This is a genomic window from Staphylococcus sp. FSL K6-0223 (genome assembly GCF_038008285.1).
The window spans coordinates 1,038,086-1,153,428 of the sequence record NZ_JBBOYX010000002.1 but is presented as its reverse complement, the minus strand read 5'-3'; the positions used below and the strand labels follow the sequence as shown (position 1 = coordinate 1,153,428).

The 115,343-nt window shown below is 32.3% G+C and carries 119 protein-coding genes and 3 pseudogenes (2 of these 122 running past the window's edge); 86 read left to right on the top strand and 36 right to left on the bottom strand.

Annotated elements, in window-relative coordinates; genetic code table 11:
• Positions 1-374, bottom strand: the 5' portion of a protein-coding gene (gene bshB2, locus MHI13_RS16525; protein ID WP_002433272.1) for a bacillithiol biosynthesis deacetylase BshB2. The gene continues 292 nt to the left of window position 1, outside the view; the window shows 374 of its 666 coding nt (coding positions 1-374); it begins with the start codon at positions 372-374; its stop codon lies off the left edge, out of view.
• A gap of 15 nt (positions 375-389) precedes the next feature.
• A complete protein-coding gene (locus MHI13_RS16520; protein ID WP_023350761.1) occupies positions 390-752 on the bottom strand; it encodes a YojF family protein in 363 nt (120 codons plus the stop codon).
• Between the two features lie 548 nt (positions 753-1,300).
• Here MHI13_RS16520 and nagB point away from each other — a divergent pair.
• The 9 genes and pseudogenes from nagB to MHI13_RS16475 all read left to right on the top strand — a co-directional run bounded on the left by nagB (position 1,301) and on the right by MHI13_RS16475 (position 8,906).
• Positions 1,301-2,041 (top strand): glucosamine-6-phosphate deaminase, encoded by a 741-nt coding sequence (gene nagB, locus MHI13_RS16515; RefSeq protein WP_002433147.1) that lies wholly within the window; start codon positions 1,301-1,303, stop codon positions 2,039-2,041.
• A gap of 99 nt (positions 2,042-2,140) precedes the next feature.
• A complete protein-coding gene (hxlA, locus tag MHI13_RS16510) occupies positions 2,141-2,773 on the top strand; it encodes a 3-hexulose-6-phosphate synthase (RefSeq protein WP_002433102.1) in 633 nt (210 codons plus the stop codon).
• A 1-nt stretch (position 2,774) separates the two neighbouring features.
• The gene (gene hxlB, locus MHI13_RS16505; protein WP_064210397.1) at positions 2,775-3,323 is read left to right on the top strand and encodes a 6-phospho-3-hexuloisomerase; all 549 of its coding nucleotides are present in this window, start codon (positions 2,775-2,777) and stop codon (positions 3,321-3,323) included.
• 120 nt (positions 3,324-3,443) lie between these two features.
• Positions 3,444-4,091, top strand: a pseudogene (locus tag MHI13_RS16500) (HAD family hydrolase).
• A 112-nt stretch (positions 4,092-4,203) separates the two neighbouring features.
• The gene (locus tag MHI13_RS16495; protein ID WP_064210398.1) at positions 4,204-5,559 is read left to right on the top strand and encodes an AMP-binding protein; all 1,356 of its coding nucleotides are present in this window, start codon (positions 4,204-4,206) and stop codon (positions 5,557-5,559) included.
• Between the two features lie 2 nt (positions 5,560-5,561).
• The gene (locus MHI13_RS16490) at positions 5,562-6,701 is read left to right on the top strand and encodes a thiolase family protein (RefSeq protein ID WP_002433385.1); all 1,140 of its coding nucleotides are present in this window, start codon (positions 5,562-5,564) and stop codon (positions 6,699-6,701) included.
• On the top strand, positions 6,676-7,041 hold the full coding sequence (locus MHI13_RS16485) for a hypothetical protein (RefSeq protein ID WP_002433510.1): 366 nt from the start codon (positions 6,676-6,678) through the stop codon (positions 7,039-7,041). Before MHI13_RS16490 ends, MHI13_RS16485 begins: the two co-directional genes overlap by 26 nt.
• 1 nt (position 7,042) lies before the next feature.
• Positions 7,043-7,303, top strand: coding sequence for a hypothetical protein (locus MHI13_RS16480; RefSeq protein WP_002432996.1), 261 nt, complete (start codon positions 7,043-7,045; stop codon positions 7,301-7,303).
• Between the two features lie 190 nt (positions 7,304-7,493).
• The gene (locus MHI13_RS16475) at positions 7,494-8,906 is read left to right on the top strand and encodes an MFS transporter (RefSeq protein ID WP_002433423.1); all 1,413 of its coding nucleotides are present in this window, start codon (positions 7,494-7,496) and stop codon (positions 8,904-8,906) included.
• A gap of 378 nt (positions 8,907-9,284) precedes the next feature.
• On the opposite strand, the gene vraX is transcribed toward MHI13_RS16475, so the two are convergent.
• The 4 genes from vraX to MHI13_RS16455 all read right to left on the bottom strand — a co-directional run bounded on the left by vraX (position 9,285) and on the right by MHI13_RS16455 (position 13,137).
• Positions 9,285-9,455 carry a C1q-binding complement inhibitor VraX gene (vraX, locus tag MHI13_RS16470; RefSeq protein ID WP_016898722.1) on the bottom strand — a complete coding sequence of 57 codons (171 nt, stop codon included), beginning with the start codon at positions 9,453-9,455 and terminating at the stop codon, positions 9,285-9,287.
• Positions 9,456-9,692: 237 nt separating this feature from the next.
• Positions 9,693-10,844, bottom strand: a complete 1,152-nt coding sequence (locus tag MHI13_RS16465; protein ID WP_002433126.1) for an FAD-dependent oxidoreductase — start codon at positions 10,842-10,844, stop codon at positions 9,693-9,695.
• 371 nt (positions 10,845-11,215) lie between these two features.
• Positions 11,216-12,046 (bottom strand): bifunctional hydroxymethylpyrimidine kinase/phosphomethylpyrimidine kinase, encoded by an 831-nt coding sequence (gene thiD / locus MHI13_RS16460; RefSeq protein ID WP_002433211.1) that lies wholly within the window; start codon positions 12,044-12,046, stop codon positions 11,216-11,218.
• 107 nt (positions 12,047-12,153) lie between these two features.
• Entirely contained in the window at positions 12,154-13,137 is a 984-nt protein-coding gene (locus tag MHI13_RS16455) for a choloylglycine hydrolase family protein (RefSeq protein WP_002433371.1), read from the bottom strand.
• Positions 13,138-13,305: 168 nt separating this feature from the next.
• On the opposite strand from MHI13_RS16455, the gene MHI13_RS16450 reads away from it, so the two are divergent.
• From MHI13_RS16450 to MHI13_RS16435, 4 genes are all read left to right on the top strand, one after another.
• On the top strand, positions 13,306-13,956 hold the full coding sequence (locus tag MHI13_RS16450) for a uracil-DNA glycosylase (RefSeq protein ID WP_002433321.1): 651 nt from the start codon (positions 13,306-13,308) through the stop codon (positions 13,954-13,956).
• A gap of 11 nt (positions 13,957-13,967) precedes the next feature.
• Positions 13,968-14,330 carry a DUF5327 family protein gene (locus MHI13_RS16445; RefSeq protein ID WP_002433511.1) on the top strand — a complete coding sequence of 121 codons (363 nt, stop codon included), beginning with the start codon at positions 13,968-13,970 and terminating at the stop codon, positions 14,328-14,330.
• Positions 14,331-14,354: 24 nt separating this feature from the next.
• Positions 14,355-14,723 carry a DUF423 domain-containing protein gene (locus MHI13_RS16440; protein WP_162488584.1) on the top strand — a complete coding sequence of 123 codons (369 nt, stop codon included), beginning with the start codon at positions 14,355-14,357 and terminating at the stop codon, positions 14,721-14,723.
• 113 nt (positions 14,724-14,836) lie between these two features.
• Entirely contained in the window at positions 14,837-16,303 is a 1,467-nt protein-coding gene (locus MHI13_RS16435) for an APC family permease (RefSeq protein ID WP_064210399.1), read from the top strand.
• 108 nt (positions 16,304-16,411) lie between these two features.
• Here the strand turns inward: MHI13_RS16435 and MHI13_RS16430 are convergent, their stop codons facing one another.
• From MHI13_RS16430 to hemQ, 3 genes are all read right to left on the bottom strand, one after another.
• On the bottom strand, positions 16,412-16,864 hold the full coding sequence (locus tag MHI13_RS16430) for a threonine/serine exporter family protein (protein WP_002433140.1): 453 nt from the start codon (positions 16,862-16,864) through the stop codon (positions 16,412-16,414).
• A 14-nt stretch (positions 16,865-16,878) separates the two neighbouring features.
• Positions 16,879-17,643 (bottom strand): threonine/serine exporter family protein, encoded by a 765-nt coding sequence (locus tag MHI13_RS16425; RefSeq protein WP_002432978.1) that lies wholly within the window; start codon positions 17,641-17,643, stop codon positions 16,879-16,881.
• A gap of 430 nt (positions 17,644-18,073) precedes the next feature.
• A complete protein-coding gene (gene hemQ, locus MHI13_RS16420) occupies positions 18,074-18,823 on the bottom strand; it encodes a hydrogen peroxide-dependent heme synthase (RefSeq protein ID WP_002433460.1) in 750 nt (249 codons plus the stop codon).
• A gap of 172 nt (positions 18,824-18,995) precedes the next feature.
• On the opposite strand from hemQ, the gene pta reads away from it, so the two are divergent.
• From pta to MHI13_RS16390, 6 genes are all read left to right on the top strand, one after another.
• Entirely contained in the window at positions 18,996-19,985 is a 990-nt protein-coding gene (gene pta / locus MHI13_RS16415; RefSeq protein ID WP_002433310.1) for a phosphate acetyltransferase, read from the top strand.
• Entirely contained in the window at positions 19,985-20,824 is an 840-nt protein-coding gene (locus tag MHI13_RS16410; RefSeq protein WP_002469905.1) for a lipoate--protein ligase family protein, read from the top strand. Before pta ends, MHI13_RS16410 begins: the two co-directional genes overlap by 1 nt.
• Positions 20,825-21,345: 521 nt before the next feature.
• The gene (mvk, locus tag MHI13_RS16405) at positions 21,346-22,266 is read left to right on the top strand and encodes a mevalonate kinase (protein ID WP_002433365.1); all 921 of its coding nucleotides are present in this window, start codon (positions 21,346-21,348) and stop codon (positions 22,264-22,266) included.
• 4 nt (positions 22,267-22,270) lie between these two features.
• The gene (gene mvaD, locus MHI13_RS16400; protein ID WP_002433277.1) at positions 22,271-23,254 is read left to right on the top strand and encodes a diphosphomevalonate decarboxylase; all 984 of its coding nucleotides are present in this window, start codon (positions 22,271-22,273) and stop codon (positions 23,252-23,254) included.
• Between the two features lie 12 nt (positions 23,255-23,266).
• Positions 23,267-24,343, top strand: a complete 1,077-nt coding sequence (locus MHI13_RS16395; protein ID WP_002433171.1) for a phosphomevalonate kinase — start codon at positions 23,267-23,269, stop codon at positions 24,341-24,343.
• Between the two features lie 156 nt (positions 24,344-24,499).
• Complete coding sequence (locus tag MHI13_RS16390) at positions 24,500-24,841, top strand: DUF1450 domain-containing protein (RefSeq protein ID WP_002433135.1); 342 nt, start codon at positions 24,500-24,502, stop codon at positions 24,839-24,841.
• Between the two features lie 378 nt (positions 24,842-25,219).
• Here MHI13_RS16390 and merA read toward each other — a convergent pair.
• Positions 25,220-26,553: pseudogene (merA, locus tag MHI13_RS16385) on the bottom strand (hypothiocyanous acid reductase MerA).
• Positions 26,550-26,981 carry a redox-sensitive transcriptional regulator HypR gene (gene hypR, locus MHI13_RS16380; protein WP_002433086.1) on the bottom strand — a complete coding sequence of 144 codons (432 nt, stop codon included), beginning with the start codon at positions 26,979-26,981 and terminating at the stop codon, positions 26,550-26,552. Before hypR ends, merA begins: the two are co-directional and overlap by 4 nt.
• A gap of 188 nt (positions 26,982-27,169) precedes the next feature.
• On the opposite strand from hypR, the gene MHI13_RS16375 reads away from it, so the two are divergent.
• From MHI13_RS16375 to MHI13_RS16355, 5 genes are all read left to right on the top strand, one after another.
• A complete protein-coding gene (locus MHI13_RS16375; RefSeq protein WP_002433209.1) occupies positions 27,170-28,108 on the top strand; it encodes an aldo/keto reductase in 939 nt (312 codons plus the stop codon).
• Between the two features lie 164 nt (positions 28,109-28,272).
• The gene (locus MHI13_RS16370) at positions 28,273-28,812 is read left to right on the top strand and encodes a flavodoxin family protein (protein ID WP_064210400.1); all 540 of its coding nucleotides are present in this window, start codon (positions 28,273-28,275) and stop codon (positions 28,810-28,812) included.
• A 249-nt stretch (positions 28,813-29,061) separates the two neighbouring features.
• Positions 29,062-29,538: a GNAT family N-acetyltransferase gene (locus tag MHI13_RS16365; RefSeq protein ID WP_002433199.1), complete on the top strand. Its 477-nt coding sequence runs from the start codon at positions 29,062-29,064 to the stop codon at positions 29,536-29,538.
• Positions 29,539-29,655: 117 nt separating this feature from the next.
• The gene (locus MHI13_RS16360) at positions 29,656-30,954 is read left to right on the top strand and encodes an HD domain-containing protein (RefSeq protein ID WP_002433455.1); all 1,299 of its coding nucleotides are present in this window, start codon (positions 29,656-29,658) and stop codon (positions 30,952-30,954) included.
• An 83-nt stretch (positions 30,955-31,037) separates the two neighbouring features.
• Positions 31,038-31,544 (top strand): YwhD family protein, encoded by a 507-nt coding sequence (locus MHI13_RS16355; protein ID WP_340761564.1) that lies wholly within the window; start codon positions 31,038-31,040, stop codon positions 31,542-31,544.
• Between the two features lie 97 nt (positions 31,545-31,641).
• Here MHI13_RS16355 and MHI13_RS16350 read toward each other — a convergent pair whose 3' ends face one another.
• The 5 genes and pseudogenes from MHI13_RS16350 to larA form a co-directional block, all read right to left on the bottom strand.
• Positions 31,642-32,040 (bottom strand): nuclear transport factor 2 family protein, encoded by a 399-nt coding sequence (locus MHI13_RS16350; RefSeq protein WP_002433151.1) that lies wholly within the window; start codon positions 32,038-32,040, stop codon positions 31,642-31,644.
• Between the two features lie 23 nt (positions 32,041-32,063).
• Complete coding sequence (gene larC, locus MHI13_RS16345; RefSeq protein ID WP_002433393.1) at positions 32,064-33,251, bottom strand: nickel pincer cofactor biosynthesis protein LarC; 1,188 nt, start codon at positions 33,249-33,251, stop codon at positions 32,064-32,066.
• A gap of 14 nt (positions 33,252-33,265) precedes the next feature.
• Positions 33,266-34,024, bottom strand: a complete 759-nt coding sequence (larB, locus tag MHI13_RS16340) for a nickel pincer cofactor biosynthesis protein LarB (protein WP_002433089.1) — start codon at positions 34,022-34,024, stop codon at positions 33,266-33,268.
• 12 nt (positions 34,025-34,036) lie between these two features.
• Positions 34,037-34,864: an ATP-dependent sacrificial sulfur transferase LarE gene (larE, locus tag MHI13_RS16335; RefSeq protein ID WP_002433322.1), complete on the bottom strand. Its 828-nt coding sequence runs from the start codon at positions 34,862-34,864 to the stop codon at positions 34,037-34,039.
• An 18-nt stretch (positions 34,865-34,882) separates the two neighbouring features.
• Positions 34,883-36,151 (bottom strand): annotated as a pseudogene (gene larA / locus MHI13_RS16330) (nickel-dependent lactate racemase).
• A 217-nt stretch (positions 36,152-36,368) separates the two neighbouring features.
• On the opposite strand from larA, the gene MHI13_RS16325 reads away from it, so the two are divergent.
• From MHI13_RS16325 to MHI13_RS16265, 13 genes are all read left to right on the top strand, one after another.
• Positions 36,369-36,890 (top strand): VOC family protein, encoded by a 522-nt coding sequence (locus tag MHI13_RS16325; protein WP_002433212.1) that lies wholly within the window; start codon positions 36,369-36,371, stop codon positions 36,888-36,890.
• A gap of 397 nt (positions 36,891-37,287) precedes the next feature.
• Entirely contained in the window at positions 37,288-37,704 is a 417-nt protein-coding gene (locus MHI13_RS16320; RefSeq protein WP_002433342.1) for a DUF1934 domain-containing protein, read from the top strand.
• A complete protein-coding gene (gene argS, locus MHI13_RS16315; protein WP_002433338.1) occupies positions 37,701-39,362 on the top strand; it encodes an arginine--tRNA ligase in 1,662 nt (553 codons plus the stop codon). The genes MHI13_RS16320 and argS overlap by 4 nt, the downstream gene beginning before the upstream one ends.
• 92 nt (positions 39,363-39,454) lie before the next feature.
• Complete coding sequence (locus tag MHI13_RS16310) at positions 39,455-40,090, top strand: endonuclease III domain-containing protein (RefSeq protein ID WP_002433162.1); 636 nt, start codon at positions 39,455-39,457, stop codon at positions 40,088-40,090.
• A 54-nt stretch (positions 40,091-40,144) separates the two neighbouring features.
• Positions 40,145-40,900: a MerR family transcriptional regulator gene (locus MHI13_RS16305; RefSeq protein WP_002432977.1), complete on the top strand. Its 756-nt coding sequence runs from the start codon at positions 40,145-40,147 to the stop codon at positions 40,898-40,900.
• A gap of 196 nt (positions 40,901-41,096) precedes the next feature.
• The gene (locus MHI13_RS16300) at positions 41,097-41,597 is read left to right on the top strand and encodes a DUF805 domain-containing protein (protein WP_064210403.1); all 501 of its coding nucleotides are present in this window, start codon (positions 41,097-41,099) and stop codon (positions 41,595-41,597) included.
• Positions 41,598-41,785: 188 nt separating this feature from the next.
• A complete protein-coding gene (locus MHI13_RS16295) occupies positions 41,786-42,682 on the top strand; it encodes an ABC transporter substrate-binding protein (protein ID WP_002433296.1) in 897 nt (298 codons plus the stop codon).
• Between the two features lie 92 nt (positions 42,683-42,774).
• Positions 42,775-43,725: a FecCD family ABC transporter permease gene (locus tag MHI13_RS16290; protein ID WP_064210404.1), complete on the top strand. Its 951-nt coding sequence runs from the start codon at positions 42,775-42,777 to the stop codon at positions 43,723-43,725.
• A gap of 53 nt (positions 43,726-43,778) precedes the next feature.
• The gene (locus tag MHI13_RS16285) at positions 43,779-44,507 is read left to right on the top strand and encodes an HAD family hydrolase (protein WP_064210405.1); all 729 of its coding nucleotides are present in this window, start codon (positions 43,779-43,781) and stop codon (positions 44,505-44,507) included.
• A complete protein-coding gene (locus MHI13_RS16280; protein ID WP_002433355.1) occupies positions 44,485-45,291 on the top strand; it encodes an alpha/beta fold hydrolase in 807 nt (268 codons plus the stop codon). The genes MHI13_RS16285 and MHI13_RS16280 overlap by 23 nt, the downstream gene beginning before the upstream one ends.
• A 204-nt stretch (positions 45,292-45,495) precedes the next feature.
• On the top strand, positions 45,496-46,005 hold the full coding sequence (locus tag MHI13_RS16275) for an SA0570 family protein (RefSeq protein WP_064210406.1): 510 nt from the start codon (positions 45,496-45,498) through the stop codon (positions 46,003-46,005).
• A 285-nt stretch (positions 46,006-46,290) separates the two neighbouring features.
• Positions 46,291-47,007: a hypothetical protein gene (locus MHI13_RS16270; RefSeq protein ID WP_002433107.1), complete on the top strand. Its 717-nt coding sequence runs from the start codon at positions 46,291-46,293 to the stop codon at positions 47,005-47,007.
• A gap of 250 nt (positions 47,008-47,257) precedes the next feature.
• Complete coding sequence (locus tag MHI13_RS16265) at positions 47,258-48,052, top strand: alpha/beta fold hydrolase (RefSeq protein ID WP_002452550.1); 795 nt, start codon at positions 47,258-47,260, stop codon at positions 48,050-48,052.
• A 208-nt stretch (positions 48,053-48,260) separates the two neighbouring features.
• Here MHI13_RS16265 and sarA read toward each other — a convergent pair whose 3' ends face one another.
• From sarA to sroA, 5 genes are all read right to left on the bottom strand, one after another.
• Positions 48,261-48,635, bottom strand: coding sequence for a global transcriptional regulator SarA (gene sarA, locus MHI13_RS16260; protein ID WP_002433479.1), 375 nt, complete (start codon positions 48,633-48,635; stop codon positions 48,261-48,263).
• A 401-nt stretch (positions 48,636-49,036) separates the two neighbouring features.
• Positions 49,037-49,993 carry a hypothetical protein gene (locus tag MHI13_RS16255; protein ID WP_064210407.1) on the bottom strand — a complete coding sequence of 319 codons (957 nt, stop codon included), beginning with the start codon at positions 49,991-49,993 and terminating at the stop codon, positions 49,037-49,039.
• Positions 49,994-50,225: 232 nt separating this feature from the next.
• Complete coding sequence (locus MHI13_RS16250) at positions 50,226-51,155, bottom strand: DMT family transporter (protein WP_064210408.1); 930 nt, start codon at positions 51,153-51,155, stop codon at positions 50,226-50,228.
• A gap of 220 nt (positions 51,156-51,375) precedes the next feature.
• A complete protein-coding gene (locus MHI13_RS16245; protein ID WP_002433204.1) occupies positions 51,376-51,600 on the bottom strand; it encodes a DUF2922 domain-containing protein in 225 nt (74 codons plus the stop codon).
• A 14-nt stretch (positions 51,601-51,614) separates the two neighbouring features.
• Entirely contained in the window at positions 51,615-51,821 is a 207-nt protein-coding gene (gene sroA / locus MHI13_RS16240) for a sigS mRNA-stabilizing protein SroA (protein WP_002433430.1), read from the bottom strand.
• Between the two features lie 138 nt (positions 51,822-51,959).
• On the opposite strand from sroA, the gene MHI13_RS16235 reads away from it, so the two are divergent.
• The 9 genes from MHI13_RS16235 to MHI13_RS16195 all read left to right on the top strand — a co-directional run bounded on the left by MHI13_RS16235 (position 51,960) and on the right by MHI13_RS16195 (position 60,942).
• Positions 51,960-52,517 carry a tyrosine-type recombinase/integrase gene (locus MHI13_RS16235; RefSeq protein ID WP_047797071.1) on the top strand — a complete coding sequence of 186 codons (558 nt, stop codon included), beginning with the start codon at positions 51,960-51,962 and terminating at the stop codon, positions 52,515-52,517.
• Between the two features lie 26 nt (positions 52,518-52,543).
• Positions 52,544-54,946, top strand: a complete 2,403-nt coding sequence (gene mnhA2, locus MHI13_RS16230) for a Na+/H+ antiporter Mnh2 subunit A (protein ID WP_064210409.1) — start codon at positions 52,544-52,546, stop codon at positions 54,944-54,946.
• Positions 54,933-55,358: a Na+/H+ antiporter Mnh2 subunit B gene (mnhB2, locus tag MHI13_RS16225; RefSeq protein WP_002433258.1), complete on the top strand. Its 426-nt coding sequence runs from the start codon at positions 54,933-54,935 to the stop codon at positions 55,356-55,358. The genes mnhA2 and mnhB2 overlap by 14 nt, the downstream gene beginning before the upstream one ends.
• Positions 55,355-55,699 carry a Na+/H+ antiporter Mnh2 subunit C gene (gene mnhC2 / locus MHI13_RS16220; protein WP_002452627.1) on the top strand — a complete coding sequence of 115 codons (345 nt, stop codon included), beginning with the start codon at positions 55,355-55,357 and terminating at the stop codon, positions 55,697-55,699. The genes mnhB2 and mnhC2 overlap by 4 nt, the downstream gene beginning before the upstream one ends.
• Positions 55,689-57,188: a Na+/H+ antiporter Mnh2 subunit D gene (gene mnhD2, locus MHI13_RS16215; protein WP_103157104.1), complete on the top strand. Its 1,500-nt coding sequence runs from the start codon at positions 55,689-55,691 to the stop codon at positions 57,186-57,188. Before mnhC2 ends, mnhD2 begins: the two co-directional genes overlap by 11 nt.
• Positions 57,189-57,671 carry a Na+/H+ antiporter Mnh2 subunit E gene (mnhE2, locus tag MHI13_RS16210; RefSeq protein WP_016898376.1) on the top strand — a complete coding sequence of 161 codons (483 nt, stop codon included), beginning with the start codon at positions 57,189-57,191 and terminating at the stop codon, positions 57,669-57,671. It begins immediately after the preceding gene.
• Positions 57,668-57,970, top strand: coding sequence for a Na+/H+ antiporter Mnh2 subunit F (gene mnhF2, locus MHI13_RS16205; RefSeq protein WP_002433104.1), 303 nt, complete (start codon positions 57,668-57,670; stop codon positions 57,968-57,970). Before mnhE2 ends, mnhF2 begins: the two co-directional genes overlap by 4 nt.
• On the top strand, positions 57,945-58,415 hold the full coding sequence (mnhG2, locus tag MHI13_RS16200) for a Na+/H+ antiporter Mnh2 subunit G (RefSeq protein ID WP_064210410.1): 471 nt from the start codon (positions 57,945-57,947) through the stop codon (positions 58,413-58,415). Before mnhF2 ends, mnhG2 begins: the two co-directional genes overlap by 26 nt.
• Before the next feature lie 487 nt (positions 58,416-58,902).
• Positions 58,903-60,942 carry a cation:proton antiporter gene (locus tag MHI13_RS16195; RefSeq protein WP_002452630.1) on the top strand — a complete coding sequence of 680 codons (2,040 nt, stop codon included), beginning with the start codon at positions 58,903-58,905 and terminating at the stop codon, positions 60,940-60,942.
• Positions 60,943-61,543: 601 nt separating this feature from the next.
• Here the strand turns inward: MHI13_RS16195 and mntC are convergent.
• Genes mntC through MHI13_RS16180 form a run of 3 tightly spaced genes read right to left on the bottom strand, consistent with a single transcriptional unit; the run spans position 61,544 to position 64,059 of the window.
• Positions 61,544-62,473 (bottom strand): manganese ABC transporter substrate-binding lipoprotein MntC, encoded by a 930-nt coding sequence (mntC, locus tag MHI13_RS16190; protein ID WP_002433468.1) that lies wholly within the window; start codon positions 62,471-62,473, stop codon positions 61,544-61,546.
• The gene (locus tag MHI13_RS16185) at positions 62,470-63,306 is read right to left on the bottom strand and encodes a metal ABC transporter permease (protein ID WP_002433425.1); all 837 of its coding nucleotides are present in this window, start codon (positions 63,304-63,306) and stop codon (positions 62,470-62,472) included. Before MHI13_RS16185 ends, mntC begins: the two co-directional genes overlap by 4 nt.
• Positions 63,307-64,059, bottom strand: coding sequence for a metal ABC transporter ATP-binding protein (locus MHI13_RS16180; protein WP_030059002.1), 753 nt, complete (start codon positions 64,057-64,059; stop codon positions 63,307-63,309). It lies immediately after the preceding gene.
• Positions 64,060-64,180: 121 nt separating this feature from the next.
• Between MHI13_RS16180 and MHI13_RS16175 the strand changes: the two genes are divergently transcribed.
• Complete coding sequence (locus MHI13_RS16175) at positions 64,181-64,828, top strand: metal-dependent transcriptional regulator (RefSeq protein WP_064210411.1); 648 nt, start codon at positions 64,181-64,183, stop codon at positions 64,826-64,828.
• 52 nt (positions 64,829-64,880) lie between these two features.
• On the opposite strand, the gene MHI13_RS16170 is transcribed toward MHI13_RS16175, so the two are convergent.
• Positions 64,881-65,627 carry a M50 family metallopeptidase gene (locus tag MHI13_RS16170; protein WP_064210412.1) on the bottom strand — a complete coding sequence of 249 codons (747 nt, stop codon included), beginning with the start codon at positions 65,625-65,627 and terminating at the stop codon, positions 64,881-64,883.
• 228 nt (positions 65,628-65,855) lie between these two features.
• Between MHI13_RS16170 and tarA the strand changes: the two genes are divergently transcribed.
• The gene (gene tarA, locus MHI13_RS16165) at positions 65,856-66,617 is read left to right on the top strand and encodes an N-acetylglucosaminyldiphosphoundecaprenol N-acetyl-beta-D-mannosaminyltransferase TarA (protein ID WP_064210413.1); all 762 of its coding nucleotides are present in this window, start codon (positions 65,856-65,858) and stop codon (positions 66,615-66,617) included.
• Positions 66,618-67,061: 444 nt separating this feature from the next.
• Here tarA and MHI13_RS16160 read toward each other — a convergent pair whose 3' ends face one another.
• The 3 genes from MHI13_RS16160 to tagH all read right to left on the bottom strand — a co-directional run bounded on the left by MHI13_RS16160 (position 67,062) and on the right by tagH (position 69,663).
• Complete coding sequence (locus MHI13_RS16160) at positions 67,062-68,087, bottom strand: NAD-dependent formate dehydrogenase (protein ID WP_064210414.1); 1,026 nt, start codon at positions 68,085-68,087, stop codon at positions 67,062-67,064.
• A gap of 217 nt (positions 68,088-68,304) precedes the next feature.
• Positions 68,305-68,664, bottom strand: a complete 360-nt coding sequence (locus MHI13_RS16155) for a DUF2294 domain-containing protein (protein WP_030059007.1) — start codon at positions 68,662-68,664, stop codon at positions 68,305-68,307.
• A gap of 204 nt (positions 68,665-68,868) precedes the next feature.
• The gene (gene tagH / locus MHI13_RS16150; RefSeq protein WP_002433506.1) at positions 68,869-69,663 is read right to left on the bottom strand and encodes a teichoic acids export ABC transporter ATP-binding subunit TagH; all 795 of its coding nucleotides are present in this window, start codon (positions 69,661-69,663) and stop codon (positions 68,869-68,871) included.
• Positions 69,664-69,987: 324 nt separating this feature from the next.
• Between tagH and tagG the strand changes: the two genes are divergently transcribed.
• The 16 genes from tagG to MHI13_RS16070 all read left to right on the top strand — a co-directional run bounded on the left by tagG (position 69,988) and on the right by MHI13_RS16070 (position 87,332).
• Positions 69,988-70,800 (top strand): teichoic acids export ABC transporter permease subunit TagG, encoded by an 813-nt coding sequence (gene tagG, locus MHI13_RS16145; RefSeq protein ID WP_340761534.1) that lies wholly within the window; start codon positions 69,988-69,990, stop codon positions 70,798-70,800.
• 170 nt (positions 70,801-70,970) lie between these two features.
• A complete protein-coding gene (gene tarB / locus MHI13_RS16140) occupies positions 70,971-72,065 on the top strand; it encodes a teichoic acid glycerol-phosphate primase TarB (protein WP_058121970.1) in 1,095 nt (364 codons plus the stop codon).
• Positions 72,062-73,129: a glycosyltransferase family 2 protein gene (locus MHI13_RS16135; protein WP_064210415.1), complete on the top strand. Its 1,068-nt coding sequence runs from the start codon at positions 72,062-72,064 to the stop codon at positions 73,127-73,129. Before tarB ends, MHI13_RS16135 begins: the two co-directional genes overlap by 4 nt.
• A gap of 133 nt (positions 73,130-73,262) precedes the next feature.
• Entirely contained in the window at positions 73,263-73,661 is a 399-nt protein-coding gene (gene tagD / locus MHI13_RS16130; RefSeq protein WP_037548261.1) for a glycerol-3-phosphate cytidylyltransferase, read from the top strand.
• A gap of 355 nt (positions 73,662-74,016) precedes the next feature.
• Positions 74,017-75,744 (top strand): ABC transporter ATP-binding protein, encoded by a 1,728-nt coding sequence (locus MHI13_RS16125; protein WP_002469828.1) that lies wholly within the window; start codon positions 74,017-74,019, stop codon positions 75,742-75,744.
• A 299-nt stretch (positions 75,745-76,043) separates the two neighbouring features.
• The gene (locus tag MHI13_RS16120; protein ID WP_002433332.1) at positions 76,044-77,273 is read left to right on the top strand and encodes a NupC/NupG family nucleoside CNT transporter; all 1,230 of its coding nucleotides are present in this window, start codon (positions 76,044-76,046) and stop codon (positions 77,271-77,273) included.
• A gap of 874 nt (positions 77,274-78,147) precedes the next feature.
• Positions 78,148-78,981, top strand: coding sequence for a YitT family protein (locus MHI13_RS16115; protein ID WP_002433225.1), 834 nt, complete (start codon positions 78,148-78,150; stop codon positions 78,979-78,981).
• Positions 78,982-79,229: 248 nt separating this feature from the next.
• Entirely contained in the window at positions 79,230-80,027 is a 798-nt protein-coding gene (locus MHI13_RS16110; RefSeq protein ID WP_002433244.1) for an ABC transporter ATP-binding protein, read from the top strand.
• A 27-nt stretch (positions 80,028-80,054) separates the two neighbouring features.
• The gene (locus MHI13_RS16105; RefSeq protein WP_037548271.1) at positions 80,055-81,059 is read left to right on the top strand and encodes a FecCD family ABC transporter permease; all 1,005 of its coding nucleotides are present in this window, start codon (positions 80,055-80,057) and stop codon (positions 81,057-81,059) included.
• On the top strand, positions 81,056-82,072 hold the full coding sequence (locus MHI13_RS16100; protein WP_064210417.1) for a FecCD family ABC transporter permease: 1,017 nt from the start codon (positions 81,056-81,058) through the stop codon (positions 82,070-82,072). Before MHI13_RS16105 ends, MHI13_RS16100 begins: the two co-directional genes overlap by 4 nt.
• 262 nt (positions 82,073-82,334) lie before the next feature.
• Positions 82,335-83,303 carry a dihydroxyacetone kinase subunit DhaK gene (dhaK, locus tag MHI13_RS16095; protein WP_064210418.1) on the top strand — a complete coding sequence of 323 codons (969 nt, stop codon included), beginning with the start codon at positions 82,335-82,337 and terminating at the stop codon, positions 83,301-83,303.
• A gap of 41 nt (positions 83,304-83,344) precedes the next feature.
• Positions 83,345-83,920, top strand: coding sequence for a dihydroxyacetone kinase subunit DhaL (gene dhaL, locus MHI13_RS16090; protein WP_064210419.1), 576 nt, complete (start codon positions 83,345-83,347; stop codon positions 83,918-83,920).
• 2 nt (positions 83,921-83,922) lie between these two features.
• A complete protein-coding gene (gene dhaM, locus MHI13_RS16085) occupies positions 83,923-84,300 on the top strand; it encodes a dihydroxyacetone kinase phosphoryl donor subunit DhaM (RefSeq protein WP_064210420.1) in 378 nt (125 codons plus the stop codon).
• A 63-nt stretch (positions 84,301-84,363) separates the two neighbouring features.
• On the top strand, positions 84,364-84,864 hold the full coding sequence (locus MHI13_RS16080; RefSeq protein WP_340761526.1) for a hypothetical protein: 501 nt from the start codon (positions 84,364-84,366) through the stop codon (positions 84,862-84,864).
• A 174-nt stretch (positions 84,865-85,038) separates the two neighbouring features.
• Entirely contained in the window at positions 85,039-86,106 is a 1,068-nt protein-coding gene (locus MHI13_RS16075; RefSeq protein ID WP_064210421.1) for a YkvI family membrane protein, read from the top strand.
• 176 nt (positions 86,107-86,282) lie between these two features.
• On the top strand, positions 86,283-87,332 hold the full coding sequence (locus MHI13_RS16070) for an alpha/beta hydrolase (protein ID WP_064210422.1): 1,050 nt from the start codon (positions 86,283-86,285) through the stop codon (positions 87,330-87,332).
• Positions 87,333-87,544: 212 nt separating this feature from the next.
• Here MHI13_RS16070 and MHI13_RS16065 read toward each other — a convergent pair whose 3' ends face one another.
• The gene (locus tag MHI13_RS16065; protein ID WP_002433205.1) at positions 87,545-88,051 is read right to left on the bottom strand and encodes a GNAT family N-acetyltransferase; all 507 of its coding nucleotides are present in this window, start codon (positions 88,049-88,051) and stop codon (positions 87,545-87,547) included.
• 120 nt (positions 88,052-88,171) lie between these two features.
• Here MHI13_RS16065 and graX point away from each other — a divergent pair, with 120 nt between their 5' ends.
• From graX to MHI13_RS16030, 7 genes are all read left to right on the top strand, one after another.
• Entirely contained in the window at positions 88,172-89,095 is a 924-nt protein-coding gene (gene graX / locus MHI13_RS16060; protein ID WP_064210423.1) for an auxiliary protein GraX/ApsX, read from the top strand.
• A gap of 16 nt (positions 89,096-89,111) precedes the next feature.
• Positions 89,112-89,786 (top strand): response regulator transcription factor GraR/ApsR, encoded by a 675-nt coding sequence (gene graR / locus MHI13_RS16055; protein ID WP_002433229.1) that lies wholly within the window; start codon positions 89,112-89,114, stop codon positions 89,784-89,786.
• On the top strand, positions 89,779-90,819 hold the full coding sequence (gene graS, locus MHI13_RS16050) for a histidine kinase GraS/ApsS (RefSeq protein WP_064210424.1): 1,041 nt from the start codon (positions 89,779-89,781) through the stop codon (positions 90,817-90,819). Before graR ends, graS begins: the two co-directional genes overlap by 8 nt.
• A gap of 144 nt (positions 90,820-90,963) precedes the next feature.
• Positions 90,964-91,725 carry an ABC transporter ATP-binding protein VraF gene (gene vraF / locus MHI13_RS16045; protein WP_002433512.1) on the top strand — a complete coding sequence of 254 codons (762 nt, stop codon included), beginning with the start codon at positions 90,964-90,966 and terminating at the stop codon, positions 91,723-91,725.
• Positions 91,715-93,604, top strand: a complete 1,890-nt coding sequence (locus MHI13_RS16040) for an ABC transporter permease (RefSeq protein WP_064210425.1) — start codon at positions 91,715-91,717, stop codon at positions 93,602-93,604. The genes vraF and MHI13_RS16040 overlap by 11 nt, the downstream gene beginning before the upstream one ends.
• Before the next feature lie 601 nt (positions 93,605-94,205).
• Positions 94,206-94,823, top strand: a complete 618-nt coding sequence (locus MHI13_RS16035; protein ID WP_002433514.1) for a DUF47 domain-containing protein — start codon at positions 94,206-94,208, stop codon at positions 94,821-94,823.
• Between the two features lie 14 nt (positions 94,824-94,837).
• Entirely contained in the window at positions 94,838-95,848 is a 1,011-nt protein-coding gene (locus MHI13_RS16030; protein ID WP_002433186.1) for an inorganic phosphate transporter, read from the top strand.
• A gap of 278 nt (positions 95,849-96,126) precedes the next feature.
• Here MHI13_RS16030 and MHI13_RS16025 read toward each other — a convergent pair whose 3' ends face one another.
• Complete coding sequence (locus MHI13_RS16025) at positions 96,127-96,936, bottom strand: LysM peptidoglycan-binding domain-containing protein (protein WP_002433301.1); 810 nt, start codon at positions 96,934-96,936, stop codon at positions 96,127-96,129.
• 430 nt (positions 96,937-97,366) lie between these two features.
• On the opposite strand from MHI13_RS16025, the gene MHI13_RS16020 reads away from it, so the two are divergent.
• From MHI13_RS16020 to MHI13_RS15980, 9 genes are all read left to right on the top strand, one after another.
• Positions 97,367-98,026: a Bax inhibitor-1/YccA family protein gene (locus tag MHI13_RS16020; protein ID WP_002433380.1), complete on the top strand. Its 660-nt coding sequence runs from the start codon at positions 97,367-97,369 to the stop codon at positions 98,024-98,026.
• A 282-nt stretch (positions 98,027-98,308) separates the two neighbouring features.
• Complete coding sequence (locus tag MHI13_RS16015; RefSeq protein ID WP_064210426.1) at positions 98,309-100,474, top strand: helix-turn-helix transcriptional regulator; 2,166 nt, start codon at positions 98,309-98,311, stop codon at positions 100,472-100,474.
• A 125-nt stretch (positions 100,475-100,599) separates the two neighbouring features.
• Positions 100,600-100,959: a transcriptional regulator, SarA/Rot family gene (locus MHI13_RS16010; protein ID WP_002433103.1), complete on the top strand. Its 360-nt coding sequence runs from the start codon at positions 100,600-100,602 to the stop codon at positions 100,957-100,959.
• A gap of 303 nt (positions 100,960-101,262) precedes the next feature.
• Positions 101,263-101,979, top strand: coding sequence for a YebC/PmpR family DNA-binding transcriptional regulator (locus MHI13_RS16005; RefSeq protein WP_002433248.1), 717 nt, complete (start codon positions 101,263-101,265; stop codon positions 101,977-101,979).
• Positions 101,979-102,446, top strand: a complete 468-nt coding sequence (locus tag MHI13_RS16000) for a cupin domain-containing protein (RefSeq protein WP_002433293.1) — start codon at positions 101,979-101,981, stop codon at positions 102,444-102,446. Before MHI13_RS16005 ends, MHI13_RS16000 begins: the two co-directional genes overlap by 1 nt.
• A 414-nt stretch (positions 102,447-102,860) precedes the next feature.
• Positions 102,861-103,466: a DUF402 domain-containing protein gene (locus tag MHI13_RS15995; protein ID WP_002433428.1), complete on the top strand. Its 606-nt coding sequence runs from the start codon at positions 102,861-102,863 to the stop codon at positions 103,464-103,466.
• Positions 103,467-103,559: 93 nt separating this feature from the next.
• A complete protein-coding gene (locus tag MHI13_RS15990) occupies positions 103,560-104,414 on the top strand; it encodes a LysR family transcriptional regulator (protein WP_002433389.1) in 855 nt (284 codons plus the stop codon).
• Positions 104,415-104,535: 121 nt separating this feature from the next.
• Complete coding sequence (locus MHI13_RS15985; RefSeq protein WP_193750982.1) at positions 104,536-105,693, top strand: MFS transporter; 1,158 nt, start codon at positions 104,536-104,538, stop codon at positions 105,691-105,693.
• Positions 105,694-105,699: 6 nt separating this feature from the next.
• The gene (locus tag MHI13_RS15980; protein ID WP_023350701.1) at positions 105,700-106,188 is read left to right on the top strand and encodes a DUF456 domain-containing protein; all 489 of its coding nucleotides are present in this window, start codon (positions 105,700-105,702) and stop codon (positions 106,186-106,188) included.
• A gap of 69 nt (positions 106,189-106,257) precedes the next feature.
• Here MHI13_RS15980 and MHI13_RS15975 read toward each other — a convergent pair whose 3' ends face one another.
• The gene (locus MHI13_RS15975; protein WP_023350700.1) at positions 106,258-106,947 is read right to left on the bottom strand and encodes a DUF1129 family protein; all 690 of its coding nucleotides are present in this window, start codon (positions 106,945-106,947) and stop codon (positions 106,258-106,260) included.
• A 143-nt stretch (positions 106,948-107,090) separates the two neighbouring features.
• On the opposite strand from MHI13_RS15975, the gene MHI13_RS15970 reads away from it, so the two are divergent.
• The 4 genes from MHI13_RS15970 to MHI13_RS15955 all read left to right on the top strand — a co-directional run bounded on the left by MHI13_RS15970 (position 107,091) and on the right by MHI13_RS15955 (position 109,161).
• Complete coding sequence (locus tag MHI13_RS15970) at positions 107,091-107,546, top strand: GNAT family N-acetyltransferase (RefSeq protein WP_064210428.1); 456 nt, start codon at positions 107,091-107,093, stop codon at positions 107,544-107,546.
• Positions 107,547-107,603: 57 nt separating this feature from the next.
• Positions 107,604-108,041 (top strand): SA0632 family lipoprotein, encoded by a 438-nt coding sequence (locus tag MHI13_RS15965; protein ID WP_002433328.1) that lies wholly within the window; start codon positions 107,604-107,606, stop codon positions 108,039-108,041.
• 141 nt (positions 108,042-108,182) lie between these two features.
• Positions 108,183-108,479, top strand: a complete 297-nt coding sequence (locus MHI13_RS15960) for a hypothetical protein (RefSeq protein WP_002433439.1) — start codon at positions 108,183-108,185, stop codon at positions 108,477-108,479.
• A 121-nt stretch (positions 108,480-108,600) separates the two neighbouring features.
• Positions 108,601-109,161, top strand: coding sequence for a GNAT family N-acetyltransferase (locus tag MHI13_RS15955; RefSeq protein WP_002432980.1), 561 nt, complete (start codon positions 108,601-108,603; stop codon positions 109,159-109,161).
• Here the strand turns inward: MHI13_RS15955 and MHI13_RS15950 are convergent.
• From MHI13_RS15950 to MHI13_RS15930, 5 genes are all read right to left on the bottom strand, one after another.
• Positions 109,118-109,438, bottom strand: a complete 321-nt coding sequence (locus MHI13_RS15950) for a hypothetical protein (protein ID WP_153019921.1) — start codon at positions 109,436-109,438, stop codon at positions 109,118-109,120. The genes MHI13_RS15955 and MHI13_RS15950 overlap by 44 nt on opposite strands.
• Positions 109,439-109,503: 65 nt before the next feature.
• A complete protein-coding gene (locus MHI13_RS15945; protein WP_030059132.1) occupies positions 109,504-110,070 on the bottom strand; it encodes an LOG family protein in 567 nt (188 codons plus the stop codon).
• A gap of 13 nt (positions 110,071-110,083) precedes the next feature.
• Positions 110,084-110,530 (bottom strand): YaiI/YqxD family protein, encoded by a 447-nt coding sequence (locus MHI13_RS15940; protein WP_064210429.1) that lies wholly within the window; start codon positions 110,528-110,530, stop codon positions 110,084-110,086.
• A gap of 6 nt (positions 110,531-110,536) precedes the next feature.
• Entirely contained in the window at positions 110,537-111,223 is a 687-nt protein-coding gene (locus MHI13_RS15935) for a hypothetical protein (RefSeq protein WP_002469839.1), read from the bottom strand.
• Positions 111,224-111,562: 339 nt separating this feature from the next.
• Positions 111,563-112,435 (bottom strand): undecaprenyl-diphosphate phosphatase, encoded by an 873-nt coding sequence (locus MHI13_RS15930; RefSeq protein ID WP_002433118.1) that lies wholly within the window; start codon positions 112,433-112,435, stop codon positions 111,563-111,565.
• 225 nt (positions 112,436-112,660) lie between these two features.
• Here MHI13_RS15930 and MHI13_RS15925 point away from each other — a divergent pair, with 225 nt between their 5' ends.
• Together MHI13_RS15925 and cydC are read left to right on the top strand one after the other, a co-directional pair.
• Positions 112,661-114,289, top strand: coding sequence for an ABC transporter ATP-binding protein/permease (locus tag MHI13_RS15925; RefSeq protein WP_064210430.1), 1,629 nt, complete (start codon positions 112,661-112,663; stop codon positions 114,287-114,289).
• Between the two features lie 2 nt (positions 114,290-114,291).
• Positions 114,292-115,343, top strand: the 5' portion of a protein-coding gene (gene cydC, locus MHI13_RS15920; RefSeq protein ID WP_064210431.1) for a thiol reductant ABC exporter subunit CydC. The gene runs 640 nt beyond the window's last position; only the first 1,052 of its 1,692 coding nucleotides appear in the window; it begins with the start codon at positions 114,292-114,294; the stop codon falls past the right edge of the window.

Here is a 115,343-nt window from a genome sequence, read left to right as displayed (position 1 = left end):
GGATGCACGGCGAATTTAGGATAAAATGAAATAATTAACGACGGGTTAGTTTCATCAATGAGATTTTTTACCATATCGTCCATTTGATCATGTGGTTCAAACTCAACCGTTTTATCTCGTAACCCCATCTTTCTTAGGTCTGTAATTCCAATTGCTCGGCAAGCATCTTCAAGTTCTCGTTCTCGAATATTAGGTAAAGATTCCCTTGTCGCAAAAGGAGGGTTACCCAAGTTACGTCCCATTTGTCCTAGTGTTAAGCATGCGTACGTGACTGGCACGCCTGCGTCAATATAACTTGCAATGGTTCCAGCAGATGAGAAGGTTTCATCATCAGGATGTGGAAAGATTACAAGTACGTGTCTTTCATCAGTCATGATTCATAACCTCCTCTATATTGTGAATGGCTTATCGCTAATTTCTATTGTGGCTGCCAATTGTCCTTCATAATTAAATCCGGCGATGAGGAATTCATTGTCGTGATTAACTTCATAGTGCGTTAATCCTTGTACATAAACCCAACCACCTTCGCGTAATTTTAATCCGACACGATATGGATCTTTTTCGCCACCTTTAAGTTGTGCGTGTTCATACGTGACTTGTATATTTCTTAAAAAGGTACCTGCGTTAAAAACGCGTTCGTCGAAATGGTTAGCGTATGCGCCATTTGTAGTTTCGACATGTAAGTACACGGGTTTATTTGCATAAGAAGTAAGTAAGTTAAGTACTTCTTGTTCATTAATCGGTTCCAACACGTTCACTCCCTTATATTTTGCAGTGTGTTGATTGTAAACTGTCGAAATTTTAAACATTAGTTAAAGACTTTATCATATTACATCAATAGTAATAGAGAGTTTATAACTCGATGAGTTGCGACGCCCTTATGCGTAGCCGAGTTGTGTGAGTCTTCACAGATTTTGTAGTTATTAAAATTAGAGATGTTTATTTTAGTGTTAAGTACTTCACTAAAAAGATTCCAAAGTCGCGATTTTTTACGCTTTATTATTAGTGACTACTTATATTATCTCTTTAATATTTTACAACGTGTACTAATGTGTTTATAAAAAATCAGTAAATGTGTTTATCTATATATTTTACTAGAAAGCGATGTATATTTGTACACGAATGCTTGAAATAATTAGGAAAATTTTTTAGTTATAGATAAAAAGATAGATAATGAAGTTTGTTAAATTTCTTTAAATTAAGAATTAAATTTTGTTAAATATGTATTTGAAGGGTATATTATATAAGTGGAGTTGGAAAGGTGTAAGTATATAGATTTAAAAATCGAGGTGTTTAAAAATTGAAAATCATCAACTTAGGTTCTAAGAAACTTGCGTCATTTTATGTTGCATGTGAATTATATAAAGAAATGAGTTGCCAACCTACAAGTAAATTAGGTTTAGCTACTGGTGGCACAATGACTGAGGTATACAAATATTTAGTAGAGTTATTAGAAAAGAATCAATTAGATGTTTCTCATGTTGAAACATTTAATTTAGATGAATATGTTGGATTAAAAGCTGAACACCCTCAAAGTTATCATTATTATATGAATGAGGTATTATTTGATCAATATCCGAACTTCAATAAAGAAAATATTCATATACCGAATGGTTACAGCTCTCAATTAGAGGATGAGGCTGAACGTTATAACCAATTGCTTAATGATAGAGGTCCTGTTGATATACAAATATTAGGTATAGGTGAAAATGGTCATATTGGATTTAATGAACCTGGTACTGATTTACATAGTGAAACGCACATTGTTGATTTGACAGAGAGTACGATACGTGCAAACAGTCGTTATTTTGAAAGTGAATCAGATGTTCCACAACAAGCTGTTTCAATGGGATTAGCAAGTATTTTAAAGGCTAAACGTATTATTTTGCTTGCATTTGGAGAAAAGAAAAAAGAAGCGATTCATCAATTGATGAATAACCAGGTTACTAAAGACATCCCTTCTACAATTTTACATGCCCATCCAAATGTGGAAGTGTATGTTGATGATGAGGCTGCACCTCCTCATATTGATAAAGTCTAATTGTGGTGATAGCATTTTCAGCTCAGTTTAAAAAATGAAATGCCGGGTAAACACCTTTATATAATAGAAATTGACTGTCATATGAAAGGATGTATTTCATTGGAACTACAATTAGCAATTGATTTATTAAATAAAGAAGAAGCAGCAAAATTAGCGAAAAAAGTTGAAGAATATGTAGATATTGTTGAAATTGGTACGCCGATTGTTATTAACGAAGGTTTACCATCAGTACAACATTTAAATGAGAATATTAGTAATGCGAAAGTATTAGCAGATTTAAAAATCATGGATGCAGCAGATTATGAAGTAAGCCAAGCTGTTAAATTTGGTGCTGATGTTGTAACTATTTTAGGTGTAGCAGAAGACGCATCAATTAAAGCTGCTGTTGAAGAAGCACATAAACATGGTAAAGAATTATTAGTAGATATGATTGCGGTACAAGATCTTGAAACACGCGCAAAAGAATTAGACGAAATGGGCGCTGATTATATCGCTGTACACACTGGTTATGATTTACAAGCTGAAGGTCAATCACCACTAGATAGTTTACGTACAGTGAAGTCAGTAATTAAAAATTCTAAAGTCGCTGTAGCTGGCGGTATTAAACCAGATACAATTAAAGATATTGTGGCTGAAGAACCTGATTTAGTTATCGTAGGTGGAGGAATCGCAAACGCTGACGATCCTGTTGTAGCTGCAAAACAATGTCGCGATGCGATTGAAGGTAGATAGGATGACAGAATTTAATAACTATCGTCTTATACTTGATGAATTAGATCATACGTTGTCGCATGTTGATGAAACGTCGTATGAAAGATTTGCTAATGACGTTGTTGGTGCGGATAGAATATTTGTAGCTGGTAAAGGGCGTTCTGGATTTGTTGCAAATAGTTTTGCAATGCGTTTAAACCAATTAGGTGAACACGCTTATGTTGTAGGAGAGTCCACGACTCCATCAATAAAAGAGCACGACCTTTTCATTATTATTTCTGGGTCAGGTTCAACAGAACACTTAAGATTGTTAGCTGAAAAAGCGCAAAAGATTGGCGCTAAAGTTGTACTTATTACAACGCAAACAGATTCGCCAATCGGAGAGCTTGCTGAAACTATTATAGAATTACCAGCTGGCACTAAACACGATATTGAAGGTTCTAAGCAACCACTAGGAAGCTTGTTTGAACAAGCGTCACTAGTTTTCCTCGACAGTGTTGTATTGCCTTTAATGGAAGCATTTCATATCAATGAAGAAACAATGCAACAAAATCATGCTAATTTAGAATAGTAAGAAATACTACCAGAGATTCCATGAAGTCCATGAAATCTCTGGTTTTTTAATATATCGCAGTTTTAACCAAAAAAGTGTATATTTATAATGTAATTACTATCTAAGAGGTGTAACATCATGAATTTTGACAACTATATTTTTGATTTTGGTGGTACTTTAGCAGACACAACATCATGTCACGTTTATGCAACTGAGCAGGCTTTTAAGGAATTAAATTTAAAGAATCCTGGTAAAGAAGAAATTTTAAGTGCACAAAGCCAACCGTTAGAGGAAGGTTTGAGAAGTTTAACTACTATCGGTATAGATGAGGAAAAAGTTGAATTATTCATTAGGGCTTATCATAAATATTATAGGTAATATGAAATACATAATATAAAAGAGTTTGCGGGAATAAGTGAAATGCTCCAATTACTACATAATAAAAAGAAAAATATCTTTGTAATATCAAGTAATGAAACAGCTGTAGTAACAAGACAATTAGATTATTTAGGGCTTAATCGATTTATAAAAGATGCACTAGGTTTACATATTAAGGAGTTGCGAAAGCCTCATTATAAAATCTTACAATCCATCATACAGAATAATCATTTAAATCAAGGACGTACAGTCTATATCGGAGATACAACGCATGATGTTAAAAGTGCGAGTTTATCAGATATTAGATCCTGTGTAGTGACTTGGGGCGCGCAATCTGCACATGATTTACTTCAAGAAAATCCGTATTATGTCGTGAATGAACCAGAGGAAATTTTTACTATAATATAAATTAATAACGTCTTACTTCCATATCATTGGTAGTAGGGCGTTAATTTTAGCATGAGGAATTTTAAGATTAATGTTAACATATTTATAAATATAGTTTACATATGGTGATGGCATGTTAGAGGTAATTAAAAATATTTATGATTTTGGTGAGCATCAACCTAAGCGATTGGCTTTGGTATTTGATCATCAACGAATAACTTACGATGAATTGATTCATGAGATAGATACAGCAAGTTCTCAATATTCTATGATTAACGAGGGAGAAAAAGTTGGTTTATTAAGTAATCATCCGATAAAAAATCTGATTCATTATTTCGCTATTCATAGAGTTGGAGGTATTCCGTGCTTTTTTAGTAGTAAATGGAATAAAGTTACAATAAACCAGCTGATTGAAAAATATAAAATTCAATGGTTAAAGAGTGACCAGCACTTAATTAAAACAGGGTATAATAGGATTTCTCATTCTATTAATGGTACATTACTGCATATTGGATTTACTTCGGGAACAACTGGCTTGCCCAAGGCTTATTATAGAAATGAACATTCATGGTTAATTTCTTATAAAGAGAATGAGAAATTAATAAAGCATGATTTAAAAGTGATTGTTGCTCCTGGCCCTTTATCACACTCACTCTCCTTATACGCATGTATATATGCTTTGTTTACAGGACGCACATTTGTAGGTCAAAAAGAATTTAATGCAGAAGTACTCGTGAAGACTATACAGTCTATACATCAGCCTGCTTCATTGTTTGTAGTACCCACGATGCTTTATCAGTTCATTTTAAAAGGTTTACATACTGCGGAAATTAAAAGTATTTTCAGCAGTGGAGCAAAGCTTTCAAAAGAACAATTTAGGGCTATCGCTCAACTTTATCCAGATACGAATTTAATAGAATTTTTTGGCACCTCTGAGGCAAGTTTTATTAGCTATAATTTCAATCAAACAGCACCAAGACAATCAGTAGGCAAATTGTTTCCAAACGTGGAAGCCAAACTATTTGAGAAAGATTCAAAACATATTGGACTACTAAAAGTTCGAAGTGAAATGACTTTTAGTGGATATGTTGGTGAAGAACAAATTTCAAATGAGTGGATTGAGACAGGAGATTATGCACTAATTAGAAATAGAAATTTATATCTAGTAGGAAGGAAAAGTGACCGTCTAATTATAGGTGGCGTTAACGTATATCCTAGTGAGATAGAACAGCGCGTGATGAATATTGAAGGTGTCAGTGAAGCAATAGTAATAGGTGAGCCACATCATAAGTTTGGAGAAATAGCAGTTCTTTTGTATACAGGAATAAAAGAATTAAAATATTCAGAAGTAAAAACGTGTTTAAAGAATCATCTATCAAGATATGAGGTTCCGTCTAAAATTAGGAAAATTGACGGTATGCATTACACTGAATCTGGAAAAATTGCTAGAGGAAAAATGAAAACTAAATATTTGAATGGAGAGATTTAAATATGAAGCAACCAGTCATTGTAGCAGCTAAACGTATTGCATTTGGCAAGTACGGTGGATATTTAAAGCATTTGGAACCAGAACAACTACTAAAACCTTTATTCAATTACTTTCAAGCAGAATATCCTGGAGCGATGGAATACTTGGAAGACGTTATTATCGGCAACACAGTTGGCAATGGTGGTAACATAGCAAGGAAATCTTTGCTAGAAGCGGGCCTTAAAAACTCCGTTCCAGGTGTTACTATTGATCGACAGTGTGGCTCAGGGCTAGAAACTATTATACAAGCTTGTAGAATGATACAAAGCGGCGCTGGAAATGTATACCTTGCAGGTGGTGTTGAGAGTATAAGTAGAGCACCTTGGAAATTAAAACGACCTCAATCAGTGTATGAAACAGAATTCCCTCAATTCTTCGAAAGAGCACCATTTGCTCCAGAAGGTCAAGATCCTTCAATGATAGAAGCTGCTGAAAATGTGGCGCGTAAATACGGTATTTCGCGAGTAATGCAAGATAAGTTCGCTTATAGAAGCCATCAATTGACTCAAGGTAACTATGATAATGGGAATATTTCCCGAGAAATATTGCCTATTAAAGTTAAAGGGGTATCGTTTGATAGAGATGAAAGTGTTAAGTCTCGTTTAACTACTGAGAAATTAAGTAGATTTAAACCATTATTGAATCAAGGTTCAATTACAGTTGGTAACAGTTGTATGAAAAATGATGGTGCCGTATTAATCCTTGTAATGGAAGAGAAACTCGCTATAAATTTAGGTTTTGCTAAAGGATTAAAATTTATTGAAAGTTGTACAGTTGGGGTTGATCCTAATTATTTAGGTATAGGTCCTGTGCCAGCTGTTAGAAAGCTGTTGAAAAGAGCTAAAGTTAAAATAGAAGATATTGATACTATAGAATTAAATGAAGCATTTAGTTCACAGGTTTTAGCTTGTCAGAAGGAACTTAGTATTTCTGATGATAAGCTAAATCGATGGGGTGGCGCAATCGCTTCTGGTCACCCATATGGAGCAAGTGGCGCAGCTCTAGTTACACGATTATTTCATATGAATGTGCAAAATAAATCCATTGCAACAATGGGAATCGGTGGAGGACTCGGTAATGCAGTATTATTTGAGAGATGGTGAAGAACATCAAAGAGTCATTTTTAAAGAAAAAGAAGTGCGTAAGTATTGCTATTTATTAAATAAAGATTTCAATTATCAAGTCCCTACTTTAATGTGTGCAAAGCTTTGGTCGGAATTTAAAAGTTATAAAAAATTTGTAAAGAAACCTTTAATTTTAAAGGAGACATATGTTAAAGAATTTAATAAATTAGTAACGGATGAAGTATATGACGCGACTTTAAGCAAAATTTCAGTTAAAAATATAAAAGATTTTATCAAGCACACCTATAGTTTGAAAATAAATAAAAATAACCATAAATGTATATATATAGAACAAGTTTTTATCGAGGTAAAGCGTTAAAATGAAGATTTCAATCGAGATTATTAAAGAATACTTAGTATTAGTGAATGATATGAATCCAATACACAATGACATCGTTCCAGGTCAATTAGTATGTGAAATCGCCTTCGAAGAACTCAATATACAATGGGAGAATTATAAAATAAAATACCTTAAACCTATTGATATACATGACGATATACGATTTTTTGTTGAAGACGAAACAATTATAAAAGTTTCGGATGATTTATACGGGGTAAAACTAATGGTATTAAAAAATTAGATGAAAAATTATTTTTTAGTTTTTTTATTTTCGTTGCCAATAATTAATGGAAGCAATTTCAAATGTTAAATTTAAATATCTGTAAAATGAATAAACTTAAAAAATTGAAAATTATGTAAACTGAATTAATTTGACATTAAAGTTTAACTACGTATAATTATGTAACATATCACAAGGGAGTGTTATTGTAATGAAGTTCAACAAAAATCATATTAACGTGGTAGACGGTCAAGAAGCGAAAAAAACCGTTGTAGCTACCGGTATTGGTAACGCCATGGAATGGTTTGACTTTGGGGTTTATGCTTATACAACTGCATACATAGGAGCGAATTTCTTCTCTCCAGTACATAATCCTCAAATCCAACAAATTTTTACATTTGCAGCATTAGCAATCGCGTTCTTATTAAGACCTATTGGTGGTATCGTGTTTGGTATCATCGGTGACAAATATGGACGTAAAGTTGTATTAACTACAACAATTATTTTAATGGCTTTATCTACACTTACTATTGGGTTACTACCCAATTACAATACAATAGGAATATGGGCGCCAATACTTTTATTACTTGCTAGGGTGCTACAAGGCTTTTCTACAGGTGGGGAATACGCAGGTGCAATGACATACGTTGCTGAATCATCACCGGATAAACGTCGTAATAGTTTAGGTAGTGGCCTTGAAATTGGTACACTTTCAGGTTATATTGCGGCTTCAATTATGATTGCATTATTAAGTTTCTTCTTAACTCATGATCAGATGCAAGCATGGGGTTGGAGAATTCCATTTATTCTAGGTTTATTCCTTGGATTATTTGGTCTTTATTTACGTCGTAGACTTGAAGAGTCTCCTGTTTATGAAAATGATGTAGCTTCCACTCCTCAAAGAGATAACATAGGGTTCTTCACTATTATTCGATATTATTATAAAGATATTCTCGTTTGCTTCGTAGCGGTAGTATTCTTTAATGTAACGAACTATTCTGTAACAGCTTATCTACCAACGTATCTTGGTCAAATTGTTAAACTGGATGCTACGACTACAAGTGTACTTATTACATGTGTAATGGCAGTTATGATTCCATTAGCACTAATGTTTGGTAAAATGGCCGATAAAATTGGTGAGAAAAAGGTATTCTTGATTGGTACAGGAGGACTTACTTTATTAAGTATTGTCGCATACAGTTTACTAAGTACTAAATCATTACCATTAATAATTATCGGTGTCTTCATATTAGGATTCTTCCTTTCAACATATGAAGCAACAATGCCAGGATCTTTACCAACAATGTTCTATACACATATCAGATATCGTACATTATCAGTAACATTTAACGTATCTGTTTCTTTATTTGGTGGTACTACGCCTTTAATTGCATCATGGTTAGTAGAATCAACTGGAAATGCTTTAGCTCCAGCATATTATTTAACTGCAATTAGTTTAATTGGATTCTTAGTTATTACTTTATTTCATGCAAGTACAGCAGGTAAGTCACTTAAAGGTTCTTATCCAAATGTTGATAATGAAGAAGATAGAAAATACTATGAAGAAAACCCTAAAAAAGCTTTATGGTGGGTTAAAGAGAGAAAAGAAAAAGAAAACTTTTAAATATAAAACTTAGAATATAACTTTCATTAAAGTAATAGCAGTAAAATGATCTCAATTAGAAATCATTTTACTGCTATTTTTTTATTCTCTAGACGTTCTTTTAATTAGAAAAAATAAACGCTAATGTTAGCAACGCTCAAAGGTTCTCTCCGAGCTACAAAAGGGGACAATTTTGGCTAACATTAGCGTTTTATACATTTTAAGGTGAGTATTTTTAGGGATGATTGAATGGCTTTTAAAGTTTATAGTTTAGGGGACAGAAAACTTTAAAAAACACATTATGTTAGGGAATAATTAGAACATAAATTCTAATTCTCAAATTCTCAATTGGATTTTGTGCAATGTCTTGTTTGGATGTGAAAATAACATCGACACGGTTTAGTAACTCATTTTCATTGTGTCTACGTCATTTTCTAGTAGAGAGAGCAATTTATAGATTTCGAATTCACTGAAAGTTTCATCACATTTTACTGTAATAGTCTTGAAAGTTTTAGTTATGATTTCGTAAATAGGTACTCCGTTCTCTATATTTTGCCTGTAGATAATCATGTTGTTCGATTCCTCCTTTGTCTCTCTACACTCTATATAGTAAATGAGTTTCTTTAAAAATACATGGGGCTATGGTATCAACTTTGAATACTACGAACATCGGAGAGATATCTCAGACTTTATGCCTAGAAATTTAGAGAAGTATTTGAAACCTCATTCAACAAAATATTTTAATTTCAATGATGATCTAAAAAACTGGCTTACACTTAAAGTAAGCCAGTTTCATTTACATATTTATTAAATATTACCTTTAAAGAGTTCAACTAGACGATGTGGACTGTCCTCACCTAGACATATATCCAATAATTCATGGGATTCTCTAGCTTCTTCTTCGCTTCTAGGGAACATGGTTTCTTCATAATCTTTAATAACGCTATTTAAATCTCCATTCATTTTTGCAATGCTTTCTGCTAATTCCGCGGCATCTAACATAGCTAAGTTTGCGCCTTCACCTGAAGGAGCCATTAAATGAGCCGCATCTCCGATTAAAGTAACGCCTTGTCGTCTTTGCCAACGATGTTCATCAGGCAATGCATTAATTTTTCTTGGAGTAATTGAGGATTCAGCTTCCGTAATCAATGCAGTAATTTCATTAGGCCAACCTTTAAATTCATTAGCTATGGTTTGTGTCGCTTCCTTTTTATTTGAGAAATCAATGTTGTCAATCCACTCTGAAGAGCATTGCATCTGTACATAAGTATGAATAATACCCCCATATTCACGATGTGCTACGATACCTTTTCCTGGAGATAATGCAAACATTTGGCCTTGTCCTACAACTTTTGCAGTTTCAGGATATTGGTTATCAACGTCATGAAGGTATGTTTCTATAAATGTGTAACCAGTATAATGAGGTGTAATATCAGTTAAAACTTTACGTACTTTAGACCATGCGCCGTCTGCACCTACTAATTTGCTAGTAGTTAAAGATGTATCATCTCTAAAGAACACTTGGTATTGTCCTTTTTCCAATTCTTCTACACGATCCACTTTTTTATTCCACCCTATTGTTTCGTTAGGTAATGAATCAATTAAAATTTGTCTTAAATCTCCACGTAAAACTTCAGGTCTACCATTATTTTCGTCAGCAGGCGCATCGTGAAGTAATTCCCCATTAGAATTAAATATACGTGCTGCGTCTGCGCCTTCATGAATAATAGAATGAAACTCATCCATCAGATGAGCTTTTTTAAGTGCAACTTGTCCATTATGTTCATGTATATCAAGTTGACCACCTTGCGTACGTGCATTTGGAGATGTATCAATTTCATAAACCTTAGATGGTATACCATTGACATACAATACTCTGGCAAGTGTCAAACCTCCGATGCCTCCGCCAATGATTGTAATAGGTTCAGTCATCCCCACGTTTTGATCTTCAATATTCATGTTATAATTTTCTCCTTTTTAAAAGGTTTCATTTACCATTGTTTACTACAGTAAAGGTTGTTTTAAACATATTCGTTTTAATATTTTTAGAGTGAAGATTCTAAAACGTGTGATAAAGGTGGAATATACACATAAAAATTTCCGATATAGAAAAATAAAAAGCTTTCAATCACCTTATTAATCAATAAAAAGTGATTAAAAGCTTTAAATTAAAAGAGGATAAACATCAATTCATATCTCAAACGCTTCTAACATTTTTGAGTTAGATGACTGAATTTGAACTGTGTTTATATCAAGCTTTTGTCTATTCTAGCCATCTTAGAAAACTATATAGAATGAATTCTTATTTAAGAAATCAATGCAGTATTTCTTTAAACTTCTGTTACTTCGACTTCGATGTGTTCGATGCGATGATATGCACCATGATCAACAGGTCCTACAAATTCATTCATTTTCCAACCGTTTTTGATTGCAGATGCTACGAAAGCTTTAGCAGCGATGACTGCTTCTCTTGGAGATTTGCCGTTAGCTAGGTAAGCAGTTGTCGCAGCTGCGAACGTACAACCTGCACCGTGGTTATAACTTTGTTGGAACATATCTGTTGTTAATTGATAGAATTTATCGCCATCGTAGTATAAATCATAAGATTTATCTTGATCTAGCGCTTTACCACCTTTGATAATCACGTGAGGTGTACCTGCATCATAAATGATTTGAGCAGCTTTTTTCATATCTTCGATTGAAGTTAATTTTCCTAAACCTGAAAGTTGGCCAGCTTCAAATAAGTTTGGCGTTACTACTGTTGCTTTAGGTAGTAAATATTTAATCATTGCGTCAGTATTTCCTGGGTTAAGTACTTCGTCTTCACCTTTACAAACCATGACTGGGTCTACGACGAAGTAATCTGCACCTGATTCTTCATAAACTTCGCCAGCACGTTTAATGATTTCTTGAGTACCTAACATACCCGTCTTGATTGCGTCAGGGCCAATAGAAATCGCAGTTTCAAGTTGCTTTTCAAAGACATTCATATCTAGAGGTGTTACATCATGAGACCACGTTTCTTTATCCATCGTAACGATAGATGTCAAAGCCACCATTCCGTACGTATCTAATTCTTGGAATGTTTTAAGGTCTGCTTGCATACCAGCTCCCGCACTCGTATCAGACCCTGCAATTGTTAATACTTTCTTTAAAGCCATAATTTTATTCACTCCCGTTAAGTTCTAATATATCCTTAATCATACCACGTTTATCGGGTAAGCTAAATGTTTATAGCTTTTCGAAAATGAAGGACCGCATGAATATATTACGCATTTAATTTAGAAATATGTAATTCATTGTTAATAGGAAGAAATGTCATATCGTCCTTTGATAGTAATTCTTCATTTAATTGAACTTTGAAAAGTTGATTACTAAAGTATGGCTTAATGTAATAAGCTTTATCTTTACTATCCATAACTAATTGATATTGTGTGTAATGTGTTTCTCCAGCATCTAGCACAGCTCCTTGCGGTATACTGACAGAGTCTAGGATTTTAAAACAATTCATAAGGTTGATATCTTCATTATGAGAAGATGATAAATGATGTCTTAAATAAGTGGCACGCACGAATCGTTCTGTAGATGTATAGCCACCTGGTAGACCATTAGTGCCAGCTTCACATCCCATGGAACGCACTAATACTTTGCCAACAAGCTGATTTGTTGATTTCTCAGGTTGAAGGAAAGCATAATTTCTTAAATTTTGAATATGCCACTCAAGTTTAGGTGCGTTGGTTAATACCTTAACGTGGTTGTCTTTAACGATAAGTAGTCCGTTATGGGGTTCCACTGCAACTGTATGTCCTGACGCATCAGTGATTATAAAATGCAGGGGTGGAACTATATTTAATGTAGTATTTTTTTCATTCATAATGTTGATGTTTTTCACTTTTTGTTTGAGTTCTTCTATACTTTTAACGAAGCCAAGCACCCACACTATAAATTCTTCAGGTGCTAAATTGAAATAGCCATACCGTCTATGGTTGCTATATGAAGCTTCACCAGTGAAATAATGGTTTGAAATTGCCACTCCATGTTCATTGATGCCATCACCAAAGCGATATCTTCCGACTTTTAAATTAGTGCCTACGAAACCGTATTGAAGTCGTAATTCTGATTCTAAGTCAAATTGATACTGATAGTGTCGAGGTACCACAGTAGGTATGCCGTTAAATTCGAATGCGAAATCCATTGTTCTAGCTAAATAATGATGTTTTGATTTTGTGAAAAATGAAAAACCAGTACACATATGTCTACGCTCCAAACTTCTGATATAAATTGATTTAGTAGTACTATAGCCAAAAATATTTATATTGTAAACTTTTAAATATTATAGGTTTACATTTTTGAAGTAGTAATTTAATCTTCATAACTTCTTATCATTGAATATGTTAAAATATGTCGAGAGGTGAATGCGATGAAATGGTCAGAAGTTTTTCATGATATAACGTCAAAACATGACTTTCAGGAGATGCACGATTTTCTAGAAAAAGAATATACAACTAAAATTGTGTACCCAGATAGAAAGAATATTTACCAAGCATTTGATTTAACACCGTTTGACAATATAAAGGTAGTTATACTGGGGCAAGATCCATACCATGGACCTAACCAAGCACATGGTTTAGCATTTTCAGTGCAACCTAATGCTAAATTTCCACCTTCATTGCGAAATATGTACCAAGAACTAGAAGATGATATTGGTTGTCATAGGGTATCACCACATTTACAAGATTGGGCTAGAGAAGGTGTGCTTTTATTAAATACTGTGCTGACAGTGAGACAAGGAGAAGCACATTCACATAGAGATATCGGATGGGAAACATTTACTGATGAAGTGATTGAAGCGGTTTCTAAACATCGTGAAAATGTTGTTTTTATATTATGGGGCAAACCTGCTCAACAAAAAGAGAAACTCATTGATACATCTAAACATTTAGTTATAAAATCTCCTCATCCTAGTCCATTATCTGCTTTTAGAGGTTTCTTTGGTTCTAAGCCTTATTCAAGAACGAATGAATATTTAAAAGCTAAAGGAAAAGACCCTATTAATTGGTGCGAAGGTTAAGGTGATAAATGATGCGCAATGATAAAATGATTCATTTGATTGAACAAGAATTAGTGCAAGCGGATGAAGCTCAGACTGAGGCTGAATTTGAAAAGCATATGTATGCTATACATACATTAACTTCTCTATACACTTCTAGTGATAATCAAACTTCGGTTCAAGATAGGCATGAGGCATCCAATGCTCAAGTTTTATCTTCGCAACGCAAAGAATCGAATCAATCAAATCATAATAAAAATCAAGTGTCAGCTGCTGAAATTGAAGCAATGGGAGGTAAAGTACCTCAATCAATGAAAAATGAACATACGTCTCATTCAAATTTAATGACTACAGATGACAATATAGGAAATGGCGAGTCTATTTTCGACTTTTAAACATAAAGGAGCACAATTGAAATGATGAAATTATTTATAATTCTAGGTGCACTCAATACGATGATGGCTGTCGGGACAGGCGCTTTTGGTGCACATGGTTTAGAAAACAAATTATCTGAAAAATACATGTCTGTTTGGGAAAAAGCGACAATGTATCAAATGTATCATGGTCTCGGACTATTAATTATTGGAGTAATTAGCGGTACTACTGCTATTAATGTTAATTGGGCAGGTTGGTTACTTTTCTTCGGGATCGTCTTCTTCAGCGGTTCTTTATATATCTTAGCACTTACACAAATTCGAATTTTAGGTGCTATTACACCAATTGGCGGCGTGTTATTTATAGCAGGTTGGTTAATGTTAATTATCGCTACATTCAAATATGCAGGCTAAATACTCATAACTAACAAACATTTTTAAGCTTAAAATTCTAAAGAAAATAGTATTTTTGATATTTAAAAACTCACCAAATCGGGTATAGAATACCTTCGAGGTGAGTTTTATTTATGGAAAATAATAAAGTAGATAGAGGTGACCTTAAGCAAAACCTTTCTGAAAAGTTCGTATGGGCAATTGCTTACGGCTCATGTATCGGTTGGGGTGCTTTTATTTTACCAGGGGATTGGATTAAACAATCAGGACCTATTGCATCCTCTATAGGCATCGTCATCGGTGCGTTATTAATGATTTTAATCGCCGTTAGTTATGGGGCGTTAGTTGAGAAATTCCCGGTTTCAGGGGGAGCATTTGCTTTTAGTTTCTTAAGTTTCGGTAGATATGTAAGTTTCTTTTCATCTTGGTTTTTAACATTTGGCTATGTCTGCGTCGTAGCACTAAATGCTACAGCGTTTAGTTTATTAGTTAAGTTTCTATTACCCAATGTTTTAAATAATGGAAAGTTATATACAGTTGCAGGTTGGGATGTCTACATAACGGAGATTATCATTGCAACAGTACTATTATTAGTCTTTATGATTATCTCAATTAGAGGTGCGAGTGTATCTGGATCACTTCAATATTATTTCTGTATTGCAATGGTTGTCGTTGTCTTACTTATGTTCTTTGGTTCATTCTTTGGTAGTAACTTTGACTTAAGTAATTTACAACCTTTAGCTAATTCAGATAAAGGTTGGTTTAGATCTATTATCATGATTGTGGCTATCGCACCATGGGCTTATGTAGGTTTCGATAACATTCCGCAAACCGCAGAAGAATTTAATTTCGCACCAAATAAAACATTTAAATTAATTGTTTATAGCTTACTAGCAGCAGCACTAACTTATGTTGTCATGTTACTTTATACTGGATGGTTAGGCACACATTCTAAAAGTCTCAACGGTAACTTATGGTTAACAGGTGCAGTTACGCAAGGAGCATTTGGTTACATTGGTCTTGGTGTATTAGCTATTGCTATCGCAATGGGTATCTTTACAGGACTCAACGGTTTCTTAATGAGTTCAAGTCGTCTTTTATTCTCTATGGGACGTTCTGGTATTATGCCTACAGTATTTAGTAAATTGCATAGTAAATATAAAACACCATATGTTGCTATTATCTTCTTAGTGGGTGTAGCATTAGTAGCGCCTTGGTTAGGACGTAATGCATTAAATTGGATTGTTAACATGTCGTCAACAGGTGTCTCTATTGCATACTTCATTACTTGTTTATCAGCAGCAAAACTATTTAGTTATGATAAACAAAGCAACACATACGCGCCTATTTATAAGACGTTTGCGATTATTGGTTCAATCGTATCATTTATCTTCTTAGGATTACTCTTAATTCCAGGATCGCCTGCATCATTGCCAGGACCTTCTTACATTGCTTTAGCAATTTGGCTAGTGATAGGTCTTATCTTCTTCTTTATCCGCTATCCTAAGCTTAAGAAGATGGATAATGACGAATTAAGTCGTTTAATTCTTAACCGTTCTGAAAATGAAGTCGAAGACATGGTTGATGAACCTAAGAAATAATTTAATTAATACAAAAAATGTTTCTTTAATATAGTTTTGAAATAAAGAAAGCTCAAAGATGATTTACATTAATAAAATCATCTTTGAGCTTATTCTATATATATGGAATTATAATTTTTTTCGTGTACGATCAAAGCCTGAGATAACTATTTTAGAGATTTGGTCAGCAAACAATAAGCCTAAAGCAATTGCTCCTGCAATCAATGTTACTTCAAGCATCGTATTAATTGCTCTGCTGAAATGAAGTAATACTAAATTTTTAGTAGCATCGTAAGCAAGTCCACCTGGAACTAAAGGAATAATACCAGTAACCATAAAGATAATGACTGGTTCTTTCATATGGCGTGCCATGTAGTGGCTTAATAAACCTAATGCTAAACTTCCAAAGAAACTTGAATAGATAGTGTGAACTTGTAACCCATCAAAGAATAGAATATAGACCATCCAACCACATGCACCAACAAATCCACATGATAGATACAATTTCCTAGGCGCATCAAATATGACACAGAAGAAGAGTGAGGCGAGAAAACTAAATACAAAATTCAATATCCAAAACATTTTCTACATGCCTCCTAAACTAAAATTAAAATTGAGCTAACGCCTGCACCAATACCGAATGAAGTCACTAACGCCTCTAAAGATTTAGTAGTAAACATCAACATATGCCCACCAAATAAATCTTGAATCGCATTAGTAATTAATACTCCTGGTACAATCGGCATGACTGCTGCGATGATGATTGTTGCTAAATCGCCACTTGGTACAAGCGAATGTCCAATGACTGCAATAATACCAATCACTAATGAACCTAAAAATTCTGGTATAAATTGTGCATGTAATTTGCGATCAAGAATTTCAACTACTAGATAACCAAAACTCCCAGCTAAAATCGCTGTAATTACATCAATGAGACGTCCTCCTTGTAAATAAAGAAAACTCATTGCGATTATTGCTGCAGCTATACCTTTGAAGGGAAGACTACTGTCCCTCTTGGCTATATAAATATCTTCTAATTTTTTCTTAGCTTCTTCTAGATCAATTGTGCCATTAGTAATTTGTCTTGAGATTTCATTAGCTTGAGAAATTTTTATAAGATTTGTATCACGTGATTTAATTCTATATAAACGCTGATACGATTCATTATGTAACGTAAATTGAATAACAGTATTCGTTACAAAGCTATTACTTTCTGAATAACCTAACTTTCTAGCGATGCGAGTCATTGTGTCTTCGACTCTAGTACCCTCAGCGCCAGATTCTAATAATATTCGGGCAGCTAACATGACTACATCTTTAATTAGACTTTCATGAGCTGTTTCATTTGATTCAATAGTCATTACATCACCAATTTTTAAAATATTTTGAATTTAATATTATTATAGTAGATGTGATTAAAAAAGACCACATACATAAACTTTAACCCTATTCGCAAATGTGAAAGTTAAACTAAAATATAATTAATTTATTTAAATAAGTTCAATTTTAAACCTATCATGAAATTATTCGGTAAAAGTGTATATTTTTAATTTTATCGTGTTTCAAATGTTTCAAAATGGTTAAAATAATATTAGTTAACGATTACAAAGAATATATTGGGTAGCGACTGTATATTCTCTGAAGTTAACTTAATACGTAGTAGTGATTAAAGTTCTCCCAAGGATACTACTAGGAAGGCACACTTCGAGTTCTCCGAAGTGTGCTTTTTCTATTTTTAAGTATATAAAAAAGCTATGAAGAAATATCTTCATAGCTTTCTGCAGTCAAAAATTAAATATTAAAGAATTCATTGAAATCGTCTGTATTTAAGATATGACCTACATAGAAACTACCAAAATCGCCATAACGCGCTGTAGTTTCGTCAAAACGCATTTCGTATACAATTTTCTTAAATTGTAATACATCGTCTGAGAATAATGTCACACCCCATTCAAAATCGTCAAAACCAACAGAACCAGTGATAAATTGTTTGATTTTACCGGCATATTTACGTCCAATCATGCCATGGTTATACATTAAATTCTTACGTTCTTCTAAAGGTAACATATACCAGTTATAAGTTTCATTACGACGTTTATCCATAGGATAGAAGCAGATGTATTCAGAATGAGGAAGTTCAGGATACAATCTAGCTTTTACATGTGAATTTTCATACGGGTCTTCGTCAGATTTGCCGGCTAAGTAATTACTTAATTCAATCACTGAAACGTAAGAATAAGTAGGAATTAAGTAGTCCGCAATACGTAATTTATTAAAATCATTTTCAATTTTATTTAAGTCTTTCATTTCAGGACGTAAGAACCATAATAGTAGGTCTGCTTTTTGGCCTGTAATATTATAAATTGCTTGATCACCTGTGTGTGAATCTCTTGCTTTAGATTTATCTTCAACAAATGATTTTAATTCAGAAATCATTGCCTCACGCTCGTCTTCTGGAACTAAACGAAATGTAGTCCAATCCATTGCATAAAACAAATGTAAACTATACCAACCATCTAAAGTTTCGGCTGCTTCACTCATAGTTATCGCTCCTTATCTTCAAAATCTTAATCAATTCACGTTAAATTTTATCATAAACAAACTAGGAACTCCTAAGTAAATGTTTACAATTGAGTGAAATGGAATTCTACTACAAAATGACGTATAATTTGAAATGTAAACGTTATTATGAATGTGAATTGAGGAGGACATTATGGCTGATTTATTAAATGTATTACAAGAAAAATTATCTGGAAAAAATGTAAAAATTGTATTACCTGAAGGGGAAGACGAAAGAGTTTTAACGGCAGCAACGCAATTACAAGAGAGTGATTATGTTTCACCCATCGTGTTAGGTAATGAAGAAAAAATTAAATCTTTAGCAGAAGAAAAATCTCTCAATTTAACTAATATTGAAATTATTGATCCTTCATCAAGTGATTTAAAACCTGAATTAGTAGATGAATTTGTAGAGCGTAGAAAAGGTAAAGCGACTAAAGAACAAGCTGAAGAAATGTTAGATAATGTTAATTATTTCGGTACAATGCTTGTTTACACTGGTAAAGCCGCAGGTTTAGTAAGCGGTGCTGCACATTCAACTGGTGATACAGTACGTCCAGCATTACAAATTATTAAAACTAAACCAGGTGTATCTAAGACTTCTGGTATCTTCTTTATGATTAAAGATGACGAGCAATATATCTTCGGCGACTGTGCCATCAACCCTGAATTAGATGCTCAAGGATTAGCTGAAATTGCTGAAGAAAGTGCTAAGTCTGCACTAAGCTTTGGTATGGAACCAAAAGTAGCAATGTTAAGCTTCTCTACAAAGGGCTCTGCTAAATCAGACGACGTGACTAAAGTTCAAGAAGCATTAAAATTAGCTCAAGAAAAAGTTCAATCTGATAATATTGAAAATGTTGTGATTGATGGGGAATTCCAATTTGATGCTGCGATTGTCCCTAGTGTAGCTGAGAAAAAAGCGCCTGGCGCTAAAATTCAAGGAGACGCTAATGTGTTTATCTTCCCAAGTCTTGAAGCAGGTAACATTGGCTATAAAATTGCACAACGTTTAGGTGGTTATGATGCAGTTGGTCCTGTTCTTCAAGGTCTAAATTCGCCTGTTAATGACTTATCACGTGGATGCTCAACTGAAGATGTTTATAACTTATCTATTATTACTGCAGCTCAATCACTACAATAATGGATTTATCAAGTAAATATTTTAACCAAATACCGTGGCGTTATGTGGATCATTCAACGGGTCTGGAACCCATGCAATCCTTTGCATTTGACGATACATTCTCTGAAAGTGTTGGGAAAGACTTATCATGTAATGTAGTAAGAACTTGGATTCACCAACATACAGTTATCCTTGGTATACACGATTCAAGACTTCCATTTTTAAGTGATGGCATACGTTATTTAACAAATGAAGTAGGCTATAATGCCATTGTGAGAAATTCAGGTGGACTTGGCGTAGTATTGGACCAAGGTGTGCTTAATATTTCTTTAATATTTAAAGGACAAACTGAAACAACTATAGATGAAGCTTTCACAGTAATGTATCTATTGATATGTAAGATGTTTGAAGACGAAGATGTAGATATTCACACACATGAAATTGAACAATCTTATTGTCCTGGTAAATTCGATTTAAGTATTGATGGCAAGAAATTTGCTGGTATTTCTCAAAGACGTGTACGTGGAGGTATAGCGGTTCAAATCTATCTTTGTGTAGAAGGATCGGGTTCTAAGCGTGCTGCTATGATGAGAGACTTTTATCAACACGCACTCAAAGGAGAAACAACCAAGTTTCGTTTCCCTAATATTGATCCTGAATCTATGGCTTCATTAGAGACGTTACTCAATAAAGACATTAAAGTTCAAGATGTAATGTTTTTACTTTTATATGCACTGAAAGATTTAGGTGCTCAATTAAATATGGATCCAGTCACTGAAGATGAATGGCGACGATATGAAGGTTATTTTGAAAAAATGATCGAACGAAATGCAAAAATGCATCAAAAATTAGATTTGTAAAGCGTGCGTAAGAATATTTTAAATAGATGAGTAAGTGAATAGGAGAAGGTCTACAAAAAACTCGATTTGTAGACCTTCTCTACTTGTATTATCAAATAAAGAATAAATTCTTATATCATTAGTTATAGATATATATTCCCAGGTCTTTTTGTAGTATCATATGTAAGGTGGAAAATTTTAGAAAACTTTAGTTAAAATTTATTAAATGTTTACATAATCGAAGTTAAAGGTAAATATAATTCATAATTTTGATAACTCTATTTAAGAGTTTTATACTATTAAAGTATTGTTAGTTATCAAGAAAAGAGTTATTATACTCTTTTGTAGTTAAAAAATACTGATATTAAAATATTGCATCGTTAAACAGTGGCAACACAATTGTAAAATTCGCTAAAATAGTAATTTCAATGATGTCTAAATATAGACGTATTTATACGTAATAAAAATTATTTTTCAAATTAATTATCAGATAGTGTCAATGAATTAAAGTATATATAAGGTATATAAAAAGGTGAGAAAACATGACGAGACAAGGATACGGGGAGTCTACCGGAAAGATTATTCTAATAGGTGAACACGCAGTAACATTTGGTCAGCCAGCAATCGCCATCCCATTTAATGCTAGTAAAATAAAAATATTAATCGAAAGTATGGAGGAAGGTAACTATTCTTCTATTACAAGTGATGTATATGATGGCATGTTATATGATGCACCTGAACATCTAAAGTCTATCATTAATCGTTTTATAGAAAGAAGTGGTGTAAAAGAACCACTTTCTGTAAAAATCCAAACGAACTTACCTCCTTCAAGAGGACTAGGTTCAAGTGCAGCCGTAGCTGTTGCATTTGTTAGAGCTAGTTATGACTTCATGGGAGAACCTTTAGATGATGAAACATTAATCAAGGAAGCAAATTGGGCAGAACGTATTGCACATGGTAAACCAAGTGGGATTGATACACAAACTATAGTTTCTAATAAACCTGTATGGTTCAAACAAGGGCACGTTGAAAACCTTAAATCACTTCAACTTGATGGTTATATGATAGTTATAGACACTGGAGTCAAAGGATCGACTAAACAGGCAGTAGAAGATGTTCATAGATTGTGTGAAGACCCTGAATACTTGAGCCATATTAAACATATTGGATCTCTTGTTCATGAAGCAAGTGAATCTATTGAAAAACATGACTTTAATCATCTTGCAGATATATTTAATCAATGCCAAAAAGACTTAAGACACTTAACCGTTAGCCATGATAAAATAGAAAGACTATTAAAAATAGGTGAAGAACATGGTGCTATCGCTGGTAAGCTTACTGGAGGAGGACGTGGCGGTAGCATGCTTCTTCTTGCGCAAGATTTACAAACTGCCAAAAAGATCGTAGCAGCTGTTGAAAAAGCAGGCGCAGCACATACGTGGATTGAACATTTAGGAGGGTGAACCATTGGTGAAAAGTGGCAAAGCACGTGCGCACACAAATATTGCGTTAATCAAATACTGGGGTAAAGCTGATGAATCATATATTATTCCGATGAATAATAGTTTATCTGTCACGCTAGAACGTTTTTATACTGAAACACAAGTAACGTTTGACGCGTCACTAACTGAAGACCAACTTATTCTAAACGGGGAAGAAGTTGATGCTAAAGAAACAACTAAAATCCAAAAATATATGGATATCGTGAGAGATGTTGCTGCCACAGATTTACATGCTAAAATTGAAAGCAATAATTTTGTTCCTACAGCGGCTGGATTAGCTTCATCGGCTAGTGCATACGCTGCATTAGCAGCTGCTTGTAATGAAGCACTTCAATTAGGTTTATCAAGCAAGGATTTATCTAGATTAGCACGTCGAGGTTCTGGTTCAGCTTCAAGAAGTATCTACGGAGGCTTTGCTGAATGGGAGAAAGGTCATGATGATGCGACTTCTTATGCTCATGCTATTGATGCTAATGATTGGGAAAAAGATCTTTCTATGATTTTTGTAGTAATCAATAACCAATCAAAAAAAGTCTCAAGTCGTTCAGGGATGTCTTTAACAAGAGAAACATCTCGTTTCTATCAATATTGGCTTGACCATGTTGATCAAGATTTAGCTGAGACAAAAGAAGCAATAAAAAATAAAGATTTCAAACATTTAGGTGAAGTTATAGAAGCAAATGGTTTAAGAATGCATGCTACAAATTTAGGTGCACAACCGCCATTTACATATTTGGTTCAAGAAAGTTACGATGCGATGGCTGTCGTCCATCAGTGTCGTGAAGCTGGCTTGCCTTGTTATTTCACCATGGACGCAGGACCAAATGTTAAAGTGTTAGTTGAAAAGAAAAATAAACAAGCTGTCGTTGAACAATTTTTAAAAGAATTTGATGAATCGCAAATTATTGTAAGTGATATTATTAGTACTGGCGTTGAAATTATTAAGTAAGGAAGAGATAGAATGATACAGGTCAAAGCACCCGGAAAACTTTATGTCGCAGGTGAATATGCTGTAACAGAACCAGGCTATAAATCTGTCCTTATTGCAGTAGACAGATTTGTTACAGCAACAATAGAAGCCTCTAATGAAGTTGAGGGAAGTATTCATTCCAAAACATTACATTACGAACCTGTAAAATTTGATCGTAATGAAGATAAAATTGAAATTTCTGATGTGCAAGCTGCTAAGCAATTGAAATATGTAGTTACTGCTATCGAGGTATTTGAACAATATGCACGCAGTTGCAATATCAAACTTAAACATTTCCACTTAACGATTGATAGTAATTTAGCTGATGATTCTGGCCAGAAGTATGGCTTAGGATCAAGTGCTGCTGTTTTAGTTTCAGTTGTAAAAGTATTGAATGAGTTTTATGACATGCAACTTTCGAATTTGTATATCTATAAATTAGCAGTTATAGCTAATATGAAATTACAAAGTTTGAGTTCTTGTGGGGATATAGCAGTGAGTGTATACAGCGGTTGGCTTGCTTATAGTACATTCGATCATGATTGGGTTAAGCAACAGATGGAAGAAACATCTGTAAATGACGTGTTAGAAAAAAACTGGCCAGGACTTCATATTGAACCATTACAGGCACCAGAAAATATGGAAGTTTTAATTGGATGGACAGGTTCTCCTGCATCATCACCACATTTGGTTAGTGAAGTAAAACGTCTAAAATCTGACCCAAGTTTCTACGGTGAATTTTTAGATCGATCACATGATTGTGTAGAAAGTTTAATTCAAGCGTTTAAGACTAATAATATCAAAGGCGTTCAAAAGATGATACGACAAAATCGTCGTGTTATTCAATCAATGGATGTTGAAGCAACAGTTGATATAGAAACAGATAAACTTAAGAAATTATGTGACATTGGTGAGAAACACGGTGGCGCATCTAAAACATCTGGCGCTGGTGGCGGTGATTGTGGTATAACAATTATTAACACTATCATTGATAAACAGTTAATTTATGATGAATGGATAGCGCAAGGAATTAAACCATTAAAATTTAGGATTTATCATGGACAGTAATAAAAACAGCCTTTATTAAAGGTTGTTTTTTTATATGGTGTATATTATCGATTAAATCAACTTGAAATTTATAGCAAAAAGAGTAAAATAATTAGAGTTATATAGAGAAATGATTATGATATGAGCTGATTTAATAATAGAAAGGTGGGTAGCAAGATGCAGAATAAATTTCTGATTTGCGATGAATGTCAGGCAGTTAATATTAAAACGTTGAAAAAGAAATTAGAAAAATTAGATCCTGAAGCGGAAATTGAGATTGGCTGTCAGTCATACTGTGGTCCGGGAAGACGTAAGACCTTTGCATTCGTTAATAATCGCCCACTTGCTGCTTTAACTGAAGAAGAGTTAATGGAGAAGGTCATTAAACAATTGAAGAAACCACGTGATCCTGAGGAAGAAGAGCGTTTAAGAAAACGTAATGAAGAACGTAAACGCCGTAAAGAAGAGCAAGACCGCAAACTTAAAGAGAAACTCGAAAAACGTAAAGCGGCTAAATAGATAAATACTAAAAAAAAGGAACTAACGTAGCGCAGTTCCTTTTTTGATAAAATCCAAAGTGAGAGTTTTAATACAGTAGATAGGGATTTACTGTATAAGAACCACTAATGATTAAAAATCAAAGTGTTAATAGGAACACAGTAGATAAGGATCTACTGCATAAGAACCACTAATGATTAAAAATCAAAGTGTAAAAAGGAATACAGTAGATAGGGATCTACTGCATAAGAACCACTAATGATTAAAAATCAAAGTGTAAAAAGGAACACAGTAGATAGGGATTTACTGTATAAGAACCACTAATGATTAAAAATCAAAGTGTTAGTAGGAACACAGTAGATAGGGATCTACTGTATAAGAACCACTAATGATTAAAAATCAAAGTGGTTCTAAAAACAAATCGTTGAATGATTCGGCCATAGTTGGGTGTGTATAGATATTTTCACTTAGTACTGTGTATGGGATATGCTGATCTATCGCTAATTTGATTAGATTAATCAATTCTTCTGATTCTTTTCCATATAAACTTGCACCTAATATTTCGCCATTATCTTTATTTAGTACAACTTTGAAAATACCTCTTGAATCGTTATTAATTTTATGTCGAGGTATTGTATTTACGTAGATTTTATTTTCCAGGAAATTAAAACCTTGTGCTTCTGCTTCAGCAGCAGTGAGACCAACTCTTGATAGAGGTGGATCGATAAATACTGTATAAGGAATGTTGCCTCTATTCTCAGTTGTTCGCGATCCATCTCCGAAGAGTTGGGAACGAAGAATTCTAAAGTCATCAAGAGAAATGTAAGTGAATTGCAAGCCACCTTTAACATCCCCAGCTGCATAGATATGTTTAACTGAAGTTTGAAGTTGGGGATTTACCTGTACTTCACCACGTTGACCCATTTTTACGTCAGTATTCTCTAGACCTAATCCATCGGTGTTAGGTTTACGTCCAGTTGCTAGTAACACTGCATCAGCTTTGAATTTACCATGATTGGTATGAACGATTGTTGAGTCGCCTTCATTAGAAAATGCAGTTGTTTCAACGTTTGTATGAACTGAAATCCCTTTGTCTTGCAAATCTTGAAGTGCTAGGTCAGCCACCTCTCGGTCCTCACGAGGCATTACCACATCACCATGTTCTAATATAGTCACTTGTGTTCCTAAATTACTAAACATTGAAGCAAATTCGAGTGCAATATATCCACCACCCACAATGACTAAGTCTTTAGGTTGGAAATTAATATTTAATAATCCAGTTGAAAATCATATATATTTTTAGTAGTTTTTATACCCTCAATTTTTGGTATATTTGCTTGAGCTCCAGTATTAATGACGATTTTGTTCCCTGTGATTTTATCTTTTACATTACCTGCATGATCCAATAACGCAATTTCATTATTAGAAACAAAAGACGCTTTATAATCTAATATATCTATATTGTCTTTTGATGCTAAATTGTTATAATTCTTTTTATTTAATGCATTCACTACTTCATTTTTTCTTGAAAATGCTTCATCGAAAGATGCTCCTTCGATACCGTCATGCACTAATGTTTTAGAAGGAATACATCCAATATTTATACATGTACCGCCATACATTTTAGATGATTGTTCTATAAGTGCGACGTGCTGTCCTTGTCCGGCTGCGAAAGATGCTAAAGTTTTACCTGCTTTACCAAATCCAATGATGATAAGGTCATAAGATGTCATATTTGGTTTACCTCCTGCAAAATGTCGTTTAAGACATCTTGAATTGTTTTGTTACGATAGAAATTTAAAATGAGTTGAATTTCTTCATCACGATATCGAGCCATTATCTGTGCAATATGTTTAGAAATGTCACAGTGACTGTTGCGGTCTCCAGTGTAAACGCGTTGATTATTATCTCTAGCGAGAACGAATTGTTGATATAACTCAGCTAAATTCACTGTAGATGTATATTGATTAGCTTTGTATCCGCCATCTTTACCACGTACTGTAGTGATAAGTTGCTGGTCGCTTAAGTTAGCGACGACACGTCTTAACTGCACGGGATTAAGACAAGTTAATTCCGCCAATTCCTTACTATTAAATTTTTCGTTTTTGTGCTTAGTAAGAAAGCTTAACACATGTACCGCAATGTTGAATTCTAAGTTCATATCTACCCACCTTAAATGTAACTTCTTTAGTTACATTTAACTGCAATAAGTATCAATAGTCAATCTTTATGACTTCGTCACAAATTTTTCGTGATTTTATATACTATAAGAAGGGTAAATGTAATTTGTAAGTTCATTTTTGAAAATGAAATAAAAAAACAGTAATAGTAATGAAGGAGATGACTTCAATGGCTAATAAAGTACAATTAGGTAAATCAGATGTTAAAGTCTTCCCAATTGCACTTGGAACTAATGCAGTAGGTGGACATAATTTATATCCGAATTTGGATGAAGAACAAGGTAAAGACGTTGTACGTAAAGCAATTGATAATGGTATCACTTTATTAGATACAGCTTATATTTATGGACCTGAACGTTCTGAAGAACTCGTTGGACAAGTTGTACAAGAATATCCACGTGAACAAGTACAAATCGCAACTAAAGGGTCACATGTTATTAAAGATAATGATGAAGTGGTACAAAATAATGACCCAGAATATCTAAAGCAACAAGTTGAGAATAGTTTAAAACGTCTCCAAGTAGATTATATTGATTTATATTATATTCATTTTCCTGATGAAGAGACGCCAAAAGATAAAGCTGTTGCAGCGTTAAAAGAATTAAAAGATGAAGGTAAAATAAAAGCAATAGGTGTGTCTAACTTCTCATTAGAACAATTGAAAGAAGCAAATAAAGATGGATATGTCGACGTCGTACAATTAGAATATAATTTATTACATCGCGAAAACGAAGAAGTAATGGCATATGCAGCGGAAAATAATATTACATTTGTACCATACTTCCCATTAGCTTCTGGAATATTAGCAGGTAAATATGATGAAGACCAAACATTTGACGATCATCGTGCAACACGTCGTGATTTCCAACCTGAAGTGTTCAATGATAATGTACGTCGTGTTAAGGAATTAACGGATATAGCGGAAGCGCACAACACGTCAATTGCTAATGTCGTACTAGCATTCTACTTAACTCGTCCATCATTAGACGTTGTAATTCCAGGTGCTAAACGCGCTGAACAAGTTGTAGAAAATATTGATGCTGCAAATATTGAATTAACTCAAGATGAAATTGATAAAATTGATCAATTATTCCCGATTGAAAATTAATAATTGGGAAATTTAAGAGCGATACCAACATATGACGTTGAGTATCGCTTTTTTAATGTAGTTGTAAATTTTAAAGTTTAGACAAAATAATTTGAGAAATTTTGGGTATGTTAAATAATATCTATACATAAAAATGCACAGTATAAAGTTGGAGGAAATGAATAATGATTACGGTGTTGTTTGGTGGGAGCCGTCCTGAAGGGAATACGGCAGAATTAACCCGATATGCTTTAGACGGTTTAGATTACACTTGGGTGGATGTCACTCAATATCAATTTAATCCTGTTCGTGATGTGAGACATGAAGATTACTATATTGAATCGTATGGAGACGATTATAAACAACTTATTGATTTAGTATTAGAGAGTGATACAGTGATATTTGCGTCGCCAGTATATTGGTATAGTATTTCGGCTTCTTTAAAGGCATTTATAGATCATTGGTCTGAGACTATGGAAGACAAAGATTATCATGATTTCAAATCTAAGATGGCTAAAAAGGATTTTCGATTAATTTTAGTAGGTGGCGATTGTCCTAAAGTCAAAGCTAAACCATGTATAACTCAGATGAAATATAGTGTAGAGTTTTTGGGCGGAGAGTTGAAAGGTTATATTATTGGAACTGCTGAAAAGCCTGGAGATATTAAAAAAGATATATATGCTTTAGATCGTGCACGAGAATGGAATGAAGAACTAGGTAAATAAGATTATGACAATTCAACGGAAGAAACATTTTAAATTTTAATGTTATCTTTCGTTGTTTTTTATTTTTTGTGAGTTAGTAGTTTCGTTTAATTCTATTTATCGAAATTTTATTAATTTTCCAGTTTGGATTTTAATAGTTTCAAAATAATTTTTATATAGGGTTTTTAAATGTTTAAATTGAATTAAGTTAACATAAATGTGATATAATGCTTTTATTAATAGCTTGTAATAGTTAGGGGAGAAAGTAACATGTATAGAGTGAGACAAGCAACTGAGAATGATGTAGTAGCTATTAGAGATGTTGCTACTAAAGCTTGGTATAATACATATTTAAATATTTATGCAGCTTCTACAGTCAATGAATTGTTGGCTGCTTCATATAATGAAACTCATTTGAAGAAGAGATTAAAAGAACAACTCTTTTTAGTGGCGGAAGAAGATGATGAGATTATAGGTTTTGCAAATTTCATTTATGGCGAGGAATTATATCTCGCTGCACATTATGTGAGACCACAATCTCAACATAAAGGTTATGGTACAAGTTTACTTAAAGAAGGTTTAAATCAATTTAAAGATAGATATGATACCGTTTATTTAGAAGTAGATAATAAGAATAACCATGGTATTGATTATTATAAGGAAAATGGCTTTGAAATCGTTCGTTCTTATCAACCTGAAATGTATGGAGAGACGATGGACTTAGCTCTAATGAAAAAGACCTTTTAATATCATAAACGATATGCATCAAAACTAGTTTATTAATGGAGTTAAATTATTTACGGGGTAATACTCAAACAAAAAAGCACTATGAACGTCATTCTAGTGTTCCTAAGGAGGGGAAGTATGGCACTATCATCATATGCAACAAGTAAACTAACTGAAGAAAAGGTATTTAAAGATCCTATTCATCGATACATACATGTTAAAGATCAGTTGATTTGGGATTTAATTAAAACTAAAGAATTTCAACGTTTAAGACGTATCAAACAACTTGGTACCTTATATTTATCGTTTCATACTGCAGAACATAGTCGCTTTGGGCATTCATTAGGTGTATATGAAATCGTCCGCCGAATGATTGACGAGTCTTTTATAGGTAGAGAGGCCTGGGATAATACAGATCGTCCACTTGCACTGTGCGCAGCGTTGCTACATGATTTAGGCCATGGCCCTTTCTCTCATAGTTTTGAAAAGATATTTAATACTGATCATGAAGCATTCACTCAAGCTATAATCACAGAAGACACGGAAGTCAATGAAGTGCTAAGTCGCGTTTCTGAAACATTCCCACAAGAAGTTGCAGATGTTATTAATAAAACACATGATAATAAACTAATTATATCAATGATATCTTCTCAAATTGATGCTGATCGTATGGACTACTTGCAACGTGATGCGTATTTCACAGGTGTGACTTATGGTTCGTTTGATATGGAACGTATTTTAAGATTAATGCGTCCTTCAAAAGATGAAGTATTGATTAAAGAGAGCGGTATGCACGCGGTTGAGAATTTTATTATGAGTCGTTACCAAATGTATTGGCAAATCTATTTTCACCCTGTAAGTCGTGGGGGAGAAGTTTTACTAAATAATTGTTTACAACGCGCGAAGCAACTTTATGGTGAAGGCTATGAATTTAGAATGTATCCCCATGACTTTGTACCATTCTTCGAAGGGACAATGACAATTGAACAGTATGTTGAGTTAGATGAAGCGGTTGTACTATATTACTTGAAAAAATGGATTAATGAAGATGATCCTATACTCAGTGACTTGTCGCGTCGTTTTATAAATAGAGATTTATTCAAATATATACCATTTGATGGTTCAATAATTACTATTTCAGAATTACAAGAATTATTTGAAGCAGGTGGTATCAACCCTGACTATTACTTCGTAAGTGAAGCTTTCTCAGATTTACCTTACGATTACGATCGCCCTGGATCTAATCGTAAACCGATCCATTTGTTAAGAAGTAATGGTTCTATTACAGAAATAAGTCATCAATCTATGGTAATTAATAGTATTACTGGTATTAATCGTGAAGACCATAAATTATATTATCCTAAGGAACTGATACTAAATATAGATAATCTTGAAATTAAAGGTGCTATTATTAATTTATTGAATGAACTTAATTAGAGCTTTACACTCATTGTACCTATTAGATAAGATTGAAAATATCATCATTGAATCAATGATTTTCAGAATGGGAGGTATCTAACTTGGCTGAGAAAAAAGGTTTTAATTTTAATATTATAAAAAATGACCCACTAGATGGACATAAAGGAACGAATATCGGGTCAATTAGTTTAGATAATATTGCACCTGTTTTTATAGATGTTGAAAATAAAGAAGCCTTTATTGATATTGGCGGGATGCATGCACGTGCAAAAGTTGAAAAAGGTGTTAAATGGATTAATGAAAAAGAGCAAGTTGAAGGAGACGAAGCTAAAGAATATTGGTTGTGTTGGGTGACTACAGAACGTAGTGAACAAGGACCGTACTATGCAGGTGTCACAGCTTGTTACTTATTAGTGAATAGAAGTATCCGCCGTGGCTATAAGAGTATGCCTGAACATGTAAATATGATGGATAAATCTATGAAACATCAATTTATTATCGATCAAATTGGTAATGAAAATAAGAAAATCTTAAAAAAATTCTTAAAAGATTATAACGAAGACATGTGGAATAATTCTAGCGACGAATTATATCAAGCATTTGAATAACTATTAAAAATATATTTATTTTGTAATAAATATATCCGAATAAAATCTAAGCCTTTAAATGAATGTTTGCTAAATTCATTTAAAGGCTCTTATAGTATTATTTCACACTGCCAATTCCGTTAAGTTCTTCATTATAAGGCAATGTTAATTCTTTGCACGTGATGACTTTACCATCTTCATTAAAGACAAATTCTGCATAAACTTCTACTTTACCTTTATCACCATTTTTCTTTTCTACATGAACATCGTAGCGTAAAAAAATCGTGTTTTGAGACTCATCTATGAGCATGGTTTTAAATTCTTCAATAGAAAGACGAGCCACAACTTCTTTCAGTTTCTTAAGATGATCTGTGAACTCATTAATATCAGACGTTTGATGATCTGTGGTTTGAACATAAGAAGGGGCAAAGTACGTATCAATTTTATTAACATCAAGATTGATTAAAATATCAGTATAAAGCTTTTCAATTGTAGATTTTAAATCATCTCTATTCATCACTTATCTCCTCTATAAAGTAATTATTTTAATTCTTCACCAATTTGATATGTGTGATACAAAGCTTCTATAATTTCATTATGAATGACATGAAATGGTCTTTCAAATCTTTTAGCAACTTGTTTTACATCTTCATATTCGGGTTTCATTTTTAAAATTTTACCCTCTTGCAAAGCGAATTTCACAGAAATATTCCCGTAGTCGGTATTAATGTCTCTAAATTCTCGATCTAGTATATTTCTACGAACCGCGTAACTGCGAACTCCGAGGGAAGATGTTTCTTGTAGGATTAAAGTTTCAAATTTAGATGCGTTCTCAGTTTTACAGATTAAGGTTAATTGTGTACTTGGACGTCCTTTTTTCATAAATATTGGAGTGTAGTAAATATCTAGTGCACCATGTTCGAGTGCTATATCCATGAAGTGTCCTAATGATTCAGGTGACATATCATCAATTTGGCATTCGATAACTTGGACGTCATCTTGCTTTTTTGATTGAGTTTCAAATTGAATAACTCTTAACACATTAGGGAAGTCAAAGTCTTTACTCCCTGCGCCATACCCAATTTCTTTCATCGTAGCAGATGGGAATGGGCCAAATGATGATACTAAACTTTTCGCAAAGGCCGCACCAGTTGGCGTCGTTAACTCACTTTGAACATCAAATTTAGCTAATGGAACGTCTTTAAGTATCTCAGCAGTGGCAGGTGCTGGTACGGGGTAGATACCATGGGCGATATTGATTTTGCCATTACCTGTAGGAATAGGCGAGCAATATAATTCGTCAATATTTAATAATTCTAAAGCAATACATCCACCAATAATATCGATAATAGAGTCCATGGCCCCCACTTCATGAAAGTGGACGTTTTTAAATGACATACCATGAATTTTAGCTTCTGCGTGACCAATCACTTCAAATATACTTTTACTTCGAGCTTTAACACGTGGTGAAAGTGCGCTGTCATCAATCATTTTAAAGATATCTGACGCGTGACGGTGATGGTGTGGTTCATCGAAATCAATGTTTAAGGTCATTGCATGTATGCCTTGTTTTACCTTCTTCTGAAAATGAAGTTCAAAATTATCTAATGGTAACGTTTTAAGTTCGCTTTCAATTTTATGTGGGTTAGCCCCTAAATCGACTAAAGCTGACAATAGCATGTCACCGGCTATGCCTGCATGACAATCTAAGTAAATTGCATTTGCCATATTGATGCTCCATTCTAGTTATTTTCTATCATCTTCACTATCATTCCAGCGTTATATCCTCCACCAAAGCCATTATCAATATTGAGTACACTTGTACCAGGTGCACATGCGTTAATCATGGAAAGTAGTGTAGTGACGCCGTCTAAATTTGCACCATAGCCAACGCTGGTAGGGACGGCATAGATGGGATGATCGACAAGTCCTCCTACAACACTAGCCAAGGCACCTTCCATTCCAGCAATGACCACGGATACCTTACCTTGGCGTATCTCATGGATGTGATTAAATAGTCGATGAATGCCAGACACACCAACGTCATAGAAGCGTTTAACTTGAATTCCCATTACTTCCGCAGTTAAAGCAGCTTCTTCGGCTACTGCTAAGTCCGAGGTTCCAGCACAAAGGATAGAAATATAATTTTGTGATTTTTTAATTTCTTCTATCGGAGTACTCACAATATTAGCTACTGAGTGATACTGGAGATAGGGGTGATGTTCGAGTACAAACTTCGCCTTTGTTTCATCAATACGTGTCACTAAAATCACATTGTCGTGTTGAGTAAGGCTTTCAATAATTTGATTAATTTGTTCTTTAGTTTTACCTTCACCGAAGATGACTTCGGGAAAGCCTTGTCGCTTTGCTCGATGTAAATCAATTTTAGCAAAGCCCAATTCGTCATAGTGACTGAGTTGGGCTTTAGCTTCATCTATAGAAATTTGATTTGATTTTACACCTTCGAGTAAGTCATCTATAAAGTTTGGATCTTTACTCATGTGTTAACTTCCTTATACTAAATTAGTTGCTTTCGTATCAATGACTTCGTTCATACTGCCTGTTCTATATCCTTCTAAATCTACAGTGACATAGTCGAAACCAAGTTCTTTTAAGCGTAAAGTGATATTGTCTCTATTTTTTATTACAGTAGCAAAATCATCTTCAACCACTTCGATACGAGCGATATTATGGTGGTAGCGTACACGGACATGATTGATTCCTAATTGTAGAATGTATTTCTCTGCTTCGTTGACTTTGTTTACTTTAGCAAAGCTTAACGTTTCACCATAAGGGATTCGTGAAGCTAAACTACATAGAGCCGGTTTATTCCATACAGGTAAATCATGTTGTTTACTTAATTCTCTAATTTCTGATTTATAGAGATGTGCTTCTTGAAGTACACTACGTACTCCAAATTCATCTCTAGCTTTTAAGCCTGGACGGAAATCCTTGAGATCATCCATAATCATGCCATCTAAGATATAATTAAAGTTGAATTCCTCTTTGATTTCATTAAGTTTTCCATAAAGAAGTCGTTTACTGAAATACCAGCTTTCGGGTGTATTCTTAACGATATTATCGTCCTCAAGTTCAGCCATTTCAGTCTCTAATACTTCTACACCTAGGCTTCGACCTAATTCAATCGCTTGGTTAAATTCTTCGTTTCTGAAAAGTTCTGATTTTACAACCACAGGTTTAACATTTTTAACACCTAAAACATCAATCGCTTTTTTAAGTACTAAACTGCTATCTACACCACCTGAATATGCAATGACAACACTTTGCATTTCTTTAAGTAAGTGATTTAATTTCATTTCTTTATTTAATAATTCAGTCATTCTCATCATCCTCCCAAATTATTCTTCATTTTCAACATATGGAATGGTTAGTGGTCCTTGTGGCATGACACCAATTGATAATTTACGTCCATATTGTTCTTCTAACTCATGAAGCGTTTGTTCAATATTTGAAGTTGGATTCAACATTGAATCTTTCAATTGTTGATCTGTTAATTCTGAGTAGACATAAACATTGGCAAAGGTCTGAATGCTCGCTTGTTTTTGAACTTGCCATTGATCCATCTCTTTAAAATTAGGATCATGGATAAGCTCTAGAATTCCCTGAGGGGTGTCAGCCATTTTAAAGATTTCAGCAAATTTACCATGATCTGGAAAGCCATCTGCACATTCGGAGACCATAATAATATTTCCGTCTTCTTTGACGATTTTACTAGCAGCACTCATCCCTTTAACAGTCTGATACAAGTTTTGATCTAAAGGATAACCTGAATTAGAAGCAATGACGACATCAAAACGTTGATGGCATTTAAACATCGCGTGTTCTTTAACATAAGCACATCCTTCTTTATGTGCTTCAAAAACTTCTCCAGCGAATGCAGCCGTAATTTCCTTACTTTTGTTTAAAGCCACATTTAACATGAAGTCTGGCTTACACATACGGTTCACTTCTCTAGCCATATCCTGAACAGGGTTATCTTCTAAATTTCCCCATGTAGAACGAGGGTCGCCAATCATCTTTGCATTATGGAAAGTTTGAATAGTTTCTAATCCAGCGATACCTGGCATAATACCTTTTGGACCACCTGAAAATCCTGCAAAGAAATGAGGTTCAATGAAACCAGTGACGATTTTAAAATCTGACTCAACATAGTCTTTATTGAGATATGCATCACAACCATATTTACTTTCCCCAACTTTTATAAGACTATCTGCTTCAGTACAGTGGTTATGGACAATTTTAACTGTGTCCACAATATCTTCACCTAACATTTGAATAAGCTCATCGCGCGTTTGGTCACGATGTGTTCCTGTACCATTAATAATTACGAAATTTTCACGTGGCACATGGTTCAATTCCTCAATTAGTAAAGGTACAAGAATATGGTTTGGTGTTGGGCGAGTGATATCACTAATTACTATAGATACGATGTCATCACTTCTAACCATTTCTTTAAGAGGTTTTGAGTTGGTTGGATGTCTTAAAACGTCTTAAATGGCTGTTTTATAATCTTCAATAGCGTCAATATTTTGAGGTTCTATAATAGTGCTATCATCAGGTACATTGACACTAATTTCAGACTTGCCGTAGAGCACATCTGTCTTCACTAACATTCCCTCCATTTATTTAAATATTATAAATTACTATTAAATGTAAACTCTTAATAAAGTGTTGCAATGCAATTATTATATGTAAATTGTAGCACAATTTTTAGAATATTTTAATTTATGAAAATAAATAGCTTTATTCAAAATTAGTGATGTGAAATATTTAAATCTAAAATTTAGGGTAAACATCTTTAAAATAATGAAAGGGAGAAGTTCAATGAATCATATTAAGGGAATTAATCATATTGGTTTAACAGTATTAGATATTGAGGAGGCAACAACGTTCTTAAAAGAGGCGTTTGACGCTAAAATAGCGTATGATGCTCTTACATATAATGACCAACCTCGTGAAGGAGAAGAAGTTGAACGCATGTTAGGTCTTTCAAAAGGAGCAAAAATCGTTCGTCAAAGAATGATAGTGATTGGTGAGGGAGCTAATATAGAAATGTTTGAAATAGAAAGTAATAATCAAAAAGAACCACTCAAACTAGAAGATTTAGGCTTTAATCATATTTCATTAATGGTCGATCATATTGAGGACGTATTAGAAAATGTTAAACGTGCTGGTGCAGAACCATTATCTGAAACACATGGTAATTCAACTTACGAGGATTCTGAAGGAAGTAAGAGTGTTTATGTTAAGGCACCGTTTAACGCTTTAATTGAGTTACAATCCATTCCGAATGGTTATTATTATCCAAATGATAGTGAAGCAAATGTATTTATTCCTGGTGAGTAAAATATGAGAAACTATATATTTATTCAATAGTTGTGACCAATTTTAAAAGAAGATGATATAATAAAGGATGACGTACATCAAAAATTATGAAATATGAGGTAGTTAGATGAAAAAATATGTATTCATCATTGCAACAATTGTATTCGGCATCGTATATTTCAAAAAGTATTGTTCTATTCGAGATAAATATATCATGGATATCGTTGATGTTGAATTCAACAAGTAATTCTAATGATAACCTATGTAAAATCGTGTTCATATCGATAAGATATGGAGACGATTTTTTAATTTTTAGACAAAATAAGTCGATACGTAGAAAGTAGGAGCGTACTACAAGCGATAGTGTTTTTATGCTATAATTACATGTATTATTGTAAAGATTAAGGTGAGTAGTAAATTGGATAAAAACATAAATATTCAAACTAAACAGGTTTTGAAACAGAATGATGAAAAACAAAAATTTGAGTTTACTACAAAAGGTGCTTGGCAGAAACGACGAGCAGAATTTATCCGGTATACAGAAGAAATTGAAGAAGCAAAAGTCAATGTTACAATAAAAATTGAAGATAGCGGAGTTAAGTTGATTCGTAAAGGCGATATCAATATGAATCTACATTTCGTTGAAGGGGAAGAAACGACAACTTTATATGATATACCCGCAGGACGGATACCTTTAACAGTGAAAACACTGAGTATTTTACACTTTGTAACGCCAAATGGTGGGAAATTGAAAATTCACTATGAACTATATCAAAATGAAGAAAAGATGGGTTCTTATCAATACGAACTAAATTATAAGGAGATAAGCGAATGAATATTATCGATCAAGTGAAACAGACATTAATTGAAGAAATTGAAGCTAGTATCAAAAAAGCGGGATTAGCTGAAGATATTCCCGAAATAAAAATTGAAATACCTAAAGATACTAAAAATGGTGATTACTCATCTAATATTGCGATGGTATTAACTAAAATTGCTAAACGTAATCCACGTGAAATAGCACAAGCGATTGTAGATAATCTTGATACAAGTAAAGCACACGTAAAAGAAATTGATATTGCAGGCCCAGGTTTTATTAACTTTTACTTAGATAATCAATATCTTACTCAAATTATTCCAGAAGCGATTAATAAAGGCGATCAATTTGGCTATGCAGATCAATCTAAAAATACAAACATTTTATTAGAATATGTGTCTGCAAATCCAACTGGTGATTTACACATTGGTCATGCTAGAAATGCTGCTGTAGGTGATTCATTAGCCAATATTCTAATCGCCGCAGGGTACAATGTCACTCGTGAATACTATATTAACGATGCAGGGAATCAAATTACTAATTTAGCTCGTTCAATAGAGACACGTTATTTTGAAGCTCTAGGTGATACAAGCCATGAAATGCCAGAAGATGGATATAATGGTAAAGACATTATTGAAATTGGTAAAGATTTGGCTAATAAGCATCCAGAAATCAAGGATTATTCAGATGAAGAACGCCTAAAAACATTTAGACAATTAGGTGTAGATTATGAAATGGATAAGTTAAAGAGAGACTTAGCTGATTTTAATGTACATTTTGATAACTGGTTCAGTGAAACGTCTTTATATGAAAATGGTGCAATCGATAACACATTAGCTAAAATGAAAGAATTAGGTTACACATATGAAGCTGATGGTGCAACATGGTTACGTACAAGTGATTTTAAAGATGATAAAGACCGTGTATTAATTAAAAAGGATGGTAACTACACTTACTTTACACCTGATACAGCATACCATTACAACAAAATTAATCGTGGAAATGATATCTTAATTGATTTAATGGGTGCTGACCATCACGGTTATATAAATCGTCTTAAAGCAAGTCTTGAAACATTTGGTGTAGATAGTGATCGTCTTGAAATTCAAATTATGCAAATGGTGCGTTTAATGCAAAATGGTGAAGAAGTGAAAATGAGTAAACGTACAGGCAATGCGATTACTTTACGTGAAATTATGGATGAAGTAGGCATTGATGCAGCGCGTTACTTCTTAACAATGCGTAGTCCTGACTCTCATTTTGATTTTGATCTTGAACTTGCCAAGGAGCAATCACAAGATAACCCAATTTATTATGCTCAGTATGCTCACGCACGTATTTGTTCAATACTAAGACAAGCGAAAGAGCAAGGTGTTGATATCACAACAAACGCTAATTTCGATACAATTACTAATGAAAAAGCAATAGACTTATTAAAGAAAGTTGCTGAATTCGAAACAACAATTGAGAGCGCAGCAGAGCATCGTGCACCTCATCGTTTAACAAATTATATTCAAGATTTAGCTGCAGCTTTCCATAAATTCTATAACGCCGAGAAAGTTTTAACTGATGATATTGAAAAGACTAAAGCATTAGTAGCTATGATTGAAGCAGTAAGAATTACATTACACAATGCTTTAACACTTGTTGGCGTTACAGCACCTGAGTCTATGTAATTATAAAAATATTTAATTAAATAAACAGTCTTATGCCCTCATAAATCTATATTTGTGAGGGTATTAATTTTATAAAGAATTGGAGTGTAAACATGCTATCTACAATGGAACTGTATCGAATTCTATATAAAAATATGGGTGCACAACATTGGTGGCCAGCTCAAAGTCCTATTGAGATGATGCTAGGGGCTATACTTGTTCAAAATACTAATTGGAAAAATGCAGATATGGCATTAACACGTCTCAAAGAAGAGACGCAATTCAATGGTAAAAAGATATTAAATATGTCACTCGAAGATTTGCAACAAACGATTCGTTCGAGCGGTTTCTATAAAAATAAAGGTAAAGCGATTCACGCTTTAATGAATTGGTTAAATCAACATGACTTTAATTACAAAGATATCGCACAATACTATGGTGAGAATTTAAGAAAGGAATTATTAAATATTCGTGGTATTGGAAGTGAAACGGCAGATGTTTTAATTGTATATATTTTTAAAGGGATAGAATTTATTCCAGACAGTTATACTCGCCGTATATATGCTAAGTTAGGCTATACTCAGACTGAAACCTACGATAAGTTTAAGAAGACCATTCAATTACCTTCTAATTTCACTAACCAAGATGCGAATGAATTCCATGCTTTGCTCGATAATTTTGGTAAAAATTATTTTAACGGTAAAGGAGAACATCGTTATACATTTTTAGATTCATTTTTTGAAAATTAAACATTGACCTTTACGTAACGTCATACCTCATACTTCAGCTTAGGAGGTGAAGATATGAAAGCGTATTTTAGTCCTAAAGATCTTTGTGACATCACAGGAGTGAGTTTACGTACACTTCATTATTATCATGATATAGAATTATTAATCCCTCATCATATTGAAGACAATGGTTATCGTCTTTATAGTGTAGAAGATATTTCTAAACTGCAATATATCTTATTTTTAAGGGAGCTTGATTTAACATTAAAAGAAATTAATGATTATTTTAAAAGTGATATAAATACTAAAAACGAAGTGTTGCGTAAGAATTACGATGATGTAATTAAGAAAAGAGATAAGTTGAATGTAATCATTGAACATCTTGACTACCATTTTAAACAAGAGAGCAATGAAGAAATTGAGGTGACGAATATGAAAGAATTTGATTTATATCAACAATATGAAAATGAAGCGGCTTTGAAGTATGGTGATACTAAGTACTATCAATCTTATGAGGAACAACAACAAGATATGAATGATTCTGAGAAAAAAGAAAACTATAAAAAGATTAATGTTGAATTAAATACATTTTTCGATGAGATGAGTGATTTATTTTCTAAAGATGTCTCGATTAAGGAGGCAAGCACTAGAATAAAAAAACTAGAAGACATATTGAAGCTACAAGTTCCTAACTGCGATAAACAATTTATGTCCTATATTGGAACAACATATGTTGATGATGAACGATTTGCTAAAAATATTAATAAAAACCGTAATAAAGGACTAAATCGATATATTGCAAATGCCATAAATGAATATATAACGTACTAATTGTTCCTTTCAAAAATATTAATCTTAATTATTACTGAGTAACGATAAACGCCCACTTAGAAAGTAGGGCGTTTTTTATAGTTAAAAACTATAGAATAGGAGATATTATAATTTATAATGATTTTTAATTTTGATTAATTAATTATATAATGATTTTTGTAGTAACTAAAGTTATAAATATTTTAGAGGTGGTACGATGATTGAGGCCTATAAGTTATTCTGGCTGAATTTCCTTAAACTAAAAGGTCGCACTAGAAGACGTGATTTTTGGTGGCCCTTTTTCATCAATGCTATTATTGAAGTTATAGTCTTAAATGGCACAAAATTTTTAGAAAATTCTATGGTTCACGGTCATATTATTTCATCAATTATTTATCAAGTCATTTCACTCATTCTATGTATTGGAACATTTTCATTATCTGTAAGAAGATTTCATGATATCGGAATGACTAAGAAATTCCCAGTGTTTTATTTAATTTTGACCTTACTACCTTATTTAAAAAATGTGATAGAACCTGTTATAAACCATACACATCTAGATCATAATCACGTATTTGTGATGATTTTAAGTGGTTTATTTATCACTTACTATATCATCTCTATCATCGCTGCACTTGTAGCTTTAGCATATTGTGTAGCTGATAGTGAAGATGGTTCCAATAAATATGGACCGAATCCTAAACCTATTTATGAATAATATGAAATTGAGTATCTTCGTTAAAAAGGCGAAGATACTATTTTTTTGAAAATGTTTAATTAAAACATTATTCAAATAAAAATAATCATTTAAAATTTCAAAATTCTAATGAAATTTTTGTCGATTTTGATATGATTATAACGAAGCGAAGAATGTATATTACTGAATAAGAAGGGAATGCTCAATAAATGAGAAATAAACTATGGATGGTTATTCTCGTGCTTGCTATATCATTAGCAGCATGTAGTCAAGGCTCAAATCAATCATCAGATAGCAATTCAACATCGAAAAAAGGGAATAATAAAGTAAAATACCATAGAATTGTTTCTCTAATGCCAAGTAATACTGAAATCTTATATCGACTTGGTTTAGGGAATAACATTGTTGGTGTATCAACGGTTGATGATTACCCTAAAGATGTTAAAAAAGGTAAAAAACAATTTGATGCGATGAATTTGAATAAAGAAAAATTACTCAAAGCTAAACCAGATCTGATTTTAGCACATGAGTCCCAAAAAAGTTCTTCAGGAAAAGTATTAAACTCACTTAAAAAAGATGGGGTTAAAGTTGTTTATGTTAAAGACGCCCAATCAATTAATGAAACATATGACACCTTTAAAACTATCGGTAAAATTACAGGACGTGAGCATCAAGCTCAAGATTTAGTAGATGAAACGAAAAAGAACGTTGATAAGGTAGTTAATTCTGTTCCTAAACATCATAAAAAGCAAAGTATATTTATGGAAGTTTCATCTAAACCAGATATTTATACAGCAGGTAAAGGCACATTCTTCGATGATATGTTAAATCAACTAGACGCGAAGAATAGCTTCTCAGATATAAATGGTTGGAAATCAGTCAGTAAAGAGAGCATCATTAAGCATAATCCAGATATATTAATTTCTACTGAAGGTAAATCAAAATCTGATTATATTAAAATGATTAAAAAACGTGGTGGCTTCGATAAGATTAATGCTGTTAAAAATACACGAATTGAATCAGTTAATGGAGACGAGATTTCTCGACCAGGTCCTCGAATTGATGAAGGCCTAAAAGAATTAAGGGATGTCATTTATAAAAAATAATAGCTCAAAAAGTCAGTGGTCTTTCAGACACTGACTTTTTTAATATGATTTTGTTACTATATGTATAAAGAAAAATGAGAAAAGAGATTATGATGAAAAGAATTCGAAGTATAGTCATATGGTTAATCATTCTATTAATTAGTGTTTTAATCAGTTTATGGTGGGACTTAGGAAGCCTTAATGATGCATTTAATCAAACTATTTTATTAAAGGTAAGACTTCCTAGAGTTCTTGAAGCTATGCTTACTGGTGCGACACTCACTATAGCTGGGCATATGTTTCAAACCATTTTGAATAATCCATTAGCTGATAGTTTTACACTAGGCTTAGCAAGTGGTGCTTCTTTAGGCTCCGGACTTGCCCTATTTCTCGGGTTAAGTTTTCTATGGGTGCCTTTTTTCTCTATAGCATTCAGTTTGATTACACTTGTACTCGTACTTGGCCTAACAGTGATATTGTCACGTGGTTATCCTGTACGTGTGCTCATCATATTAGGTTTAATGATTGGTGCCTTATTCAATGCACTTCTGTATATGTTAGTTTTAATTAATCCACGGAAAATGAATTCAATAGCTAATTACTTGTTCGGTGGTTTTGCTTCGGCAGAGTACCACGATGTCATTATCATTGCTTTAACAATGATAGTTGCTATGGTCATTTTATTTTTAATGAAAAATGGCATTAAACTACTGCAAGTCGGTGAGTTAAAAAGCCAATCTTTAGGTCTTAATGTTCAAAATGTTATGTTCATTGTGTTGGCAGTGTCATCTATGATAACTGCAGTAGTAGTTGCATATGTAGGGATTATAGGATTTATAGGTATGATCGTACCGCAATTACTAAGACGTTTTTATTGGCAATATGAGCTAGGAACGCAGATGGTACTTAATCTTATTGTCGGTAGCACAGTGATGGTCGTGGCAGATTTTATAGGCGGAACGATGATACAACCAGTTCAAATCCCTGCAAGTATTGTTATGGCATTATTAGGCGTTCCAGTTTTATTTTATATTCTTTTTACACAAACTAAGGTATTACGATAAGTGAATTCATTTGCTAAAATAGAAACTATTAAAAAGTTAAGAGGTAACTTAAAATGGATTTGAGTCATATTAAAGCAATAGTCTTTGATTTAGAAGGAACTTTGTTAGATAGAGTTAAATCACGTGAGAAATTTATTGAAGAGCAATTTGAACGTTTTCATGATTATTTCGTTCATGTTCAATTAGCCGATTTTAAGAATAAATTTATCGAGCTTGATGATGATGATGATAATGATAAACCTGAATTGTATAAACAAATTATTAAACAATTTCATATTGATCGATTAACTTGGAAAGATTTGTTTCATGACTTTGAGATGCATTTTTACCGTTATGTCTTTCCTTATTATGATACGTTATATACCTTGGAAAAGTTATCGAGCCATGATTATAAGATTGGCGTTATCGCTAACGGGAAATCCAAAATTAAGCAATTTAGATTACATTCTCTAGGTATTATGCATGTTATTAATTACCTAACGACCTCAGAAACTGTTGGATATCGCAAACCTCATCCAAAAATATTTGAGGATATGATAAAACAACTCGATGTAGAACCCAGTGAAATTATGTATGTTGGAGACGACGCACTTAACGATGTTGCGCCCGCTCGAGCAATGGGTATGGTAAGTGTATGGTATAAACAAGAGGATGCGGAATTAGAACCACTTGAAGAAGAAGTAGATTTTACAATTACTACGATAGAAGAATTGTTAACTATTCTACCTGAAAATTTTGAACCAGAAGGAGAAGAACGCAATGGCAATGGATTTATTTACTAGTAAAGATGGAACGACAATTCATTATAATACAATGGGTGAAGGCTTTCCTGTTGTACTGATTCATACAGCTTATGATAATTATTCAGTATTTAATGATGTGGCTAAGGCGTTAGCGAAATCTTTTCAAGTTGTGCTTATTGATTTAAGAGGTCATGGTTATTCTGATAAGCCAAGAAATATTGAGTTTCATGAATTTGCTGATGATGTGATAGCACTCTTAGATTATATTTATATTGATCATGCAGCGTTTGTTGGTCACGAAATGGGAGCAATAGTAGCTTCAGATATCTCTGTGAGATATGAAGACTATGTATCTTCAATAATATTAGTTAATCCGACATCTATTGAAGGAGAGCTACCCGAAGAACGATTATTCAGAAAGTATGCGCACACGATTAGAAACTGGGATGATGAAAAGCAAGACAAGTTTTTAAATAAACGTAAATATTATAAACCGCGTAAAATGAATAAATTCTTAAAGCATGTTGAAGATACTAATTCAGTATCTACGAAAGAAGAAACGCAAGCTGTTGAAGATGTATTTAAAACTGTAGAAATCTCAGAGGTATTTAAACAAGTCCATGCTCCTACGTTAATTATTGCAGGAGAATATGGGGAAAGAACAACAACTTTAGAAGCGAAAGAAGTAGCCGATTTAATTGAACACAGTCAATTCAATGTGTACGCTCAATCAAGTTTATATCCATTTGTTGAAGAACAAGAACAATTCATCACTGAAATTACTCCATTTATTAAAGATCATTTTTCCCATAAAAAAGAATAAAAATCACATAAAGACGATTAAATTGAACTAAAAGTTGGTAAATATAACTAACATTAGTTCAATTTTTTCATTTTATAGAAATAAAGTAAGCGTAAAAATATTTATTTGTAATGTTTTTGTAATATTATTGTTATTTTAGTAATATATGTAGTATAATCAAGTTAAGCACAAAATAGAGATATTGAAATAAAGGAGAGAGTGCTTATGAAAAAGCTAATGACATCATTACTTGTTTCAGGATTAGTTTTAACAGGAGTAAGCGCTGGTCATCACGCTGAAGCAGCATCTGGAAACTCAATGCAAACAGTTCAACAAATTACTCAAGGTGATCAATCATTAGAAAATGTTAAAATCGGCGATTCAATTAAAAGCGTATTAAATAAATATAGTCATCCAATTTATTCATATAATCAACAAGGAACTGAACACTACTATGAGTTTAGAACACATAAAGGTGTCTTAATTGTCACATCAGATGGTAAAAAAGATAGAGGTTATGTAACTCGTGTTTCTATGACTTACAATGAAGCTAACGGTCCATCTTATAAATCTGTTAAAAATAAATTTGGTAACAAAGCGGTTAGTCGCGTACATTATAATAGAGTAACTGGTAACTTTGGTTACATCCAAAATGGTAAAGCAAGTTATCAATTTAGTTCAAATTCACCTAAAGATAAAAATGTAAAACTTTATCGTATTGATTTATCTAAATAAGAGAATAATGGCGATATAAAATTTTTGAAATTAATTTCTAAAGTATGAATAACTTTATATTAGATATGAATAGGGAGCAGAAAGATGAAATGAAATTTTTAAAATTGACGTTTCACTTTTGCTCCTTTTACTATGTCCATTGATTTAAAGATAGTTAAAGTTTAATATGGGGTTTGAGAAATATTGCGTAGAGTATGGTAAAATTTTAAACTGAAAATTAATAGTTTAATTTATTGCTTAATTCGTATTAGCATCAAGATTGTATGTAGAAGGAGTTAATCATGCATGCGTACTAATGATAAAGTATTGCTCGAAAACATTAATGATTATTTTAGCCATAAAGGCATGTCACCAAATCTAATAGATGATATTAAAGAAAAATTCAGATCAGATATTAAAAAATCAGAAGAAAAAGATCAAGATTATATTGAATATAGAGGTAAATCCCCAGCACAAATTATATTAACGATTCAACGTAATCTATTTGCTTTACAACTCAATCCCGTCATCTTTTTTATCATTAATTTTATACTTATTTCTTATTTATATGATAAACAGTATGTACAGTTCCAAGCGATTACTGGAATAAGTTTATTTTATTGTATTGTGATTTTCCCTATCACGATTATTCTCTATACTAGGATAGCTAGGAAAAATTATCTATATAGTAATAAATATGAGATGTGGGTAGGCATTGTGATTGCTATCATCGCTTTAATTCTTGTCATTATGCAAGGTTTTCATTTTAATTGGGCGATTATACCAATCAATATTTATGGACATCAATTTGTATTCTTTGTTGGAATCATTTTGGGTCTAATTGGTATATTCTTTAAGCGCTTAGAATTTTCAGGAATTGGTTTATTATTCTGTCAGAAGACGATAGATGCTATGATTACAAATCCTGAAATTGCACAATTTTTCTCGTTAGCAATTTGGATATTATTAGTGGTACTCATTATTTTTTATACAATTAAACTATCAGCGAGAACGAGATCGTAGATTTTCCTTAATCTTAAATTCGATGAAGTCTTATATATAGTTGTTTAAGTTAACTATATGTAAGGCTTTTTTTATGTCTTAAAAATTCGTCAGAATAAGTTGAATGCACGTTAAAAAACTGAAGAATAAGAAGTGATTCTGTTTTAAATAATTAATTTAATTGAATCATAATTTAATTCTTCGTTCATTGAATTAAAGGCGTAACGATGATTCGAATTGGGTATAACAATTATTAAAGGGAGGTGCCAGTATGAATAAAATTCAAACTTGCAATCAAATTGAACTTGCTTATAGTGATGAAGGAGAAGGCATCCCCATTATTTTAATTCATGGATTAGACGGTAACTCAGCTGGCTTTCAGGATTTGAAAAATGAACTCAAGCAAACACATAGAGTGATAACTTATGATGTGAGAGGACATGGTAAATCCTCACGATCAGAATCTTATGATTTAAAAGATCATGTTGAGGACTTAAGTCATTTAATGGATGCATTAAATGTGAGTTCAGCACATATTCTAGGACATGACATGGGGGGCATAATTGGAAGAGAGTTCACTGAAACATATCAGTACAGAACAATTTCACTAACAATAATCTCTGCGAAGAGGGAAGATATCACTCACGGATTCACAAAACTCATGGTTGATAATCAAGAAGAAATTGCTGGTTTTAATAAAGCAGAGGCAATGATTATTCTATTTCCTAAATTATTTAAACAACAAGACAATACGATGAAGTGGTATCAACGTCAGAAGTTATATAGTAGACCGACACCTGAAGATAGCGCAATTGCTGTTAGGGCATTATTAAATCATGTTGATATGATTAAGGACGTTCATCATAAAGTAACTGTGCCAACACTTTTAGTTAATGGTAAACATGATCCATTAATCATGGATAAAACACATTTTCGTATTGATAGTTACTTTGAAAATATTAAAAAGTACATCTTTGATGAATCAGGACATGCACCACATATAGAAGAACCAGATAAGTTTTTAGATATTTACTTAGATTTTATTAAGTTAGAGGAAAATGCATAACTTTCACTATATTTAAAAGTATTTATAATAAGTATTCAGTATTACATTTCATAAATATATCAAAAAAGGCGATCAAAATAATATTTGGTCGCCTTTTATTATTTGTGTCAGACACATTGTATTTTCAATTATATATCCCCACAAAAAGAGAGTAAGACTATGAAATCCTAAGAATCAGATTTCTATCTTACTCTCGTCAAATTTCATATTAAACTTCGTTATCGTCGTTCGCTTCAGTGATTCGTTTGTTAACTCGTTTTAATAGCTCGTCAATTTTTTTACGTTGTTTAGAGTTAACTAAGATTAAAACTGTTCTTTCATCGTGTTCGTTACGTTTTTTATTGAAGTAATCCTCTTGAGATAAGTTTTTAACAGCTTTTACCACTTGAGGCTGTTTATAATTTAAGTGGTTAATAATATCTTTAAGATAATATTCTTCCTCTTTATTTTGACTAATATAAGTTAAAACAGCGAATTCTTCAAAACTGATTGAGAATTCTTTCTTAATAATACTTTTTAATCTGTCAGCATAAGTGACCATAGCTAATAATTCAAAGCAGTCATTAATTTTTGAAATAGCCATTATTGAAACCTCCCTATTTATAGCGTAAACATTAAAGACCCATATAACATGACTCAGCAAGTTTTGTATGTTATTAAATTAAGATCTATATGAATACTCTACCCGAATTTATTAATTTGTATCTATTTTTTTGAAAAAATACGAAGTGTCTGCCATAATTTAGTATTAAATAAAATTTTAAGAAATATATTTAATGCTATATTATTTAGTTAATTATAACTAAATAAAAATAAGAAGTAAACAAATAAGTGTTTATAAAACTAATTATTGTTTGTACATTATGATTGAATTAGTAAAATAGCATTTGCCTTATTCAAAAATATTACAAATATTTATAATTTTTCTAAATTTAATAAAAATAATGCTGAAAAGTAAACATTTTGAAATGTTATTTTCAACTTTTAATGACTAAAAGTGCTTACCATTTTATTAGTAGGATGCTTAATTACATTCTCATTAAGAGCTAAACCACTTGTTATAGTGATATACCCACTTTTAGAAGATTTTTTATATTTTATTTCTCTTTTTACAATTTTTTTATTATTCATTACTAAAATAAATTTGTTATCTATAATACTTGTTTGTGGTAGCTCGATATCATTAGATATTAAAGTTACTTTAAAATGTGTGTCGATAGGATACTTAGCTTTGGTAGTTAATACTACTTGGTAATAAGAAGTGTTATTTTTTACCTTATTTGGTACTGTTGCAATTTCTTTCACTTTACTAATGAATTGAATTTTATCACGAGTAGTTACAGAAATATTTTGATTTATTTTTAATAAATTTATATCAGATTCTGATATATTAGCATGAATAACCTTTTCCTCGCTATCAATTTGCATTATCTTATCAGTTGCTTTTGAAGGGTAACGATTGATGATAGAGACCCTTCCATTAATAGGAGAGAAGTGAGTTGTGTGAATAGAATTTTGAGTTTGAATAAGCTGAGAATACAGTAACGGTGAGGTTAAGAAAGGATTATTTTTTAAATATGAAGGTGTATGATTGGGGAGTTGAATTTGATTAAGAACACCTTTAAGTGTTTTAAATTCTTGTTCCTTTTCGTAATTATAATATTCAAAAATCGGTCTTTTGGCGGATATTTTATCTTGATGTTTAACTAAGAAGCGGCTGATTTGTCCTTGTGAAGGATTGAAGTAGATAGAGTAGCTTTGGAAAGGAGTTTGAATGCCATCCGCGGTAAGTAACCGTTTAGGCTGAGCTTTAATGATTTGAGTAGACTTTAAATTATTATCATCTGATCGTATTTTCGAATAAGTATGATAACCAAAACCTAAACTTGTAAGAACCAAAACTAGAATTAATAGTATAAGTATGATGCGCTTATTATTCATAGATGTTCACCTCATGATGTTATGATAAAAATATTATACAATATTAATTTATTTCTAAATAGTTTTTTTACCTATAATCAAAAGATAACTCTTTCATTCTTTCTAATTTTTACAATAATTGAAAAAAGGTTATTTATTCACTTCAAAAATAAAGAAATTCTAAGCTCTACAGGTAGAGCTTAGAATTTTAATAAGATGAAGATTAATTTAAAAGAATGATATAAGGTAGACTTTAAAATAAACGTAATAGAATAATTCCGATTGCAATACATATTAACCCACACACTTTACGTGCTGTAATTTTATTTTTAGGAGAGCCCATTAAACCAAAATGGTCTATTATAATTCCCATAATCATTTGGCCTAGCATTGCGACAATCGTTGTAAGCGCAGCACCTAAAAAAGGCATAAGGATAATATTAGAAGTAACAAAAGCCATGCCTAACATACCACCGATAAAGTAGACAGGCTTAATGCGTCCAAGCACATCATGTGTAATACTAATTTTTAAAGTGCGATTAAAAAGTAAAGTTAAAATGAATAAAGCTGTCGTACCTATCGTAAATGATACTAAAGACGCAAAGATTGAAGAATGTGTCTGTTGAGCAAGTGCGCTATTAATTGTAGTTTGGATCGGTGGTGCCGAGCCAAATACGAGTCCAATCGCTAACCATAAGATGAAGTTTGAATTCGTTTGATGATGGATTTTACGATTCGGGACATAATTCATTAAAAGAATACCGAAGATTAAAAAAATAATCCCAATTGCTTTAAAAAATGTAAATGGTTGTTGTGAAGCACCAAATAATCCAAATGTATCTATGACTACACCCATAAGTATTTGTCCTGTCACAGTGATGACTACTGTAAGCGCAGCACCTAATCTAGGTAATAATAATAGGTTTCCTGTTAAAAATATAACGCCCAGTAATCCTCCAACAAACCATGTATAGTTAAATGTCTGTCCTGAGAAGAATGAGGTTGTAAATACATGTGGATTAATAATAAGGTTAAGGATTAATAAACATAACGTTCCTACCGCAAAAGAGATGGTTGAGGCGTAAAATGATGAACGTGTAAATTGACTTAACCTTGAGTTAACTGAGGTTTGAATAGGAAGCAACATTCCCACAAATATACCTAAGAGGTATAAGAATATCATTTGTGATACCCACTTTCTCGAATTAATAATAATATGATACCACTCATATACTTGAATCTAAATAGAATGTTTGATTATGTATTATGGTACATTTTAATTCTCTAGTTTAAGAATATATATGTATAATGCATATAATAGTAATAAAAACATCACTAATGATTCTTTTTTTCTCTCATTAATGATGTACTTGTTAGTAAGAAACAATTCTCCCTATGACTTGTTATTTTTTATCTTCGAAAAGGATAGTCGTATTCTTATCAATGATTTGAGCTGAATAAGCTTTGACAGGTTTACCTACATTTGATTTTAAAATGCCTAATTCTAAAATTTGATTCATACTTTCTTTAACTAATTGTTCTGTCAAAACAGCGTCAAATTTTGTTAACTGTAATTTTACTGGCTTGTCTAAACTCGTTTTAAAGATGAGTTCTAACGTTTTTGACATATTCCTACTCCTCCTTAGATTAATGCTTCTGTCTTTGTGACTTCAACTTTGTCGTACTTTTCTCCAGTTAAACGTTCAATAATGTTACTGAAAGTTCTTATTTGATCATTGGACGTAGATGGATTTAAGTTAGAGAAACGACGTTTTTGTTCGACTACTTTCCCTTCAGAGTCATGTTTAATTTGTGTAAAGAGTGCAGTCACTTGATTAATTTCATTCATCTTTAGCACCTCCTTTCACTTTATATATCGTTTGAAAATGAAAAAAAGGTCACTTTATTTCTAAATTTCAGGCAAAAATTTTTGATGTAACTTAAATATCATATATCATTAAATGAGAAACCTTAATAAGGAGGACGTATGAATCAAGTAGATCCAATTAAATATAAAGAAGAGATTCATCAAATGTATCAAGTATTACAAGAACGGTCACAAAGGGATTATTTGTTTTTTAAGTTCGCAATTCATACAGGAATTAAACTGACAGATTTGTTAAATATGAAAGTAAAGTACCTTAAAACTTCTGAAATAGGGAATATAAAAACATCTTGGATAATAGATGATGAGCCAACTATTAAAATTAAGTTGCCATCTGAATTGCGAAACGAATTAAAACTTTACATAGAGGATTGTAAATTGGAAGATGAAGAACTTATTTTTCAATCTACGAGGACGCATCAATGTCTTTCAAGACAACAAGCTTATAGAATAATAAATCGTGCTGCTGAACAATTAGGTATGAAACATATTGGACTGACTACATTAAGAAAGACGTTTGCCTATCATGCCTATCAAGCAGGCATTTCAATCTCAATTATTCAGAAATATTTGGGACATCAAACAACTCAAGAAACTATAAAATTTATTGGGATTCAAGATAAATCGATTCATCAAACTGTGATTGCACTTAACTTATAAAAAAATATATTTAAAGGAGGCTTTAAATGAGTCTGATGTACCTTATGGGCGTGCTAATAGTTGTGATGATTCTAGTTTTACTCACTTTGAGTCATCAAATACTTAAAAAATATGCTGGTTACTTGTCGTTACTAGCGCCCATCATTTCATCTGTTTATTTCATTACACAAATACCAAATGTCTATCACCATCATTTCACTTCTATTCATATTCCATGGATGTCTTCAATAGATATCAATTTAGATATGAAATTAGATGGATTAAGTTTAATGTTTGGTTTGATTATCTCTCTTATAGGTGTAGGTGTATTTTTCTATGCTACACAATACTTATCACCTCAAACTGATAATCTGCCTAGATTTTTTGTCTATTTATTATTATTCATGTTTAGTATGATTGGCATCGTTATAGCGAATAACACTATATTAATGTATGTATTCTGGGAATTAACGAGTGTGTCTTCTTTCTTGCTTATCTCTTATTGGTATAACAATGGTAATAGCCAACTAGGGGCCATTCAATCATTTATGATTACCGTATTTGGTGGATTAGCGTTATTAACTGGTTTTATTATGTTATACATCATTACCGGTACAAATAATATCTCAGAAATACTAGCTCAACGTCATGCGATTGAGAAGCATCCATTGTATATCCCAATGATGCTCATGCTATTGTTAGGAGCATTTACAAAATCAGCTCAATTTCCATTTCATATATGGTTACCGAAAGCGATGGCTGCACCCACGCCAGTGAGTGCATATCTTCATTCAGCGACTATGGTTAAAGCTGGTATATTCTTACTGTTTAGGTTTACGCCATTATTAGGACTAAGTGATATATATGTATATATTGTTACGTTTGTAGGACTTATAACCATGCTTTTTGGTTCGCTTACCGCATTACGACAATATGATATTAAAGGCATTTTAGCTTATTCTACTATCAGTCAACTCGGTATGATTATGTCTATGGTAGGTATAGGTGGGGGCTATGCACAACATACCTCAGATCATTTGTCAGAGTTTTACGCTTTAGTCCTTTTTGCTGGCTTATTTCATTTGATGAACCATGCTATTTTTAAATGTGCATTGTTCATGGGTGTTGGTATTATTGACCACGAGTCAGGTACGAGAGACATTCGTTCACTCAATGGGATGCGTCATGTCTTTCCTAAGATGCACATTGTTATGTTGCTAGCTGCTCTTTCTATGGCAGGGGTCCCATTTTTAAATGGTTTCCTTAGTAAGGAAATGTTCTTTGATTCACTTGTAAAAGCTATTGAACTAGATCAGTTTGGAATTAGCCTTACTATCATAGTTGTTGCATTAGGTGTGATAGCAAGTATTTTTACTTTTACTTATGCACTTTACATGATTAAAGAAACATTTTGGGGACAATTTAATACTGAAAAGTTTACTAAGAAAAGTATTCACGAACCATGGTTGTTTAGTTTACCTGCTATGATTCTTATGGTACTTATACCAATTGTATTCTTTATACCTAACGTTTTCGGACATAATATACTTATACCTGCATTAAGATCGGTATCTGGTGTTGGAACTCATGTAGACAGCGTAGCACCTCACATTTCACAATGGCACGGTATCAACCTTCCATTAATATTAAGTGTCATCGTTATTGTGTCAGGAATTATTTTAGCACTTGCTATAAATTGGAAATCATTGACACATCGAATGATTAAACAAGCTTCAATCACAGATACTTATCGACGTGTTTATAGAGAGTTTGAATCTTATTCAGGTTATGGAATAAGAAGCTTAATGAGTGCTAAACTCAATTATTATATTATGATTACGTTACTCATATTTGTAGCAATTATTGCATATGGCTATCTTTCGGTTGGTTTCCCTAAAGTTCATGATTTACATGTTTCATCTTTTGGACCGCTCGAGATTATCTTATCAATCGTTACAGTAATCATCGGTATTTCTCTTATATTTATACGTCAACGCTTAACGATGGTTATTTTAAACGGTATTATCGGGTTTGCAGTGACGCTTTACTTCATTGCAATGAAGGCGCCTGATTTAGCTCTCACACAATTAGTGGTTGAAACCATTACGACGATATTGTTTATCGTGAGCTTTTCAAGATTACCAAATATTCCAAGAGCAAAAGCAAACTTGAAGAAGGAGACGCTTAAAATTGTAGTTTCACTTATAATGGCTGTTTCTGTTGTTTCTCTAATTTTTATCGCTCAGCAAGCGGATGGTATGCCATCGATTTCAAAATTCTATGAAGATGCCTATAAATTAACAGGTGGCAAAAATATTGTTAATGCTATATTAGGTGATTTCAGAGCGTTAGATACTTTATTTGAGGGATTAGTATTAATCATTGCAGGTTTAGGTATCTACACACTACTTAATTACAAAGATAGGAGGGGACAAGATGAAAGAGAATGATGTGGTATTAAAAACGGTCACTAAGATTGTTGTTTTCATTCTATTAACATTTGGATTTTATGTTTTCTTTGCAGGACATAATAATCCAGGTGGTGGATTTATTGGCGGCCTTATCTTTAGTTCAGCTTTTATCCTTATGTTCCTTGCCTTTGATGTTAAAGAAGTATTGATTAGTTTACCTATAGATTTTAAGAAATTAATGATTATTGGATCATTAGTATCTGTGTGTACGGCAGTAGTTCCTATGTTCTTTGGTAAACCAATCTTATACCAAACTGAAGCTAATGTGGCTTTTCCATTATTAGGACATGTGCATGTTACGACTGTAACGTTATTTGAATTAGGCGTATTACTTACAGTGGTAGGTGTTATTGTGACAGTTATGTTGTCCATAAGTGGTGGTAAGTCATGAACTTGATACTTTTACTAGTGATAGGATTTTTAGTATTTATAGGAACGTACATGATTCTATCCATTAATTTAATACGTATTGTTATTGGTATTTCTATTTATACTCATGCAGGTAATTTAATTATTATGAGTATGGGCAAATATGGTCCACATATGTCTGAACCATTAATTCAAAATAATCATTCGAATTTTGTAGATCCATTATTACAAGCCATTGTACTTACTGCGATTGTAATTGGGTTTGGTATGACTGCATTCTTACTCGTATTAATTTACCGAACATATCGCGTGACGAAAGAGTATGAAATTAGTGCATTGAGGGGTGAAGAAGATGATGAGTAACTTATTGATTATGCCAATGCTTCTTCCTTTTTTATGTGCTTTGATTCTAGTTTTTATAAAAAATAAAAATCAAACATCGAAAATACTCTCAATTACGACTATGATTGTTTCGACTTTAATTTCTTTAGCATTGCTTATCTATGTTGTGAACCATAAGCCAATCACATTAGATTTTGGTGGTTGGAAAGCACCATTTGGTATTCAATTCCTTGGCGATTCACTGAGCTTACTCATGGTTACAGTATCGTCATTTGTTGTGACGTTGATTATGGCTTATGGATTTGGTCGAGGTGAAAAGCGTGTAAATCTTTTCCATTTACCAACTTTTATCTTATTACTTACTGTTGGTGTAATAGGTTCATTTTTAACCTCAGATTTATTTAACTTATACGTTATGTTTGAGATTATGTTACTCGCGTCATTTGTGCTTGTAACATTAGGCCAATCAGTTGAACAGTTACGTGCTGCCATTATTTATGTAGTACTTAACATTATTGGCTCATGGTTGTTTTTATTAGGTATCGGTATGTTATATAAGACTGTTGGTACTTTAAATTTCTCTCATATTGCATCACGCTTGAACCATATGGAAAGTAATCAAACTATCACGATTATCTCACTCGTCTTTTTAGTCGCTTTTAGTTCTAAAGCTGCTTTAGTGATATTTATGTGGTTGCCTAAAGCTTATGCTGTGCTCAATACAGAACTTGCAGCTTTATTTGCAGCGTTGATGACAAAGGTCGGCGCATACGCGTTAATCCGCTTCTTTACCTTATTATTTGATCATCATCCTGGTATCACACATCCATTACTCGTTTTTATGTCATGTATTACGATGATAATCGGTGCATTTGGTGTAATCGCTTATAAAGATATTAAGAAAATTGCTGCTTATCAAGTTATATTATCGATTGGTTTTATTATCCTAGGATTAGGATCTCATACACATGCTGGAGTGAATGGTGCAATTTTCTATTTATCAAATGATATTATCGTTAAAACTTTACTTTTCTTTATTATAGGTAGTCTCGTTTATATTTCTGGCTTTAGAAATTATCAGTATTTAAGTGGTTTAGCCAAAAGGGAACCCTTCTTTGGTGTTGCATTTATTGTGATGGTATTTGCAATAGGTGGTGTACCTCCGTTTAGTGGTTTCCCAGGTAAGGTGCTTATATTCCAAGGTGCGATTCAAAACGGTAATTATATTGGTCTTGCTTTAATGATTCTGACTAGTCTTCTAGCGATGTATAGTCTGTTTAGAGTCATGTTTGTAATGTACTTTGGCGATACTGATGGTGAAGAGGTCAAATTCAAAGAGATTCCTCCTCATCGTAAAGGTATTCTTGGTATTCTAGTTGCCGTTGTACTTGCTATGGGTATTGCTGCACCAGTTGTCTTAAAAGTGACTGATAATGCTACAAACCTCAATATGAAAGAACATGTTTTCCAAGAGAATGTTAATTCGCATTTGAAGGAGGTTGAAAAATAGATGAAACAAGTGGTACTTAATATTGTCATCGCGTTCCTTTGGGTTTTATTCCAAGACGAGGATGAATTTAAATTTACAACCTTCTTCTCAGGATTTTTAATTGGTTTAATTGTCATCTATATCCTTCATAGGTTCTTTGGGGAAGAATTTTATCTCAAAAAGATATGGGTAGCGATTAAATTTTTAGCAATATATCTCTATCAACTATTAACATCAAGTATTAGTACGATTAATTATATTCTGTTTAAAACTAAAGAAATGAATCCTGGTTTACTTTCTTATGAGACTTCTCTAAAGAATGATTGGGCAATTACATTTTTAACTATTTTAATCATTATCACTCCGGGTTCAACAGTGATTCGCATTTCTAAAGATACGAATAAGTTCTTTATTCATAGTATTGATGTTTCTGAAAAAGACAAGCAAAATCTTTTAAGAAGTATTAAACAGTATGAAGATTTAATCTTGGAGGTGACACGATGATAACGTTAATCACACAATGTTTAATTATAAGTGCATTAATTATATTTGGTGTTGCTTTACTCGTGTGCCTTTTCAGATTAATTAAAGGACCAACAACAGCTGATAGAGTGGTCTCATTTGATGCGACAAGTGCAGTTGTAATGTCTATAGTTGGTGTGTTGAGTGTCGTATATAATTCGGTTTCGTTCCTAGACTCAATTATGCTCATTGCCATTATTTCATTTGTTAGTTCGGTATCTATTTCTAGATTTATCGGAGGAGGTCGAGTCTTTAATGGAAATAACAAAAGAAATCGTTAGTCTCATCTCAGCGATATTTATATTTTTAGGAAGTATCATTGCATTGATTAGTGCGATTGGTATTGTAAAGTTCCAAGACGTTTTTTTACGTAGTCACGCCTCTACAAAGAGTTCAACTTTATCAGTATTATTAACTATTATTGGTGTCTTAATATATTTCACGGTCAATCAAGGATTCTTTAGCGTTCGTTTACTTTTATCATTGGTTTTCATCAACCTTACTTCTCCTGTTGGAATGCATTTGGTAGCGCGTGCTGCCTATCGTAACGGTGCGTATATGTACCGAAAAGATGACGTCCCTAGGCAATCTTCAATATTGTTAAGTCAAAATGAGTTTAATTCACCTGAAGAATTAAAATCTCGTGCGAAACTAAGAGAACAACGTAGGGAAAAACTTTATTATAAAGAACGTGAAAAAGAGAGAAAATTTGACAGTGAAAATTAATCATAACCGTTAACGTATAAGAGTTAATCTATATATGTTAATGGTTTTCTTTTTTAAATAAGACTGAAGTATGAATATGGAAGAGAAGAGAGCTATTTATTTAAGCATTGATACAATTAATGATAAAATTATAAATAAGAATAATTGTAAAATTAAGTAGTAAAATGTTGGTTCAATGAGATTACACATAAACATTTTCTCGTTTGATGAAACGAATTTGTGATTATCTTAAATGAAAATGTTCATGTTTGATTTCACTGATAACTGGAATATGCATCATTGAAATAGATAAAATATTCTAAATAATCAATTTATACTTAATATATTTAAGCAATAAGAATAAGCAATCTCTTTTTTCTTCTTGTTATCTCCCTCTAATGTAGATCATTCAAATGATGCATCTCTCTTATATGCAATGTGTAAATAGGCATATATGTGCTATTTGTTACTTAATTTTCAATTAAAAAAATAATAAAGAGGTGAAAGTTTGGAGATATTTGAAACTTTACTTATTTTTACTACAGTAGTTATCGTAAGCTCCTTTGTCCATACTTTCATACCAAAGGTACCTCTTGCGTTTATTCAAATCGTTCTTGGAATGATTTTATACCTCACTCCAATTCCAGTTGAATTTAACTTTGACTCAGAACTATTTATGGTCACATTAATTGCCCCATTATTATTTGTAGAAGGGGTTAACGTTTCAAGAGTACATTTAAGAAAGTATATTAAACCTGTAATGATGATGGCTTTAGGTCTCGTTATTACAACAGTGATTGGTGTAGGATTGTTCGTACATTGGATTTGGCCCGAACTACCGATTGGTGCAGCCTTTGCAATTGCAGCAATTCTCTGTCCTACAGATGCTGTAGCAGTTCAAGCAATCACTAACGGTAAGGTGTTGCCTAAAGGTGCGATGACGATTCTTGAAGGTGAATCATTACTTAATGATGCAGCCGGTATCATTTCATTTAAAATTGCTGTAGGCGTATTAGTCACAGGTACGTTTTCACTTTTCGATGCGGTACAACAATTTTTAATTGCATCTATAGGTGGGGCAATTGTAGGTTTACTTATAGGTATGGCACTTGTTCGTTTTCGTTTAACTCTAATGAGACGAGGCATTGAGAATATTAATATGTTCACATTTATACAGTTATTAACGCCATTTGTGACATATCTCATTGCAGAACTGTTTCATGCGTCAGGTATTATCGCAGCTGTAGTAGCCGGACTCGTCCATGGATTTGAACGAGATCGTATCGCTCAAACACGTACACAATTACAAATGAGTTATAACCACACATGGAATATTCTAGGTTATGTTTTAAATGGTTTTGTCTTTTCAATATTAGGTTTCTTAGTACCTGAGGTTATTGTGAAGATTATTAAGACGGAACCACATAATTTACTATTCTTAGTAGTTATCACTGTACTAGTCGCTTTAGCGGTGTATCTCTTCAGATTTGTATGGGTATATGTGCTTTATCCTTATTTCTATTTATCAGTCAGTCCTTTCCAGAAAATGATATCAAAAGACGATGACGATAAAGCCCCAGAGAAAAAACCTAAGAGAAGCTTATATGCACTTATTATGACGCTTTGCGGTGTACACGGGACAATTTCACTAGCAATCGCATTAACATTACCTTATTACTTGGCAAATCATCATTCATTCCATTATAGAAATGATTTATTATTTATTGCGTCAGGAATGGTCATCATTAGCTTGGTCATTGCTCAAGTATTACTTCCTTTAGTTACGCCTAATAAACCAAAAGTGAAATTAGGTAATATGACATTCAAAGAAGCAAGAGTATATATTTTGGAACATGTGATTGATTATTTAAATCAGAAATCTACATTTGAAACAAGTTACCGTTATGGAAATGTGATTAAAGAATATCATGATAAACTCACGTTCCTTAAAACAGTTGAAAAGGAAGATGAAAACTCTAAAGAGTTAGAACGTCTTCAAAAAATTGCGTTTAATGTAGAAACAAAAACATTAGAACAACTTGTTGATGATGGTGAGATTACAGATAGTGTACTTGAAAACTATATGCGCTATGCTGAACGTACACAAGTCTATAAACAAGCGTCACTATTTAGAAGGATTACAGTTGTTTTAAGAGGAATGTTATTGAAACGCCGTGTTAAAACTAAAATAAATTCTGCATCTTCTTTAAGTGTTACAGATAACTTACTTGAATTAGGTAAAATAAATAAATTAGTTCATTACAATGTAGTAAGTAGATTGTCTAAAGAGGCAACAACAGATAACAAACTAGAGATTGGTATGATATGCGATGGTTATCTTATGCGTATAGATAACTTAACTCCGAATAATTTCTTCAATTCTCAAAGTGAGGATACGATTACTAGAATTAAGTTGAATGCTTTAAGAGAACAGCGTCGAATTCTTCGTGAATTAATAGAAGATGAAGAAATTACAGAAGGCACAGCATTGAAGCTTAGAGAATCTATCAACTATGATGAAATGGTTATCGTTGATAGTATGACATGATAAAAATATACGTTTGTTTATAAATTTTCTAAAAAAGAGCCCTCACTCATAAAGTGGTGAGGGCTCTTTTACATATATCATCATAAAAAAAGTTGCACTAATCTCAACATAATTAGTGCAACTAATGTCTCCATGGGGGAGGATTGAATATCCATGGAGGTAGCTTAGTGATAGATGAAGCTATCACATCAAGTGATTATTTGTGGCTTCAGTAACTACTCAGAGTTGAATAGAACTGTTATGTACTACTCGAGGATTGATTGAGATGTTAAGATTAGTAGCACATTGTTAGTTTCCTTCTATTGTTTATCGCTCGAAAACAACAAAAAGAATGAGTGATTTCCGCTAAAATATTTACTCTGTAATTCGTGAGAGAGTGGGGCTCAAATAAGTTTGCGAAATATCCCCTTAACTAACACCACCATATCGTGTGTAAAAAAGATGTAGTTTATATTATAGGAGGGTAATATAAATGAAAAAACACACGATATGGGACTGCTAGTTACAAAATAATATATAAAAGTTCTAGAATTATCACGGATGAACATGACTTATGATTAATCTTCTACACTTTCTTACGTGTTCATCCGTGTATTTCTAGTTATTTCATACTGCCATGAATTGTCTCGATGTTGGATTTCATCATTTTGTAGTATGAATCACCTTTAGTGCCTTCTTTACCTATAGAATCTGTAAATACTTCTCCATAGATATCCTTATTTGTCTCTTCTGATAAACTTTGCATGGCTTTTTTATCCACGCTTGTTTCAACTAATAGATGTTTGAGATGGTTGTCTTTAACGAAACGAATAGCTTGTTTCATTTGTCCTGGTGTACCTTGCTTTTCAGTATTGATTTCCCAAATATAGCCTGGCTTCACTTTAAATTGTTTAGCAAAGTATTTAAATGCACCTTCACTAGTCATCATAGCTCGATGCGCTTTAGGAATATCATTGAATTTGTTTTTACTCTCTTTATTTAACTTTTTGAGTTTAGCTAAGTAAGTTTTTCCGTGGTTTTTATACGTAGATTGATTTTGTTTATCATGTTGAATTAGCGTTTGTTGAATTGTTTTAACGTATTTAATACCGTTATCTAAACTTAACCAAGCATGTGGATCTTGTTTGTTCTTGTTACCATTTTCACCGTTTAAGTAAATAGGTGTAACATCTTTAGATGTAGCAACAACGCTCTTGTCTTTAGTAGATTTGCCTGCTTGTTTGAGCGCTTTTTCAAACCAACCATTTCCTGTTTCAAGATTTAACCCATTATAGAAAATAACATCTGCGTCAGTTAAAGCTTTAATGTCTTTGGGTTTTACTTCGTATTCATGAGGGTCTTGACCGACTGGTACAATACTATGGACTTCGACCTTATCACCGCCGACATGTTTGACCATGTCATATAAAATTGAGTTGGTTGTTACAACTTTTAACTTACCTTCGGTAGAGCTATGATCCTTGTTATGTTGATTCCCACACGCGGCAAGAATCATGATAAATATTAATGCTAAAGCAAAAATCTTCTTCACGTTAAAGCGCCTCTTTTCTGTCTGTTATTCATTCTCGTAATTGCTAACGTTATAACGTAAATAGTAAATGTACAAATCACAATTGTAGCACCACTTGGGACGTTATATATATAACTAAAATATAGTCCGGTAATTGAACTGATAATACTAATAAGACTGGCAATAATCATCATGCTGTACAATTGTTTACTAATCAAAAATGCAGTTGATGCAGGAGTGATAAGCAAAGCCACTACAAGTATGATTCCGACCGTTTGAATACTTGCAACTGTGACAAGTGCTAGTAAAAGCATGACGAAATAATGGATGAGTGTTGTGTTTAAACCGCTCATACGGCTAAATGTTGCGTCAAAAGTAGATATCATTAAAGGTCGATAAAATACAACTATAAGTGTTAGCACACTCATTCCGATAATGATAGTTGTCCAAAATGATTGATTGGTTATAGCCAGTAAATTACCAAATAAAATATGGTATAAATCTGTCGTACTATTGATTAAACTTATAATAATGACGCCTGTTGCTAGAAATGCAGTAAAACTAATACCTATCGCTGCATCTGGTTTTGTCTTGCTTTTAGAAGTAATAAATCCAATAAAAAGACTGGCAATCATACCTGTTACTAATGCACCGATGAACATTGGAATATTGAATAGGAAAGATAGCGCAACGCCTGGTAACACCGCATGGCTCATTGCATCTCCCATTAGAGACAGGCCTCTAAGTACGATAATACTTCCTACAGTACCGCACACAATCCCTACTAATATAGAAGTGATTAATGCACGATTTAAAAATTGATAACTGAGTAAATGATTAAAGAAGTCTAACATTTAACACGCACTCCCTTGTAACTGTGACGATTGAAGTGGTGATAAATCATTATCAAAATTCATGAAAGTTGCATTCAATCGTTCAGAAGTTAAAGCTTCTTTTGGTGGTCCTATATATCTTAAGGATTGATTGAGTAATAAAATACGGTCAAAGTACTCCTCAGCTTTTGATAAATCGTGATGTACAATTAATATCAACTTACCTAAATGTCTAAGGTGCTTAATTTTTTTCATTATTAATTCTTCGCTGTAGATATCAATACCTACAAAAGGCTCGTCAAAACAATAGATATCACTCTCGCTCATTAATGCTCTCGCAACAAGTACACGTTGTAATTGACCACCACTTAATTCTGAAATTTGTCTATGACGCAAATCATCTAATTCTAAATCTTTAAGTAATTGGTTGAGTTTCGCTCGCTCAGTAATTTCTGGACGTTTAAACCACCCAATGTCTTGATAACATCCTGAAAGCACCACTTGTTCTACTTTGATAGGGAAGTCTAAATCTAATTGAGCTTTTTGAGGAATGTAAGTAATATATCTGAGTTGAGTATGTATAGGGCGATCGTATAACAATCTAGTTCCCGTCGCTTTAAATTCCCCGATAAAAGCTTTGAGCATTGATGATTTACCTGCTCCATTGGGACCTACGATGCCGACGATTTCACCACATATAGGTAATGAGAATGACACGTCTTTAAGGACATGCTTTTTCCCTAAAAATAAATTTAATTGATCAATTTTTAGCAAAAATTATAACCTCCTAATAAAAAGTTTAGGCTAACCTAATTTATTTTATAATAAACGTTGAAGTTTTAACATGTCAAGTGAATTCGTGATACAATAAGGTGAATGCGTGTGAGGTGAAATGATGTTAACTGAAGAAAAAGAGGATTACTTAAAAGCAATTTTAACGAATGACGGCGATGTATCCTTTGTATCTAATAAACAACTATCTCAATTTCTAAATATTAAACCCCCATCTGTCAGTGAAATGATAGGACGCTTGGAAAAGGAAGGTTATGTAGAAACTAAACATTATAAAGGTGCACGTTTAACTAAAGAAGGTTTAGACCGAACACTTGATATTATTAAACGTCATCGTTTACTAGAATTATTTTTAATAGAAATATTGCAATACAATTGGGAAGAGGTGCATCAAGAGGCAGAAATTCTTGAACACCGAATTTCTGATTTGTTTGTGGAACGCTTAGATAAAACGTTAAATTTTCCTAAAACATGTCCTCATGGTGGCGTGATTCCACGTGACCATCATTATAAAGAACTCTATACAACGTCTATCTTAGAATTCGAACCTGATGACAATGTTATAGTCAGAAGAGTGCGCGATAAGACAGACTTACTTGTATACCTTTCAAGTAAAGATATCTATATCGGCAATACGGTAGAAATCGTTTCGAAAGATGATACTAATAAAGTAATTATTATTAAACGAAATGAAAATGTAACTATTTTAAGTTATGAAAATGCAATGAATATTTTTGCCGAAAAACAATAAAAGCTTAAGTTCTTAATGAGCGTTCTTTGAATCATTAAGAGCTTAAGCTTTTTTATAAAATCGTGTATTTAATGAGTAAATAGATCGTATAGAGGTTGAAGGCAATCCATATCGTACTATAAATGATTGTAGGTACTTTAGTGATATCAGTTAAAGCACTGCCGTCCCAACTTGGCTTAGGTCGTTGGAAGGTAAGATTGAATATTGTCCATGAAGATTGAATAATTTCACCTAGTAAAACGCCTAAAATAAGATGATAACTTAAAGAGACGATGTCATACACCATCATTGTATGGTTATGCTGGACTAAAAAGTATAAGAGTATACTGATTAACAGAATGACAATAATAGGTGATAGTTTTCGAGAGGTTAATATTAAAAAATAAATAAAAATCAAGAGATACGCGATTAGAAAAATACTTGGATGTTCAAAATGCGCAGCCACTAATCCAATTAAAAACATGATGGGTGGCATTAAGTAACCCCCAATTGTGGTTATGAATTGACCCAAATAACTTTTAGATTGAGTGATAGCATAGCCTTGTTGTAATGTTGTTTGTCTTTCAGTGGGACTTGTAACGATAACTAGATCTTTAGCTCGTCCACCTGCAAGACGATTAAATAATACATGACCAAACTCATGAGTTAAAACTGGTATATAGTTCAAATAGACATCTAGAAATCGAATGATACCGTTATGTCTGTTTTGATGAATAAAGATATATATTATTCCAATGGCAATGATGAGATAAATATTTAAATGAATAACTGTTGTGAAAAAGTTCTCTAGATAGGACATGATTAACCTCGAATAAATAAATTTAAATATGTTCATTTATTTAATATTATAAATGAAAAAGCAGGAATTAGCCTTTAGACTTTAGATGTAATTTAAGGATTAAAGATTTCTTGTTTAATTTTGGATGTGATAAAATAGACGGTACATTTTTAAGCATAGTACTATTAATACTTCTATATTTAATTTTAATTAATAAATGACTACACGAAGTGAAGTGGGGCAAATTTGATGAATAACGAGCAATTTAATAACAGTAAAGTCAACGTGCTGGGCGTAAAATTCAATAATACTACGATGTTGGAAATGATTGAGAATATCAAATCATTTTTCGAAAATAAAATTGAAAGTAATTTATTTATAGTAACGGCTAATCCTGAAATTGTTGTTTATGCAACTGAACATCCTTCGTATATGGATTTAATTAATAGTTCGGATTATGTTGTAGCTGATGGAACTGGAGTGGTTAAAGCATCAAAGCGATTAAATCAACCTCTGAGACGTCGAGTACCAGGGATTGAGTTGCTTGAAGAATGTTTGAAAATAGCTCATGCAAATCATCAGCGTGTGTATTTACTTGGTTCAAAAAATGAAATTATCGAAGCGGCTGAACGTAAATTACACTTAAAATATTCTAATGTGACTTTCGCTTACCATCATGGATATATTAATCTAGAGGATGAAACGGTGGTCAAAAGAATAACTAGTTTTAATCCTGACTACATTTTTGTTGGAATGGGATTCCCGAAACAAGAGGAATGGATTCATAAACATAATTCCAAATTTAATCAAACTGTTATGATGGGCGTAGGTGGCTCATTTGAAGTTTTAAGTGGGGCGAAAAAGCGTGCCCCAAAATTGTTTCAAAAGCTGAATATTGAATGGGTATATCGTTTGCTTATAGATTGGAAGCGTATAGGCAGAATGATAAATATTCCTAAATTTATGATAAAAGTAGCTAAGCAAAAAAGAAAAAACAAAACTGATAAATAAGATAAAGCGAGAGATGGTTCAGGGAGGCCACCTCTCGCTTTCTATTTGAACAGGGATAACAATAATTTTAGGGATTTAACAACTCAATTATTTCTCAGGGGAAGGGGTAGAAAATAATTGAGATTATTTAATTTAATTCTGTAATATCAAGGGTAAGAAAAAGCTCTTTCAATGTCTTTTGTAAGCGAACAGGGATCTTACATGGCTGAAAACATTTTTGATTTTGGGAAAGGTATAACGTTGATTAACTCGCCACAAGACATCTACTAAAGCTATCAAAGAGTACATGTACGCTATTAAGTCCAGAATGGCGCTTTTCATAGCGAAGTCTCTTTAAGTTATATCATCGTTCATTAAACTATACTTAGGGTTGTCATGATTTAAATAGTTGAGTGATTTGAATAAAAGTAATTTCAAAATCTAATTAAACGTATTAAAGTGCTATTATTTAGCAGTATAGCTTGAGCTTGAGATTTTTCCGCTTGAAACGATAACATCTTTATCTTGGAAAGGTTCATTATTAAAGAAACGATTTAGAATATCTTTGACACCATCTTCAATACGTTTTTGAGATTCTAAAGTCATACCTGAATAATGAATAGTCATACCATTTCTAGGCATCGTTCTCCAAGGATGGTCAGCTGGTGCTGGTTGTGGGTACCATACGTCGCCGGCATAACCTTGAATTTGACCACTATTAACAGCGTTGACTAATGCTTGAGTGTTGACGATTTTACCACGAGCTGTATTAACTAAATAACTACCTTTTTTCATTTTATTTAATACATCTTCATTAAATAAATTATCAGTAGAAGGTGTTAATGGTGCATGAATCGTAATTGCATCACTTGTTTTCACAAGTTCTTCGAATTCAACGAAGCTGGAGTTTTCGTTATCTTTTTGATTGATTGGATCATAGTGTTGAATAGTTACGTTAAATGGTTTTAAGCGTTCAGCAACTAATTGACCAATACGACCGAAACCAAAGATACCGATTGTTTTGTTTTGAAGTTCGCGAGCTTGGTTACCGACTTTAGATAAGTCCCATTCTCCTTCAACTGATTGACGGTGTCCTTCCATAAAGTTACGTAATACAATAAGTAAGTCCATTACGGCATGTTCAGCTACACTTACAGTATTACTACCTGTTACTTCTACTACACCGACATCATTTTTACTTGCTGCATCTAAATCAACATGATCAGAACCAACACCTGCAGTGATTGCTAATTTTAAGTTTGGTGCTTTCTCGATTCTTTCTTTAGTCATATAAGCAGGATAGAATGGTGCACTAATTACAATATCCATATCGCTTAAGTGTTTATCTAAGTCATCTTCACCATTTTTTAAGATAACTAATTCATGGTCTGAATCTTTTAAGAAATCTCTAAGACCGATGGCTTTATCTGTATTTAATAATTGATTGTCTAAACCTTCTTCAGTTTCTGGGAATAATGCTACAATTTTCATACTCTATACACTCCTAAATTTAGAATTTTATCTAGTAAAAGTTCTAGCTATTCTATGATGAGAGCACTTATAACGTTTATAAAAAAATACTCAGCCTATTTGTCTAAACCACCTCCTTAAATGTATGAATTCTCATAAGCATTTAAAATGTAAGTGGGTTAGCAAACAGCACTGAGTACCTTACACCAATCCCATAGTATTGTTACTATATTATTTGTTATTCAATTGATTTATCAAAAACGAAGATTGAAACAACTTCGTCGTCTTCTAAATTAACATCTGTAAAAAGTTTTACGAAATTTGCTCCAACAAGTTCCTCCATTTCAACTGGAGGTTTTTGTTTATATAATTCTTTAATTTCTTCAGTACGTCCATATTTAAGCATACTCTGAAAATCTTTATTTCTCAAATAAAAGTTTTCAACTTTACTTAAACTACCTGTCATATGACAAATTGCCCAGTTATCTTTAAAAAAGACTTTAACTTGTTCGGGGCCTTTACCAATATATGATTTACGGTAAGAACGTACTAAATTCGCAAATTGTTGGGTTTTCTTATTAGCTACTATCTCTTTCACCCTCTTTAATTTACGTTTCAGTTGTGACAACTTTGTGTATCTCTTAATTCCATCATAATACTACTTCTACTTTTTGAAAAGGGTTAAGCTCAAATTAATTGAAAATAATTATCATATGAGAGTTGCAATGTTTTAAATCTTTAATTTAAAAGCACATAAAAACTGTCAACAACGTTTATTGTGACAGTTTAGTATGATATTTGCTTATTTAATAACAAAACGTGATTCATCTAATTCGCTTCTAAAGGCTTTTTGTTGTGCTTTAGATTTCTTCTTGAAGTCCTTTAAGAATTCTTCGTATTTTGGTAATACATCATCAAGTTCACCAAATTCTTTTAATTTGCCACCTTCAATCCAAGCAATTTTTGTACAGAATTCTCTGACTTGGCGGAGATTATGGCTAACAAAGAAAATAGTTTTTTTCGCTTCTTTAAATTCATAAATTTTATCTAAACATTTTTGAGTAAATGTTTGATCTCCTACAGAAAGCGCTTCGTCAATAACCAAAATATCTGGATTAACAGTTACATTAATTGAAAATCCTAACTTAGCACGCATACCACTGGAATATTTTTTTACTGGTTGATAGATGAATTCACCTAATTCACTAAAATCAATAATTTTAGGCATTAACTCTTTGATTTCTTTACGTTTAAACCCCATACACAACATTTTAAATTCAATGTTTTCTACTCCTGTTAGTTGACCGTTTAAACCTGCATTAATTGCAATTACACTGACATCACCATGTCGTTCAATTTCTCCAGAGGAAGGGGAAAGTGAGCCGCCTATCATGTTACTTAAGGTAGACTTTCCGGAACCGTTAATTCCTACTAGACCTATGACGTCGCCTTCATGTGCTGTAAGTGAAACACCATCTAAAGCGAAAAATGTTTTATTTTTATTTTTAGGGATTAAAGCATCTTTAATTCGATCTTTATTATTTCTATATATACGGTATTCTTTAGTTACATTTTCAATATTTACCGAAACGCTCATTTTAGTACCTTCCTTATATACATTTATATAGATTATAATATACAACACATCAGTTGTTAAATTTATTAACCTAGTGTAAAGTGAATAGAAGATTTTGTTAAAATTATTAAATGTGAAAATACTATCTTTGTCATACTTCACATAAAAGTTAAATATTATCATTACTGTTTTTAACGATAATGATTGTATAATATAATATGCTTGTAATAAACAATAAGCTATTATTCTGAATAAAGTGATTACAAAACATAAGTTTAAAAGACTATTTAATAAAGTTTTACAATAGATAGATTTCTATTGCATGAGAAAGCGTGGTTGGGTTTAATGTCAGCAGTTGGAACTGTTTTAAAGGAACACCTCAAAAACTTCTATTTAATTCAAAGACTGGCACAATTTCAAATTAAAATCTCAAATCACAGTAACTATTTAGGAATGGCATGGGAAATTTTAAACCCAGCGCTACAAATTATGGTTTACTGGCTAGTTTTTGGTTTAGGAATTAGAAGTAACGCACCAATACATGGTATCCCATTTGTATTTTGGTTGCTAGTGGGAATTAGTATGTGGTTTTTCATTAACCAAGGTGTTCTTGAAGGTGCCAAATCAATTTCACAAAAATTTAATCAAGTTGCTAAAATGAATTTTCCATTATCTATTATTCCCACGTACATTGTAACTAGCAGATTTTACGGTCATTTAGGATTGTTAGCAATTATTATCATCGCATGTATGTTTAAAGGAATTATACCGAGTATTCATATTGTTCAATTATTAATTTATGTACCTTTTGCATTTTTATTAACTTCATCCGTAGCCTTGTTAACGTCAACGCTAGGAATACTTGTAAGGGATACACAAATGATAATGCAAGCACTCATGAGAATATTATTCTATATGTCTCCAATTTTATGGGTACCTAAAAATCATGGTGTGAGTGGTGTTATACATCAAATTATGATGTTCAACCCAGTTTATTTTATTGCCGAATCATATCGTGCGGCAATTTTATTCCATCAATGGTACTTTATCGATCATTGGAAATTGATGTTATATAACATTTGTATTATTATTTTGTTCTTTGTTATTGGCTCTATTCTTCATAAACGTTATAGAGATCATTTTGCTGATTTCTTATAAAGATTTATACCTTGCCTTGATCCACTGTGGATCAAGGTTTTATTTTTGAAAAATAAAATCACACACTACAACTTTTTAATGAGCATCAAAGATACTATTATCATTTTCTAAGGAAGAAAGAATCGTTTATAATTTAATAATACGATTGAGTAAATAAAGACGGTGAAAACATGAGAATTCTAATAAAAAAAATATATATGTTTATAATTAAGGTGTTAAATTATCTATTTAAACCTAAGAAAATCAACCGAAATCATATAGTCGTTATGATGACCTTTAAACAAGATGTGTTTCCAATAATTGAAGCATTAAGTCAACAGAAGTACGATATTACAGTTATTGGAAAAATGAAGGATCAAGCGCATTTAAAAAACTTGAAAAATATAACATTCATACCTGCAGGAAATAAAAATGTGATTAGCCATATTAAGGCATTAAGCTCAGCTAAAGTCATTATTATTGACACGTATTATCTTATGATGGGCGGATATCATAAAAAGAAAGGACAAGCTGTCATTCAAACTTGGCATGCAGCGGGAGCGCTCAAAGATTTCGGTTTGACTGACCATCAGGTGGACATGAATAATCAAACAATGGTTAAACAATATAAGCGTGTTTACGATGCAACAGACTATTATTTAATAGGTGGAGAAGAGATGGCTCAGTGCTTTAAGGAATCATTTGAAGCACGTCCTGATCAAATGTTAAAGTTTGGACTTCCTAGATTAGTAAAATATTTAAATATGGATATAGAAGAAGCACAACGTAGTTTGAAAGCGAAGTATCATATTAAAGATAAATTAGCGGTATATGTGCCAACGTATAGGGAATCTAAAATTGCAAATAGGACTATAAATAAAGAGAAGTTTGAACAAAACCTACCTAATTATACGTTATTAAGCCATTTGCACCCTTCGATTAGAGATAGACAATCATCACAAGATATTGATATATCTTCTTTAATGATTATGGCAGACGTCATTATTAGTGATTATAGTTCGCTACCAATTGAAGCAAGTTTGCTCAATAAACCTACCTTATTCTATAACTATGATGAGAAAGAATATGAAAATGTTAGAGGATTGAATTCATTTTATTATGAGATTCCAAATGACTACAAATTTACTGATGAAAATAGTTTAATTCAAGCACTTAAAGAGAATGATGTACCACTACAATCATTATTTAATACTTGGCATCGATATAATACGAAAGAAAGTTTAAACGAGTTAGTCAATTTTATAAATAAGTTGGTGAAATTATGAAATTAGCAATAATTATTCCGGTATATAATGCTGAAGATACTATAAAACGAGCAATCCTTTCGGTGGATAGTAAGTCAGATTATGAAATTATCTGCGTAAATGATGGTTCGACCGATAATACAAAACGCGTGCTTACAGAACTTCAGAAAGAACACAAAAATATTAAAGTGATTAATCAAGATAATCAAGGTGCAGCACGTAGTAGAAACGTTGGATTAGAGGCAATGTCAGATGACGTTGAAGGATTTCTATTTTTAGATGCTGATGACGAGTTCTTACCTAGTAGAATTGATTTAATGGTTGAAGCATTTCAAAAAAATGAAGAGACTGATGTAGTTATAGGACAAATGGGCAGAGGTATCAATGGTGATTGGAAAGTGATTCCGACACATGATGATATTGTATTGGATGAGTTAGTCACGCTTGATCGCAAGCCTGAAATTTTACAGTCGATAGGTCCTGGCGCCAAATTATTTAGTGCCAAATATGCAGGATTACGTTTTGATGAGGATGTCGTATTCTGTGAAGAACACACGTTTATTGTGAGAGCATTTTCTAAAGCAAGAGATATTCAACTTATACCAAATATTGTTTATGGATATAATGAAAGAGAAGGGTCAGTTACAGCTCAACGTGCTGATACATTTCTCCCTTATATGAAGGACGCTTTAAAAGTGCGTCGAAGTGTCATGGAGTTATTGTTACTCATTGAGGAAAAGACATACTACAGTTATCGTATGGATAATCTTATCGTAAGTTATTTAATACAAGCGCATTTAATGAAGAATAGTCAAATGACTCAATCGTTCATGGATAGTGTTACGACTTATATCAAAGCTATGCAACATACCCATTACTCAGGGAATGCAATGTTTAGAATTGTAAGAGCTGTTGAGCAAAGTGCAACAAATTGGACGAAAACGTTATATCAACAATGGAGAAAGACATTACAAGGTGTTGGTATAGGTCGACCTGGTTATTTACGTTTTAAAGTTTCAGTACTTCCTAGACGTGCATCATTTTCAGGGAAGCAATCATTAAAACGCATGTTAAATAAGAAATAATGCAATAAGAAAATTTGTAAATTTGTATTAAATCATCCTTATCTTATATTGAATTAATGGTAAGGGTGAAATATTTATGCTACATTAAGATTGTAAATTTTTATTAAATTTTAAGTTAAGGAGAATACGTATCATGAAACGAGTAATTACTTATGGTACATATGATTTACTACATTATGGTCATATCGAATTACTGAGAAGAGCACGTGAAATGGGCGATTATCTTATCGTGGCGCTCTCTACAGATGAATTCAACCAAATAAAAAATAAAAAGTCGTACTATGATTATGAGCAACGTAAAATGATGTTAGAGTCTATTCGTTATGTAGATTTAGTAATCCCTGAAGAAGGATGGGGCCAAAAAGAAAAAGATGTTGATCGTTTTGAAGTTGATGTCTTTGTTATGGGTCACGATTGGGAAGGCGAATTTGATTTCTTGAAAGATAAATGCGAAGTGATTTATCTAAATCGTACAGAAGGTATCTCAACAACTAAGATTAAAAAAGAATTATATGGAAAAGATGCTAAATAACTATAAAACTATTTACATGCGTGCTACTAAGAGTAGCACGCATATTTTGTGTATAAGAATTAAATGATTATTGCGTAAAATTATAGGCGTGGACCTTCGTCAGCTGAACTAAAAGGTGTTATAATACTTAATGCGAAGTACAAAGTTATAATGAACGTAAATAGCTTAAGATAAAGGGAATTTTTAAGAATTATTTTACAGGACTTGTTAATCTTTTTTATTTATTATATTTAATAATGTAAAATCATTTTTGTAATTTAAAAGATTGTAAAGTGTATTATTATTTGGGGTAGAAATGGATTTATAGTATGATTGAGCAAAATGAAAATATGACAATTTAAGACGAGGTAAAATTATGAAACAACAAAACCCTTTATTTTTCTTATTTAAGAGGCTTTCATGGCCATATGGGTTAATCATTGCAGCGGTTATTATTACTTCGTTAGGAAGTTTGAGTGGGCTATTAGTGCCATTATTTACAGGACGAATTGTAGATAAATTCTCTGTAAGTAGTATTAATTGGGGCATGATAGGAATTTTTGGCGCAATTTTCTTAGTTAACGCGTTACTAAGTGGTGTAGGACTTTATTTACTTAGTAAAATTGGTGAGAAAATTATTTATGCCATTCGTTCTATATTATGGGAACATATCATCCAATTAAAAATGCCGTTCTTTGATAAAAACGAAAGTGGTCAGTTAATGAGTCGTCTTACTGATGACACAAAGGTTATTAATGAATTTATATCTCAAAAATTGCCTAATTTATTACCATCAGTATTAACTTTAATAGGTTCTTTAATAATGTTATTTATAATGGATTGGAAATTAACATTACTTACATTTATTACGATACCTATATTTGTTTTTATCATGATTCCACTAGGTCGAGTAATGCAAAAGATTTCTACAAATACGCAATCTGAAATCGCTAATTTTAGTGGTTTACTCGGTCGTGTGCTTACGGAAATGAGATTGGTTAAGGTTTCTAATACTGAAAGATTAGAGCTAGACAATGCACATGTTAATTTGAAAAAGATTTACAATCTTGGCTTAAAGCAGGCTAAAATTTCAGCCATTGTGCAACCAATTTCAGGTGTAGTTATGTTACTTACAATTGCGATTATTTTAGGCTTCGGTGCCCTAGAAATTGGTACAGGTGCTATTACGCCAGGTACATTAATCGCTATGATTTTCTATGTTATTCAACTTTCAATGCCTTTAATTAATTTATCTACGTTGGTGACTGATTATAAAAGAGCTGTCGGTGCAAGTCAGCGTATACATGAAATCATGCAAGAACCAATTGAACCAACTGAAGCTTTATCTGAATCTAAAGATGAAATCGTTGAAGATGGAGAGCTAAGCTTTGAAAATGTGGATTTCAAATATGATGTTAAGAAAATCTTGAACGATGTTACGTTTAATATACCTCAAGGCAAAGTAAGTGCCTTTGTGGGACCTTCAGGTTCAGGTAAAAGTACAATTTTCAATTTAATTGAACGTATGTATGATATTGAAAATGGAGACATTAAATATAATCATCGCAGTATATATGATATCCCATTGTCTAAATGGCGTAATAAGATTGGTTACGTTATGCAATCTAACTCAATGATGAGTGGTTCAATTCGAGATAACATATTATATGGTATCAATAGGAAAGTAACAGATGATGAATTAATTGAATATGCTAAACTTGCAAATTGTCATGAATTCATCATGCAATTTGATGAAGGCTATGACACTATGGTTGGTGAAAGAGGCCTTAAATTATCTGGTGGTCAACGTCAACGTATTGATATTGCGAGAAGCTTTGTTAAGAACCCAGATATTTTACTATTAGATGAGGCTACTGCCAATTTAGATAGTGAAAGTGAAGTTAAAATTCAAGAAGCGCTTGAGACATTAATGGAAGGTAGAACAACAGTAGTCATTGCTCATCGACTTTCTACTATTAAAAAAGCAGGACAAATTATCTTTATTGATAAAGGTCAAGTCACTGGTAAAGGTACTCATGGTGAATTAATGGCATCTCATGAAAAATATAAAAACTTTGTCACATCTCAAAAATTATCAGACTAAGTTATAGCACGTTCCACTATAATGTGGGGCGTGTTTTTTAATCTCCTCCTAAATATTGTGAAATATTCGTAAAACCATTATTTTAACCTAAATTTACAAGTGGTATAATGTCTCTTGTAAGAAGTGGAACGTTAGATATACATAATGTTATAAAGTACGGGTTATGATCGGATTTAAGCGATTTAAATGATATAAAGTTCAAATCTAGAAGCCCTTCTTGTAGAGTTTTGTAGTCTTACTACTATTTATATTGGATGTTTAAATAATTTTATGAAAATACATGAATAGGTAGGTGCCAAATGTTTTTACTAATTAATATCATTGGGTTAATCGTATTTTTGGGTATAGCGGTTATATTTTCAAGGAATCGTAAAAATATTCAATGGAAATCGATACTGATTTTAGTCATCTTGAATTTGTTTTTAGCATGGTTCTTTATTTATTTTCCATGGGGAAGAAATGGAGTCAAAGGTGCGGCAAATGGGATAGCATGGGTGATAGAATCTGCGCACAAAGGAACTGGATTCGCGTTCGCTAGTTTCACTACTGGAAAGCAGATGGATATGGCTATTAGCGCGTTATTTCCTATCTTATTAGTTGTACCGTTATTTGATATTTTGATGTACTTTAATATACTTCCAAAAATTATTGGAGGTATTGGTTGGTTACTTGCTAAGATTACTCGTCAACCAAAATTTGAATCATTCTTTGGTGTGGAAATGATGTTCTTAGGAAATACTGAAGCCTTAGCAGTTTCCAATGAACAACTGAAACGCATGAATGAAATGCGTGTATTAACTTTGGCTATGATGTCGATGAGTTCCGTTTCAGGGGCTATTGTTGGTGCTTATGTTCAAATGATACCTGGCGAGCTCGTTTTGACAGCTATTCCTCTAAACATAATTAACGCGATTATCGTGTCATCTATACTGAATCCAGTATCTGTAGAGGAAAAAGAAGACGTTATTTATAGCATAAAAGATCATCAAGAAGAGCGCCAACCATTCTTCTCTTTCTTAGGAGATTCAGTTTTAGCAGCTGGTAAGCTAGTGCTTATTATCATCGCATTTGTGATTAGTTTCGTAGCGTTAGCTGATTTAATTGATCGCTTTATTCATCTAATCACTGGGTTAATTGCCCATGGTTTTGGTTGGAAAGGTAGCTTTGGATTAAATCAAATTTTAGGTGTATTTATGTATCCATTCGCTTTATTACTTGGATTGCCTTGGAATGAAGCGTGGGAAGTTGCTCAACAAATGGCTAAAAAAATTGTTACTAACGAATTTGTAGTAATGGGTGAAGTTTCTAAGCAAGTCAATTCACTTTCACCACACCATAGAGCAGTGATTTCAACATTCTTAGTATCATTTGCTAACTTCTCAACTATAGGTATGATTGTAGGTACATTAAAAGGAATTGTTGATAAGAAAACATCAGATTTTGTATCCAAATACGTACCAATGATGTTATTGGCAGGTATTTTAGTATCATTACTAACTGCAGCATTTGTTGGATTATTTGCATGGTAATTAAATTTAAGAATTTAATTTTTCTAAGCGTCTGGGACATGATTCCCTAAAAGAGTAGCAGTAAAATGATTTCTAATTAAAATCATTTTACTGCTACTTTTATATTCATTACTTCGTATTGTATGGTTTCGCGTTCCTAGGGTGCCCGTCCCAGTTTTGGTCTTGGACTGGGACTGCTCCTTCAGGAATCTCGTCAAAGATACTACATATTACCATGTAATTTCACATCGATATACTATAAAATATAAGGCACTTTCCTATCATTGAATAAAATTCACTAAACTGAATTACCGAGATGCCTTATGAATAAAAAATTATAATAAGACTCAATTTACACGACTAATAAAAACTTCAGTTCTTATCTCCCTAAATCATATTTCGCAACATGTTAGAGAAATTGTTGGAAAAATCCTTTTTATTATTTAATAGGAGGCTGAAAAGCTCTTTGAAATGATAAAAACCAAGTATAGAAAGTGAGGAGACACTTCTTATACTTGGCTTTTATGGGAAATGAATATTAATGTACTTGTAACGGTAAGGACTAGGTACTGTCACAGTACTTCGAGCAAAATTTGTTTTGTTACTATAAACAACACAAAGGAGATAACTTCTCTTTCAAGAAGTTAAAATAATTATAGCAGAACTTATGTCATAAGTAAATTAAAAATTCAGAATATTTTAATTTGTTCGTCGATTGGTGTTTTATGAATAAGCGAATGCTAGTTGAGAAAGAAATAACAGTAAAAATATAATTTTTTACATTATTTAATCAATGACTTTGTTAAATATAAAAGATTTTGTTGAAGTAGTGTTGTAGAATATTACACGCTTGTGCTACCATTTTTATATTAAGAGAAAATAAAGGGGTGGTTGAATGAAAAGAACAATCAGAGATATATTATTAGTTATTGCTGGTTCATTCATTTTCTCAGCAGGAGTTAATGCTTTTATTATTTCTGGTAACTTAGGTGAGGGAGGAGTTACCGGTATAGCAATTGTATTATATTACGCATTTCATTTATCACCTGCAATTACAAACTTTGTGGTTAATGCTGTATTAATCATCATTGGCTATAAGTTTTTAAGTAAACGTAGTATGTATTTAACAGTTGTGGCAACTATTTTAATGTCTATCTTTTTAGATCTAACTGAGTCATGGCACGTGCATACAGGTAATGTGATTGTTAACGCAGTTTTTGGTGGTACGTGTGTCGGTGTGGGTATCGGAGTCATAGTATTAGCTGGAGGTACGACTGCTGGCACTGTCATATTAGCTAGAATCGTAAATAAATATTTAGATATCAGTACACCATATGCTTTGCTTTTCTTCGATTTACTTGTGGTATTAATTTCTTTAACTCAAATTTCATTAGATAAGGCTTTAGTAACTATTATTTCTTTATATATAGGTACGAAAGTCATGGAATATGTGATCGAGGGTTTAAATACAAAGAAAGCAATGACTATTATTTCGAGTACGCCCGATGAGGTAGCTAAAGCCATTGATGAACAAGTTGGTAGAGGTTTAACAATACTCAATGGTCATGGGTATTATACACGTGAAGAAAAAGACGTGTTATATGTAGTTATCTCTAAAACTCAGGTCTCACGTGCTAAACGTATTATTAGAAATATTGATGAAAAAGCATTTTTAGTTATTCATGATGTAAGAGATGTGTATGGTAATGGTTTCTTACTAGATGAATAGTATTAAATTATTTAGTGAAAAAGCGGGACAGAAAGATTTTCTGTCCCGCTTTTCGTCGTTACTTTGCAAAATAAATGATTTAACCGATTAATAAAAATATCTGTTAGTCATTAAAAGCTATAGATGTTATAATAATATCTATGATAATGATTATCAATTACGATTAATAATGAAATAATAAGCACGAAAAAATAAATTCAATGTTTTTACGATATAAAATGTATTATTTAGATGAAAGTAGGGGAATTATGAGTCGTTTAAACGGTGAACAAGTTAAAATTGGTTACGGTGATACTACGATTATTAATAATTTAGACGTAGAGGTCCCAGATGGTAAAGTGACTTCTATAATTGGACCTAATGGTTGTGGCAAATCTACATTGCTTAAAGCGTTATCACGCTTGTTGTCTATTAAAGAAGGTGCAATTCATTTAGATGGTAAAAGTATCCATGCTCAATCAACTAAAGAAATTGCTAAGAAGATTGCGATACTTCCGCAATCACCTGAAGTTGCTGACGGTTTAACGGTAGGTGAACTCGTATCATATGGACGTTTTCCGCATCAGAAGGGCTTTGGCCGTTTAACAGCAGAAGATAAAAAAGAAATTGATTGGGCATTATCAGTTACTGGTACTAGTGAATTCCGTCATCGTTCAATCAATGATTTAAGTGGTGGGCAAAGACAGCGTGTTTGGATTGCAATGGCATTAGCACAACGTACGGATATTATATTCTTAGATGAACCTACAACTTATTTAGATATTTGTCATCAATTAGAAATACTAGAACTTGTACAGAAATTAAATAAAGAACAAGGTTGTACGATTGTTATGGTATTGCATGATATTAACCAAGCTATTCGCTTCTCGGATCATTTAATTGCTATGAAAGATGGCAATATTGTAGCAAATGGTACAACTCAAGAAGTACTTACTAAAGATAATTTAGAAAAAGTATTCAATATCGATGTGGTATTAGATGAAGATCCTCGTACTGGTAAACCTCTACTTGTTACTTATGATTTGTTTAGTAAGACTTACTCGTAAAAGAGAAGACAAAGGATTAAAAATACAATGTTAGAAAAAAAGAAAAATGAAAACTTTAAGTTTATATCGCTTTTAATAGGTGGAGTAATAGTGCTAATACTAGCACTATTTCTTTCTATTTTATTTGGGAAAGCACATGTTGATATTCCTACCATATTTGATGCAATTTTCAATTATAATCCTAAAAATCAAAATCATAATATCATAAGTGAAATTAGAATACCTAGAGATTTAGGTGCAATTCTTGTAGGAATGGCTTTAGCTGTAGCTGGTGCTGTTATTCAAGGTGTAACTAAGAATGGGCTTGCTGATCCAAGTTTAATTGGACTAAACTCAGGTGCAACGTTTGGTTTGGCAATGACCTATGCTTTTTATCCTGAGGCACCATTTTTATTATTAATGATATCTGGATTTTTAGGTGCACTTTTAGGTGGCTTCATCGTGTTAATGATTGGGCGGTCTAGGCGTGATGGATTTAATCCTATGCGTATTATCTTAGCTGGTGCAGCTATAAGTGCGTTATTAACTGCACTAAGTCAAGGTGTCGCTCTTATATTTAGGTTAAATCAATCTCTAACTTTTTGGAGTGCTGGAGGAATATCAGGTACAACATGGGGACAACTTATATGGAGTGGCCCAATAATTATCGTTACGCTAATTATTATTTTAGTTATTAGCAAGCAACTTACTATTTTGAATTTAGGTGAATCACTTGCTAAGGGATTAGGCCAAAATGTCTCTATGATTCGCGGACTAAGCTTAGTTTTATCAATGATACTCGCTGGCGTTGCTGTGGCAATGGTTGGACAAATTGCTTTTGTAGGCTTAATGGTACCTCACATTGTTCGCTTTATTATAGGTACAGATTATTCAAAAGTGATCCCACTGACTGCAATATTTGGTGGTGTATTAGTATTAGTTGCTGACATGATTGCAAGACTACTAGGCGAAGCCCCGGTAGGAGCAATTATTTCGTTTATTGGCGTACCTTACTTTTTATACCTTGTTAAAAAAGGAGGACGTTCAATATGATTGATCCGAATTTAAGACGTAAACAAATCATTACTTTTATCGTATTTGCCATATTACTATTTGCAGCATGTACTTGGAGTATTGCTTCAGGGGAATATAAAATACCTGTGCCAAATTTCTTTAAAACTCTAATTGGTCAGGGTGATGATACGGACTCGCTTATTTTAATAGATTTCCGACTTCCTCGCATGTTGATTACAATTTTAGCAGGTGCAGCGCTAAGTATGAGTGGTGCCGTTGTTCAAAGTGTTACTAAAAATCCTATAGCAGAACCTGGTATTTTAGGAATTAATGCAGGCGGGGGCTTTGCGATAGCATTATTTGTAGCAATTGGACAAGTTAAACCGGATAATTTCGTTTATGTTTTACCTATAATTAGTTTAGTTGGTGGTATCGCTACAGCTTTAGTTATATTTATTTTTAGTGTAAATAAATATAGTGGGTTAACTCCTGCCAGCATGGTATTAATAGGTGTAGGTATGCAAACGGCATTATATGGAGGCTCTATTACCCTGATGTCAAAGTTTGATGAAGATCAATCAGAATTTATGGCAACTTGGTTTGCTGGTAATATTTGGGGAGATGATTGGACATTTGTTCTTGCAATTATTCCTTGGATGATTATTATCGTGCCATATCTGTTATTTAAATCAAATGAATTAAATATTATTAATACACATGAACATGTTGCTAAGGGGTTAGGCGTTAAAGTTGAACGTGAAAGAATAGTGTTATTTTTTATAGCAGTTATTTTATCTTCAGTCGCTGTTGCGGTTGCTGGTGCAATTTCATTTATTGGTTTGATGGGGCCACATATAGCCAAACGTATAGTGGGTCCTAGACATCAACTTTTTTTACCAATTGCCATATTAGTTGGTGCATTTTTACTTGTTTTTTCCGATACTTTAGGAAAGGTTATTCTCCAACCGTCTGGCGTTCCTGCAGGTATAGTAGTTGCTATTATAGGGGCACCCTACTTCTTATACCTAATGTATAGAACAAAAAGTGTATAGATTAGTTAAGTGATAGGTAAATTATTAAATTTGAATATCGAGCGTATTTATATTTCTTAAAATAACGCATAATATAAAGCTTTTAAATGGATGAATTTTAGAGTGAACATTCATTTAAAGGCTTTTTTAATATATAAGTATGAATCCTCTTATTAATTAGTAAACATGATTTGTGAACATTTTATTGAAGACACACTTAATATTAGCGATTGTCTATAAAGCTGTTTTATACTGATGATAAATTGATAAGGAGGGATTTTTTATGAAGAAATTAATAAAAGATAGACAACAGTTTTTAAGTGATATGTTAGATGGCTTAAAAGTAGCAAATCCTGAATTAGATGTAATTGAAGATACAGTTGTAGTACGAAAAGAAAAAAAACAAACTGGTGTAGCACTTGTATCAGGAGGTGGAGGCGGTCATGAACCTGCACATGCTGGTTATGTCGCACAAGGTATGCTTGATGCTGCAGTTTGTGGTGAAGTTTTTACTTCTCCAACTCCAGACAAAATTTTAGAAGCTATTAGGGCCGTTCACACTGGTGATGGTGTTTTACTCATTGTTAAAAACTATGCTGGTGATGTGATGAACTTTGAAATGGCCCAAGAAATGGCTGAAATGGAAGATATTCAAGTTGAAACAGTAATAGTTAGAGATGATATTGCGATTAGTACGCCAGAACAAAGAAGAGGTGTAGCTGGTACAGTTTTAATTCATAAGTATGCAGGCTTTTTATCTGAAAAAGGAGTAACATTAACTGAAATAAAAGAAAAAGTAGAGTTAATGATGTCTGAAATAAAAACAATTGGTATGGCTTTAACACCTCCTATGGTTCCAACCACAGGTCAATATGGGTTTGATATTGATGACAATGAAATGGAGATTGGTATCGGTATCCACGGTGAAAAAGGTTTGCATCGTGAAGCTATACAACCAGTAGATCAAATTGTTTCAACATTAGTAGAAGAATTAGATAAAGAAATATCAGGAGAAGAATTTATAGTAATGGTTAATGGTATGGGTGGCACACCACTATCTGAACTCAATATTGTAACTAAATATCTCAAAGATTTATTTGATAAGAAGCATTATGGGGTAAAACATTGGTATGTAGGTGATTTTATGACATCACTTGATATGCAAGGCTTTTCTATCACATTAGTTCCTGCTAATGAAGAGTGGTTAACAGCATTTTTAGCACCTACAACGAGTCGTTATTTTAACTCATAAAAAATAATTGTGAATAAATATACAATATAGAGGTGTTAGCTATGAATGTAGAACAAATGAAAACTCAATTATTAAGTTTAGCGGATACTTTTAAAGATAAAGAATCAGAATTGACCGATTTAGATAGATCGATAGGTGACGGTGACCATGGCGTAAACATGGAAAGAGGTTTCTCTCATTTGAAAGATAACATCGATGATAAAGATATGGCTTCATTGTTTAAATCAACTGGAATGACATTGATGTCTAATATTGGCGGAGCATCCGGACCATTATATGGCTTTAGTTTTGTCAAAATGTCTAGTGTTGTTAAGGATGAAATCGATAAGGATAACCTAAAAGTATTATTAAAAACATTTGCAGATGCAATAGCTCAAAGAGGTAAAGTTAAATTAAATGAAAAGACTATGTATGATGTTGTCGAAAGGGCAAGCGAAGCGCTACAACATGATGAAAAAGTGACATTAGATAAATTACAAGGTTATGCTGACGATACTAAAGATATGATAGCAACGAAGGGTAGAGCTGCTTATTTTAAAGAGGATTCTAAAGGTTACATTGATCCGGGTGCACAAAGTATGGTTTATATACTTAATGCTTTAATAGGAGATGAGTAAATATGCCTACAATAGTGTTAGTAAGTCATAGTGTTGATATCGCAAACGGGACTAAACAATTGCTTGAACAAATGGTGAGTGACGTTGACGTCTTAGCATGTGGTGGCACAGATGATGGTGGTATAGGTACTTCTTTTAATAGCATCCAAGAGGCAATCAATCATTTAGAAGACGATGCGTTATGCTTTTTTGATCTAGGATCTGCTGAGATGAATTTAGACATGGCAATAGAAATGTATGAAGGCGACCATCAAGTTTTAAAAGTTAATGCGCCACTCGTTGAAGGTAGTTTTACTGCGTCTGTTAAGCTGTCTACTGGTGGTAGTGTTGAAGAAGCAATTGAAGAAGTTTATCGTACGTCTTTTTCGAGTGAAAATTAACTAAAATTATGATATTATAGTTATAATTGTTAAATAAAATCTGGATAATAGGAGGACATAGCCATGCAACACCTTATAAAGAGACATGTATTGAATGGCGAATTCGAGCAGATACGACAATTAATGTCCGAAACAGATTTTATGGAATTTGAAGAGGCATATATTTCTAGCGCTCATGAAGTAGAGAGTATGATGTTTTATACATGCATTTTAGATTTAATTAGAAATGAAGAAACATCTGAATTGCATGATTTAGCATTTTTACTACTTGTTTATCCGATGAGTGAATACGAAGGTGCTTTAGATTCTGCATACTATCATGCTGAATCTTCCATAAAACTCACTAACGGAAATGAAGTTAAAAGTTTACTACAAATGCTATTGCTTCACGCAATTCCAGAGCCTGTTATTTCTGATAAGAAAGCATTTGATGTAGCTAAACGTATTCTTAAACTTGATCCTAATAATAATGTAGCACGTAATGTGCATAAAGACACTGCAAAACGTATGGACAACATTGTTGTCGATATTAATGAATTAAACAAACATAGAGATGCACGTTAGTTAAACGTATTTATCTCTTTATAATGCCATTAGAGTTACCACACTTTAATGGCTATTTTTATACAAATTTCCCTACTTTTATGCATTAATGTATAAGTCTAATAGGTGGGGTTGAAAATAAAAAACAGTACGTTATAATTCTCACTGTGAAAATCTAAGGAGGTAATTTTTTAAATGGGGCTGAATAAAGAAGCAATAAAAATAGGATTTGCTTATGTCGGCATCGTTGTAGGGGCAGGATTCTCAACTGGTCAAGAAGTTATGCAATTCTTTACACCTTTTGGTTTATGGTCTTATATCGGTGTTTTAATCTCAGGTTTCATTCTAGGATTTATCGGTAGACAAGTAGCTAAAATTGGTACAGCCTTTGAAGCTACCAATCATGAATCCACTTTACAATATGTATTTGGTGAGAAATTTAGTAAAGTATTTGACTATATACTAGTCTTCTTCTTGTTTGGTATCGCTGTAACAATGATTGCCGGTTCAGGATCAACGTTTAACCAAAGCTTTCATATACCTACTTGGCTAGGCGCTTTGATCATGACAATTGTAATTTATTTAACATTATTACTTGATTTTAATAAGATTGTTAGAGCTTTAGGGATTGTTACACCATTTCTAATTATAATGGTTATCCTTATTGCAGTTTATTATTTATTTACTGGTGATATCTCAATTGCCCAAGTAAATAGTACAGTACCAGAAACAAGTGCATGGAAAGGTATATTCTGGGGACTTGTATACGGAGGTCTTGCATTTGCAGTTGGCTTTAGTACAGTCGTTGCTATTGGTGGCGATGCGTCTAAGCGTAGAGTTTCAGGTGCTGGTGCGATGTTCGGTGGCGTTATTTATACCATCTTACTTGCACTAATTAACTTTTCACTACAAACAGAATATCCAAAAATTAAAAACGCAGATATTCCTACATTAGACTTAGCCAACTCAATCAATCCATGGATTGGTTTAGTATTAACTGTTATTATGTTAGCTGTAATGTATAACACTATTTTAGGACTTTGTTATTCATTCGCGGCACGTTTTACTGAACCATATAGCAAGAAATATCATATCTTTATCATTATTATGATGATTGCAGCTTATGTTTTAAGTTTCGTAGGATTCGCAGATTTAATCAACGTGTTATATAAATTTATGGGCGTTGTTGGTATGTTTATCGTTGTAGCAGTACTAATCAAGTACTTCAAACGTAAAAATGATGACAAGAAACACATTGCATAAGTTGTCATTTCGTATACACTTTACAATTTAAAATGATTGATTTAATCTTAAAAGCAATTCATCTTTCAATTAAAAGGTGAATTGCTTTTTCTTTATTTTTCAGAAAAAGTTAATGACCTAAGTCATCTAAGATATAAATTATTGAAAGAAGTCATGATTTGAGAGGATTACCAATAATGAAAGAAAAATATAAATGGTTGTTGATAACGTTATTCATCGTCATAATCATTGCAATCGTCTTGGGTTTTCTTTTGAAAAATCACTATGATAAAGTACAGGAAAAACAACAAGGTAGAGAGCATGTTCAAATTAATAATAAGAGCGTGAAATTATTTCAAAATATTTCTTATGGCGAAGGACTACCTAATAGTAAATTAGATATTATTACGCCTTCTGATATGAGTAAAGATACCAAATTGCCAGTAATTTTTTGGATGCATGGTGGTGGTTTTATAGCAGGTGATAAGCAATATAAGAATCCACTTCTGTCTAAAATAGCTGAACAAGGATATATTGTAGTAAATGTGAATTATGCGTTAGCTCCACAATATAAGTATCCAACACCGCTAGAGCAAATGAATGAGGCAGTTAAGTTTATAAAGCAGAATAAACACGAACTACCCATTGATTTCAACCAAGTTGTTATTGGTGGTGATTCAGCAGGGGCTCAATTAACGAGTCAGTACGTTGCAATGCAAACTAATAAAAGTTTACGCAAAGAAATGAATTTCAAACAACAATTCAAGCCATCACAAATCAAAGCAGCTATATTCTTTGGTGGTTTCTACGATATGAAAACAGTGAAGGCAACAGAATTTCCAAGAATTCAATTATTTATGAAAAGCTATACAGGTATGAATAACTGGGAAACTAATTTTAAGAATTTATCTCAAATGTCGACGATAAATCAAGTCACTAAACAATATCCACCAACTTACTTATCAGTTGGAGATGCTGATCCATTTTATAGTCAAAATGAAGAATTCTATAAAGCACTTAAATCAGAAAATATACCTGTAGATACCCTATTTTATGATGGAACACATCATTTACATCATCAATATCAGTTTCATTTAGATAAACCAGAATCAAAAGAGAATATTAAAAAAGTATTGTTATTTTTAAGTAGAAATACTTCATCTTCCGGCGTTGAAAGTGGAGAATCAACAGATGTGAAATCCGGTAATCAAACAAATAATAGTGTATCGCTGTATCCATTTGAATAATATAAAGAAGGCAAATCGTTAGGGTTAGCTTAAAGCCTAACGATTTGCCTTTAATTTTATCAATTAAATAAGGTATGAATGCATATAGTTTTTAAATACTCACTAAGAAATTTTGGATTGGAATAAAACTCAAGTAAAAGAGTCAAATTCACAACTTATAGTTATTATTTAAAACTTGTAATATGTGGTAAAATTTAAAATAAGACTAAAAATTAATTTAATATTTTAGCCATTACGTACTCATTGAAATAACGACCATTTATAAAAAGTTTATCTTTAAGTTCACCTTCGATAGTGAAACCTGTACCTTTAAAAAGTTCAATAGCTCGTGAATTTTCAGTGACAACTGTAGCTTCTATGCGTCTAATATTATGATTAAGTGACCAAGCTTCGATTGAATTGATGAGCGCTTGACCAACACCATGTTTTTGATAATACTTTTTTACACCAAGATAGACTACAGCCTCATGTTGTGTACGTTCAAAAGTCTCTGTATTCACAAATGCGTAGCCAACGAGTTGTTCGTCACTTTCTGCTACAAAAATTGCTTTTGAAGGTGTTGTGATGTAACTTTCTAAACTTTGACTAACAGAAGCAATGCTTGGTGAATACTCACCAGGGTTATAAAACGTAAAATCTGATTCATCATAAATTTTGCTTAACAAATCTATAAAGTTTTCAACGTCTTTTATACTAATCTCACGAATTACGTGGGCCATGAAAACACTCCATTTTTCAATTAAGTAAATAGTTTCCTTCATTATAGTATAGTTTAAAGTTTTATGCTTGAATCAGTGATATTTTATTAATTATTAGAAAAAGTTAAGGAGTCGATAACCATGAAGCCTAAAGTTTTGCTTGCAGGTGGAACCGGCTATATCGGTAAATATTTGAGTAGAGTAATAGAAAAAGATGCTGAGCTTTACGCATTATCTAAATATCCTAAACCTGATAAAGGATCTACAGAAGAGATTACATGGTTGAAGAGTGATATTTTCAATTATGAAAATGTAGTTCAATCTATGGCAGGCATGGATGTAGCTGTGTTTTATTTAGATCCAACTAAAAACTCTGCAAAACTAACTCAAGCAACCGCTCGTGATTTAAATTTAATAGCTGCAGATAACTTTGGTAGAGCAGCAGCAATAAATCAAATTAAAAAATTAATTTATATACCTGGAAGTCGTCACGACAATGAAACGATGGAAAGATTAGGCGCTTATGGTGCTCCTGTAGAACGTACAAATGTAGAAGTGAAACGTCCGCATATTAATGTTGAATTACAAACTTCCAAATATGATGATGTTCGTACAGCGATGAAAATGGTCCTGCCGAAAAAGTGGACTTTGAATCAACTTGTAGACTACTATAGTCAATGGTTAGATGAAACTAAAGGTACGTTTGTACATACGAAAAAAGAAGATGAAGATTATATTATTTATCGTAAAAATAGTAGAAAACCTTTAGCAATTTTTAAGAAAAGACAGACTGCCGAAGATATCATTACGTTACATCTTGTTGGTGGTAAGTTAGCCAAACCCAATCTTAAAAAGCAAGGTAAGTTAGAATTTAGACTTCTTAAAGGAACGTCTTTAGTGATGGTTCACTTATATGATTATATACCTAAATTATTCTGGCCGATTTATTACTTTATTCAAGCACCTATTCAAGGTTTACTTATGCGAGGATTTGAGATTGATTGCAGGATTAAGCATTTTCAAGGACGTGTTCAATCAGGTGAGAAATTTAAATATACTAAATAATTTCAGGTGATTTGTTATGCAAATACTATTGGTCGAAGATGACAATACGCTATTTCAAGAATTAAAAAAAGAATTAGAACAATGGGATTTCAACGTAGTAGGTGTTGAAGATTTTGGTAATGTAATGGACACTTTTGAGAGATTTAATCCAGAAATCGTTATTCTAGATGTTCAACTCCCCAAATATGACGGGTTTTATTGGTGTAGAAAAATGAGACAAGAATCAAATGTTCCTATTTTATTCCTCTCATCAAGAGATAATCCAATGGATCAAGTCATGAGTATGGAACTAGGTGCAGATGATTACATGCAAAAACCTTTCTATACTAATGTACTTATTGCGAAGTTACAAGCTATTTATAGACGTGTCTACGAATTTGGCGTCGAAGAGAAACGCACTTTAAATTGGCAAGATACTGTAGTGGATTTATCAAAAGATAGCATTCAAAAAGCCGACAAAACAATCTTCTTATCTAAGACAGAGATGATTATTTTAGAGATGCTTATTAATAAAAAGAATCAAATTGTGACACGAGATACGTTGATTACAGCACTATGGGATGATGAAGCGTTTGTGAGTGATAATACACTTACCGTTAACGTGAATCGCCTTAGAAAAAAATTGGCAGAAATTGGTATGGATGATGCGATAGAGACGAAAGTCGGTAAAGGATATATGGCTCATGAATAACTTTAAATGGTTCTGGTTATTTGTTAGGTCTCGGAGTAATTGGATACTATGGATTATATTTTTAAATGTAATTATGTTGGGTATCGCCTACATTGATTATGATATTTCAGTTGAGAGTGTAGGCTATATTGTTGTGCTCAATCTAGGATTAAGTGTCCTTTTCTTAATATTTACTTTCGTAAAGGAAGTCCGCTTGTCAAAGCACTTTTATAAAAACAAAGAAATAGAGGAAATCAAACATAAAGATTTAGCGGAAACGCCATTTCAACAACTAACAATTGATTACTTATATCGTCATATCACAGCACAAAAAGATCAGGTCGTTGAGCAACAATTACAAATTAATAACCATGAACAAACAATCACAGAGTTTGTACATGATATTAAAACACCTGTGACAGCAATGAAATTATTAATCGATCAAGAAACCGATGAACAACGTAAAAAAGCGTTATTATTTGAGTGGTCGAGAATTAATGAGATGTTAGATAAGCAATTATATTTAACGCGTTTAGAATCAAAGAATCGTGATATGTACTTCGATCATGTAGAGTTAAAACGTATGGTGATTGATGAAATTCAACTAACGCGTCATATCAGTCAAGCGAAAGGGATAGGATTCGATCTAGACTTTGAAGATGTCGATAAAGTGTTTACAGATGTGAAATGGTGCAGGATGATGATTAGACAAATTTTATCTAATTCATTGAAATATAGTGATAATACTACAATTGAATTATCAAGTTATATGAAAAATGGTCACGTTATTCTAAAAATTAAAGACCATGGAAGAGGAATAAGTAAGAAAGACTTACCTCGTATATTCGATAGAGGATTCACGTCTACTCTTAATCGAAATGAAACAGCTTCTACGGGAATGGGGTTATATTTAGTGAATAGTGTTAAAGATCAATTGAGCATTGGCGTGAAGGTTGAATCTGTAGTAGGCGAAGGCACTACATTTTATTTAATTTTCCCTCAACAAAATGAAATTGTAGAGCGCATGTCTAAAGTGACAAGATTGTCATTTTAAACATGCGTTTTGTTACTTACAATTATCACAATTGTAATTTTTAGTCGTTATAATATAAGTGTATAAAGTGATGATAATTTGAACTTGTTTAGCTTTGGCTGAATTAGAGAGCATAAATGTTTAAAGTAAGTCAGGAGTGATGATTTGACTATATTAGAAGTTAAACAATTGTCAAAAATATATGGAAGTAAAAACGTAGCTCAAGAAGTATTAAAAGATATTAATTTGAGTGTAGATGAAGGCGAATTCATCTCAATTATGGGACCATCTGGTTCAGGGAAGACAACATTGTTAAATGTCCTAAGCTCAATTGATTATATGACAAAAGGTTCAATTACATTGAATGGTAAGCAATTAGAAAGATTATCTAATAAGCAACTTTCTGAAATAAGAAAAAAAGATATTGGTTTTATCTTCCAAGATTATAATATCCTACATACTTTAACGGTAAAAGAGAATATTATGCTACCTTTATCTGTTCAAAAAGTTGGAAAAGAAGAAATGGCTAGACGTTATAATCGAATTGTTGAAGCGTTAAATATTAGTGATATTAGTGATAAATATCCATCCGAGTTATCTGGTGGTCAACGTCAACGTACTTCTGCAGCAAGAGCATTCATTAATTTACCTTCAATTATATTTGCTGATGAACCAACAGGAGCTTTGGATTCTAAAAGTACTCAAGACCTACTCAAAAGATTGACCTATATGAATGAAAGATTTCAAACAACGATTATTATGGTTACGCATGATCCAGTTGCAGCAAGTTTCTCAAATAGAGTCGTTATGCTAAAAGATGGACAAATTTTTACTGAAATATATCAAGGTGATGATGATAAACAAACTTTTTATAAAGAAATTATCAGAACACAAAGTGTACTTGGTGGAGTAAATTATGAGTTTTAATCAGATTATCTTCAAAAACTTTAAGCAAAATATTGCGCGTTATGCCATTTATCTATTATCGCTAATTATAAGCGTGGTATTATATTTTAGTTTTGTTAAATTAAAATATGCTCACCATCTTCATGGAAATCAATCCTACCCGATTATTAAGGAAGGTTCTCAAGTTGGTAGTTATTTTCTTTTTATAATTATTATTGTATTTCTACTTTATGCAAATTTTTTATTCATGAAAAGACGAGGGCGTGAGCTTTCACTTTTACAAATTATAGGACTAACGCGATCAAACATAATGAGAATGATTATGCTTGAGCAATTAATGACATTTGTAATAACAGTAATTATTGGTATTGCTTTAGGTATTTTTGGTTCGAAAATACTTTTAATGATTGTGCTTCGATTACTGGGCATTAATATTAGTGTGTCTATTATTTTTAATTTTCATGCAGTGTTAGAGACTCTTTTACTTATTTTGGTAGCGTATATACTTATTATTATTCAAAGTTACATTTTTATACGTAAACGTTCAATTCATGAGCTTGCACATGATTTTACTAAAAAAGAAGTAAATGATACTAAAATTACATTGAGTGAAGTTATCTTAGGTTTACTTGGGATTATTATGATTTGTGTTGGATACTTTTTATCAACTAAATTAGTTGAAAATGTTGATTCAATTTTACAACCTTTCGTTATTCTATTTTTAACTGTTTTAGGATCATACTTTTTCTTTAGAAGTACGGTATCTTTAATTTTAAAAACTATACAATACTTTAGAAATGGCAATGTCAGTGTGACAGATGTTATGTTTACATCATCTATCATTTATCGTATTAGAAAAAATGCTTTTTCATTAACGGTGATGGCAGTTGTGTCGGCGATTACAGTTTCTGTGCTATGTTTTGCGGCTTTAAGTAGAAGTACTTTAACGAATGAAGTCTTACTAAGTTCACCTCATGACGTCACTTTGAAAAGTCAAAAGCAGGCAAATCAGTTAGCATATGAATTAAACAATCGTAACGTTGAACATTACTATAATTATAAAGAAGTTGTCTATGCTCATTTGTATAAAGATCATATGTTTACAGAAGGTATTTCAAGGCCAAGTGTGATTGCTGTAACAAGTGATAAATACATCCCTAATGTTAATATTGGTAGTGGTCAAACAGATATCATAGTCCCCAGAGGTTCAATTAAAGATGTAGTTAAAGTTGATCGTAAAGGTTCAACTCTTATAGGTTCAAAAAATAATTATGTTAAAGTAAAACTCAGAAAAGCAATTAATAAAGTTTACTTTATGTCTAGTGTAGATTTAGGTGGAGCAACACTCGTGTTAAATGATGAGGATTATCAGAGATTGAGAGAACACGCTAAAGGAAAACATATTGTATCTCAATATGGGTTTGATATAAAACACAAAAAGGACTTACCTGAATTGGAGAAAATCGTCCAAAGTATTAGTAAAGATATTGAAACACGTAGTGAAGCTGCAAGTGAAATATCGAGTTTAACTGGCGTACTATTATTTGTAACATCATTCCTAGGAATAACGTTTTTAATTGCTGCTGGCTGTATTATATATATTAAACAAATTGATGAAACTGAGGATGAGTTAGAAAACTATTCTATATTGAGAAAACTTGGTTTTACGCATCAAGATATGGCAAAAGGGTTGAAGTTAAAAGTCATTTTTAATTTCGGTTTACCTTTGATTATTGCGTTATTACATGGTTATTTTGCGTCGATTGCCTACATGCATTTAATGGGTGTAACTAATCAATTACCTATATTTATTGTTATGGCTTTATATACAGGTATTTACGCAGTGTTCGCGATTATAGGCTATAATCATTCTAAGCGAACAATTAGACATTCAATTTAATTCACCTATTATAGAATAGAATATTATGATTTATGAGGCTTAGCATCACAAGACAATTTGATGCTGAGCCTTAATTTATGGATAATGGTTACTTTTTAAATCACATAGCTTAAATAAATGCATTTGGAAGTGCATGTTTAGTTACATATCAAAATTGTTTAGCATCATTTTATAAATATTTGAATTTTAAGAGAGAAATCGTTAACTTTGTAATGGAGTAGAATTTAAGCGCTCTAATTAATTTTTGATTGATTTCTAAAATTAGAATTTCGTTTTAGAATTTGATCACTAATTTAAAAATAGGACTATGAACATCTTACTCAGGAAAAATATGTAAAGTTTAAGTTTCTTATTTGTTAAGAATTTGTAAATAGAATTGTAGTTATGTAAATTTTGTGCTATTTTCAAGTAGGGACAAAACGGGATATTTAAGAACATCAGCTTGTTTTAACTTTATAATTAATTTACATATTTTTTACAATAAGAGTATTGCTCACTACTTTTTTCTAAAAATTGTAAATATGTTCCTAAACCACTTGTCTTACGGATTAAAAATTTATGAATGTGATTGGTGACAATCGCTCAAAATGGAGGATTTTGAATGTTTAGTAAGAAAAAGGATAAGTTCATGGTTCAATTAGAAGAAATGGTATTCAACCTAGATCGTGCAGCAATTGAATTCGGAAAAATGGATTTCAACACACATTTAGATTTGAAAGCTTATTCTGATAATATTAAAACGTATGAGTCACATGGTGACGAGTTGATGCACCAAGTTATTACTGACTTGAATCAAACGTTTATTACACCAATCGAACGTGAAGATATCCTATCTTTATGTAATGCAATCGACGATGTTTTAGATGCGATGGAAGAGACATCTGCTATGTTTGAAATGTATTCAATTGAATATACAGATGAATACATGGCTGAATTTGTTGAAAATATTCAAAAAGCAGTTGCTGAAATGAAGTTAGCAGTAGGATTATTAGTAGACAAAAAATTATCTCACATGCGTATTCATTCTATTAATATTAAAGAATTTGAAACAAATTGTGACGGAATCTTAAGACAGTCAATGAAACACATCTTTAACAGTGAAACAGATCCAATCACATTAATTAAAATAAAAGATATTTATCAAAGTATGGAAGAAATTGCTGATAAATGCCAAACAGTTGCTAATAACTTTGAAACTATAATTATGAAAAATAGCTAAGGGAGTCCTCATTTATGTCATATATTTTAATCGTCACGATAGCTATAGTTATATTTTCATTAGTATTTGACTTTATCAATGGTTTCCATGATACTGCCAACGCTGTAGCAACTGCTGTTTCTACAAGAGCTTTAACTCCTAGATCTGCTATTTTATTAGCAGCAGTAATGAACTTTATTGGTGCCTTAACATTTACTGGGGTAGCCGGAACAATTACAAAGGATATTGTTGATCCATTTAAATTACAACATGGTCTAGTTGTTGTTTTAGCAGCAATTATTGCAGCAATTATTTGGAACTTAGTAACTTGGTTATATGGTATTCCAAGTTCTTCATCACATGCATTAATTGGGTCAATTGCTGGTGCGGCTATAGCTTCTCAAGGTTCATTTGCAGTACTACATTATCAAGGATTTACGAAGATAATTATTGTATTAATTATTTCACCAATCATTGCATTTTGTGTTGGTTTTATTATGTATTCTATCGTGAAGGTCGTATTTAAAAACGCAAATTTAACACGTGCAAATCGTAACTTTAGATTTTTCCAAATCTTTACTGCAGCATTACAATCATTCTCACATGGTACGAACGATGCTCAGAAATCAATGGGGATTATCACTTTAGCATTAATAGTTGCGAATCTTCAGACTGGTTCAAGTGTAGAACCTCAGTTATGGGTTAAAATTGCTTGTGCCACTGCAATGGGTCTGGGTACAGCAGTAGGTGGTTGGAAAATCATCAAAACTGTTGGTGGTAACATTATGAAAATTCGTCCGGCTAACGGAGCAGCAGCAGATCTTTCTTCTGCATTAACAATTTTCGTAGCGTCATCACTACACTTCCCGTTATCAACAACTCACGTTGTTTCTTCATCAATCCTTGGTGTAGGCGCTTCTAACCGCGCTAAAGGTGTAAAATGGAGTACAGCTCAACGAATGGTTATCACTTGGGTAATTACGTTACCAATTTCAGCATTATTGGCTGGTATTGTGTACTTTATCATGCATCTATTTTTAAAATAAGATATAACATAGCAATATTAGATATAAAGACTTGTAACTTTAATAAGCTTATAAGTAGCAAAATACCAACAAAATCTAAGGTTTTGTTGGTATTTTTGTGTTTTGAATAATAAATTTGTGAGGGGGATTAATGTTTATACCCAGGAAATATTTAACTGAATGGTATTAGTAATGTCGGAGTATAAGTAACTATGACATTAAAATAGAAAACAATTTGGCATAAAAAAACCACTTAAGACGGGTAGATGCCTTAAGTGGTAATCAATAAATCTATTGAATTAATGAATATAAGCGTAAAGTGATACTTCTGAAGCTGGAATTGTACGATAATCAGAGTTGTATGGTCCATTAGTATAGTTCATTTCTGAGATTAGAATACTTCCGTCTCCATTAACTCGTTCAACATAAGCAACATGACCGTATGGTCCTGGAGTGCTTTGCATAATAGCACCTACAGTTGGGTTATTATCTACTTGATAACCATCATTTGCTGCGTTTGCTGCCCAATATTTAGCATCTGACCAATATGTGCTAATTGGTTTACCAGCTTGTGCACGTTTATCGAACACGTACCAAGTACATTGACCTTCAGTATATAAGTTTTGGTGGTTAAATGAAGGTGAGTTGTAATCATTTCCTGTAGATGGAGTAGCTGTACCAGCTGCACCAGCGCCTGATCCACCATTAGGTACTTTTAATGTTTGGCCAGGTGTAATTAAATAACCATTTAAATTGTTTGCTTTCATTAAAGCGTTAACTGAAACACCATATTTATTGGCGATAATGTTTAATGATTCTCCAGCTTTTACAGTGTGTGTAGAAGCTGAACCTGTGTTAGAAGAAGCGTTTGAATTAGAGCTTTGTGAAGCACTTCCACCTACATTAATAACTTGTCCAGGGAACACCATGTTATTATTTAAATTATTATTTTGTTTAATGTTTTCTACTGAAGTATTATATTTTTGAGCAATACTCCATAAAGATTCTCCTGATTTAACTTTATGCTGGGTTGAAGCTTCAGCATCATGATGTGAAAGTACTGCGGCTGCACCTGAAGCGGCTGTTACTGCAAAGGCTAACTTTTTCAAAGTGACTCCTCCTTAAATGTAATTAAATTAAATTGATTGTGTTTTATTATGTAGACAATTGTCCCCACAAGTCTTAAAACATGAACCTAACTCTTTAATTACTTTTGACTATACTTTCTTATTACGTACCCAATACTAACAAAAATAATAGTCTCTGTGGGCTTTGTTATTATCTTGTAATATTATTAACATTTTTTACGAAAAGTACATATAACCTGTATTAGTTGATTTTAAAGGATTTATAGACTTTTTTGATTAAAATTAATTCATGAAAGTTTTATAAATTGTAATAAAGTAATATTAATTATAGATAAGTTTTCGGAAACTTCTTTATATTTAGATAATACTAAGTTAAACACTTTAGAATTTTTATTGGTTATTGTAAACTTTTAGTAATTGAGAATTTTTTAGTATAAAAGGAGATTAAAAAATGTCCCAATCGACTCAAAGTGCAAACAAATCACAAAATCACTCTAAAGATAAGCACCAATCCCATGCTTACGGTAAGGTATGGCTGTTCTTTATGTACTATTGGATTATTTTTGGAATAGGTTGTTACTTCGGTCAATATTTACCCATGTCTTGGAGAAAACCTCTATCTATAGCGTTATTTGTTATTTTACTGGCTACATTATTTATAAAACGGGCGCGTAAATATGGTCTCATCATCTCGCATATCTACGCTATTATTGTCGGACTACTTTCATATGCGATGTTTACTGCATATCTACAAAATTTAGGTGCAGAAGTATTTTATAAAAATATTTTACTTGCAATAGGTGCATTTATAGCATTTGGTATTGTAGGGTATTTCTTAATTAATGACGCATCAAGTATGGGGAAATATTTATTTGTTACTTTAATAGCATTAATTATTGCTAGTTTAATAGGATTATTTATTCATAACCCTATATTCCATACTGTAATCACAGTTATTAGCTTGTTATTGTTCCTATTATATACACTTTATGATTTCAATAGGATGAAAAGAGGTCAGTTTTCACCACGAGAAATGGGCTTTAACTTATTTATCAATTTATTAAATATAATAGAAGATATACTAAGGTTAGCTAATCGTTTCAAAAATTAAATCTATAATGTTTAATATTCAAGATGTGGACGTATGTCTTCCTAATGAGAGCATTTGAGTTATTAAATGGCTTGATAATTGTTTGAGTTACGGAATTTTAACGCCACATCTTTTTTTAATGTATAATTAGATGGAATAGATACATAAAAAATAATTGATTATATATATAATTTCGCTTTTGATATAATTTTCATATTGTGTTAAATTGGCGTTTATCGAATTTGAACAATGGTTAAGTATTATTTATAGTAGGCTATTTAAAATAGGAAAAGAGGTAAAGTAATGTCACATTCCTGTTTGCATATACTTTCTAAGAACGAGTATTCAACAACTAGATGCCAAGATGGGATACTCTTATTTTGGCCAATAGAGGGAAGTATGCATCTTCAACAATTCAGAAAGCAAAGAACGATTAATAATGAATTATATATTGTTAATAATATGGATGTTTTTGGAATCAATGACAATGGAACTACATTAGAAATATACATTTCTAGTGATTGGTTTGCAGAATTAGGATATGCATTTTTTGATTATCACTATACTGCTGAGTTGATTAAATCTACAAATGAAATTAAATATTTGATGGCTCAACTTGCATTAAATTATATTGATGGGAATACTGAAAAAGAATATGAACTCATTAATAAAATTGTTGAAATGCTTGCTCAGGAAGCGAGTATAGATAAAAAAATAGCCGAAGATCAATACATTTATGCCTTTTATGGTGACTTAAAAGATGAATTAGATTACATATACAATCATATGAGTGAAAGGTTAACTTTAAGAGATATCTCGAACCAACTCTATATATCAAAATCTAATCTGTCTTCTCAATTTCACACTCTAATGGGAATGGGATTTAAAAAATACGTTGATACATTAAAAATTAGTAAATCTATAGAAATGTTATTAACCACGAATAAAACGATTAGTCAAATTAGTGATGCACTTGGATTTAGTAACGCCTCAACATATTCCAAATTATTCAAGAATTATCTAAGTGTGACACCTAATGAATATCGGACTATGAAAAAATATGATAAATATAATGGTTGTACAGATGAAACGGTGCCAGAAATCAAAAAAAGGCCATTAAAAAAACTCATCCGTTCAGTTATACCTAACGATGTTTCAGATATATATGATGAAATTAGAATTGATAATTCACAAATTGTAAATGCTTCTCCTTTTTATTCAGTCATCCAAATTCATACTATTGAAGAAATAAAGTTGCTATTTTTAGAAGGACTTTATCAGAAAATGGGTTATGAAGGGTCTAATATTATCTTCTACTTTATGCCTTATTTATATGAGTATGGCAAATTATTAACACAAAACGAAAAAAATTATATTAGCCAAACTATTATTGAAAATGATTTACATATAGCTTTCAATGTTAATGAAATTGAACATATAAATGACTTAATAGAGAGTTTTAAAACAAGTCTTAAGCAATTGGACAAGAAAAATCACAATTCTAATTATAATTATGAGATTCAATTTATTTTCAATTTAAATGATAAAGATATACGTAGTATATATAGAGATATTTTAAAAATGCAGAATACACACATAAATTATACTATCGGTTTAGATATTAGTTGTATGGTCGACGATCCAGCTCAATTTAAATCTTTAGAAGCGCAAATTAAAAGACTAAAATTTGATTACCTCTATATAGACAATGCACAATTGACATCTCCTTATTTAATGGATAGTAATGAAGGTCTTCTATTGAAAAATGTTCTACAGTTGAAACACTTAAGTGTAAATTTAAATCAATTTGATTTTAGTAAAGAAAACCTCATCTTTTTAAACTTAGTTAATCATCAACTGTTAAATAATGAAGAGATTGATTTAAGTCATAGTGCACCACTCTTATATCTGTCTGTTATTAAATTAAAAGAGCATTTTTCAGGGTACGGCTTAAATCTATTTTCTCATCCAGATTTATTTAATTCTGTTCATTTATTTGATGAAAATGGTTTTAAAACAACATATGGGTTAATATTTAATGATTTAAGTTGGATGATTAATCAAAACAAAGTTAAAAATGGGTTCTATAACATTATTGATAGTAGCGATAGATATCTCCTTTATTTATATGATTGGCGAGTAGTTGAAAGCGAATCAAGCATAGACAACTTTAATAATATTGATATTTACATTAATTTTTGTGAAGAAGAACTTAAAGATGAATATATATGTATGATTGTTAAAGTTGATAATGAGAGTGGGAACATTAATCATATTATTCCACCTAATTTACGGAATAAATATCAATGGTCTACTAAATTTTTAATCAAAGTAGAAGATAATTTTAGACCTAATATTGAAATTTTTGAGCATGATTTTACAGAATCGTCATTAAAGCTAAGCTTGAAGTACAATTCGGCTTATCTTGTAAAAATCTATAAAAAAAATAACAAAATAAAAAAGGCGTAACACAATTCAATTTAAATTTATTGGTAATTTTGACATATGATTAAAAACAAATGCCAAAGACAATTATCCAGATATTTAGGATAATGTTACTATACATTGTCTACATATATTTGGAGGTGCGCGTCTTGAATGAACAGAAGCTAGAAAAACTACTAGGATTTTACAAACAATATAAAGCATTATCTGAATATATAGATAAAGAATATAAGTTGACATTAAATGATCTTGCTGTACTAGACTTAGCTAGAAAGTATTGTTCAGATGAACAAATACTTATGCAATCATTTTTAAAAATAGCTATAAGTGAATTAGAATTAAGTAGAACAAAGTTACTGGTATCAATTCGAAGATTAATAGATAAAGAGAAATTAAGCAAAGTAAGATCAACTAGAGATGAAAGAAAAATTTTTCTATATATGAGTGAAGAAAACTTGGAAATATTTAATGCTTTATTTGATGACGTTGAAAACTTTTTAAATATTTAATTGAGGGTGTCGATTTATAAATATTATAAATCGACACTTTTTATGTTTATTCCATGTATACATACATAAGTATTATGCAAGATAGAGACTGATATAAATCACAAAATTTTTAGCACAAAGATGAGAGGAACTAAAAACGCATCTTTGTTTTTTAATAATAATTGTAGAAAACAGAATAAATTCAGTTAAATATCACTTTAAAAATATTGATATAGCAGTAGTTTACATCTGTTTAAGAGATTTTACAAAAATTACTGCTAAATATATAATGAAGAACATAGAGTACGAAAGTGAGATGACATTATGGGACGTAAATGGAACAACATTAAAGAGAAAAAGGCCCAAAAAGATAAAAATACGAGTAGAATTTATGCCAAATTCGGCAAAGAAATATATGTAGCAGCAAAATCTGGAGAACCTAATCCAGAATCTAACCAAGCACTAAGATTAGTATTGGAACGTGCTAAAACATATTCAGTACCTAATCACATTATTGATAGAGCTATTGATAAAGCTAAAGGTGCTGGTGAGGAAAATTATGATCATTTAAGATATGAAGGCTTTGGACCAAGTGGTTCAATGTTAATTGTTGATGCCTTAACAAATAATGTGAATCGTACAGCTTCAGATGTGCGTGCAGCCTTCGGTAAAAATGGCGGAAATATGGGTGTTTCTGGTTCAGTAGCTTACATGTTTGATCATACAGCGACTTTCGGTGTAGAAGGTAAATCTGCAGATGAAATCTTAGAAACGTTAATGGAACAAGATGTTGATGTGAGAGATGTCATTGATGAAGATGGATTAACAATTGTTTATGCAGAACCTGATCAATTTGCTCAAGTTCAAGATGCTTTACGTGAATCTGGGGTTGAGGATTTTAAAGTAGCAGAATTTGAAATGTTGCCTCAAACAGATATTGAGTTATCTGAAGAAGATCAAGCCACATTTGAGAAGTTAGTGGACGCACTTGAAGATTTAGAAGATGTTCAAAACGTATTCCACAATGTAGATTTAAAATAATGAAAACTTCAAAAGAGTGGATTCAAGAACTTAAATTAATAGCTCATCCTGAAGGCGGTTATTATAGAGAAACTTTACGAGAAGATACGCTTAATAGAGCACCTTATAGTAGTATATATTTCCTCTTAACACATGACAATATCTCTCATTTTCATCGAATTGACGCAGATGAAGTATGGTATCATCATGCTGGAGAAACATTAACTATTCACATGATTACACCACAAGGTAAGTATCATAGTGTGAAATTAGGTCAAAATATATCCGCTGGAGATGTATTACAATATTGTGTTCCTAAAGGTACAGTATTTGCATCTTCTATAGATGATAATGAAGGTTATAGCCTTGTCGGATGCATGTGTCAACCTGCCTTCGAATTTGAACATTTCGAATTGTTGAAACAAGACCAATTGTTAAAGCATTATCCCGACTTAGAAAATATTATAAGAAAATACGCTGTATTGTAACGAATGAAGCCTTTAAATGGATTTAAACTTAGTCCGTTTAAAGGTTTTTTTAATATAAATTAAACTTTTAGTGTCGAAATAAGTTTGTTAATTGGCTGAGTCAAATAGTTTTTTAGCAACTTCTACAATATATTCAAGTTCATCCATTACTTTTCTTCAGTTAATTTATTTCCTTCTTTTGTTGAGGCAAAATAACATTTAAGACTTGCCACTCATTAATTAGAAAATTCTGGAAATATCTAGAGTTAATATTAAAACATAGTAACATTATCAATTTTAAGTAAATTACATCAATTTATAGTAAAATAGTTTTAATATAATTTTGAAAATAACAGTGTAAAAGTCATTAATCTAAAACATTAAGATGACATTAACTAACCAGTTTTATATAATAAAAATAAGGAGTTGGTGACTGTGAAAGTAAAATATATAGACAAACGTCACTGGCGTCGCCTGGTAGAGAGAGAGTATACAGAGGTTAAAGTTAATAATAATAGATTTAAAGGTATTATCGGCTTGGTCACGATGAAAAAGGTTCGTGAGCCTTTAGAGGTGACGGTAGTTGGACAAAACATAATAGTTGCAGATGACAATTATAGATGGTTGCAAATACTACCAGAAAAAAAGCGATATAGTATTACAGTCATGTTTGATGATAAAGGTAATCCGCTAGAATATTATTTTGATATTAATATTAAAAATATCACTCAAAAGGGAAATGCACGTACGTTAGATTTATGTTTAGATGTGCTGGTGTTACCTACTGGGGAATATGAACTTGTAGACGAAGATGATTTGATGTATGCCTTGCAAAATAAGCAAATTTCTAAGAAACAATATCATGAGGCTTATATTATTGCTCATCAATTAATGATTGAAATAGAAGAGAACTTTTCAGAGGTTCAAGACAAGGTCATGCATTGTTACAATAAAATTTATCATAAATCTCTAAGAAATAAGCATAAACGTCCTTTTAAACCCAAAAATAAGCACAAACATCACCGACGTAAAGCAAAGTGAATGACAATAAAAGGATATGTGGTTGAAGGTTAATCAACTAAAGCTAAATCATCATAGCAAAGATTTAAGGATAGAAATATTTAGGGGGACGCTATGAAAATTGATGATTATCGTTTACTCATCACTTTAGATGAAACAAAAACGTTACGTAAAGCGGCAGAGATATTATATATTTCACAACCAGCTGTAACTCAACGTCTAAAAGCGATTGAGGGTTCGTTTGGAGTAGAAATATTTATTCGTACAAAAAAACAATTGATCACTACAACTGAAGGCGCTATGATTATTGACCACGCGCGTGATATGTTGAAACGTGAACGTTTATTCTTCGATAAAATGCAGGCACATATCGGAGAGGTGAATGGTACGATTTCAATAGGATGTTCGTCTTTAATCGGCCAAACGTTATTACCCGAAGTATTGAGTTTATACAATACACAGTTTCCTAACGTAGAAATCCAAGTTCAAGTAGGATCTACTGAACAGATTAAAGCCAATCATCGAGATTATCACGTCATGATTACCAGAGGGAATAAAGTCATGAATCTATCTAATACACACCTATTTAATGATGACCACTACTTTATTTATCCCAAAGATCGACGTGAGGATGTTACAAAGTTACCATTTATTGAATTTCAAGCAGATCCTATTTATATTAATCAAATTAAGCAATGGTACAATGATAATTTAGGTCAAGATTATCATGCAACGATAACGGTTGACCAAGTTGCAACTTGTAAGGAAATGCTTTTAAGTGGTGTGGGGGTAACGATTTTACCTGAAATTATGATGAAGCATATCGATAAAAATATGTTTGAATTTGAGAAGGTTAGTATTGATGAAGAACCTCTCATACGCTCAACTTATATGAGTTATGATGGAAGTATGTTGCAACTGCCTCAAGTAGATTCATTTGTAAATCTAATGTTGAATTTTATTCGATAAATTTTAAAAGGTATTGCCATTTAGTCTATTGTAAAAAGTACAATTTAATAAAAGAATAGAGGTTCGAAAATTGTTTACAGCACTGTTTCATATTAAAAACTATAAACTATTTGTTGTGAATATGATGCTACTCGGCATGGGTATAGCAGTGACTGTACCATACCTCGTCTTATTCGCTACAAAAGATTTAGGAATGACAACAACTCAATATGGTTTATTATTAGCATTAGCTGCAGTTAGTCAATTCGTAGTGAATTCAATTATTGCTAGGTTTTCTGATACACATAATGTTAATAGGAAAGTCCTTATTATTAGTGCGCTATTCATGGGTGCCGTAAGCTTTTCTATTTATTTTTATATTCATCAAATCTGGTTATTTATAGTTCTATATGCAATTTTCCAAGGTTTATTTGCTCCAGCAATGCCGCAATTATATGCTTCTGCAAGAGAGTCAATTAATATCTCAAGTTCGCGAGATCGTGCGAAGTTTGCAAATACCGTGTTACGTTCCATGTTTTCATTAGGATTTTTATTTGGTCCCTTTATAGGGTCACAATTAATCGAATTAAATGGATATTCTGGGTTATTTGGTGGAACGGTAGCTATTCTATTGTTCACCTTAATTCTACAAGTCTTTTTCTATCAGAATTTACCAGTTGAATACCAAGTCTCATCGCAACATCATGTTGAGAAATCCGCTCCAAATATGTTTAAAGATAAAGCATTATTTATTCCGTTTATCGCGTTTATTCTTTTACATATTGGACAATGGATGTACACGATGAATATGCCATTATTCGTCACAAATTATCTAAGAGAACGTGATAGTTATGTAGGATATTTAGCGAGTTTATGTGCTGGTCTTGAAGTGCCTTTTATGGTTATATTAGGTATTTTATCAGCCAAATTTACAACACGAACTTTACTACTTTTTGGTTCGCTCTTTGGCGGTGCATTTTATTTTAGCATTGGTGTATTTAAAAACTTTTACATGATGTTAGCTGGTCAAGTTTTCTTAGCAATTTTCTTAGCTATACTATTAGGATTAGGAATTAGTTACTTTCAAGATATTTTACCTGATTTCCCGGGTTATGCCTCTACGTTATTTGCGAATGCAATGGTTATAGGTCAATTATGTGGAAATTTATTTGGTGGCGTTATGAGCCATTGGGTTGGTTTGGAAAATGTCTTTTTTGTATCAGCGACGTCAATTCTAATTGGTATGATACTTATTTTCTTTACAAAAGATCAAAAAATAACTGAAGAAGATATGGAGTAGATTTAGATGACAGCAGTTTTATGGATAATTATTATCCTCATGTTTGTCTTAGCATTTGTAGGCTTAATTAAGCCGATTATTCCATCAATGCTAGTCATGTGGATAGGTTTTATTATTTATCAAATAGGTTTTAACGATGGCCGTTTATCATGGATATTTTACGTAGCTATGATTTTATTTACTTTATTTATTCTCGTGGCTGATTTCATGATGAATAAATATTTTGTTAATCGATTTGGTGGAAGTAAAGTGGGCGAGTATACTGCGCTTGTAGGTGTTATCGTTGGGTGTTTCGTATTTCCGCCATTTGGCATAATATTAGTTCCTTTAATTGCAGTATTTGTTGTGGAATTATTAAATGGTTTTGATTTTAAGAAAGCTTTAAAGGTGAGTTTAGGCTCTGTTGTAGCTTTTCTAGCTAGCACAGTAGCTCAAGCAATCATTATGGTCATAATGGTAATCTGGTTCTTTGTAGATGTGTTCTTAATTAATTAATGCTTTGTTGAAAATAAAAGACTTACTTTCAGTAAAATTCTCCCGTGGGAAGACTGAAAGTAAGTCTTTTTACATGCGTGTGTTAGCGTCTCTATTATAAAAATGATGGTCAACATAAAACGCAATAGGCGTAATTAAAATTGCAATAATAATAAACGTCCAATTACTTACATTAATATAAGGCCCAAATGCTAAAAATGACTGAGGAATAAAAAATACATAAAACAGGGTAATTAATAGCAAAGCTATAACGCCATATGTTAACCACCAAACCCAATGTGAATTATTAAAGCATTGTAATTGAATTGTCCTAAAACTCATCCATATAAATAAGAATATTATAAAGAGACCTACGATTACAGTTATTGGGAAAGTATATAGATACAAGTAGTTACTATCTCCTCCAATAAAAAAGCCAATAAATCCCTTTAAGAAGCAAAACATGCCTATTAAAAATATAAAATTATGATATATATACTTAAAAATGTTCTTAATGGTTTCATTGGGTAGCGCTTTAATTTCTTTTTTAGCATGTGCTTTAGGATCATGATCAAAGAACTCCATCGCTAGCATGCCTTTATCTTCAGCACGAATCAAATGTTTCAAAATGCGATTTAACATAAGTTCTGAATCATGAGGATTCACGCTTAAGTCTGCGCGAATATACGTCATGTAATTCTCAAATATTTCACGATCGGTGTTGTTAAGTCGTAATGATTTAACATTATTCTCCTTAGTTAATTGTGCTGTAGATTTCATGATAATTTAAGTGCTCCTTCATTTTCTAAAAGTAAAACCTCATAGACAATTCTTATTTATAAATAAAATATATGACGTGTTATTATGACTAATAATATCATATAAGTGTTATTAATATCATTAACAATTGAGGAGTTCTTTATATGAAGATAATGACATTGGAAGATGAGAGTTGGATTAACGAAATAGCTAGAATACATGAACATTTAATCTCAGAAAATGAATTTAATTATCAAGTGACTTCAACATCGATGGCTTTAAGATATGAAATGATTATTTCAAGACTAAAATATGCGAATGATATTATTTTAATAAATGAACATGCGGGCAGTCTTAAAGGATTTATTTGGGCGCATTATGAACCGCAGCTCAAAATAGTACAAATTGAAGTACTATATGTAAAACCAGACTTTAGAAGACAAGGAATTGCTTCAAAGTTAAAACGAGATATTGAGCAGTGGGCGAATTCAATGGATGCTATAAGTATTGAAAGTACAGTTAATAAAGAAAACAACGACATGGTAAAATTAAATGAAAATTTAGGCTATCAAACGTCGCATCTAAAAATGTCTAAAAAATTAAAGGGAAAAAATGAATAAATTAAAAAAGCATGTTAAAATAAATTGTATTTATAAGTTTAAACAAAGGAGTCTATCATGAAAAAATGGTTCACTTTACTCTTAGCATCAACTTTAATGTTAACAGCATGTGGTAAAAGTAACGAGAAAGCTTCTTTAGAAAAAAGCATTGACCAATTAGAGAAAGAAAATAAAGATTTAAAGAAACAGAAAAAAGATTTAGAAAACCAAAAAAACAAACTTAAAGATCAGCAAGATAATCTTCAAAAAGATATCAATGAATTGCCGGCTGAAGATTCGTCTAGTAAATCATCTGAAAAAGATTCATCTAATTCAAGTGAAGATAAAAATTCAGAAGATTCTCCAACGACTAATTCAGAACAATCAACAAATTCTACAAAATCTAAGCAATCTAATCAAGGACAAACGCCTAACAAAGAGACACAAAAAAGTGACTCTACAAGTAAGAATAACGATTCTAAAACTACTTCCAATACACAAAACTCAGATCAATAAACGTTTGATGCAGTTTTGAATAGGGTAATATAATTGATAAATTACACAAAATCAATTTACAAAGTGAGTATTTAATACTATTTTGAATTAAATTTATGAAAGATGATTGATACTACACATCTATAAGAGGAGAGATTAACGATGCACGAACAAGATTTTAATATTTTAGAAGGACAAAATATTACGTTACCTGAATTGGGCAGAGAATTAGAAAATATTACTGGACGTACTATTATTGATTCAACTAGTGAAATTAAACGTGTGATTGCACATTTACCAAACTTTGAATCTGATACAGACACATTCGTTGCAACATATCGTTTAAACCATCAAAATGATTTTATTGATGCAACATTTACTGCACCTAAAGAACAACGTGATCGTTTAAAAGAAATTCCTGTTCACGTAAAATTAATTAGTTATATTTCTAAAGCATAAAATTTAACATAATGACAGAAATGATTAGCGCGATATGAATGTGGGGACAACTTCATAACGCGTTAATTTTGTATTAGAATAATATTGAATTAAGCTTTAAGGGTAAAATGGAGTGTTTAACATGGGAACTTACATTGAAACTGAACGTTTGAAGTTGCGTGATTGGGAAGAAAAGGATTTATTACCATTTCAGAAAATGAATGCAAATCAGCAAGTCCGTAGGTATTTTCCAAGTTTATTAAGTTACCGTCGTTCAGAACTTGATATGAAAAAAATGGATGAAATTATCAAAGATAATGGAATCGGCCTTTTTGCGGTTGAATTAAAGGAAACGGGTGAATGGTTAGGGTTTATCGGAGTAAACTACATCCCCGAAGACAGCAAATATCCTTTTAAAGAACTACCTTTTTATGAAATTGGCTGGCGATTAATTCCTGAAGTTTGGGGTAACGGATTAGCTACTGAAGGTGCACAAGCTGTATTGTCTTACGCAAAAGAAAAAGGCATTACTGAATTATATAGTTTTACATCTGAAACAAACTTACCTTCAAGAAAGGTAATGGAGAAAATAGGAATGACCTTCCTAGATAACTTCGAATTTCCAAACCTAAGCAAATACCATCCCCTCAAACGCCATGTTAGATATTACATAGAACTACTTCCTTCACAAAGTGAAGGTTAGTAGTTCTTAGTGCAATTGCAAGGGCAATTGTAAACCTTGAAGATACTTCCTTCACAAAGTGAAGGTTAGTAGTTCTTAGTGCAATTGCAAGAGCAATTGTAAACCTTGAGGATACTTCCTTCACAAAGTGAAGGTTAGTAGTTCTTAGTGCAATTGGGAGCGAGACAGAAATCAGTAAATATTGATTTCGTTGTCTTGCCCCCGCAAGTGCGATTAGGTTTTGAAGTACCATTTCTAAATGTGCTTTAAAGCCAATCGCATACTGCGATACAAACATAATAAGATGAAACCTTTTTAATATCAAAACGCGTCTATAGAATAACCTATAGACGCGTTATTTATTTAATCGTATGTACGTACGCCAAGTGGTTTGTAATTATTGAGACCTTCTAACAGCGCTTCTTTAGTATCAAATAATGGTGCTAATTTTTGATATTTTTTATCAATAAAGCCTTCTTTTATCATATGGTCAATGAGTGCTTGTAAAGGCTCAAAGAAGCCATTTAAATTAAAGACACCTATAGGTTTTTGATGGATACCAATTTGCGCCCAGCTATACATTTCGAAAAATTCTTCAAGAGAACCAGCACCTCCAGGAGCCATAACAAAGGCATCTGCTAATTCTGTCATTTTATTCTTTCTTTCATGCATTGAATCCACTAAAATAAGTTCACTTACTTTTTGACTCGTGATTTCTCGCTCATCTAACATCCTAGGCATAACACCAATAGCTTTACCGCCGTGATCTAGGACACCATCTTGAATAGCACCCATTATTCCTACTGATCCAGCTCCAAATACAAGTTCGTAGCCTTGTTCTGCCATATACTTTCCTAACTCATAAGCTTCTTTTACATATGAAGGATCTTTACCTTTGCTTGCTCCACAATAAACTGCAATTCTTTTAATCATGTGAGACCTCCTAAAGTTGTTTAATAACATTCATAAATGTTTGTTCAAATTTTAATCTGTCATTCTTAGTAAAAGGCGGAGGACCTTTATGTCGGCCACCTTGCTTTCTAATTTGTGCATTAAGATAACGTTGGTCTAACAGAGTTTGAATATTATCAGCACGATATATACTTCCTTTATGATGCATTACAATATGTACTTTGTCTATAAGTAAACTAGCTAGGCCATAATCTTGAGTAATGACAATATCTTCCTTTCTAGCTAATTGTACAATTTTATAATCAACAGCATCTGGCCCATCGTCAACATACACAGTTTTTACATGTTCAGGATGAATTTGATGAGAAAAGTGACTAAAACTTCTTAAAACGTTAACAAAAATGCCTGTCCCTTTAGTTAATTCAATCACTGAATTAACAACAGGACAAGCATCTCCATCTATGATTACTTTGACCATTAACAGCTAACCTTGAGTGTTATCAGATTCTTTATTTTGTTTTACAACGCTGTCAGCCACGTAATCATCATATTTTTTAAATTCTTTTTTTCTAGCCTTTTTCTCTGCTTCTTGTTGTTTTTCTTCTTGTTTGTGACGTTTTTCAATATTTTTTTGAAGCTTTTTATCTAATTTTTTTACATCTTTACGATTATCTTTTTCAAGTTTTTCGCCTTTTTTCTCAGTTTTATCGTCCAACTTGCCTGGAGTAAGACCTACTTTTTCTTCGTACTTTTGAGATTTTTTCATATCTTTAATACGTTGTTTTTTATTTTCTTCACGTTGCTTTTCTTCTTCTTTATGACGTTTCTCAATATTTTTCTGAAGTTTTTTATTCATTTTTTCTGCTTCTTTACGATTTTGTTTAGCTAGCTTTTCGCCTTTTTTCTCGATGTAAGCAGGGTCGTTTTCTTTGGCGATTTTCTTCAATTCACGTTTGTTATCAAATTCTTGTTTTTTATCGCCCACATATTCTTTAACATCTGAAGCCTTGTTTGAAATAGTTGAAGTAGCTTTTGATGTAGCTTTAGTTGTAGCATCAGTAGCTTTACGTACATCAGGATGTTCTTTAATACGTTTACGTTCAACGACTAACGGTACAATAACAATAGGTAATACATTGATTAAAGTCTTAATGAGTCTCTTTTTGTCCATACTCGTTGCCTCCATTAATTTTACTATTCTTTTCCATACCCTATGATACATCATACTAAACGATTGTTATCAATGGAAACCGATAATTTAATTTTGGAAAACTAAAAAACACTAGCGAGTTTAAAATAAACCTACTAGTGTTTATTGAAAATTATTAAATGAGTACTATCTAAAGTTAGCAACACTAAGGATTAAAAATCCAAGTGAATAGAGGATTACAATGTACAAAGTCCATTGCATAAGCAACACTAAGGATTGAAAATCCAAGTGAACAAAAGATTACAATGGACAGAGTCCATTGCATAATAAACACTAAGGATTGAAAATCCAAGTGTTTATTTAAATTCCTTTACCAATGCCAAAACCAAAGTAAAGGATTGCGATAATTACAACTAATACGATTCGGTAAATCGCAAAAGGAATTAATTTAACTTTATTTATTAAATGTAAGAATGTCTTAATAGCAATTAAACCAACTATAAATGCTGCTAAGAATCCTAGTAAATAGAAAGGTACATGAGCTAAGTGAATATACTCATAGTGTTTTAGTAAAGATAAACCACTTGCTGCAAGCATAATTGGTACTGACATTATAAATGTAAAATCTGATGCTGCTTTATGATTTAATTTCATAAATACACCAGTTGAAATAGTAGAACCAGATCTACTGAAACCTGGCCACATTGCTATAGCTTGCGAGATACCAATGACAAATGCTTGGAAATAATTAATTTGATCTACTGTTTGAGGGTGTTGAACCTTCTCAGAATATTTATCAGCTAAAATCATGTAGATTGCACCAATGAATAAGCCAATCATTACAGTAGGAACACTGAATAAATATTTTTCAATTAAATCATCAAATAAGAACCCTAAAATACCCGCTGGAATCATACCTACTAATACATGCAATAAGTTCAAACGCTTAGGTTGGGAACGTCGTTGAACACTGCCTTCATTTTCGGGTTTATGATGACCTATATGTAATATTTCTAAGAAACGATCACGAAATACCCATGCCGCTGCAAAGACAGACCCAAGTTGTATAACAACTTTGAAGGTAAACGCAGATTGTTCACCTAAAAATTTAGTGGACTTTAACCACATATCATCAACTAGTATCATATGTCCTGTAGAAGATACAGGGGCGAACTCAGTAAGTCCTTCGACGATACCTAAAATGATGCCTTTTATCAATTCAAGTAAAAACATAATTTACCCACTTTCGTAAAACATTTATTTATTCTTTCATTTTTCAAAAACACCATATTATCATAGCATATTAAATTAATATGGTGGTAACCTAATCATCAACACTGGACCAAAGTATGACATAATAATTATTTTAATAATTGAAACAAAATACTCAAAAAATGAATGAGCGTATTAATTTAAATTTCTAACAAACCTTTTATAATGAAAGTAGGTGAGATTATTGTGAAAAAACTAACAAATTTAGTGTTCAAATATAAAATATATCCCGCACTCATGTTAATCATGAGCGTTTTTTTATCTATATCGGTAGTTATTCAAAATGTTTCTATTGCCAAATTACTAAATCATATGTTGTACCATCATAAGCATTCACTTATAGGACTTTTTATACTGATTTTAGGTATTCTTCTTGCACGTGCAACTTTCAATATGTTGAATCAACGTATCGGTGATCATATGGCTACTAAAGTGAAATATGATTTAAGACAACAAGTGATAAATAAAAATAGTACACGAGCAATTGGAGAACAAATGAATATTTTAACAGAAAGTATTGATGGTATTGCACCATTCTTTCAAAGTTATTTGCCACAAGTATTTAAATCAATGATGATTCCAGTCGCGATTATAGTCGCTATGTGTTATGTACACTTATCAACTGCAATAATTATGATGGTTACAGCTCCATTTATTCCTATGTTTTATATCATTTTTGGTTTGAAAACGAGAGATGAGTCAAAGGACCAAATGACATATTTAAATCAATTTAGTCAAAGGTTTTTAAACACTGCCAAAGGTTTAATTACGCTTAAATTATTAAATCAAACTAAGAATACTGAAGCGCGCCTTTATGAAGATAGTACTAAATTTAGAGATTTAACTATGAAAATTTTAAAAAGTGCATTCTTATCAGGATTAATGCTTGAATTTATTAGTATGTTAGGTATCGGTCTTGTTGCGCTTGAAGCGGCGTTAAGTCTAGTCGTATTCAATAAAATTAACTTCATTACAGCTACTATTGCAATCATTCTAGCTCCTGAATTTTATAATGCTATTAAAGATTTAGGACAAGCGTTTCATACTGGTAAACAAAGTGAAGGTTCGAGTGATGTTGTTTTCGAGTTCTTAGACTCTGAAAATAAACCACCACACCCACATCCAAATATAGAGGCTTATCAAAAATCACAGGTCAAAGTAGAAGACGTGTCATATCAGTACTCAAATAGTAATCAGAACGCTCTTACTCATATTAATATGGTGATACATTCAGGTGATAAAATTGCAATTGTTGGTCCAAGTGGGGCAGGTAAAACTACGTTAGCTCATATTCTAAGTCAAATTAAAACGCCAACAGAAGGCAGTGTATCATTTAATAATGAAGATACACGTATCGGATTTCTGAGCCAAAATCCTTATATTTTTACAGATTCCATTAAGAATAATATAGCGATGTTTAATAATGAAATTTCTGATAAAACTATTATTCAAGTTTTAGAAGAAGTCGGTCTAAAAGATAAAGTGTTATCTCTGAAAGATACTATTTATACACCAATTGGAGAAGGTGGCGAAATGCTATCTGGTGGCCAAATGAGACGAATTGAGTTGTGTCGGTTATTAGTGATGAATCCAGATTTAGTTATATTTGATGAGCCGGCTATCGGTCTAGACATTGAAACAGAACGTACAATCCAAAATGTTATTCAAAATCATTTTAAAGATACTACGATGATTATTATTGCTCATCGTGATTCTACAATTAACAAAGCTCAACGTCGTATTTATCTAGAAGATGGGCATCTTATAAAAGATGACACGACGATATCAGTATCGCAAAGTGAGGTGGATGAATAAGCATGAAATCACAAATTCATTTTAGAAAAGATAAAGATTTACTTCTAGCTATTTTGGTTGGGGTAGTAGGTGGACTTGTGGCGTTAGCAATGTTCTTTTTAAGTGGTTATATGGTGACACAAAGTGCATTAGGCGCACCCTTATATGCATTAATGGTTCTAGTGGTTTCTGTAAAAATGTTTGGCTTCCTAAGAGCGATTACACGATATATTGAGAGATTGTTATCACATAGAACGACTTTTACTATGCTAAGAGATGTAAGAATACAGTTTCTTAAAAAATTAATTCCATCAGTACCTGATGTTTATCGGAAATTTAATTCTAGCGACTTAATTTCTCGTATGGTAAGCCGAGTAGAGGCGTTACAAAATATTTATTTAAGAGTTTATTATCCCCCAATAGTGATAGGTTTAACTGCAATCGTGTCTGTAATTACATTTATTTTCATTTCACCGATGCATTCATTTCTTATTACGTTAAGTATGATCCTCACTCTTTGTATAGTTCCATGGCTAAGTGCTAAAAAAGCACGAACACTCAAAAGACAGGTAGCTCTAAATCAAAGTCACTTTCTACAGCGTTTTTATGATTATAAAGAAGGTGATGATGAATTAAGACGCTTTCGCCAAAGAGATGAATTTAAAACAGATGTCATGCAACGTTTGAAACAATATGACACTATGCAATCCAAAGAACGTCGTTTTCTATCTTTATATGATTATATGTTAAATATTATAGCGATGATTTCAATATTCCTTAGTTTAGTTATTGGGGTGCAACAGGTTCAATCTGAACATTTGGATGTCGTTTATTTAACTAGTATTGTTCTAATGATATTAACTTTATTTGAACAGGCAGTACCAATGAGTAATGTTGCATATTATAAAGCTGATACTGATCAAGCGATTGATGAAATAAATGATGTTATCAGTGTCCCTCAATCTAATGAGTTACATTCATTGAATCATGCAGATACGACAACGCCATTATTTGAAATAAATGATGTCACCTTTGGTTATTGGAACCAACAAACACCAGTGCTCAACACTATTGA

Bases quoted from the DNA above. Each gene is read 5' to 3' on its own strand.
- hxlB (WP_064210397.1), top strand. From the start codon at position 2,775: ATGACAGAATTTAATAACTATCGTCTTATACTTGATGAATTAGATCAT.
- MHI13_RS16495 (WP_064210398.1), top strand. From the start codon at position 4,204: ATGTTAGAGGTAATTAAAAATATTTATGATTTTGGTGAGCATCAACCT.
- MHI13_RS16490 (WP_002433385.1), top strand. From the start codon at position 5,562: ATGAAGCAACCAGTCATTGTAGCAGCTAAACGTATTGCATTTGGCAAG.
- MHI13_RS16485 (WP_002433510.1), top strand. From the start codon at position 6,676: ATGCAGTATTATTTGAGAGATGGTGAAGAACATCAAAGAGTCATTTTT.
- MHI13_RS16480 (WP_002432996.1), top strand. From the start codon at position 7,043: ATGAAGATTTCAATCGAGATTATTAAAGAATACTTAGTATTAGTGAAT.
- MHI13_RS16475 (WP_002433423.1), top strand. From the start codon at position 7,494: ATGAAGTTCAACAAAAATCATATTAACGTGGTAGACGGTCAAGAAGCG.
- vraX (WP_016898722.1), bottom strand. From the start codon at position 9,455: ATGATTATCTACAGGCAAAATATAGAGAACGGAGTACCTATTTACGAA.
- MHI13_RS16465 (WP_002433126.1), bottom strand. From the start codon at position 10,844: ATGAATATTGAAGATCAAAACGTGGGGATGACTGAACCTATTACAATC.
- thiD (WP_002433211.1), bottom strand. From the start codon at position 12,046: ATGGCTTTAAAGAAAGTATTAACAATTGCAGGGTCTGATACGAGTGCG.
- MHI13_RS16455 (WP_002433371.1), bottom strand. From the start codon at position 13,137: ATGTGTACTGGTTTTTCATTTTTCACAAAATCAAAACATCATTATTTA.
- MHI13_RS16450 (WP_002433321.1), top strand. From the start codon at position 13,306: ATGAAATGGTCAGAAGTTTTTCATGATATAACGTCAAAACATGACTTT.
- MHI13_RS16445 (WP_002433511.1), top strand. From the start codon at position 13,968: ATGCGCAATGATAAAATGATTCATTTGATTGAACAAGAATTAGTGCAA.
- MHI13_RS16440 (WP_162488584.1), top strand. From the start codon at position 14,355: ATGAAATTATTTATAATTCTAGGTGCACTCAATACGATGATGGCTGTC.
- MHI13_RS16435 (WP_064210399.1), top strand. From the start codon at position 14,837: ATGGAAAATAATAAAGTAGATAGAGGTGACCTTAAGCAAAACCTTTCT.
- MHI13_RS16430 (WP_002433140.1), bottom strand. From the start codon at position 16,864: ATGTTTTGGATATTGAATTTTGTATTTAGTTTTCTCGCCTCACTCTTC.
- MHI13_RS16425 (WP_002432978.1), bottom strand. From the start codon at position 17,643: ATGACTATTGAATCAAATGAAACAGCTCATGAAAGTCTAATTAAAGAT.
- hemQ (WP_002433460.1), bottom strand. From the start codon at position 18,823: ATGAGTGAAGCAGCCGAAACTTTAGATGGTTGGTATAGTTTACATTTG.
- pta (WP_002433310.1), top strand. From the start codon at position 18,996: ATGGCTGATTTATTAAATGTATTACAAGAAAAATTATCTGGAAAAAAT.
- MHI13_RS16410 (WP_002469905.1), top strand. From the start codon at position 19,985: ATGGATTTATCAAGTAAATATTTTAACCAAATACCGTGGCGTTATGTG.
- mvk (WP_002433365.1), top strand. From the start codon at position 21,346: ATGACGAGACAAGGATACGGGGAGTCTACCGGAAAGATTATTCTAATA.
- MHI13_RS16395 (WP_002433171.1), top strand. From the start codon at position 23,267: ATGATACAGGTCAAAGCACCCGGAAAACTTTATGTCGCAGGTGAATAT.
- MHI13_RS16390 (WP_002433135.1), top strand. From the start codon at position 24,500: ATGCAGAATAAATTTCTGATTTGCGATGAATGTCAGGCAGTTAATATT.
- hypR (WP_002433086.1), bottom strand. From the start codon at position 26,981: ATGAACTTAGAATTCAACATTGCGGTACATGTGTTAAGCTTTCTTACT.
- MHI13_RS16375 (WP_002433209.1), top strand. From the start codon at position 27,170: ATGGCTAATAAAGTACAATTAGGTAAATCAGATGTTAAAGTCTTCCCA.
- MHI13_RS16370 (WP_064210400.1), top strand. From the start codon at position 28,273: ATGATTACGGTGTTGTTTGGTGGGAGCCGTCCTGAAGGGAATACGGCA.
- MHI13_RS16365 (WP_002433199.1), top strand. From the start codon at position 29,062: ATGTATAGAGTGAGACAAGCAACTGAGAATGATGTAGTAGCTATTAGA.
- MHI13_RS16360 (WP_002433455.1), top strand. From the start codon at position 29,656: ATGGCACTATCATCATATGCAACAAGTAAACTAACTGAAGAAAAGGTA.
- MHI13_RS16350 (WP_002433151.1), bottom strand. From the start codon at position 32,040: ATGAATAGAGATGATTTAAAATCTACAATTGAAAAGCTTTATACTGAT.
- larC (WP_002433393.1), bottom strand. From the start codon at position 33,251: ATGGCAAATGCAATTTACTTAGATTGTCATGCAGGCATAGCCGGTGAC.
- larB (WP_002433089.1), bottom strand. From the start codon at position 34,024: ATGAGTAAAGATCCAAACTTTATAGATGACTTACTCGAAGGTGTAAAA.
- larE (WP_002433322.1), bottom strand. From the start codon at position 34,864: ATGACTGAATTATTAAATAAAGAAATGAAATTAAATCACTTACTTAAA.
- MHI13_RS16325 (WP_002433212.1), top strand. From the start codon at position 36,369: ATGAATCATATTAAGGGAATTAATCATATTGGTTTAACAGTATTAGAT.
- argS (WP_002433338.1), top strand. From the start codon at position 37,701: ATGAATATTATCGATCAAGTGAAACAGACATTAATTGAAGAAATTGAA.
- MHI13_RS16310 (WP_002433162.1), top strand. From the start codon at position 39,455: ATGCTATCTACAATGGAACTGTATCGAATTCTATATAAAAATATGGGT.
- MHI13_RS16305 (WP_002432977.1), top strand. From the start codon at position 40,145: ATGAAAGCGTATTTTAGTCCTAAAGATCTTTGTGACATCACAGGAGTG.
- MHI13_RS16300 (WP_064210403.1), top strand. From the start codon at position 41,097: ATGATTGAGGCCTATAAGTTATTCTGGCTGAATTTCCTTAAACTAAAA.
- MHI13_RS16295 (WP_002433296.1), top strand. From the start codon at position 41,786: ATGAGAAATAAACTATGGATGGTTATTCTCGTGCTTGCTATATCATTA.
- MHI13_RS16290 (WP_064210404.1), top strand. From the start codon at position 42,775: ATGAAAAGAATTCGAAGTATAGTCATATGGTTAATCATTCTATTAATT.
- MHI13_RS16285 (WP_064210405.1), top strand. From the start codon at position 43,779: ATGGATTTGAGTCATATTAAAGCAATAGTCTTTGATTTAGAAGGAACT.
- MHI13_RS16280 (WP_002433355.1), top strand. From the start codon at position 44,485: ATGGCAATGGATTTATTTACTAGTAAAGATGGAACGACAATTCATTAT.
- MHI13_RS16275 (WP_064210406.1), top strand. From the start codon at position 45,496: ATGAAAAAGCTAATGACATCATTACTTGTTTCAGGATTAGTTTTAACA.
- MHI13_RS16270 (WP_002433107.1), top strand. From the start codon at position 46,291: ATGCGTACTAATGATAAAGTATTGCTCGAAAACATTAATGATTATTTT.
- MHI13_RS16265 (WP_002452550.1), top strand. From the start codon at position 47,258: ATGAATAAAATTCAAACTTGCAATCAAATTGAACTTGCTTATAGTGAT.
- sarA (WP_002433479.1), bottom strand. From the start codon at position 48,635: ATGGCTATTTCAAAAATTAATGACTGCTTTGAATTATTAGCTATGGTC.
- MHI13_RS16255 (WP_064210407.1), bottom strand. From the start codon at position 49,993: ATGAATAATAAGCGCATCATACTTATACTATTAATTCTAGTTTTGGTT.
- MHI13_RS16250 (WP_064210408.1), bottom strand. From the start codon at position 51,155: ATGATATTCTTATACCTCTTAGGTATATTTGTGGGAATGTTGCTTCCT.
- MHI13_RS16245 (WP_002433204.1), bottom strand. From the start codon at position 51,600: ATGTCAAAAACGTTAGAACTCATCTTTAAAACGAGTTTAGACAAGCCA.
- sroA (WP_002433430.1), bottom strand. From the start codon at position 51,821: ATGAATGAAATTAATCAAGTGACTGCACTCTTTACACAAATTAAACAT.
- MHI13_RS16235 (WP_047797071.1), top strand. From the start codon at position 51,960: ATGAATCAAGTAGATCCAATTAAATATAAAGAAGAGATTCATCAAATG.
- mnhA2 (WP_064210409.1), top strand. From the start codon at position 52,544: ATGAGTCTGATGTACCTTATGGGCGTGCTAATAGTTGTGATGATTCTA.
- mnhB2 (WP_002433258.1), top strand. From the start codon at position 54,933: ATGAAAGAGAATGATGTGGTATTAAAAACGGTCACTAAGATTGTTGTT.
- mnhC2 (WP_002452627.1), top strand. From the start codon at position 55,355: ATGAACTTGATACTTTTACTAGTGATAGGATTTTTAGTATTTATAGGA.
- mnhD2 (WP_103157104.1), top strand. From the start codon at position 55,689: ATGATGAGTAACTTATTGATTATGCCAATGCTTCTTCCTTTTTTATGT.
- mnhE2 (WP_016898376.1), top strand. From the start codon at position 57,189: ATGAAACAAGTGGTACTTAATATTGTCATCGCGTTCCTTTGGGTTTTA.
- mnhF2 (WP_002433104.1), top strand. From the start codon at position 57,668: ATGATAACGTTAATCACACAATGTTTAATTATAAGTGCATTAATTATA.
- mnhG2 (WP_064210410.1), top strand. From the start codon at position 57,945: ATGGAAATAACAAAAGAAATCGTTAGTCTCATCTCAGCGATATTTATA.
- MHI13_RS16185 (WP_002433425.1), bottom strand. From the start codon at position 63,306: ATGTTAGACTTCTTTAATCATTTACTCAGTTATCAATTTTTAAATCGT.
- MHI13_RS16175 (WP_064210411.1), top strand. From the start codon at position 64,181: ATGTTAACTGAAGAAAAAGAGGATTACTTAAAAGCAATTTTAACGAAT.
- MHI13_RS16170 (WP_064210412.1), bottom strand. From the start codon at position 65,627: ATGTCCTATCTAGAGAACTTTTTCACAACAGTTATTCATTTAAATATT.
- tarA (WP_064210413.1), top strand. From the start codon at position 65,856: ATGAATAACGAGCAATTTAATAACAGTAAAGTCAACGTGCTGGGCGTA.
- MHI13_RS16160 (WP_064210414.1), bottom strand. From the start codon at position 68,087: ATGAAAATTGTAGCATTATTCCCAGAAACTGAAGAAGGTTTAGACAAT.
- tagH (WP_002433506.1), bottom strand. From the start codon at position 69,663: ATGAGCGTTTCGGTAAATATTGAAAATGTAACTAAAGAATACCGTATA.
- tagG (WP_340761534.1), top strand. From the start codon at position 69,988: ATGTCAGCAGTTGGAACTGTTTTAAAGGAACACCTCAAAAACTTCTAT.
- tarB (WP_058121970.1), top strand. From the start codon at position 70,971: ATGAGAATTCTAATAAAAAAAATATATATGTTTATAATTAAGGTGTTA.
- MHI13_RS16135 (WP_064210415.1), top strand. From the start codon at position 72,062: ATGAAATTAGCAATAATTATTCCGGTATATAATGCTGAAGATACTATA.
- tagD (WP_037548261.1), top strand. From the start codon at position 73,263: ATGAAACGAGTAATTACTTATGGTACATATGATTTACTACATTATGGT.
- MHI13_RS16125 (WP_002469828.1), top strand. From the start codon at position 74,017: ATGAAACAACAAAACCCTTTATTTTTCTTATTTAAGAGGCTTTCATGG.
- MHI13_RS16120 (WP_002433332.1), top strand. From the start codon at position 76,044: ATGTTTTTACTAATTAATATCATTGGGTTAATCGTATTTTTGGGTATA.
- MHI13_RS16115 (WP_002433225.1), top strand. From the start codon at position 78,148: ATGAAAAGAACAATCAGAGATATATTATTAGTTATTGCTGGTTCATTC.
- MHI13_RS16110 (WP_002433244.1), top strand. From the start codon at position 79,230: ATGAGTCGTTTAAACGGTGAACAAGTTAAAATTGGTTACGGTGATACT.
- MHI13_RS16105 (WP_037548271.1), top strand. From the start codon at position 80,055: ATGTTAGAAAAAAAGAAAAATGAAAACTTTAAGTTTATATCGCTTTTA.
- MHI13_RS16100 (WP_064210417.1), top strand. From the start codon at position 81,056: ATGATTGATCCGAATTTAAGACGTAAACAAATCATTACTTTTATCGTA.
- dhaK (WP_064210418.1), top strand. From the start codon at position 82,335: ATGAAGAAATTAATAAAAGATAGACAACAGTTTTTAAGTGATATGTTA.
- dhaL (WP_064210419.1), top strand. From the start codon at position 83,345: ATGAATGTAGAACAAATGAAAACTCAATTATTAAGTTTAGCGGATACT.
- dhaM (WP_064210420.1), top strand. From the start codon at position 83,923: ATGCCTACAATAGTGTTAGTAAGTCATAGTGTTGATATCGCAAACGGG.
- MHI13_RS16080 (WP_340761526.1), top strand. From the start codon at position 84,364: ATGCAACACCTTATAAAGAGACATGTATTGAATGGCGAATTCGAGCAG.
- MHI13_RS16075 (WP_064210421.1), top strand. From the start codon at position 85,039: ATGGGGCTGAATAAAGAAGCAATAAAAATAGGATTTGCTTATGTCGGC.
- MHI13_RS16070 (WP_064210422.1), top strand. From the start codon at position 86,283: ATGAAAGAAAAATATAAATGGTTGTTGATAACGTTATTCATCGTCATA.
- MHI13_RS16065 (WP_002433205.1), bottom strand. From the start codon at position 88,051: ATGGCCCACGTAATTCGTGAGATTAGTATAAAAGACGTTGAAAACTTT.
- graX (WP_064210423.1), top strand. From the start codon at position 88,172: ATGAAGCCTAAAGTTTTGCTTGCAGGTGGAACCGGCTATATCGGTAAA.
- graR (WP_002433229.1), top strand. From the start codon at position 89,112: ATGCAAATACTATTGGTCGAAGATGACAATACGCTATTTCAAGAATTA.
- graS (WP_064210424.1), top strand. From the start codon at position 89,779: ATGAATAACTTTAAATGGTTCTGGTTATTTGTTAGGTCTCGGAGTAAT.
- MHI13_RS16040 (WP_064210425.1), top strand. From the start codon at position 91,715: ATGAGTTTTAATCAGATTATCTTCAAAAACTTTAAGCAAAATATTGCG.
- MHI13_RS16035 (WP_002433514.1), top strand. From the start codon at position 94,206: ATGTTTAGTAAGAAAAAGGATAAGTTCATGGTTCAATTAGAAGAAATG.
- MHI13_RS16030 (WP_002433186.1), top strand. From the start codon at position 94,838: ATGTCATATATTTTAATCGTCACGATAGCTATAGTTATATTTTCATTA.
- MHI13_RS16020 (WP_002433380.1), top strand. From the start codon at position 97,367: ATGTCCCAATCGACTCAAAGTGCAAACAAATCACAAAATCACTCTAAA.
- MHI13_RS16015 (WP_064210426.1), top strand. From the start codon at position 98,309: ATGTCACATTCCTGTTTGCATATACTTTCTAAGAACGAGTATTCAACA.
- MHI13_RS16005 (WP_002433248.1), top strand. From the start codon at position 101,263: ATGGGACGTAAATGGAACAACATTAAAGAGAAAAAGGCCCAAAAAGAT.
- MHI13_RS16000 (WP_002433293.1), top strand. From the start codon at position 101,979: ATGAAAACTTCAAAAGAGTGGATTCAAGAACTTAAATTAATAGCTCAT.
- MHI13_RS15990 (WP_002433389.1), top strand. From the start codon at position 103,560: ATGAAAATTGATGATTATCGTTTACTCATCACTTTAGATGAAACAAAA.
- MHI13_RS15985 (WP_193750982.1), top strand. From the start codon at position 104,536: ATGATGCTACTCGGCATGGGTATAGCAGTGACTGTACCATACCTCGTC.
- MHI13_RS15980 (WP_023350701.1), top strand. From the start codon at position 105,700: ATGACAGCAGTTTTATGGATAATTATTATCCTCATGTTTGTCTTAGCA.
- MHI13_RS15975 (WP_023350700.1), bottom strand. From the start codon at position 106,947: ATGAAATCTACAGCACAATTAACTAAGGAGAATAATGTTAAATCATTA.
- MHI13_RS15970 (WP_064210428.1), top strand. From the start codon at position 107,091: ATGAAGATAATGACATTGGAAGATGAGAGTTGGATTAACGAAATAGCT.
- MHI13_RS15965 (WP_002433328.1), top strand. From the start codon at position 107,604: ATGAAAAAATGGTTCACTTTACTCTTAGCATCAACTTTAATGTTAACA.
- MHI13_RS15960 (WP_002433439.1), top strand. From the start codon at position 108,183: ATGCACGAACAAGATTTTAATATTTTAGAAGGACAAAATATTACGTTA.
- MHI13_RS15955 (WP_002432980.1), top strand. From the start codon at position 108,601: ATGGGAACTTACATTGAAACTGAACGTTTGAAGTTGCGTGATTGGGAA.
- MHI13_RS15950 (WP_153019921.1), bottom strand. From the start codon at position 109,438: ATGTTTGTATCGCAGTATGCGATTGGCTTTAAAGCACATTTAGAAATG.
- MHI13_RS15940 (WP_064210429.1), bottom strand. From the start codon at position 110,530: ATGGTCAAAGTAATCATAGATGGAGATGCTTGTCCTGTTGTTAATTCA.
- MHI13_RS15935 (WP_002469839.1), bottom strand. From the start codon at position 111,223: ATGGACAAAAAGAGACTCATTAAGACTTTAATCAATGTATTACCTATT.
- MHI13_RS15930 (WP_002433118.1), bottom strand. From the start codon at position 112,435: ATGTTTTTACTTGAATTGATAAAAGGCATCATTTTAGGTATCGTCGAA.